This window comes from Enterobacter sp. 01-M-03-SI-ECC (genome assembly GCF_047530215.1).
In the GTDB taxonomy this organism is placed as follows: domain Bacteria; phylum Pseudomonadota; class Gammaproteobacteria; order Enterobacterales; family Enterobacteriaceae; genus Enterobacter; species Enterobacter chengduensis.
This window is the reverse complement of record NZ_JBLKDA010000009.1, coordinates 57,672-151,546: the sequence shown is the minus strand read 5'-3', so window position 1 is coordinate 151,546 and position 93,875 is coordinate 57,672. Positions and strand designations below refer to the sequence as shown.

86 protein-coding genes, 8 pseudogenes and 2 CRISPR repeat arrays (1 of these 96 only partly in view) are annotated in these 93,875 nt (G+C 53.7%); of the genes and pseudogenes, 65 read left to right on the top strand and 29 right to left on the bottom strand.

Features of this window, described 5'->3' with window-relative positions:
* Positions 1-121: 121 nt before the first annotated feature.
* Positions 122-801: pseudogene (locus tag ACMWKK_RS11205) on the bottom strand (IS3 family transposase); the annotation flags it as partial.
* Between the two features lie 37 nt (positions 802-838).
* Here ACMWKK_RS11205 and ACMWKK_RS11200 point away from each other — a divergent pair.
* Both ACMWKK_RS11200 and ACMWKK_RS11195 read left to right on the top strand, forming a co-directional pair.
* Positions 839-1,315 carry a hypothetical protein gene (locus tag ACMWKK_RS11200; RefSeq protein ID WP_406542796.1) on the top strand — a complete coding sequence of 159 codons (477 nt, stop codon included), beginning with the start codon at positions 839-841 and terminating at the stop codon, positions 1,313-1,315.
* A gap of 461 nt (positions 1,316-1,776) precedes the next feature.
* Entirely contained in the window at positions 1,777-3,213 is a 1,437-nt protein-coding gene (locus ACMWKK_RS11195) for an SEFIR domain-containing protein (RefSeq protein ID WP_112781554.1), read from the top strand.
* Between the two features lie 561 nt (positions 3,214-3,774).
* Here ACMWKK_RS11195 and ACMWKK_RS11190 read toward each other — a convergent pair.
* Complete coding sequence (locus tag ACMWKK_RS11190; RefSeq protein ID WP_112781555.1) at positions 3,775-5,571, bottom strand: AAA family ATPase; 1,797 nt, start codon at positions 5,569-5,571, stop codon at positions 3,775-3,777.
* 179 nt (positions 5,572-5,750) lie between these two features.
* On the opposite strand from ACMWKK_RS11190, the pseudogene ACMWKK_RS11185 reads away from it, so the two are divergent.
* Positions 5,751-6,260, top strand: a pseudogene (locus ACMWKK_RS11185) (phage baseplate assembly protein V).
* 113 nt (positions 6,261-6,373) lie between these two features.
* Here the strand turns inward: ACMWKK_RS11185 and ACMWKK_RS11180 are convergent.
* On the bottom strand, positions 6,374-6,973 hold the full coding sequence (locus ACMWKK_RS11180; RefSeq protein ID WP_112781556.1) for a GIY-YIG nuclease family protein: 600 nt from the start codon (positions 6,971-6,973) through the stop codon (positions 6,374-6,376).
* A gap of 630 nt (positions 6,974-7,603) precedes the next feature.
* On the opposite strand from ACMWKK_RS11180, the gene ACMWKK_RS11175 reads away from it, so the two are divergent.
* On the top strand, positions 7,604-8,473 hold the full coding sequence (locus ACMWKK_RS11175) for a hypothetical protein (protein WP_112781557.1): 870 nt from the start codon (positions 7,604-7,606) through the stop codon (positions 8,471-8,473).
* 265 nt (positions 8,474-8,738) lie between these two features.
* Here the strand turns inward: ACMWKK_RS11175 and ACMWKK_RS11170 are convergent, their stop codons facing one another.
* The 3 genes from ACMWKK_RS11170 to ACMWKK_RS11160 form a co-directional block, all read right to left on the bottom strand.
* The gene (locus ACMWKK_RS11170) at positions 8,739-9,791 is read right to left on the bottom strand and encodes a tyrosine-type recombinase/integrase (RefSeq protein ID WP_406542795.1); all 1,053 of its coding nucleotides are present in this window, start codon (positions 9,789-9,791) and stop codon (positions 8,739-8,741) included.
* Between the two features lie 81 nt (positions 9,792-9,872).
* A complete protein-coding gene (locus tag ACMWKK_RS11165; protein WP_174259774.1) occupies positions 9,873-10,931 on the bottom strand; it encodes a hypothetical protein in 1,059 nt (352 codons plus the stop codon).
* 11 nt (positions 10,932-10,942) lie between these two features.
* Positions 10,943-11,503 carry a phage repressor protein CI gene (locus ACMWKK_RS11160; protein WP_112781809.1) on the bottom strand — a complete coding sequence of 187 codons (561 nt, stop codon included), beginning with the start codon at positions 11,501-11,503 and terminating at the stop codon, positions 10,943-10,945.
* A gap of 125 nt (positions 11,504-11,628) precedes the next feature.
* On the opposite strand from ACMWKK_RS11160, the gene ACMWKK_RS11155 reads away from it, so the two are divergent.
* The 3 genes from ACMWKK_RS11155 to ACMWKK_RS11145 are packed head-to-tail and all read left to right on the top strand — an operon-like array spanning position 11,629 to position 12,633.
* The gene (locus ACMWKK_RS11155) at positions 11,629-11,850 is read left to right on the top strand and encodes a regulator (protein ID WP_112781810.1); all 222 of its coding nucleotides are present in this window, start codon (positions 11,629-11,631) and stop codon (positions 11,848-11,850) included.
* A gap of 32 nt (positions 11,851-11,882) precedes the next feature.
* Positions 11,883-12,392, top strand: a complete 510-nt coding sequence (locus ACMWKK_RS11150) for a phage regulatory CII family protein (RefSeq protein WP_112781811.1) — start codon at positions 11,883-11,885, stop codon at positions 12,390-12,392.
* Positions 12,393-12,399: 7 nt separating this feature from the next.
* Complete coding sequence (locus ACMWKK_RS11145) at positions 12,400-12,633, top strand: phage filamentation protein Fil family protein (RefSeq protein WP_112781812.1); 234 nt, start codon at positions 12,400-12,402, stop codon at positions 12,631-12,633.
* On the opposite strand, the gene ACMWKK_RS11140 is transcribed toward ACMWKK_RS11145, so the two are convergent.
* A complete protein-coding gene (locus ACMWKK_RS11140) occupies positions 12,581-13,039 on the bottom strand; it encodes a hypothetical protein (RefSeq protein WP_112781813.1) in 459 nt (152 codons plus the stop codon). The two genes, ACMWKK_RS11145 and ACMWKK_RS11140, sit on opposite strands and share 53 nt — an antisense overlap.
* Positions 13,040-13,296: 257 nt before the next feature.
* Between ACMWKK_RS11140 and ACMWKK_RS11135 the strand changes: the two genes are divergently transcribed.
* The 6 genes from ACMWKK_RS11135 (at position 13,297) to ACMWKK_RS11110 (ending at position 20,215) form a co-directional block, all read left to right on the top strand.
* A complete protein-coding gene (locus ACMWKK_RS11135; protein WP_112781814.1) occupies positions 13,297-13,638 on the top strand; it encodes a DUF5347 domain-containing protein in 342 nt (113 codons plus the stop codon).
* 67 nt (positions 13,639-13,705) lie between these two features.
* Positions 13,706-13,942 carry a DUF2732 family protein gene (locus ACMWKK_RS11130; protein ID WP_090279282.1) on the top strand — a complete coding sequence of 79 codons (237 nt, stop codon included), beginning with the start codon at positions 13,706-13,708 and terminating at the stop codon, positions 13,940-13,942.
* Positions 13,942-14,169 carry a TraR/DksA family transcriptional regulator gene (locus ACMWKK_RS11125; protein WP_112781815.1) on the top strand — a complete coding sequence of 76 codons (228 nt, stop codon included), beginning with the start codon at positions 13,942-13,944 and terminating at the stop codon, positions 14,167-14,169. The genes ACMWKK_RS11130 and ACMWKK_RS11125 overlap by 1 nt, the downstream gene beginning before the upstream one ends.
* A gap of 19 nt (positions 14,170-14,188) precedes the next feature.
* Positions 14,189-16,576 carry a replication endonuclease gene (locus ACMWKK_RS11120; protein ID WP_112781816.1) on the top strand — a complete coding sequence of 796 codons (2,388 nt, stop codon included), beginning with the start codon at positions 14,189-14,191 and terminating at the stop codon, positions 16,574-16,576.
* A 659-nt stretch (positions 16,577-17,235) separates the two neighbouring features.
* Positions 17,236-19,206: a DUF3696 domain-containing protein gene (locus tag ACMWKK_RS11115; protein WP_284948511.1), complete on the top strand. Its 1,971-nt coding sequence runs from the start codon at positions 17,236-17,238 to the stop codon at positions 19,204-19,206.
* Positions 19,190-20,215: a hypothetical protein gene (locus ACMWKK_RS11110; RefSeq protein ID WP_284948512.1), complete on the top strand. Its 1,026-nt coding sequence runs from the start codon at positions 19,190-19,192 to the stop codon at positions 20,213-20,215. The genes ACMWKK_RS11115 and ACMWKK_RS11110 overlap by 17 nt, the downstream gene beginning before the upstream one ends.
* A gap of 12 nt (positions 20,216-20,227) precedes the next feature.
* Here the strand turns inward: ACMWKK_RS11110 and ACMWKK_RS11105 are convergent.
* Positions 20,228-20,833 (bottom strand): annotated as a pseudogene (locus ACMWKK_RS11105) (phage portal protein); the annotation flags it as partial.
* Between ACMWKK_RS11105 and ACMWKK_RS11100 the strand changes: the two are divergent.
* From ACMWKK_RS11100 to ACMWKK_RS11080, 5 genes and pseudogenes are all read left to right on the top strand, one after another.
* Positions 20,831-21,145: pseudogene (locus ACMWKK_RS11100) on the top strand (glycoside hydrolase family protein); the annotation flags it as partial. The pseudogenes ACMWKK_RS11105 and ACMWKK_RS11100 overlap by 3 nt on opposite strands.
* Positions 21,142-21,570: pseudogene (gene lysB, locus ACMWKK_RS11095) on the top strand (Rz-like lysis system protein LysB). The pseudogenes ACMWKK_RS11100 and lysB, both read left to right, overlap by 4 nt.
* Positions 21,455-21,703, top strand: a pseudogene (gene lysC, locus ACMWKK_RS11090) (Rz1-like lysis system protein LysC). The pseudogenes lysB and lysC overlap by 116 nt, the downstream one beginning before the upstream one ends.
* Positions 21,666-22,097: a phage tail protein gene (locus ACMWKK_RS11085; RefSeq protein ID WP_112781266.1), complete on the top strand. Its 432-nt coding sequence runs from the start codon at positions 21,666-21,668 to the stop codon at positions 22,095-22,097. The pseudogene lysC and the gene ACMWKK_RS11085 overlap by 38 nt, the downstream one beginning before the upstream one ends.
* Positions 22,090-22,542: a phage virion morphogenesis protein gene (locus ACMWKK_RS11080; protein ID WP_112781265.1), complete on the top strand. Its 453-nt coding sequence runs from the start codon at positions 22,090-22,092 to the stop codon at positions 22,540-22,542. The genes ACMWKK_RS11085 and ACMWKK_RS11080 overlap by 8 nt, the downstream gene beginning before the upstream one ends.
* Here the strand turns inward: ACMWKK_RS11080 and ACMWKK_RS11075 are convergent.
* A complete protein-coding gene (locus ACMWKK_RS11075) occupies positions 22,539-23,360 on the bottom strand; it encodes a TIR domain-containing protein (RefSeq protein ID WP_112781264.1) in 822 nt (273 codons plus the stop codon). The two genes, ACMWKK_RS11080 and ACMWKK_RS11075, sit on opposite strands and share 4 nt — an antisense overlap.
* A 208-nt stretch (positions 23,361-23,568) precedes the next feature.
* Here ACMWKK_RS11075 and ACMWKK_RS11070 point away from each other — a divergent pair.
* Together ACMWKK_RS11070 and ACMWKK_RS11065 are read left to right on the top strand one after the other, a co-directional pair.
* Positions 23,569-23,709 (top strand): annotated as a pseudogene (locus ACMWKK_RS11070) (phage late control D family protein); the annotation flags it as partial.
* 67 nt (positions 23,710-23,776) lie between these two features.
* Positions 23,777-23,923 (top strand): annotated as a pseudogene (locus tag ACMWKK_RS11065) (ogr/Delta-like zinc finger family protein); the annotation flags it as partial.
* Between the two features lie 357 nt (positions 23,924-24,280).
* Here ACMWKK_RS11065 and ACMWKK_RS11060 read toward each other — a convergent pair.
* Positions 24,281-25,966: an aspartate:alanine antiporter gene (locus ACMWKK_RS11060; RefSeq protein WP_014169303.1), complete on the bottom strand. Its 1,686-nt coding sequence runs from the start codon at positions 25,964-25,966 to the stop codon at positions 24,281-24,283.
* A gap of 273 nt (positions 25,967-26,239) precedes the next feature.
* On the opposite strand from ACMWKK_RS11060, the gene ACMWKK_RS11055 reads away from it, so the two are divergent.
* Positions 26,240-26,614 (top strand): inner membrane protein YbjM, encoded by a 375-nt coding sequence (locus ACMWKK_RS11055; protein ID WP_032649308.1) that lies wholly within the window; start codon positions 26,240-26,242, stop codon positions 26,612-26,614.
* Between the two features lie 35 nt (positions 26,615-26,649).
* Here the strand turns inward: ACMWKK_RS11055 and ACMWKK_RS11050 are convergent, their stop codons facing one another.
* A complete protein-coding gene (locus tag ACMWKK_RS11050) occupies positions 26,650-26,919 on the bottom strand; it encodes a GrxA family glutaredoxin (RefSeq protein ID WP_014883149.1) in 270 nt (89 codons plus the stop codon).
* 184 nt (positions 26,920-27,103) lie between these two features.
* Here ACMWKK_RS11050 and nfsA point away from each other — a divergent pair, with 184 nt between their 5' ends.
* The 11 genes from nfsA to ACMWKK_RS10995 all read left to right on the top strand — a co-directional run bounded on the left by nfsA (position 27,104) and on the right by ACMWKK_RS10995 (position 37,884).
* Positions 27,104-27,826, top strand: coding sequence for a nitroreductase NfsA (nfsA, locus tag ACMWKK_RS11045; protein ID WP_045327365.1), 723 nt, complete (start codon positions 27,104-27,106; stop codon positions 27,824-27,826).
* Between the two features lie 69 nt (positions 27,827-27,895).
* Positions 27,896-28,798 carry a 30S ribosomal protein S6--L-glutamate ligase gene (gene rimK / locus ACMWKK_RS11040; protein ID WP_406542794.1) on the top strand — a complete coding sequence of 301 codons (903 nt, stop codon included), beginning with the start codon at positions 27,896-27,898 and terminating at the stop codon, positions 28,796-28,798.
* A gap of 63 nt (positions 28,799-28,861) precedes the next feature.
* Entirely contained in the window at positions 28,862-29,338 is a 477-nt protein-coding gene (locus ACMWKK_RS11035; protein WP_032639153.1) for a YbjN domain-containing protein, read from the top strand.
* Positions 29,339-29,689: 351 nt separating this feature from the next.
* Complete coding sequence (gene potF, locus ACMWKK_RS11030; protein WP_048994233.1) at positions 29,690-30,802, top strand: spermidine/putrescine ABC transporter substrate-binding protein PotF; 1,113 nt, start codon at positions 29,690-29,692, stop codon at positions 30,800-30,802.
* Positions 30,803-30,900: 98 nt separating this feature from the next.
* Positions 30,901-32,034, top strand: coding sequence for a putrescine ABC transporter ATP-binding subunit PotG (gene potG / locus ACMWKK_RS11025; protein ID WP_045327359.1), 1,134 nt, complete (start codon positions 30,901-30,903; stop codon positions 32,032-32,034).
* Positions 32,035-32,043: 9 nt separating this feature from the next.
* Positions 32,044-32,997 (top strand): putrescine ABC transporter permease PotH, encoded by a 954-nt coding sequence (potH, locus tag ACMWKK_RS11020; protein WP_112781261.1) that lies wholly within the window; start codon positions 32,044-32,046, stop codon positions 32,995-32,997.
* Positions 32,994-33,839 (top strand): putrescine ABC transporter permease PotI, encoded by an 846-nt coding sequence (potI, locus tag ACMWKK_RS11015; protein WP_008503447.1) that lies wholly within the window; start codon positions 32,994-32,996, stop codon positions 33,837-33,839. Before potH ends, potI begins: the two co-directional genes overlap by 4 nt.
* 65 nt (positions 33,840-33,904) lie before the next feature.
* A complete protein-coding gene (locus tag ACMWKK_RS11010) occupies positions 33,905-34,378 on the top strand; it encodes a YbjO family protein (protein WP_112781260.1) in 474 nt (157 codons plus the stop codon).
* Between the two features lie 40 nt (positions 34,379-34,418).
* Positions 34,419-35,549 carry a 23S rRNA (uracil(747)-C(5))-methyltransferase RlmC gene (rlmC, locus tag ACMWKK_RS11005; RefSeq protein WP_112781259.1) on the top strand — a complete coding sequence of 377 codons (1,131 nt, stop codon included), beginning with the start codon at positions 34,419-34,421 and terminating at the stop codon, positions 35,547-35,549.
* 174 nt (positions 35,550-35,723) lie between these two features.
* A complete protein-coding gene (locus tag ACMWKK_RS11000) occupies positions 35,724-36,431 on the top strand; it encodes a response regulator transcription factor (protein WP_045327351.1) in 708 nt (235 codons plus the stop codon).
* Entirely contained in the window at positions 36,415-37,884 is a 1,470-nt protein-coding gene (locus ACMWKK_RS10995) for an ATP-binding protein (protein ID WP_112781257.1), read from the top strand. The genes ACMWKK_RS11000 and ACMWKK_RS10995 overlap by 17 nt, the downstream gene beginning before the upstream one ends.
* An 85-nt stretch (positions 37,885-37,969) precedes the next feature.
* Here ACMWKK_RS10995 and artJ read toward each other — a convergent pair whose 3' ends face one another.
* From artJ to ACMWKK_RS10965, 6 genes are all read right to left on the bottom strand, one after another.
* A complete protein-coding gene (gene artJ / locus ACMWKK_RS10990) occupies positions 37,970-38,701 on the bottom strand; it encodes an arginine ABC transporter substrate-binding protein ArtJ (RefSeq protein WP_045327349.1) in 732 nt (243 codons plus the stop codon).
* 195 nt (positions 38,702-38,896) lie between these two features.
* Positions 38,897-39,565 (bottom strand): arginine ABC transporter permease ArtM, encoded by a 669-nt coding sequence (gene artM / locus ACMWKK_RS10985; protein WP_045327347.1) that lies wholly within the window; start codon positions 39,563-39,565, stop codon positions 38,897-38,899.
* On the bottom strand, positions 39,565-40,281 hold the full coding sequence (artQ, locus tag ACMWKK_RS10980; protein WP_045327345.1) for an arginine ABC transporter permease ArtQ: 717 nt from the start codon (positions 40,279-40,281) through the stop codon (positions 39,565-39,567). The genes artM and artQ overlap by 1 nt, the downstream gene beginning before the upstream one ends.
* Positions 40,282-40,287: 6 nt before the next feature.
* Positions 40,288-41,019 carry an arginine ABC transporter substrate-binding protein ArtI gene (gene artI / locus ACMWKK_RS10975; RefSeq protein WP_045327343.1) on the bottom strand — a complete coding sequence of 244 codons (732 nt, stop codon included), beginning with the start codon at positions 41,017-41,019 and terminating at the stop codon, positions 40,288-40,290.
* Between the two features lie 19 nt (positions 41,020-41,038).
* Positions 41,039-41,767, bottom strand: coding sequence for an arginine ABC transporter ATP-binding protein ArtP (gene artP, locus ACMWKK_RS10970; protein WP_032639162.1), 729 nt, complete (start codon positions 41,765-41,767; stop codon positions 41,039-41,041).
* Between the two features lie 226 nt (positions 41,768-41,993).
* Complete coding sequence (locus tag ACMWKK_RS10965; protein ID WP_045327342.1) at positions 41,994-42,512, bottom strand: lipoprotein; 519 nt, start codon at positions 42,510-42,512, stop codon at positions 41,994-41,996.
* 97 nt (positions 42,513-42,609) lie between these two features.
* Between ACMWKK_RS10965 and ACMWKK_RS10960 the strand changes: the two genes are divergently transcribed.
* The 3 genes from ACMWKK_RS10960 (at position 42,610) to ACMWKK_RS10950 (ending at position 44,654) form a co-directional block, all read left to right on the top strand.
* A complete protein-coding gene (locus tag ACMWKK_RS10960; RefSeq protein WP_045327341.1) occupies positions 42,610-42,933 on the top strand; it encodes a heavy metal-binding domain-containing protein in 324 nt (107 codons plus the stop codon).
* The gene (locus tag ACMWKK_RS10955; protein WP_112781255.1) at positions 42,930-43,760 is read left to right on the top strand and encodes an N-acetylmuramoyl-L-alanine amidase; all 831 of its coding nucleotides are present in this window, start codon (positions 42,930-42,932) and stop codon (positions 43,758-43,760) included. The genes ACMWKK_RS10960 and ACMWKK_RS10955 overlap by 4 nt, the downstream gene beginning before the upstream one ends.
* Before the next feature lie 270 nt (positions 43,761-44,030).
* Positions 44,031-44,654, top strand: a complete 624-nt coding sequence (locus ACMWKK_RS10950) for a helix-turn-helix domain-containing protein (protein WP_045327339.1) — start codon at positions 44,031-44,033, stop codon at positions 44,652-44,654.
* Here the strand turns inward: ACMWKK_RS10950 and ACMWKK_RS10945 are convergent, their stop codons facing one another.
* Positions 44,655-45,287, bottom strand: coding sequence for a hypothetical protein (locus ACMWKK_RS10945; RefSeq protein ID WP_112781254.1), 633 nt, complete (start codon positions 45,285-45,287; stop codon positions 44,655-44,657).
* Positions 45,287-46,852 carry an ExeA family protein gene (locus ACMWKK_RS10940; protein WP_112781253.1) on the bottom strand — a complete coding sequence of 522 codons (1,566 nt, stop codon included), beginning with the start codon at positions 46,850-46,852 and terminating at the stop codon, positions 45,287-45,289. The genes ACMWKK_RS10945 and ACMWKK_RS10940 overlap by 1 nt, the downstream gene beginning before the upstream one ends.
* A gap of 124 nt (positions 46,853-46,976) precedes the next feature.
* On the opposite strand from ACMWKK_RS10940, the gene ACMWKK_RS10935 reads away from it, so the two are divergent.
* The 16 genes from ACMWKK_RS10935 (at position 46,977) to ACMWKK_RS10860 (ending at position 63,379) form a co-directional block, all read left to right on the top strand.
* A complete protein-coding gene (locus ACMWKK_RS10935; RefSeq protein WP_161656378.1) occupies positions 46,977-47,210 on the top strand; it encodes a hypothetical protein in 234 nt (77 codons plus the stop codon).
* A complete protein-coding gene (gene gspC / locus ACMWKK_RS10930; RefSeq protein ID WP_112781270.1) occupies positions 47,152-47,883 on the top strand; it encodes a type II secretion system protein GspC in 732 nt (243 codons plus the stop codon). Before ACMWKK_RS10935 ends, gspC begins: the two co-directional genes overlap by 59 nt.
* Before the next feature lie 13 nt (positions 47,884-47,896).
* Positions 47,897-49,828 (top strand): type II secretion system secretin GspD, encoded by a 1,932-nt coding sequence (gene gspD, locus ACMWKK_RS10925; RefSeq protein WP_112781252.1) that lies wholly within the window; start codon positions 47,897-47,899, stop codon positions 49,826-49,828.
* Between the two features lie 14 nt (positions 49,829-49,842).
* Positions 49,843-51,321: a type II secretion system ATPase GspE gene (gene gspE, locus ACMWKK_RS10920; RefSeq protein ID WP_406542793.1), complete on the top strand. Its 1,479-nt coding sequence runs from the start codon at positions 49,843-49,845 to the stop codon at positions 51,319-51,321.
* The gene (gspF, locus tag ACMWKK_RS10915) at positions 51,321-52,529 is read left to right on the top strand and encodes a type II secretion system inner membrane protein GspF (RefSeq protein ID WP_112781250.1); all 1,209 of its coding nucleotides are present in this window, start codon (positions 51,321-51,323) and stop codon (positions 52,527-52,529) included. Before gspE ends, gspF begins: the two co-directional genes overlap by 1 nt.
* Before the next feature lie 3 nt (positions 52,530-52,532).
* Positions 52,533-52,982, top strand: a complete 450-nt coding sequence (gene gspG, locus ACMWKK_RS10910) for a type II secretion system major pseudopilin GspG (RefSeq protein WP_032639173.1) — start codon at positions 52,533-52,535, stop codon at positions 52,980-52,982.
* Positions 52,982-53,467, top strand: a complete 486-nt coding sequence (gene gspH / locus ACMWKK_RS10905) for a type II secretion system minor pseudopilin GspH (protein WP_045327333.1) — start codon at positions 52,982-52,984, stop codon at positions 53,465-53,467. Before gspG ends, gspH begins: the two co-directional genes overlap by 1 nt.
* Positions 53,460-53,840, top strand: coding sequence for a type II secretion system minor pseudopilin GspI (gspI, locus tag ACMWKK_RS10900; RefSeq protein ID WP_112781249.1), 381 nt, complete (start codon positions 53,460-53,462; stop codon positions 53,838-53,840). Before gspH ends, gspI begins: the two co-directional genes overlap by 8 nt.
* The gene (gspJ, locus tag ACMWKK_RS10895; RefSeq protein WP_112781248.1) at positions 53,837-54,469 is read left to right on the top strand and encodes a type II secretion system minor pseudopilin GspJ; all 633 of its coding nucleotides are present in this window, start codon (positions 53,837-53,839) and stop codon (positions 54,467-54,469) included. The genes gspI and gspJ overlap by 4 nt, the downstream gene beginning before the upstream one ends.
* A complete protein-coding gene (gspK, locus tag ACMWKK_RS10890) occupies positions 54,466-55,479 on the top strand; it encodes a type II secretion system minor pseudopilin GspK (RefSeq protein ID WP_112781247.1) in 1,014 nt (337 codons plus the stop codon). The genes gspJ and gspK overlap by 4 nt, the downstream gene beginning before the upstream one ends.
* Positions 55,480-55,494: 15 nt before the next feature.
* Positions 55,495-56,628, top strand: coding sequence for a type II secretion system protein GspL (gene gspL / locus ACMWKK_RS10885; protein ID WP_112781246.1), 1,134 nt, complete (start codon positions 55,495-55,497; stop codon positions 56,626-56,628).
* The gene (gene gspM, locus ACMWKK_RS10880; protein WP_045327325.1) at positions 56,625-57,110 is read left to right on the top strand and encodes a type II secretion system protein GspM; all 486 of its coding nucleotides are present in this window, start codon (positions 56,625-56,627) and stop codon (positions 57,108-57,110) included. The genes gspL and gspM overlap by 4 nt, the downstream gene beginning before the upstream one ends.
* A complete protein-coding gene (locus ACMWKK_RS10875) occupies positions 57,107-57,904 on the top strand; it encodes a prepilin peptidase (protein WP_112781245.1) in 798 nt (265 codons plus the stop codon). The genes gspM and ACMWKK_RS10875 overlap by 4 nt, the downstream gene beginning before the upstream one ends.
* Before the next feature lie 253 nt (positions 57,905-58,157).
* Positions 58,158-60,872 (top strand): glycosyl hydrolase family 18 protein, encoded by a 2,715-nt coding sequence (locus tag ACMWKK_RS10870; RefSeq protein ID WP_112781244.1) that lies wholly within the window; start codon positions 58,158-58,160, stop codon positions 60,870-60,872.
* Positions 60,873-60,975: 103 nt separating this feature from the next.
* Positions 60,976-61,416, top strand: a complete 441-nt coding sequence (gene iagB, locus ACMWKK_RS10865; RefSeq protein ID WP_045327320.1) for a type III secretion system invasion protein IagB — start codon at positions 60,976-60,978, stop codon at positions 61,414-61,416.
* 133 nt (positions 61,417-61,549) lie between these two features.
* The gene (locus ACMWKK_RS10860; protein WP_112781243.1) at positions 61,550-63,379 is read left to right on the top strand and encodes a glycoside hydrolase family 19 protein; all 1,830 of its coding nucleotides are present in this window, start codon (positions 61,550-61,552) and stop codon (positions 63,377-63,379) included.
* A 119-nt stretch (positions 63,380-63,498) separates the two neighbouring features.
* On the opposite strand, the gene ACMWKK_RS10855 is transcribed toward ACMWKK_RS10860, so the two are convergent.
* The 4 genes from ACMWKK_RS10855 to poxB all read right to left on the bottom strand — a co-directional run bounded on the left by ACMWKK_RS10855 (position 63,499) and on the right by poxB (position 68,810).
* Entirely contained in the window at positions 63,499-64,512 is a 1,014-nt protein-coding gene (locus tag ACMWKK_RS10855) for an NAD-dependent epimerase/dehydratase family protein (RefSeq protein WP_112781242.1), read from the bottom strand.
* A gap of 92 nt (positions 64,513-64,604) precedes the next feature.
* Positions 64,605-66,041 carry an SDR family oxidoreductase gene (locus ACMWKK_RS10850; protein WP_112781241.1) on the bottom strand — a complete coding sequence of 479 codons (1,437 nt, stop codon included), beginning with the start codon at positions 66,039-66,041 and terminating at the stop codon, positions 64,605-64,607.
* A gap of 10 nt (positions 66,042-66,051) precedes the next feature.
* Positions 66,052-67,053, bottom strand: a complete 1,002-nt coding sequence (ltaE, locus tag ACMWKK_RS10845) for a low-specificity L-threonine aldolase (RefSeq protein WP_112781240.1) — start codon at positions 67,051-67,053, stop codon at positions 66,052-66,054.
* A 38-nt stretch (positions 67,054-67,091) separates the two neighbouring features.
* The gene (gene poxB / locus ACMWKK_RS10840; RefSeq protein ID WP_161656376.1) at positions 67,092-68,810 is read right to left on the bottom strand and encodes a ubiquinone-dependent pyruvate dehydrogenase; all 1,719 of its coding nucleotides are present in this window, start codon (positions 68,808-68,810) and stop codon (positions 67,092-67,094) included.
* Between the two features lie 151 nt (positions 68,811-68,961).
* Here poxB and ACMWKK_RS10835 point away from each other — a divergent pair, with 151 nt between their 5' ends.
* A complete protein-coding gene (locus ACMWKK_RS10835; protein ID WP_112781238.1) occupies positions 68,962-69,396 on the top strand; it encodes a DoxX family protein in 435 nt (144 codons plus the stop codon).
* A 166-nt stretch (positions 69,397-69,562) separates the two neighbouring features.
* Positions 69,563-70,010: direct repeats of the CRISPR family, unit length 28 nt; unit sequence GTTCACTGCCGTACAGGCAGCTTAGAAA.
* A 291-nt stretch (positions 70,011-70,301) separates the two neighbouring features.
* Here ACMWKK_RS10835 and hcr read toward each other — a convergent pair.
* The 4 genes from hcr to aqpZ all read right to left on the bottom strand — a co-directional run bounded on the left by hcr (position 70,302) and on the right by aqpZ (position 74,842).
* Positions 70,302-71,270 (bottom strand): NADH oxidoreductase, encoded by a 969-nt coding sequence (gene hcr, locus ACMWKK_RS10830; protein ID WP_112781237.1) that lies wholly within the window; start codon positions 71,268-71,270, stop codon positions 70,302-70,304.
* Between the two features lie 10 nt (positions 71,271-71,280).
* Complete coding sequence (hcp, locus tag ACMWKK_RS10825) at positions 71,281-72,933, bottom strand: hydroxylamine reductase (protein WP_112781236.1); 1,653 nt, start codon at positions 72,931-72,933, stop codon at positions 71,281-71,283.
* A gap of 144 nt (positions 72,934-73,077) precedes the next feature.
* On the bottom strand, positions 73,078-73,977 hold the full coding sequence (locus tag ACMWKK_RS10820) for a lysine exporter LysO family protein (RefSeq protein ID WP_112781235.1): 900 nt from the start codon (positions 73,975-73,977) through the stop codon (positions 73,078-73,080).
* Between the two features lie 169 nt (positions 73,978-74,146).
* Positions 74,147-74,842 (bottom strand): aquaporin Z, encoded by a 696-nt coding sequence (gene aqpZ / locus ACMWKK_RS10815; RefSeq protein WP_014883193.1) that lies wholly within the window; start codon positions 74,840-74,842, stop codon positions 74,147-74,149.
* Between the two features lie 290 nt (positions 74,843-75,132).
* Here aqpZ and ACMWKK_RS10810 point away from each other — a divergent pair, with 290 nt between their 5' ends.
* On the top strand, positions 75,133-76,791 hold the full coding sequence (locus ACMWKK_RS10810) for an ATP-dependent endonuclease (protein WP_161656374.1): 1,659 nt from the start codon (positions 75,133-75,135) through the stop codon (positions 76,789-76,791).
* Here the strand turns inward: ACMWKK_RS10810 and ACMWKK_RS10805 are convergent.
* Positions 76,788-77,744, bottom strand: coding sequence for a VirK/YbjX family protein (locus ACMWKK_RS10805; protein WP_112781233.1), 957 nt, complete (start codon positions 77,742-77,744; stop codon positions 76,788-76,790). The two genes, ACMWKK_RS10810 and ACMWKK_RS10805, sit on opposite strands and share 4 nt — an antisense overlap.
* A gap of 159 nt (positions 77,745-77,903) precedes the next feature.
* Between ACMWKK_RS10805 and macA the strand changes: the two genes are divergently transcribed.
* Together macA and macB are read left to right on the top strand one after the other, a co-directional pair.
* Positions 77,904-79,019 carry a macrolide transporter subunit MacA gene (macA, locus tag ACMWKK_RS10800; RefSeq protein WP_112781232.1) on the top strand — a complete coding sequence of 372 codons (1,116 nt, stop codon included), beginning with the start codon at positions 77,904-77,906 and terminating at the stop codon, positions 79,017-79,019.
* The gene (macB, locus tag ACMWKK_RS10795) at positions 79,016-80,956 is read left to right on the top strand and encodes a macrolide ABC transporter ATP-binding protein/permease MacB (protein WP_112781231.1); all 1,941 of its coding nucleotides are present in this window, start codon (positions 79,016-79,018) and stop codon (positions 80,954-80,956) included. Before macA ends, macB begins: the two co-directional genes overlap by 4 nt.
* 160 nt (positions 80,957-81,116) lie before the next feature.
* Here macB and cspD read toward each other — a convergent pair whose 3' ends face one another.
* A complete protein-coding gene (cspD, locus tag ACMWKK_RS10790; RefSeq protein WP_006809408.1) occupies positions 81,117-81,338 on the bottom strand; it encodes a cold shock-like protein CspD in 222 nt (73 codons plus the stop codon).
* A gap of 267 nt (positions 81,339-81,605) precedes the next feature.
* On the opposite strand from cspD, the gene clpS reads away from it, so the two are divergent.
* The 10 genes from clpS to cas6f all read left to right on the top strand — a co-directional run.
* Positions 81,606-81,926 (top strand): ATP-dependent Clp protease adapter ClpS, encoded by a 321-nt coding sequence (gene clpS, locus ACMWKK_RS10785; protein WP_006174393.1) that lies wholly within the window; start codon positions 81,606-81,608, stop codon positions 81,924-81,926.
* Between the two features lie 27 nt (positions 81,927-81,953).
* Complete coding sequence (gene clpA / locus ACMWKK_RS10780; protein ID WP_008499992.1) at positions 81,954-84,233, top strand: ATP-dependent Clp protease ATP-binding subunit ClpA; 2,280 nt, start codon at positions 81,954-81,956, stop codon at positions 84,231-84,233.
* A 220-nt stretch (positions 84,234-84,453) separates the two neighbouring features.
* A complete protein-coding gene (locus tag ACMWKK_RS10775) occupies positions 84,454-84,651 on the top strand; it encodes a hypothetical protein (protein WP_139156908.1) in 198 nt (65 codons plus the stop codon).
* Positions 84,648-85,088, top strand: a complete 441-nt coding sequence (locus tag ACMWKK_RS10770; RefSeq protein WP_112781230.1) for a hypothetical protein — start codon at positions 84,648-84,650, stop codon at positions 85,086-85,088. The genes ACMWKK_RS10775 and ACMWKK_RS10770 overlap by 4 nt, the downstream gene beginning before the upstream one ends.
* A gap of 176 nt (positions 85,089-85,264) precedes the next feature.
* Positions 85,265-85,774: direct repeats of the CRISPR family, unit length 28 nt; unit sequence GTTCACTGCCGTACAGGCAGCTTAGAAA.
* Between the two features lie 319 nt (positions 85,775-86,093).
* A complete protein-coding gene (gene cas1f, locus ACMWKK_RS10765; RefSeq protein ID WP_112781229.1) occupies positions 86,094-87,077 on the top strand; it encodes a type I-F CRISPR-associated endonuclease Cas1f in 984 nt (327 codons plus the stop codon).
* Positions 87,074-90,304 carry a type I-F CRISPR-associated helicase Cas3f gene (cas3f, locus tag ACMWKK_RS10760; RefSeq protein WP_406542792.1) on the top strand — a complete coding sequence of 1,077 codons (3,231 nt, stop codon included), beginning with the start codon at positions 87,074-87,076 and terminating at the stop codon, positions 90,302-90,304. Before cas1f ends, cas3f begins: the two co-directional genes overlap by 4 nt.
* A gap of 15 nt (positions 90,305-90,319) precedes the next feature.
* Positions 90,320-91,621 carry a type I-F CRISPR-associated protein Csy1 gene (csy1, locus tag ACMWKK_RS10755; RefSeq protein ID WP_112781227.1) on the top strand — a complete coding sequence of 434 codons (1,302 nt, stop codon included), beginning with the start codon at positions 90,320-90,322 and terminating at the stop codon, positions 91,619-91,621.
* Entirely contained in the window at positions 91,618-92,553 is a 936-nt protein-coding gene (gene csy2, locus ACMWKK_RS10750) for a type I-F CRISPR-associated protein Csy2 (protein WP_112781226.1), read from the top strand. Before csy1 ends, csy2 begins: the two co-directional genes overlap by 4 nt.
* An 11-nt stretch (positions 92,554-92,564) precedes the next feature.
* Positions 92,565-93,566 carry a type I-F CRISPR-associated protein Csy3 gene (gene csy3 / locus ACMWKK_RS10745; RefSeq protein WP_181663672.1) on the top strand — a complete coding sequence of 334 codons (1,002 nt, stop codon included), beginning with the start codon at positions 92,565-92,567 and terminating at the stop codon, positions 93,564-93,566.
* A 9-nt stretch (positions 93,567-93,575) separates the two neighbouring features.
* Positions 93,576-93,875 carry the 5' portion of a type I-F CRISPR-associated endoribonuclease Cas6/Csy4 gene (gene cas6f, locus ACMWKK_RS10740; protein WP_181663671.1) on the top strand. Its footprint extends 255 nt past the window's final position, so only the first 300 of its 555 coding nucleotides appear in the window; its start codon is at positions 93,576-93,578; its stop codon lies off the right edge, out of view.

The window sequence follows — 93,875 nt, the reverse complement described above, 5'->3', positions numbered from 1 at the left end:
TTCTCCACCGTCACACCCGGTGGGATTGTTGGGTTTCTCATCGTGAGTTACCGGTTCAATATTCCAGACAGACTCGCGGTTCATTTAAGCATCCATGCCCGCCCTGAACTCCGGGCACACTGTAGGTTATGTCCGTTACCCAACGCTCATCAGGAGCATCCGGATTGAACTGTCGCTGGAGCCTGTTGGGTGACACGATACTGGCCTCGCCTTTACGTGCCCGCGGGCTTCGGTATCCGACCTGAGCCTTTATTCCGACACGTTTCATCAGTCTCCAGACTCTGTTTACTCCGCACTGTTGCCCGCTGTCACGCAGATCCAGATGGATTTTGCGATAACCATAGACGCATCCCGATTCCAGCCAGAACTGTTTAATCTGTCCTGTCAGTCTCAGGTCTGCCTGATGGCGTTGTGAATGCGGCTGCTGAAGCCAGGCGTAAAAACCACTGGGATGAACATCCAGCACCCGACAGAGCAGGCGAACAGGCCAGCAACAGGAGTTGTCACGGATAAAGGCGTACCTCAGTCGGACAGCTTTGCGAAGTACGCCGCGGCTTTTTTTAATATGTCCCGTTCGTCGGTAACCCGTTTCAGCTCTTTCTGGAGACGGCGGATCTCGGCCTGAGCATCTGACTGTTCTTTATTAGTGGAAGAATCCGGACCGTACTTCTTTATCCAGGCATAAAGGCTGTGGGTGGTGATATCGAGACGTGTTGCAACGCTGGCAACAGAATAACCGCGATCAACAACCTGTTTGACTGCTTCAGTTTTAAACTCTTCAGGATAACGCTTACCGCTCATGGGCACCTCTCTTTAAGTCATCTTAAATGACTCTGAGGTGTCTGTTAAACGCGTGGCGATTCAAGAGGCTGTTAACAATAAACTGGGTTATGGAGCCGGAAGTGTTGGTGGGCGAACCGCTGGACAAATCGTACTGGCTCAGACAACCGCGAGTCTGATGTTAAATCGTTTGGCGATTGATCAGGCGTACAAACATTTTATACGGTTCAGTGCTTCAGCTGCGTTAAACGTCGTGATGTTCCAGGGGATTATTGAAGAGTCAGCCAGAGCATCAAGAAGGATGCAAACCAAATATCCGACTACGTACGCCATGGTGTCAAAAGAGAACTTGGATATGGTCTACTTCCTCGTTGAACAACAGCTAGAGCCTTACCTCGTGTTCATTGAAGGGCATCCTATTGATTGCAAAGGAATACAGAATGAAATTTGTAAAATCGTTAATGTCCCACGCATACGAGGGAACCATCACCTTTCTGGCTGTGATTTTTGCGATGGGGTCTTTCTTCTGGTTTGAAAGTACATGGATGAAGTTGGCTGGCTGTATGGGGGCATTAATCGTTGGTTATGTGCTTTCGTATGGAGCGGCAAAAATCAGAGGTGGATGATTTGTTGGCTGGTTCGTTGAGGATTAGATCTGGCTGGAATGTTTAACTAAACAGCAGTTTGAGAAAGCTGTACAGGTCTATGGTGCATGGATTAGCATGATCCATAAAGGATCGCAATGGATCGTAGGCCCCAGAGCTGGCGCGCTTTCCGGTCTGTCATGCGCTTGCATGAAAAGCACTACACAAAGCGGGTAGGCGTGGCAGGGATATGAGCGAGCATAAGAAATTTGGAAGCTGATATTGATGTTAGGCTTGGTTATGGACGTAGCGACATTCTAGATGTATAACAAAGCATTAGCTTGCCGTCATTTTTTTGTAGGCTAATATCGAAATTACTTTTATTTTTTCGCTTTCTTAATTAGGAGTGAATATGGAAGCTATCCCCCCCAAAATTTTTGTATCATATAGTTGGACAACTCCTGAGCATGAAGATTTTGTAATTAAGCTAGCTGAGGATTTAGTTAGCTCTGGTGTGGATGTAATAATAGATAAATGGTGTCTTCGTGATGGGCAAGACTCTTATGCTTTTATGGAAAGCATGGTCAATGACAAAACTATTAGTAAAGTATTGATCATCAGTGATAAAGGATATGCAGAGAAAGCTAATAATCGAAAAGGTGGGGTTGGTACTGAAACTCAAATAATTTCCCCAGAAATTTATTCTTCTGCAGAGCAAACGAAATTTGTCGTTGTCGTCACAGAAAAAGATGACGAAGGACGCTTCTATGTGCCGAACTTTTATAAAGGCCGTTTATTCATAGATATGACCGATTCAAGTTCCATGTCTGAAGGAGTTGAAAGAATTCTAAGATGGATATTCGATAGACCTGTTTTTGTTAAGCCGGAACTGGGAAAGAAACCTGCGTTTCTTGACGAACCGTCTGAAGTTTCCCTCGGAACGACAGCATATTATACCAGGGCTATGGATGCTATACGCAACGGTAAGATTACCGCAGCAGGATGTTATGATGAATACTTAACTGTCTTAGCTAATAACCTTGAACGTATAAGATTTCGTACGGCAGAACATGATGAACCTGATGAAGCATTTCTTAAAAACATAGAGTCTTTTATCCCAGCGAGAAATGAATTTATTAATTTAACTTACTTGGCTGCAAGATATAATTCAGGCATGGATTACTCTAAGAGTCTTCACAAGTTCTTTGAGGCTGCACTTAGTTATTATTATCCCCAAGAGAATGTTGGTGCTTACCATAATTATGATTTTGATAATTATAAATTTCTGATTCATGAGTTGTATTTATATTCAATTGCTGCATTACTGAAAAATGAGCGTTTTAATGAATGCCTTAATTTGTTTAGTGGTTTTTATATATCTAGAAAAATCGAAAGAGGTAATGATCCACTTTCTTCATTTATTGATATCAGGGCGTATGTGGAAATCCTACAATGGAGGAATGAACATAAGAAATTAAGACGGCTCTCGCTTCACGCGGATCTTTTAAAAGAAAGATGTCATTCGGTTCCAATTACGTTCACTGATATAAATCAAGCTGACTTTGTTTGTTATCTCCGTTCAGTAATTCAATCTGCAGACTACTACTACATGTGGTGGCCCACAACATTACTTTATGTAAGAGGTTATTTTCCTTTTGAGATTTTTGCCAAATCTAAATCAAAAGCTTACTTCTCAAAAATTAAAGGTCTAATAGCAATTGAAGATGCCGATAAATTTAAGCAGAATATGCATAAATTGGAAGAAAGTGATAGGCTACCCAAATGGGAATTTGATCGGATTTCACCTGTGAGGCTTAGTAATGCAGATGGCATTGCCACAATAGAATGAGGGTAAAATACTCCCCATCATAAGACCTTAAATTATCTGACTTGTATGGCTGGTAAGCTAAGATCAATTCATTTAACCAGCCATTAACTTCTTCCAATTTTTTGGGTATGGGGTTAATTCATGTCTAACAAATACATTCTCTATCTTTTCTATATCCCCCCAACATTACTCGACATGATCACCATCATTTTCGGCGGAAAGCTGTGCGCTTGAATCATGCTGCCCCGGTTGACATTTTTGAGGTTCAGAAACTCATTTTTGTCGCGACCTCTGACTGCGGGATGCTTTGAATGCCATCCTTTTTACCATTGAGAAAATACATACACAGGTTGTGGAAGTTGCCCGACCTTTTGGCGCGTTTTTAGATCCAGAGCAAATTCTAACGGTGTGTAGTTTGAGGGGAAGGTGCTGTCGATTGCACGGGTGCATCATACGGCTTGCATGATCATGTAAGCCGCGGTGGGCTGGAGGCACTGTATGCGGAGCGGAGATTTTTAGGCATTAATAGTGCCGTTGTGATCATTGTCCGTAATACCGTCCTCCATTTGTTAAGAAAAAACCTTATGGATTAGAAAAGCTTATTAAGCTTTGGCAAAAGATTTTTATATCATCGCATATTCTATCCGTGCTCATATGCTCAAGGACATCGTCTCTTGTAATTGAGAATTCATGTTTAAGGCTATTTTTTCCATCAATGAAAATTTCTTTACCTCGTGCATCTCTAAGGGCATGAGCTATATTCGAAGAAACTATTGATGGCGGCATGAACAAAGCATGTCTAAGACCAAAGAAACTATGCACGCTTTGTTCACTTTTATTTGCAGCTAAGGATATGGCTGTAACATCCAAGAAATAATTTTCGATGTGTCTTCGCCTCCACTTCATTGCTTGGAAGTTAGGGTCGTTATAAGTAGTACCTTTATCTTTTAGATTGATATCAACGGAACCATCGCTGTCATCATCTCGGTCTCTTATGCTAATGGTTTTTAAATCGGGAATCTCGGCTTTGAGTTGTTTGTGAAGCTGAAATCTCTCAGAGGATTTTCCGGTCCAAAACCAAGTTACAAGATTTTTAGGCCATTCTAGATTTAATTTTGTGAAAATTTTCTTCAAAAATCTCTCATCGCTAACACCTTCAACTATCAATAATCTTTTTTGTTCTGTTAATTTATGCACTTTAGGGCTAAACATTGTGCCTATGCCACTCAACAACCCAATTTTATCATCATCAGAGCCTAGGTATTTACCTTTTGCATTTGAAAGAGCGAGTATCTTATACGGTTCATATGCTCTAATAAGCTCTGTTGAATGTGTTGCCAATAATACTTGCTTACCATTCCTGATGGTTATTTCTTCTAAGCGTTCTGTAAGGTTTTTCTGCAGTTGCGTATGTAGGTGAGCATCCGGTTCATCAAGTAAAATCACATTGAATTCTTCCGATAACGCTAGGGTGTAAACACTCAACCATTGAAGAAAGCCACTTCCTTCAACCATTATGTCTCTAGCATTAAAATTCTTATGTTTAGTGAATTGATATCCATTGGCAACGCCTGAAACGCATTCTATTTTTAAATAACTATGATATTGCTCATTGAATGGTGTGACTTCAATTTTAAGTGAAAAAATATCAAATAGTGTTTTTTGTAAAATTTCCCACGCATCTCGGGAGCGTAATTCGTTTAAGTTCTTTGTTGAAATTCTGTCTCCTGTTCCTTTGAGTTTTTGGCGTTTGAGATGATTCGATAGATGGATGTCGTATAGAGAGTTTCTTATTACTCCGCCGGACAAACCTTGCCCTATTAATCTATTTCGCATTGCTGGACTCATTCTGACTTCGCGGTCTGTAATTCCAGCGAAAGGTGGCAGGTAAGCAATTTGAGGGATGTTTTCATTGTTTGGAGAACCATCAGCATTCTGAATTTCAATTATGGATAGGTTACTGGCTGTGTTTTTGATGAAAAGTCTGTCGTTGGCTAATGATAATCCCATTTCTAAATGTTTTTCATTACCCGATTTATCATCCCAGTATAATTTTATTTTAAGAGTATACCCATCTGATTCTGTTTGCTTTTGAGATTTTAAATTCGTCCATAAATGGCTTAGGGATGGGATGAACATTGGGGTGAAATCAACTATACCTAATCCCAGACCTTGATTTGTCGCTCCCCTTGTCCAGCTTAATCTTCCTTTTTCAATTTCCAATAAAGTTTTGCAAAACTGCCATGTTGCCATCGCTTGAAGTAAAGACGACTTTCCAGAGTTATTGCCTCCCACTACAAGACTCAGCTCATTATTTAATTTTATTGAGGAGTCTTTGTATTTTTTGAATTTTTTTAGCGCAACCTTTTTTATATGCATTGTGAAACCCCTATTATTTTGCTTAATCTGAGAACTTCTTTGTCAGAACTGAAATACTTTACTACTCATTCGCTTGTTCCTAAAGAGGATTGTTTGGGGCTTGATACAATTGCTCGTGATTTTCGGAAACGTTAGATTGTGACACGTTGCCTGTTCTGAACGCATAACTCACAGAATTCATGCGCTTCACTCCCAACCTAATGCGCTCCGGCACCGTGACCGAAGTGGAGCGAGGCAACTGGTTGTGCCAGATAAAGGTAGGCGAATTTCAAATGAAACTAACTAGATTAACTGCTTTACACTGCGTGGGGGCTCATACCTGGTGGCGTCCGTAGCCGGATGAGCAGCTTGTGGTTATTAAGATGGGGCGATTTCGAAACTGCATTCACACTGCCTGTTATTTCCTTCAGCCAGTTTGCGCCGTCTGCGTATTCCGCAGGCGGTAACGTGACGTATTACCCGCAGCTTGTTTGAGTACGAACCCACCATCGTGCGCTGGCACGTTAGGGCATCAAATCTATGGTGTTCGAGGTGACATACAATGTCACATTCAAAACCGCTGGATTTGTCGTAGAGGCCGATACCACTTGCATCAACAGCGAGATGATTATTAACGGCACTGTCACCCAAAGCGGCGGTCCGATGAGTTCCAGCGGGAGCGGGTAGATGATCATACCCATATTCACTAACGCGTTAGTACTGAGAGCGCCGCTGGCAAATCCGGCCTTGGCGGACAAGCAGTCGCTGGACAAAATGCAGGAAAATTGAGCTTATTGAGCCAGGCGCACCGGCGTAGCTTTTGTTACTGCGCCACTACTCTTCTTCTGAAACCTCTTTCATCAGCAATCTCCATCAATCTTGCCTCCGCAGCAGCCTGACTACGCATTCCGGAAAGCGTCATTTTAAAGCTATGAGAATTTCCCTGAATGTTTAGTGGTAAGGAAAGTGATGCAATCAGCATATCCTCAAGTTCCCAGGGCGCTTCGACAGGATGCCAGTGAACTTTGGCATTCTTTTCCATCCAGGCGTCAAGCCACTGCTCGCCAGGGTGAGTAAATGTCATTCTGGATCCAGAACCCACACGGCGCAGGGGAAAGCCACTTAAACCACTCAATAACACACCCAGCGTGCGCCTGAGTGTTGATCCAGCCGCATTGCCGCTGTAATGCGTTTTGATTCGTTTCCTTAAGTTCGAACGGCTGTTAGGTTTCCCTCTCTGGTCGGGTGAAATACCAACGTACAGCAGCGTGTAACCGTCTAAGGTAATGCAGCCCTCTGTCGGCACACCTGGAGGGATCTCCTTAAACCACCAGAAGTAGACGCCATTTACTGGCGGAACTGGCGATGGTTTGCTCATTACTTCTGTTCTGCTGTAGGTTTTCTCGGGATAAAAATCGAACATGCGGCTTTCCTTGCTGACGTTTTTCCTGATTTTATTCTTTTGCTGTCAGGGAGCGATAGTTTTATGGAACCTGGAAGGAGAAAGTAATGGGATAGGTTTTTTTCCGGAGCTGACGCCCAACGTCAGAAAGCGTGGCTGTAAGCGATTGATTCTGTGAGTGAGTGGATTTCAGGCAACAAAAAACCCATTTATGTCAATGGGTTAATAAAAACAAAGACTTGCAGGATAATCAATAAGTTAGTTTGGTGGTGAGAAGTGACAATTACGGGGTATTGCCAACCGCTGTCGCCACTTTGTCGCCATCTTACTTCATTCGGGCTTCATTTCAAATGCGGAGGCCAATCTCTTTCATCTGCTCTGCTATTATAGCTTCTCGCTTCAAGCCGACAAGAAACGTCTGCCCTGTACAGCTGCTTAGTGTCAATGGATTTTTGGTATCCCCAATAATCTGGGCGCGTATGTGTACATGATAGAACAACTATTAAGTACCAGAAGCGGATATAACTAACATCATGTTTGTACAAAGGTTGAGAGTTGATCCGGGATATACACTAGGTAAAATGGAACTGAGTGTTGTGTGAGATAGCGAAGTTTAACTTTATTTGTATAAATTTTTCAAAGGAATTGAGCATGTTAGCAAAGTACGAAGAAAAGACATATGAGAGTTATTTTAACTCTGAGTTAGATAAAAGAAGTTCAATTTACTTCCCATTTGGTCAGGTTCAAGAAGGCGGTATTGGTGCTGACTCTGCGGCGATGTCTAAAGATATTTGGATTTGGAGAATACTTGGTTTTCGGAAAAAATCATGGCTAAGATTTTCTGGTATTGATTTAATGGAGGTTGCGAAAATAATGAATGATCTTATTGAAGATGAGATCAAGAATATCCCTTCTATTAAAACTAATCTTCTTTTTCAATACAAACGCCCAGAGCTCATCACTACCGCCAATGGAAAGGAATGGTTCTATTGGAATCAAGAATATTATCGATATCCGATATATAAAGAACAGCAAATTTTGCTTGAAAAACTGGACAAGAGATTTGGAACAAAAGCGCTTATTTTATATGCTTCACCTGCAATTTACGATATCAATGATCTTGTGCAAGCAAAAATTAATGGCACTATAATTGAGTCCACTAATTTCTGCAAAGTAAATAAATTAAAAGGGCATCATAGGAATACATATATTAAATCAGGAAATAATTCTTTTGCTTGTAGTGAGCCAGAGGAGTTACCCCATTTTGATCTCCTTGTTAATTTGGTGCAGCTTGAGTATAAGAGGGATGTCGTGAATACGACAGCCGTCTTGGACTTCACATCTGAGTTACGTCGAACAGTTGAAGAAGATCCTTATATTGGCGAATCTTTTCGTGCACTTCTTATGCCATATCAAGAGCGAGAACTAGATAGATTTAAGTTTCTATATGAATATATAGCTATGGCTATTTTTCGTGAGTTGACAGGAATTCAGTGGCTTGTTTCAGTTGACTCAAGATAATTTATGATATTAAGTTTTAGTATAAATATACTTATCTGCTTCGACCAAGTCCATAATATCTAATTATGGACTCCCGTTATGCTGAGGCCGAGTGATGTTCAATATATCGCTGACATCCATTTTTCGCTTTGAGTTCTAATGAGTGATGCAACACTACCCTCAACAAAGGGGAATGTTGCCTCAGTTTTGATTGGAAATGACCTTGGTGTTTGTACCGTGTAGCCAAGTAAAATACGAAAACCCATTAATCTCATATTATTCCTCCCTAACCATTAAGGCGCATATTACTTGATCCAGTAGGATCTGCGGGCATTGTTGCTAATGGATTGAAACGCAGGGCTGTATCAAGGTGATCCGGTGCCAAGTGCGCATAGCGCATCGTCATTTTAATGTCGTGGTGACCGAGTATACGTTGCAGTGCCAAAATGTTACCGCCCGACATCATGAAGTGTGCTGCGAAAGTATGGCGTAGAACGTGGGTTAACTGGCCACGAGGAAGCACTATTGAGGTTTTGTCCATCACCGACAAAAACTGGAAGTGGCAGTCATTAAAGAACTTGAACCCGTCCAGGGCAATGATTTCCTCGTACAGCTCTTTGCTGATCGGGATAGTGCAGTTCTTTTTGCCTTTGGTCCTGACGAATGTGATTCGGTACTTTGTGACCTGGGAACGGGTGAGATTTACAGCTTCGCGCCAGCGTGCACCGGTACTCAGGCATATCTTAACGATCAAAGCGAGCAGCGTGCTTTGGCGTTGGCAGTCGTATAGCAGCTCTGTGATCTGCTCATGCGTTAGCCAGGACATTTCTTTTTCGGCAATAGTGAACTTGCGCATGCTTTCCAGTGGGTTTGGTGCTGTCCATTCTCCAAGCCGAGCCAGCTCGCTAAATACGCTGCTCAAATAGCTTTGCTCCAGATTGATAGTTACCGGGCTAGCACCTTTCTTCCACTTCTCACTAAAGTAGATTTCACCAGTCAGCCGCTTGTCACGGTAATGTGCGAACAATTTCGAGCTGAGATCAGTAGCTAGAGGGTTTCCGAGTACATCGACCATTAGAACTAACTTGTCGTAAACATGCTCGCCAGCGGTCAGGGATTTGCCGTGCAGTTTGAACCAGAGTTCAACGATGTCTTTCAGAGTCCGGCGATCTACCGATTCTCCCAGCCAAGGCTTAGCCTCTGTCTCTTCCATCGTGTGGCGTTCAAAAGCCAATGCTTCGCCTTTGGTGGCGAACTGCTTACGCACACGCCGACCGGTGCGTCCAGCGGGGTAGCATTCACAAATCCATTTTCCTGTTTCGAGTTTTCGTACTGCCATAAAAAAGCCCTCATGTCTGAGGGCTAAATTTAACTGTGTTTTTAAACAGTGGTCAATGTTTTGTTATTGAAGTTCAAACATTTACATATTCTCTAATTTTGCTAGATAGGTCATATATAATACTGAAATTTTACTATCTTTGTGTTCGTTAAGGTTTATTGAAAATCCTACTGGGCAATCATATTTTATTATTTTTTGGAAAATAGTTGCGAATTTGTAGTTTTTATCAGAGTGTGAGTGCGCATAAAAATAAATAGCCGTTGGAAGGTCTATGGTAATATTGGATAATTCGAAAATTCTAATAATGAAATCAAATGTGGTTTTTAAATCTTCTTTTAATTCTTTTTCATTACTATAAGGAAATACTAACTTAAATGTTCTTTTTTCACCTTTAAACATATAGAGGTAGTTTGTTTCAGATCTATAAATAGATAAATGCATTAAATTGCTTAAATTCACAAGCCCACTAAGAATTTCGTGTAAAAGGAAAAATAAATCACGCTCACTAGCTCCTTTTTTACCAGTTTCACTAATAGCATTAGATAATTTATCTATTATTTCTTTAACCTCTGCAAGTTTCTCATAGAAACCATTCTGAGAGAATCCATTATTATACGATGAGTAGGGGAAACATGCAGTATAAAGACTATAGGGAGCATCTAGTTTTTTAGTGAACGGTTGGCTATTTATGGTTATGACCTGTTCTGGTAACTTAATAAGCGCTTCTGTAAAAAATTTGTGATGAGAGAAAAAACTATCAGCTAAATTTTTAGCCTTGGTTGTTTCTATTTGAGATGCGGTTTGAATTGTTCTGTGTATATGAGCAACAATAGCAACTAAAGGTATGGATAGTGACCAAACTCCAATTGGTAGTTTGAAAATATCAAGGAAATTTCCGTACCCTTGAGAGGTGAGGTTAAAAGTTATATTTTTGTCAAACCATATTGGTACACACAGCAATGCAGCTATTATGAATGGTACCCAGATAGAGAGTTTGAAAAGATGCTGCTTAGATAAGCTTTTATCTGTGAATTCGAAATATCTCGAGACCGACGGATTTGATTTTCTATAGAAAAATATGAATCCGATGCAAAGAATTATTGTAAATACTAATGCGCTTTTAGAGAGAATATCAGTCATATAGTTTTCTTTTATTTAATACAGCTTACAACCACTTTTGCAATAACCTCTATATCTGCTATTGCACATTCAAAAGATCTATTACCACCTTCGACGTGCAGACGGCTACCAGGGAGGCGAGTTAAAGTCCTAAGCAGAATGTCACCATCAATTCCTACAACCCAGTGACCATCGCGGATGTCCCCATAATCTCTTTCACAAATAAAGTTTGATTCGCCATCAATAACAACTACCGGATCTCTTAAGTTTTTCGGAAGAAAAGCGATGTCAAAAACGTACGAACCATCATCAACAAGTTTGCCGTTAGATAGATGCTTTTTAACAAGCTTAACGGTGTTCTCTTTATGTGAACTTTCTTTTGCTCCTTGCCCAGTAGTCAGCCAGCTAAGTGAACTATTGGTTTCTAGTGCACATTGAATTACCCATTCTGCAGGGAATGAATCGCGCATGTAGCGTGTTGCAAGTGTGCTCTTTGAAATTCCTAAATGATCACATAAAGCTTGTCTTGTCTTGAAACCATAAGCCTCAACCATACGCTCTATGGCACCACGGCCGCCTTTTTCTAGATTCATGGTCACTCCAAGTGAACTTTTATCTTGACGATTTCATGATGTGATCGTATGTTTATGGTGTTCACAAAATGCAAACGATCAGTGTTCATCCTGATTAATCATTGCTAAACGAGGAATGTTGCATCATGAGACCTAACATTTCAATCACTCTCATCACACCCCACGTCACTATTGAAAGATATAGTGAACTCACTGGGTTATCTATCGACACCATCAACGACATGCTTGCAGACGGTCGACTACTTCGCCATCGACTACGCAAGGACAAAAAGCGTGAAAAAGTGATGATTAACATTGCTGCGATGACAGTCGATGCCCTGTCTGATTGCAACGTGATTATCAATTAGTTCCATTTTGAGACTTCACGGAGCAACTGACTATGTTTGACTATCGAATATCAAAACATCCCCATTTCAATGAAGCCTGCCGGACCTTTGCTCTACGCCACAACATGGCGAAGCTGGCAGAACATGCTGGCATGAACGTTCAGACACTACGCAATAAGCTCAACCCAGAGCAACCGCACCAGCTCACAGCTCCAGACATATGGCTGCTGACCGATCTCACCGAAGACTCAACGCTAGTTGATGGGTTTCTGGCGCAGATCCATTGCCTGCCATGTGTGCCAACCAATGAAGTCGCACGGGAGAAAATGCCTCAGTACGTCCTGAAAGCCACCGCCGAAATGGGACGTGTCGCTGCGAGTGCGGTTTCTGGTGTTCAGCTGAATGCGACTACCCGCCGTCAGGTTGTTGAAAGCGTCAACTCAGTGACTCGCTTGATGGCTTTAACCGCTATTTCGCTGCAGGCGCGTTTACAGGCCAACCCTGCAATGGCAAGTGTCGTCGATACCGTGACGGGTCTTGGCTCTTCTTTTGGGCTGAGCTGAGGTGTTTATGCTGAATAACGAACCTTCATTCGCATCACTGCTGGTTAGGCAAAGCCCGGCAATGCATTACGGTCACGGCTGGATTCACTTACCTGGCGGAAAAAAGTGGCATCCGTGTATTGAATTGTCTCCCCGGCAGCAGGCTGTCCGGGGAATAGGTAAAAAGAGATTGCTACAACGTCTAAGTATTAACGTGGCACGCAACCTGCAAACCAGGCGAAAAGCTTTTCCTGGAAGCTGAGCTTAGTGTCATCAGGTCGACCACATGCAATAGCAGTTCTTTTATAGGCTGGATTTAACAAAGAGCCGAAAGGTGCGGAATCAGAGTGATGCAGCGTTTTCAATTTTTGTGCAATCAGTTCCGGGGTCAGTTCATCCCCAGCGTAAAGCAATTCCCCGTACTGGCGGCTTTGCACGCTAGCACGCTCGGAAATAATGGCTGGTTGCCACACAAGTTGAATAGTCGCGATAACGACAACAGGCAAAGCGAACAACCATTCCAGACCGGTGTCCGCAAACACAGCTGTACCGCTAATAAGCTGAATGGCTGTCATCAATTTGTCAGCTCTACCGTGAAGCGTTGCCGTCATTACTTCAAGGTAATAACTGTAATGAAGTTGGAAGTATTCGGAGCTTTGTTTAGTCATGCCGGAATCCTATTTTTTATCCTGTCCCGGCGCTGGTTGAGGTGCAGGAGCAGGGCGAGGCAATACGTGGAAGTTGTCAGAATCTGACATCAGGTTTCTCCTTCGATGGGTAGATGATTGTTGGCGCAAATAGTCTACCACTAAGGCACGTGCCGGGCGTGCATAAAAACCCCCGGCATCACTTTAAACATTTTTTGGCTCAGTGGGTTATGTGGATGTTTAACCATTTAAGTTCAGGTTGCTAGTGAGGTTGAACAATGGCTATAGAAGGTAACACGGCGACAGTACCGCTTAGTCCCGGTCAGCGCCTGAATGGGCTGAACCACATCGCGGAGCTGAGAGCAAAAGTGTTTGGTCTGAATATTGAGCGGGAGCTGGAGCGGTTTATTCATGAGATGCGCGATCCCCGCGACATTAACCACAAACAAAACGAGAGGGCACTGGCCGCCATATTCTTTATGGCAAAAATTCCGGCAGAACGTCACAACGTCAATATTAATGAGCTGACCACTGACGAAACGCGGGAGCTAATTAAAGCAATGAATCATTTTCGTGCAGTAGTGAGCTTATTTCCCAAACGGCTAACCATGCCGAATTAACCCAAAACAGAAATTAATGGCGTAAACCCGCCGGGCATTCTTTTGCCCAAATTCAGGAGAAGTAATTTTGCGAAATAGTGAAACCCGCACTACTAAAACCGGACCGGATGATGCCGGTTTGTTCCAGATGTTTAACGAGACCCGTCTGGATGAGCGTAAAAGCTGCGCCTTTGCCGTTTCCATCCGCATGGAGGCACTGGCGATCCACATCCTGAAAGAGGGGATGAACGGAGTGGAGGCGGCAGAACTACTGCGCCGTGAAGTTGCCCGTTATGAAGCTGAATCACGCGGAGATTGGCACTGATGGCTGATTCCATGGATCTCGTACAGCAGCGCGTCGAAGAAAACCTGCAGCGCCATATTCAGAACGCTCGCGCCAGAAAGCCGGGCGTTGCTCGCGTTCTTTGCATCGACTGTGACGCGCCAATCCCAACAGCTCGCAGACAAGCTATTCCTGGCGTTCAGTGCTGCGTCACATGCCAGGAAATCGCAGAACTGAAAGGCAAGCACTACACCCGAGGCGCGCTGTGAGCTTCGGAGTCTGTCAGTGATGCCTGAATTAACAAACGACAAAAGCGGCCCGGCTGAGGCCGCCGGGGCTTTTCCATGGAACGCCCCGAAAAAAGCAGTCAACCCCTATCTGGACCCGGCGGAAGTTGCGCCGGTGTCTGCGCTTTCAAACCTGATCACTCTTTACGCTGCGGACAACGAGCAGGAGCAACTGTGCCGCGAGGTCATGAGTGATGAGGTCTGGGAACGCTATTTCTTCAATGAGTCCCGTGACCCTGTTCAGTGTGAACTGGAGCAGAACCGGCTTATTAGCCGCGCCAAAATGGCAAGAGATCAGCAGCGCTTTAATCCCGATTTGGTCATTCTGGCCAACGTCAGCGCCGAACCTGCCCACATCAGCAAACCACTTCTCGAAAGGATTAAGTTCTTGCAGGGGTTGGGAAGGGCAAAGGCATATTCCCGCTATCTGCGCGAGACCATCAGGCCGTGTCTTGAGCGGCTGCATCGCGTGCGTGAAAGTCAGGTGTCTGCCTCGTTCCGGTTTATGGCGAGCCACGAAGGGCTGGAGGGGCTACTGGTTCTCCCTGAAATGAATCAGGAACAGGTCAAGCGACTGTCTACGCTGGTTTCGGCACATATGAGTATGTGTCTCGATGCGGCCTGCAGCGATCTGTTTGTGACTGATGACGTCACACCGGAACAAATCCGCCAGTCATGGGAAAAGGTGGCGGCTGAGGCTATGCGGCTTGATGTGATCCCGCCTGCTTTCGAACAGCTGCGCCGCAAGAAACGCCGTCGCAAGCCTGTGCCTTATGACCTTATTCCGGGTTCACTGGCTCGTATGCTGTGTGCAGATTGGTGGTATCGCAAGCTGTGGCAGATGCGCTGCGAGTGGCGGGAGGAACAGCTGCGCGCCGTTTGCCTGGTCAACAAGAAAGCCTCCCCGTATGTCAGCTATGAAGCTGTGATCCATAAGCGCGAACAGCGCCGCAGGTCACTGGAGTTTTTCAAATCGCATGAGCTGATTAACGCTGACGGCGATACGCTGGATATGGAAGACGTGGTAAATGCCAGTAATAACAATCCGGCACACCGTCGCAACGAAATGATGGCCTGTGTTAAAGGGCTGGAGCTGATCGCAGAAATGCGTGGCGACTGCGCCGTGTTCTATACCATCACTTGCCCGTCACGCTTTCACGCAACTCTCAACAATGGCAGACCGAATCCGAAGTGGACCAGCGAAACGGTCCGGCAGAGCAGTGACTACCTGGTTGATACCTTCGCCGCATTCCGCAAAGCCATGCACAAAACCGGGCTGCGCTGGTACGGCGTGCGCGTTGCCGAGCCGCATCACGACGGCACCGTGCACTGGCATCTGCTGTGCTTCATGCGAAAAAAAGACCGCCGCTCCATAACCGCGCTGCTGCGTAAATTCGCCATCCGTGAAGACCGCGAGGAGTTGGGGAACAATACCGGGCCGCGCTTTAAGTCTGAGTTGATCAACCCGCGCAAAGGCACACCAACCAGCTACATCGCCAAATACATCAGCAAGAACATCGACGGGCGTGGCCTGGTGAAAGAGATCAGCAAAAAAACCGGCAAATCGCTGCGAGACAGCGCCGAGCACGTCACCGCCTGGGCATCACTTCATCGCGTCCAGCAGTTCCGCTTCTTTGGTATTCCGGGCCGCCAGGCTTACCGTGAGCTGCGCCTGCTGGCCGGGCAGGCCGCGAGAGCGCAGAGCGACAAAAAAGCATGTGCACCGGTGCTGGAAAATGCGCGACTGGATGTCGTGCTGGCGGCTGCAGATGCTGGGTGCTTTGCCACCTACATTATGAAGCAGGGCGGCGTGCTGATTCCCCGTAAACATCATCTTGTCAGAACGGCATACGAGCTTAACGACGAGCCAAGCGCCTACGGCGATCACGGTATTCGCATTTATGGCATCTGGTCCCCGATTGTTGAGGGCCGGATCTGCACCCACGCGATGAAGTGGAAAATGGTTCGTAAGGCCGTTGACGTTCAGGAGGCGACAGCCGACCAGGGCGCTCGCGCCCCTTGGACTCGGACTCGTGGCAATAACTGTCCCCCTGTTGAAAAAACGTACCAGACAGGGAGCGAACTACCGGGCAGCGAAGAACCTGCAGCGCTGCCGGACTACGAAAACATGAGTAAAAAGGAACTGTGCGAGCTGACGGCAAGGCTGCGGCTGGTCAAACCGAAACGCAGAAAAGGCTACAAACAGGAAATTACGGATCACCAGCGCCTGCAGCTCGATGCGGAGCTGAGGTCCAGAGGCTTTGACGCCAGTGAAACGGAAGTGGATCTGCTTCTGCGTGGCGGCAGCCTGCCATCTGGAGCCGGGCTGCGCCTGTTCTACCGGAACAAGCGCCTACAGGAGGATGACAAATGGCGTCAATGGTACTGACAGCTCAGAGAAATGACATATCTATTAATCAAAGAGTTAGCTGAGAAAAAAACTATTTCAGCTTTAAAATCGTATTGTGTACTTTATATATAAACAGTGATATTGAGAGGGAGTTGTGAACGATTTGTTCATGGAGTCACTTGCACTGCAGCGGATAGAACTTATGGCCCGGCTGGTTGCCAGCTCAGATTGTAGCGATGACGACAAGGAGGTTGCGATTTCATGGCTGTCGGAGCTAACAAGCGATCTGGTTACCAGGCTGAATGAATATGGAGTAGGGCAGGATGAGAGTACGCATTAGTGATTCCGCACCATGGGAAACTCCCTCACATATGGCATCCTGCGGTTTGAGAACGCGGTGCATGTCTATGGTGCATGGATTCGCATGATCCAAAAAGGATCGCAACGGGTCGGGGCCGCCAGAACTGGCGCGCTTTCCGGCCTGTCATGCACCTGCATGAAAACCATTACACAAAGCGGGCGGCGTGGCGGGGATACGAGCGCGCGGATAGCCATTAAGATTTGTCATTTCTAACTTTCTTATGTAATGTTAATAAAAGCATCTTAATATTGATGATACTGGCAGCTGTACTTAATAGTAGGAAAGTTTTTGCATTAATATGAAAGTTAATTAATCCTGCGAAAGGAAATAAAAACGGATGATAAGAAATATATATATAAATAATTTTAAAACACTAAATATGACATCATATATCGAACTTAAAGAATGTTCATTTTTGTGTGGTGCCAATAGTAGTGGTAAAAGTTCACTAATACAAACACTTCTAATGTTAGCTCAAACTTTTTCGAGTAGATATCAAGATGATAGTATAATTTTAAATGGATCTTTAGCAAGACTGGGATCATTTACAGATATCAAAAAGCACAACTCTACAGAGGAAGCTATTACTATTGGTTTTACTTTTGACGTGGATGAGGCGTATTATCTTCGTGATAATACAATAAATTCAATTAGCTGTGAGTTTGTTATTGGTAGAAGAGATCGCTCTGTAGCAAAAATTGACGAAGATTATCATCCTATAATAATATCTTCGAAATATTTTATTAGTAGAGATGAAAATAACAAACAACAGGATTATATACACTTCCAATGTCCTAGTGATTATTATTATTCTAAAGAAGTAATATATGACGTAGTGTCATTCAACACCTCAGAATATAATGATTTGAAGAAAAGGTTTCCAAGCCTAAAGGTTTTAAGTATTGCTAAATCTGGTGATTTAATTCCTTCTTTAATAAATATTGAATATGATAAAACGAAAAAAGAAAGCTATGAAATAATTAATTTTTTAACTAGGAAGAATAGCACACATAGAGGTGGGTATTTTTTAGATGATGAGAATTTTGGTGAGGATATTCTTATTCCTAAAGAATTCTCCGCAAGAGTTTTGGAGTTGATAAAGGAAGAGCGTAATAAATTATTGGATGAGTTTGACTTGCCAAACGATCTTCTTGACATCGTGAAACATAATCAAATTGCTAAAGATGATTATTTCCCATATAGCTATGACAAAAATGAATTATCACAGAGTGCTAAGGAGTTATTGAACGAAATTAAAGGTAATTTCATTGAAATAAACTATTCTTTACAATCAAGTGACGTTCCGGTAATTTTTGTTAATGAAACAGTTAGTATAATAGAATGGAAGTCTTGGTTAAATTTTTTGGATGAGAAGAAAAAGAAAAATTTAATCGTATTGTTAGAAAAACACAGGGATAGTCTACAAGCAATATGGTATAATAATATTGATATTAAAATGACAAGAGACGTATATAGCTCGCACCTTTTACAAGATGTAGAAAATGCTATGGCGTACTGTTTCTCGCGAAGCCTAAAGTACCTTGGACCACTACGACATGAACCGCAGGCTGTATATTCATCGAGCCCTTATGATGCAAACACTGTAGGTTTAAAAGGTGAATTTACCGCCTCTCTTCTTCATCGAAATCGCGCAAATTTTATATATTACAGTTCCCCTTCCATAATTAATGGTAAAATAAACGTTAGAGAGAAGTATGATACTCTAAACAACGCTTGCAAAGAGTGGTTGTCATTTTTAGGTGTTGTTGAGGAAGTAAGAACTACTGATAAAGGTAAATTAGGCTATGAGTTATACGTTAAAACTTCTAGCGGCGAAAAATGGCAAGATCTCACTCACGTAGGTGTTGGTGTCAGTCAAGTACTTCCTATAGTATTGATGTTCTTGAATTCAGATCCTTCAGATGTGTTAATTTTTGAACAGCCGGAATTGCATTTACATCCTAAAGTTCAATCTAAACTATGTGACCTTTTTCTTATAATGGCAAATACTGGTCGTCAGTGTATTATTGAAACTCACAGTGAGTATATGATCAATAGATTGAGGCTTAGAGTAGCACAAGATTCAGAGAATAATTGCCTCGAAAAATCAGCACTATATTTTATAAATAAAGTCAATGGAATATCAGAATTCCAAAATGTAAATATTAACAAGTATGGTGCAATTCCTGAATGGCCTGACGATTTCTTTGATCAAACAGATAAGGAAGTTGAAAAGATTTTGATGGAGGCAAGCATAAAGAAAAATAAAGAAAAAGCTAAGAGGTTTACCAATGACAGCGGTTATTAAATTTGAATATTTAATATCACCATTAATATGCACTGGTGGGCAGGTAGATGAACATGTCAATGGTATGAGATTATTAAAAGAATTAGTTAGTAGCTCTGACATCGACGTCAAATGCGAGGACTCCATACTCAGCAATATGCAAGAAGCTGGTTATTACCCTTGCGCCAAAATATTGAGTAGGGCATTTCCTGGTGGCGAAGATTGCGTTCATAGCGCACAAGATGTATCGAAAATAATAAATAATATAATTAGCAATTTCGAAGAGTACAGTCCTGAAGTTACTTCTCATGATATCGAATGGAACTCTTTTACGGTTGTGCCACCTATAGAAACAATATCAGATGAAAGAAAAAATAATGTTGAGATTTTCTTGAGGAATATTCTTTCCAGAAAATTTATTTTAAGCGAAGAATTTTCTTTCTTTTATTCTCAAAGAAACAAGCCAATTCTTCAGTCCCAAAAATTTGCATTGAGCGGTACAATTAGCGATATATACCCTGCTGGTAGTATGGTAATGCCTATTGAATTAAGTAATGAAATAACTGCTCACGGTAATCTTAATGATTTTATTAATAATATCGATGGTTACTCTCTATACAAAGTGGCTAGTGATATATCCTCTCTTAAATGCGCTCTCTTTTTTGGTTGCGTAAATTTCTTGAATAATAATTTTGCAAGTGAAAAATTCGAATGGGATGATTTCAAAATAGGATCGGATTTTTTGGATTCGCTGCTAAGACACCAGGGTGCATTTGAACAAGAGTTTTCTTCAGTAGTTTATGAAACTATAGTGCAAGTTTTATGTCGCCATCCTAAAAATGAAGTAAACCCGTTTAGGGTTTCTTCTAAGTCTACTGAACAACGGACCCATGGTGATTTAAGAGCCTTTCGCACCCATATCACTTCTAGGCATCAAGCATTGAGGCTAATGTTTTGGGTTGATTCCAATCAAATAATTACATTAGCCAATATTGGTCCGAAATTTGAAGAATCTATATCTTTGCCATGAGATAAGCCCCTCTCAAAATAGAGGGGCTTTATTGAACTTAATAATATCTGAGCCAACCCATTCATTGATCTCAACAAATCTGCATTGAAGGCATTTTATTTCATTGTTGAAAAATACTTTTGCCGCCTTCTCTACATCTCCAAACCCACCAACATTGCTTGGCATGATCCCCATCATTTGCGGTGGCACTCGATGAACTGCCATCATGTCATCACGGCTTACATTTTTGATATTAAGAAATTCATCTTTAGCCGCAACCTCTGACAGCGGAATGATTTGTATCCCGTCCTTTTTGCCGTTCGGCGAGTACATAAACAGATTGCGGAAGTTGCCTGGCCCTTTGGCGCTTTTCATCGCCTGGCGGATGTTGTTCACATCCTCCTGATGCTCTGCGGCGTCGGTCATTTACATGATGAACCCCGCATGGCTGCCGTTCATGTAATACTTGCGACGGAACAGGGTTGCGGGCTCGTTCAGTAGGGCGGACGGGATGGCGGACAGGTACTCCGGCAGACCGTAAATCTCCTGGTTTAAATCCAGCTCCATCAGGTGAAAAATGCTGCCATTTGTGAACTCGTACGGCTGTGTGGTTATGCCGTGCTGCACAAACCAGTAGGTAAAACCATCACCGAACGGCAGGCGGCGCAGGGGCTGATCAGCAATGTGCTGATTGTCGAAAGGGCGCTGGAGAAGTGCGTGTTGTCATCCGTGCCGCAAAAGGTCTATGACGCGGTGGTGTCGTTTGCCTTCAACGTCGGCACCGGCAATGCCTGCAGCTCCTCGCTGGTAAAACTGCTGAATCAAAAGTGCTGGGTGGATGCCTGCCGCTAGCTGCCGCGATGGGTGTACGTCAAAGGCGTGTTTAATCAGGGACTGGATAACCGCCGCGCGCGGGAAATGCCCTGGTGCCTTAAAGGGGCTGGGGTATGACGCACATACTGGCGATAGCGTTGGCGCTGGTCATCACAGTGTTGGGCTGGCAGTCATGGCGACTGAACAACGCCTGGCACACCATCGAAACCCAGGGCGAGGCACTGGAGACCAAAACGCAGTCACTGACTGAGAAAAACAGCCAGCTGATCGGCCTGTCCATTCTGACTGAAACCAACGGCCGGGCGCAGATGCGGCTTTATGCGGTAGCGTAGCAGGACTCCGCGCTGCTGCGCAACCGCCAGCACCGGATCGAGGAACTGAAACGTGAGAACGAACATTTACGTCGCTGGGCTGACACTCCTTTGCCTGCTGACATTATCCAGCTGCGAGAACGTCCGGCCCTCAACGGAGGTGCAGCTTACCGTGAATGGCTGTCCCAGAGTGACGCCCTGCAGCCTCAACCCTTCTGCGCCGCGCACTAACGGCGACCTGAACGCGATGCTCGATGAAACCGAGGCCGCCTAGGCGGTCTGTGCTGACAAAGTTGACACGATAGTGGCGTGTCAGGAGCGCAACAGTGAACAAGCCGCAGTCCTTACGCAGCGCCCTGAATAAGGCGGTGCCTTATGTGCGCGAAAACCCGGACAAGCTGTATCTGTTCGTGGATAACGGTTCTCTGGTTGCAACCGGTGCGCAGTCCATGCCGTGGGAATATCGTTACACCCTGAACGTGGTGATTGAGGATTTCAGCGGCGACCAGAATCTGCTCATGGCCCCGGTGCTGCTGTGGCTGAAAGATAATCAGACGGATGCCATCAACAACCCGGACCTGCGCGAAAAGCTGTTTACCTTTGAGGTGGATATTCTGCACAATGACGTGTGTGATATCAGTCTGAACCTGCAGCTGACCGAGTGCGTACTGGTCAGGACTGACAGCGCTATCTCGACAATTGAGGCGGAGTCGGAACCTGATGAGCCAGAACAAATGTGGACGGTGAGACGTGGATAATCTGCATAAGGTGGATGAGTGGCTGGCGGCCCTGCTGGCGAATCTGGCACCTGCTGCCCGTCAGCGCATGATGCGGGAAATGGCGCAGGAGCTACGCCGAAACCAGCAACAGAACATCCGACTGCAGCGCAACCCTGACGGCAGCGGATACGAGCCACGAAAGGTCACAGCCCGGACTAAAAAGGGGTGCATTAAGCGGCAGATGTTCTCGAAACTGCGCACCGCGAAATACCTGAAAACGGCAGCCAGCGCGGATTCAGCCAGCGTGCAGTTTGCTGGGAGGGTGCAGCGGATTGCGCGGGTGCATCATTACGGCTTAAGGGAGCGAATGAGAGGAGGCGGACATGTAGTTGCTTATGGCCGCCGAGAGTTACTTGGTTTCGATAGAGATATTCGAGCAAACTTGCTTGATTTTATTGTAAAAAATCTTGCTAAAGATGATTAGAATGCTTTGTTCAAATCTATATCATAGCCAGCAGATTTTAATTCTTTGGCTACTGTTAGCTGCCATGCGCTATCGCTAATGTACACAACACCGCTAATATCCCCAGGTAACTCTACATTTCCATCGACAATTGGCATAACTCGTTCCCGGCTAAGTAGACCGATAAGGAGACCATGTTCAAAAACAACGTTCTGCCTAGCCCTAGGGTTAAGGGTGCCTTTCTCGGCTTCAGTTGAGCTGTTACCCAAGTCATCCTCGGTGTAAAGCACTAATGCGAAACCCACATCAGTATAATGCTCGAGTTTCTCTATTATCGTTTTGCCCTTACTCGCTTGCTCATGAAGGATTACTGGATCCAATCCTAGTTTAGAGACAAATCGAGCAGTTCTTTCCTTAACTGCCTCGCCATGTCCATGGACAATAAAAACACGATTGTTTTGCGGGGTTGATGATGGAGTTTCTTCGCTAATATTGTCTTCTTTAGTCTCTGGCGGTACATATTCACCGCCTTCAAGATCCATGATTAAAGAGTCAATGTAAGCTGCATATTTCCCACCATCGTTATTCAAAAACCAAGTCCCTGCATCTTCCCACCGACTGATTGCTGAGAAAGAATAGCTAATCATTTTCTGATCGAAACGTGCTGATTCAGCAGGCAATGAATTATCAAGTATCTCTCTTGTTTTTCGCTTCAATGCATCGAATCTGTTACGGCCAAATTCTGTTCCTCTAGTTGAATATGCTATGACGACCTCTTCTAAGAGACGCCGCTTTAGTTGCACTAACTGATCAACAATTTCGTTCTCGGGTTGTGTCATTTTTTTTCATCCGCGCAAAGCTGTGTGTAGATAATCATAAAGAGTAATTGTATCAGCCGCCATACAAAAGCTCTCGTTATCAAATGGTTGAATATTTCACCATTATGTCTGAATGAACGCACAACTCACAGAAATCATGCGCCTTATCACCAACCTGATCCGCACCTGAACTGTAACGGAAGTGGATCGGCAGAACTGGCTGTGCCGGGTGAAGGTGAGCGGCTTTAAGCAGCCCATTGATGATGCGGAGTGGACCATTACCACCCTGACGCATACCGTCAGTCCGGATAATGGGTTTACGACCGGCCTAGATCTCGAAGTGAAAATAGACGAGTTCGATATTGAATGATGGGTTCCAAAATGAGAACAATGATGCATCATTATTGCGAACTGGTTAATAATGAGGGCTAAACGAAATGATGAATTGTCCAATGTGCGGTCAGGCCGCGCATACCCGCAGTAGCTTTCAGGTTTCCAGTGAGACCAAAGAACGATACAACCAGTGCACCAATATTCAGTGCGGTCATACGTTCGTGACGCATGAAACTTTTGTGCGGTCCGTGTGACGGTCGCAAAAAATCAGCGCCGCACCGCCACATCCGAAAGGAATGCAGGAACAATTAGCTTACTGATATTGACCCGCCGCTGGCGGGTTTTTTATTGATTGCTGTCGCCATAGCAAAAGCGCTGTTGCCACTTTGTCGCCATGCATGGGAAAGGGTGGTTATAAGTAATTGAATTAATGGGTGTAAAGTTTCAGGCAACAAAAAACCCATCAACCTTGAACCAAAACGGCGGGGTTGATGGGCTCCACAAATTGGGGACATCAAAGAAAAGCAGTGGCACTAGTTATGACTGCCCCCTGCAAAAAAAGTTCTGCGCGTAACTAAAATATTTTCCACTACGCGCAAACTTAGGAGTTATCCGAGCCCCGGCCAGATGATGATGATTAGCGTACCCGCCAGCGTTAGCAGCACGTTGGCGATAGCGTACGTGCCCGCATACCCGAGAGCCGGGATGTTGCTGCGCGCGGTATCGCTGATGATTTCCATCGCGGGGGCACAGGTACGCGCCCCCATCATCGCCCCGAAGAGCAGGGCGCGGTTCATGCGCAGCACGTAGGCGCCGAACAGGAAGCAGATCACCACCGGCACCAGGCTGACGATAAGTCCGGAAACCAGCATCTGCCAGCCGACGGCACCGAGGCTGTGGCCAATCCCGCTGCCCGCGCTCAAGCCCACGCCCGCCATAAAGACCATCAGGCCGAACTCTTTCACCATATTGAGCGCGCCCTGCGGAATGTAGCCGAAGGTCGGGTGGTTCGCTCGCAGGAAGCCCAGCATGATCCCGGCGAACAGCAGCCCGGCGGCGTTACCGATGCCGAAGCTAAAGTTGCTGAACTGGAAGGTGATCATCCCGATCATCAGGCCAACGATAAAGAAGGCGCAGAAGGCCAGCAGGTCGGTGACCTGGCTGTGAATGGAGATAAAGCCGATGCGGTCGGCCACGGTTTTCACGCGGCGGGCGTCGCCGCTGACCTGCAGCACGTCGCCTTTGTTGAGCACCACGTTGTCGTCGATAGGCATCTCAATCTGGCTGCGGATCACGCGGTTGAGGAAGCAGCCGTGGTCGGTCAGCTTCAGCTGCGCCAGGCGGCGGCCCACGGCGTTATGGTTTTTCACCACGATCTCTTCGGTGACGATGCGCATGTCGAGCAGGTCGCGGTCGAACACCTCTTTGCCGTTACGGAAGCTCGGGTCGAGACGGGCGTGGGCGTCCGGGTATCCCACCAGCGCGATGTCGTCGCCCATCTGCAGCACCGCGTCACCGTCCGGGTTCGCCAGAATGCCGTTACGGCGGATACGTTCGATGTAGCAGCCCGTCTGGCGGTAAATACCCAGCTCGCGCAGGTTTTTGCCGTCCGCCCAGGCCACCAGCTCTGGCCCGACGCGATAGGCGCGGATCACCGGGAGATAGACTTTACGTTTGGAGTCGGTATCGAGACCGCGCTCGCGGGCGATCTGCTGGGCGCTGGTCTGCAGATCCTGGTGCTGCAGTTTTGGCAGGTAGCGCGCCCCAACGATCAGGCTCACCAGACCAATCAGATAGGTCAGGGCATAGCCCAGGCTCAGGTGGTCGAGCGCGGTAGAAAGCTGCGCGCCGGCCATGCCGGAATGGCGCAGGGTATCACCGGCACCCACGAGTACCGGCGTGGAGGTCATGGAGCCTGCCAGCATACCGGCCGTTAACCCGATATCCCAGCCAAACAGTTTACCCAGCCCCAACGCGATCAGCAGCGCGCTGCCGACCATCACCAGCGCCAGCATCAGATAATTTTTGCCGTCGCGGAAGAAAATTGAAAAAAAGTTAGGTCCCGCTTCCACGCCAACGCAAAAAATAAACAGCATAAAGCCTAAGTTGAGCGCGTCCGTGTTAATGCTGAAGTGCTGCTGGCCTAATAATAGTGAGACGACTAAAACGCCAATGGAATTACCGAGTTGAACCGACCCCAGGCGCAATTTACCCAGGCAAAGACCCAGCGCCAGTACCACAAATAATAACAGGATGTAATTCCCATTTAACAAGTCTGCGACGTTTATATTCACGGAGGCTAACTTCTTGTTTACGAGTAAGTTGTTGAATGAAAGAACTTTTTGGGCTACTGTTTTCTGGGTCAGGGAAAGGCGTTAACGCTCCCTGTTTCCTGCTTTATTCCCTAAAACATTAGCTGGAGTGTAGTTTAATCGCATTAGCTACTGACAGCCACCTATTATCGCATCACCCTGTGCGTACTTTGGCAAGGATTGCCGCACTGCTTTATCTGACTGGGCGTCTACCCGACGAAAGTGTATTTGATAGAGATAAGTCAGGAGGATAGTTTGAACATTAAACGAAACTGGGCGGGGGTGATCAGCTGCTTTTTGCTGTTCACGGTCGTCTGCATGTCGCTCGCTTTTAATGTGAAAGGCGCATTCAGGGCGTCGGGTCACCCGGAGCTGGGGCTGCTCTTTTTTACGCTGCCGGGGGCTGCAGCCAGTTTTCTCTCCCGTAAAGGGGAGGTGGTGAAGCCGCTGCTGGGCGCTATGCTGGCCGCGCCGCTGTGTCTGCTGCTGATGCGCCTGCTGTATATATCAACGCGGAGTTTCTGGCAGGAACTGGCGTGGTTGATGAGCGCCGTATTCTGGTGCGCCCTGGGCGCGCTCTGCTACCTGTTTGTGCGCAGCCTGCTTCAACACCGACGGCACCACAAATAAAAACGCCCTCATGGTGAGGGCGTCCTTTCATTTCATTACTGCTCGGCAAACAGGCCCAGATGCTCTTTGGCGTAGGCTTCAAAGTCGGTGCAGCCGCCGATGTGTTTCTGATCGAGGAAGATCTGCGGGACGGTTTCAACCGGCTTGCCGACGGTTTTTTCCAGATCGGCTTTGGTGATGCCTTCCGCGTGGATATCCACGTAGCGGAAGTTGAAGTCATCGCGCTCTGCGGTCAGTTTCTCAGCCAGCTCTTTCGCGCGCACACAGTAAGGGCACCCTGGACGACCAAAAATTACTGCAAACATTTCTCTCTCCTCAAAAAACAAGCCTGACGGCGAATAGGGCATATAGTGCCCCATAACCTGCCGCCATTAAAGAAGGTTTCGCCTGTCGCTTTGATACAGTGAGGCTATGTTTCGCCAATTACATCACGCAAATCATTGCCTATACTGGCAGGCATAAGGTTTACGCAAGATAAAGAGAGATAAGATGACACCCACGATTGACCTGCTCCTGTCCCACCGTTCCATCCGCCACTTCACCGATGAGCCGATTACCGAGGCGCAGCGTACCGCCATCATTAACAGCGCGAGGGCGACCTCCAGCTCCAGCTTCCTGCAGTGCAGCTCGATAATCCGCATTACCGACCCGGCGATGCGCGAACAGCTGGTCACCCTGACCGGCGGACAGAAGCATGTGGCTCAGGCCGCCGAGTTCTGGGTGTTCTGCGCCGACTTTAACCGCCACCTGCAGATCTGCCCTGAAGCGCAGCTGGGGCTGGCCGAACAGCTGCTGCTGGGCGTCGTGGATACCGCGCTGATGGCGCAAAACGCCTTCACGGCTGCGGAGTCGCTGGGGTTAGGCGGCGTCTACATCGGCGGGCTGCGTAATAACATCGAAAGCGTGACCGAGCTGCTGAAGCTGCCGAAACACGTGCTGCCGCTGTTCGGCCTGTGCCTCGGCTGGCCGGCGGATAATCCGGATCTTAAGCCGCGCATTCCTGCCGCCATGCTGGTGCACGAGAATCACTACCAGCCGGTCGATCGGGACGTCCTCCATCAATACGACGAAGAGCTGGCGAACTACTATCTGACGCGCGACAGCAATAACCGTCGCGACACCTGGAGCGACCATATTCGCCGCACCATCATTAAGGAAAACCGTCCGTTTATTCTCGATTATCTGCACAAACAGGGCTGGGCGACGCGATAGTCCATTTATCCTGCGCCAGCCTGCGTATATGATACGCAGGCTTTTTCCATGTCTTCAGAGAGGTGCAGGGTGAAAATTGCCATATTGTCCCGGGATGGAACGCTCTATTCATGTAAACGCCTGCGAGAAGCGGCAGCCAAACGCGGGCATCAGGTTGAGATCCTCGACCCGATGTCCTGCTATATGAACATCGACCCGGCCGCCTCGTCGATTCACTACAAAGGCCGCAAGCTGCCCCACTTTGATGCGGTGATCCCGCGTATCGGCTCGCAGATAACCTATTACGGCACCGCCGCGCTGCGCCAGTTCGAGATGCTGGGCAGCTATCCGCTCAACGAATCCGTCGCCATTGCCCGCGCCCGAGACAAGCTGCGCTCGCTGCAGCTGCTCTCCCGTCAGGGGATCGATCTCCCGGTCACCGGAATAGCCCATTCCCCTGACGATACCAGCGATCTCATCGACATGGTGGGCGGCGCGCCTCTGGTGATCAAGCTGGTGGAAGGCACGCAGGGCATCGGCGTGGTGCTGGCGGAGACGCGTCAGGCGGCTGAAAGCGTGGTTGACGCCTTCCGCGGGCTGAATGCGCACATTCTGGTGCAGGAGTATATTGAAGAGGCGAAAGGGCGCGATATTCGCTGCTTCGTGGTCGGTAACGACGTGGTGGCGGCCATCGAGCGCCAGGCGAAAGAGGGCGACTTCCGCTCTAACCTTCACCGCGGCGGCGTTGCCAGAATCGCGGATATCAGCGAGCGCGAGCGCGAGATAGCCGTAAAAGCGGCGCAGACCCTCGGGCTGGATGTGGCGGGTGTAGACCTTCTGCGGGCGACGCGCGGGCCGCTGGTCATGGAGGTTAACGCCTCCCCGGGGCTGGAAGGCGTGGAAAAAACCACCGGCGTCGATATTGCGGGTAAAATGATCGCATGGATCGAGCGTCATGCAACGCCGGGCTACTGTCTGAAAACGGGCGGTTAAATGGCATTGAACGCACTTTTTGCGTAATCTAGACGAAGTTTTAATTTAAGAGGCTGCACAGCGATGGATTTACAGGTCGTACCTACACTGGATACGTTACGTCAATGGCTTGATGATGCCGGAATTACGTTTTTTGAATGCGATTCCTGCCAGGCGCTGCATCTGCCTCATATGCAGAATTTCGACGGCATTTTCGATGCCAAAATCGATCTGATTAACGACGTGATCCTTTTCTCCGCGCTGGCCGAAGTGAAGCCGTCCGCGCTGCTGGCGCTGGCCTCCGACCTGTCGGCCATCAACGCCAGTTCTTTGACGGTGAAGGCATTTCTCGACATACAGGATGATAATCTGCCAAAACTGGTCGTTTGCCAGTCTTTATTCTCCGGCGCCGGGCTGTCGTTCAAGCAGTTCGCCTGGTTTATGCGCTTGAGCGAAGAGCAAATTTCCATGGTGATGATGGAAGCCAATGCACACCATCTGCTGTATAGCGCGGAAGAGGATGCAGAGAATAATGATGCATCTCCCAATTTTCTCCACTAAGGCTGTCTGACTTTTGCGCAGTCGCTGCCATGGCGACTGCAGAAGGCCATCTTTTCTGCTGCTTTTAACCTTTCTTTAAAGAATTTTTCACCTCCCTGAAGGCCTTTTCGGCTTATCACGTAGACATAACCTGCATAAAAAATTGATAAAAGGCGTTTTTTCGTCTGGGCTATAGCCGGAGACACGGGCTACAGTTATTCTTGCGATGCTTCAAAAAGCGAGCGGATCCTGCCGGGTAAAGAGGTTTCTTTTTATTTTGAGCAGAGCGACAAACTATGCATGATTTTTGCATACATCCAGATTGCACAGTTTTAGTTCGTTTGTTAACGAGCTTTCAGAAGGAATAACACTATGATCGCCTTGAATAAAAAATGGTTATCGGGTCTGGTTGCGGGTGCTCTGATGGCCGTCTCTGCCGGCACGCTCGCTGCGGAACAAAAAACGCTGCACGTTTATAACTGGTCTGACTATATTGCGCCGGACACGGTGGCTAACTTTGAGAAAGAGACCGGCATTAAAGTGGTCTACGACGTGTTCGATTCCAACGAAGTGCTGGAAGGAAAGCTGATGGCGGGCAGCACCGGGTTTGACCTGGTCGTGCCTTCTGCAAGCTTCCTGGAGCGTCAGCTGACGGCGGGCGTCTTCCAGCCGCTGGACAAAAGCAAGTTACCTAACTGGAAAAACCTCGATCCCGACGTGCTGAAGCTGGTGGCAAAGCATGACCCGGACAACAAATACGCGATGCCTTACCTGTGGGCGACTACCGGTATCGGCTATAACGTGGACAAGGTCAAAGCGGTGCTGGGCCCGGACGTCAAGCTGGACAGCTGGGACGTGGTGCTGAAGCCGGAAAACCTTGAGAAGCTGAAAAGCTGCGGCGTCTCCTTCCTCGATGCGCCGGAAGAGATTTTCGCCACCGTGCTGAACTACCTCGGCAAAGATCCGAACAGCAGCAAGGCGGATGACTACACCGGCCCGGCGACCGATCTCCTGCTGAAGCTGCGTCCAAACATTCGTTACTTCCACTCGTCTCAGTACATCAATGACCTGGCGAACGGCGATATCTGCGTCGCGATCGGCTGGGCAGGGGACGTGTGGCAGGCGGCGAACCGCGCGAAAGAGGCGAAAAACGGCGTAAACGTTTCTTACTTCATCCCGAAAGAGGGGGCGCTGGCCTTCTTTGACGTCTTCGCGATGCCGGCTGACGCCAAAAACAAAGACGAAGCCTATCAGTTCCTCAACTACCTGATGCGTCCGGAAGTGATCGCCCACATCAGCGACCACGTCTATTACGCCAACGGTAACAAGGCCTCCGTGCCGCTGGTCAGCGAAGCGATCCGCAATAATCCGGCTATCTATCCGCCAGCTGACGTGTTCGCCAAGCTCTTCACCCTGAAGGTTCAGGATCCAAAAATTGACCGCGTGCGTACCCGCGCGTGGACCAAGGTGAAAAGCGGTAAGTAGCCCTTTGTCACAGGCCGGGCAAGCGAAGCGCCCCCGGCAACAGGCGCACCGTTCTGGTGCGCCTGCACCATGATTTGATCTCTACCGGAGAACACCCCGTGAATGACGCGATCCCCCGCCCGCAGGCGAAAGTCCGTAAAGCGCTGACCCCGCTTCTTGAAATTCGTAACCTCACCAAATCTTTCGATGGCCAGCATGCCGTGGACGACGTCAGCCTGACTATCTATAAAGGCGAAATATTCGCGCTACTGGGCGCATCGGGCTGCGGCAAATCGACCCTGCTGCGCATGCTGGCCGGTTTTGAACAGCCCACCGCCGGGCAGATCGTACTCGATGGCGTGGATCTCTCCAGCGTGCCGCCGTATCAGCGGCCGATCAACATGATGTTCCAGTCCTACGCGCTGTTCCCGCACATGACGGTGGAGCAGAACATCGCCTTTGGCCTGAAGCAGGACAAGCTGCCGAAGGCCGAAATTACCGCGCGCGTGGCCGAGATGCTAAGCCTGGTGCACATGCAGGAGTTCGCGAAGCGTAAGCCGCACCAGCTCTCCGGCGGCCAGCGCCAGCGCGTGGCCCTGGCCCGCAGCCTGGCAAAACGTCCGAAGCTGCTGCTGCTCGACGAGCCGATGGGCGCGCTGGACAAAAAGCTGCGCGACCGTATGCAGCTTGAAGTGGTGGATATCCTTGAGCGCGTGGGCGTGACCTGCGTGATGGTGACCCACGACCAGGAAGAGGCGATGACCATGGCCGGACGTATCGCGATCATGAACCGCGGGAAGTTCGTGCAGATTGGCGAGCCGGAAGAGATTTATGAGCATCCGACCACCCGCTACAGCGCGGAGTTCATCGGCTCGGTTAACGTCTTCGAAGGGCTGCTGAAAGATCGTCAGGAAGATGGCCTGGTCATCGAATCGCCGGGGCTGCAGCATCCGCTTAAGGTCGATCCTGATAGCTCCGTGGTGGATAACGTGCCGGTCTACGTCGCGCTGCGCCCGGAGAAGATCATGCTCTGTGAAGATCCGCCTGCCGATGGCTATAACTTTGCCGTGGGCGAAGTGGTGCACATTGCCTATCTGGGCGATCTGTCCATCTATCACGTGCGCCTGAAAAGCGGACAGATGCTCAGCGCCCAGCTGCAGAACGAACATCGCTATCGCAAGGGGCAGCCGACATGGGGCGACGAAGTTCGCCTCTGCTGGGATGCTGACAGCTGCGTCGTACTGACGGTATAAGGAACGATCATGAGCACACTTGAACCTCCAGCCCGGGCAGAAAAGCCGGGCGGCTTTGCCCAGTGGCTGACGCGCATGCAGATGAAGCACGGCCGCAAGCTGGTGATCGCCATGCCTTACGTGTGGCTGATCCTGCTGTTCCTGCTGCCGTTCCTGATTGTTTTCAAGATCAGCCTGGCGGAGATGGCGCGGGCGATCCCGCCCTACACCAACCTGCTGGACTGGGCCGACGGGCAGCTGACGCTGACCTTAAACCTGGGCAACTTCCTGCAGCTCACCGACGACCCGCTCTACTTCGAAGCCTATCTGCAGTCGCTGCAGGTGGCGGCGATCTCGACGCTATGCTGTCTGGTGATGGGCTACCCGCTGGCGTGGGCCGTGGCGCACAGCAAGCCGTCGACGCGTAACATCCTCCTGCTGCTGGTGATCCTGCCGTCGTGGACCTCGTTCCTGATCCGCGTTTACGCGTGGATGGGGATCCTGAAAAACAACGGCGTGCTGAACAACGTCCTGATGTGGTTAGGCGTTATCGATCAGCCGCTGACGATCCTGCACACCAACCTCGCGGTCTATATCGGCATTGTGTATGCCTATCTGCCGTTTATGGTGCTGCCGATCTACACGGCGCTGACGCGGATTGACTACTCGCTGGTGGAAGCGTCGCTCGATCTCGGCGCGCGGCCGCTGAAAACCTTCTTCAGCGTCATTGTTCCGCTCACCAAAGGGGGGATTATCGCCGGGTCAATGCTGGTCTTTATCCCGGCGGTGGGGGAGTTTGTGATCCCGGAACTGCTCGGCGGCCCCGACAGCATCATGATTGGCCGCGTGCTGTGGCAGGAGTTCTTCAATAACCGCGACTGGCCGGTGGCGTCGGCGGTGGCGATTGTGATGCTTCTGCTGCTGATCGTGCCGATCATGTGGTTCCACAAGCATCAGCAGAAACAGATGGGAGACCACGGATGAACAACTTACCGGTAGTGCGCTCCCCGTGGCGAATCGCGATCCTGGTTATCGGCTTTACCTTCCTCTATGCGCCGATGCTGATGCTGGTGATCTACTCGTTCAACAGCTCCAAACTGGTGACGGTCTGGGCGGGCTGGTCGACGCGCTGGTACAGCGAGCTGTTCCACGACGATGCGATGATGAGCGCCGTGGGGCTGAGCCTGACCATTGCGGCGCTGGCGGCGACGATGGCCTCCGTGCTGGGCACGATCGCCGCGCTGGTGATGGTGCGCTTCGGGCGTTTTCGCGGCTCGAACGGCTTTGCCTTTATGATCACCGCCCCGCTGGTGATGCCGGACGTGATCACCGGCCTTGCGCTGCTGCTGCTGTTTGTGGCCCTGGCGCACGCCATCGGCTGGCCGGCGGATCGCGGCATGCTCACCATCTGGCTGGCGCACGTCACCTTCTGTACCGCCTACGTGGCGGTGGTGATCGCCTCGCGCCTGCGCGAGCTGGATCGCTCCATAGAAGAGGCGGCGATGGATCTCGGCGCGACGCCGCTGAAGGTCTTTTTCATCATCACGCTGCCGATGATTATGCCGGCGGTGATCTCCGGCTGGCTGCTGGCGTTTACGCTGTCGCTCGACGATCTGGTTATCGCCAGCTTTGTCTCCGGCCCGGGGGCGACGACGCTGCCGATGCTGGTCTTCTCCAGCGTGCGCATGGGGGTCAACCCGGAGATCAACGCCCTGGCCTCTATCATCCTCGGCGTGGTCGGAATTGTCGGATTTATCGCCTGGTATTTGATGGCGCGCGCGGAAAAACAGCGCGTGCGCGATATCCAGCGTGCAAGACGCGGCTGAAGCATTTAAAATTTCCAGTGATGTGCCGCGCATGACGCGGCACTGTTTTTCAGGGAAGTAAAACATTGGGATTATTAAAAAAATCACGTATTACGCACGCGCGTCCAAACGTCCCTGCGCTGGTTCAGGTGGCGGCGCTCGCCATTATTATGATCCGCTGCCTGGACGTGCTGATGATTGTGAACACCCTGGGCGTGCGCGGCATCGGTGAATTCATTCACCGCAGCGTGCAGACGTGGAATCTGACGCTGGTCTTCCTGAGCAGCCTGGCGCTGGTGTTTATCGAGATCTACTGCGCGTTTTCCCTGGTCAAAGGGCGCAACTGGGCGCGCTGGGTCTATCTGCTGACGCAAATTACCGCCGCCAGCTATCTGTGGGCCGCCTCGCTGGGATACGGCTACCCGGAGCTGTTCAGCATTGCCGGTGGATCCAAACGCGAGATCCTGCGCGCGCTGTTTATGCAAAAACTGCCGGATATGCTGGTTCTGTCGCTGCTTTTTATCCCCGCGTCCAGTCGGCGGTTCTTCCGCCTGCAATAATGTGTATAATCGCAGCCCTCGTTTTCCTTAAGGTTTTCATATGCAGTGCGCACTCTATGACGCCGGACGCTGCCGCTCCTGTCAGTGGATAGAACAGCCGGTCTCTCAACAACTCACCGCCAAAATGGCCGACCTGCAACAGCTGCTGGCAGCCCACGCGGTGGGCGAGTGGTGCGCACCCGTCAGCGGCCCGGAACAGGGATTCCGCAACAAAGCTAAAATGGTGGCCAGCGGCAGCGTAGAAAAACCGCTGCTGGGGATGCTGCACCGCGACGGCACGCCGGAAGACTTAACCGACTGCCCGCTCTATCCCGCCTCGTTTGAGCCCGTTTTTGCCGCACTGAAACCGTTTATCGCGCGGGCAGGGTTAACGCCCTACAGCGTCGCCCGCAGGCGCGGCGAGCTTAAGTACCTTCTGCTGACCGAAAGCCAGATTAACGGCGGCATGATGCTGCGCTTCGTGCTGCGTTCGGAAACCAAGCTCGAGCAGCTGCGCGCGGCGCTGCCGTGGCTGCAGGAACAGCTGCCGCAGCTTAAGGTTATTACCGCAAACATTCAGCCGGTGCATATGGCGATCATGGAGGGGGAGAAAGAGATCTTCTTCACCGACCAGCACGCGCTGGCGGAGAACTTTAACGGCGTGCCGCTGTGGATCCGCCCGCAGAGCTTCTTCCAGACCAACCCGACCGTCGCAAGCGCGTTATACGCCACCGCCCGCGACTGGGTTCGGGGGTTAAACATCCATCATATGTGGGATCTGTTTTGCGGCGTGGGCGGCTTTGGCCTGCACTGCGCCACGCCGGAGATGCAGCTCACCGGCATTGAGATCTCTGCCGAAGCGATTGCCTGCGCGAAGCAGTCCGCCGCCGAGCTGGGGTTAACGAATCTGCACTTCCAGGCGCTGGACTCCACGCAGTTCGCCACCGGCCAGGGCAACGTGCCGGAGCTGGTGCTGGTCAACCCGCCGCGCCGCGGCATTGGAAAGGCGCTTTGCGACTACCTGAGCCAGATGGCGCCTGATTTTATCGTCTACTCCAGCTGCAATGCGCAGACCATGGCAAAAGACATCGCCAGCCTGCCGGGCTACCGCATTGAACGCGTGCAGCTTTTCGATATGTTCCCGCATACCGCGCATTATGAAGTGCTGACGTTGTTAGTGAAAACGCGCTAATCCTTAACATCGCCCGGTGGCGCTGCGCTTACCGGGCCTACGGTCCGGAGTAGGCCGGGTAAGGCGTAGCCGCCACCCGGCATGACCCCCGCACAATGTTCAACAAAATGTGAACTCTTCATCCCGGCGAAATCAGGTAAGCTTACGTCATAAGAATTGAATGAAGGCTTACCCATGAAGCAGATCCTGCTGGTGGAAGACGACCACGATATCGCGGCGCTTCTGCGACTCAATTTAGAAGACGAAGGCTACGCCATCACTCACGAGCCCGACGGGGGCAACGCCCTGCAGCGTCTGGAAAAACAGCCGTGGGATGCGGTGATCCTCGATCTGATGCTGCCCAACGTTGACGGGCTGGAGATTTGCCGCCGCATCCGTCAGATGACGCGCTATCTGCCGGTCATCATCATCAGCGCCCGCAGCAGCGAAACCGACCGCATCACCGGGCTGGAAACCGGCGCCGATGACTATCTGGCAAAACCGTTTTCCGTGCAGGAGCTGATTGCGCGCATCAAAGCGCTGTTTCGTCGCCAGCAGGCGATGGGGCAGGCGCAAACGGATGGGCAAATCCAGGCCCACGGTCTGACCATCGATCCGCTGGCGCGCAGCGTCCTGCTCCACGGCCAGGTGGTGGATCTCACCCCGCGTGAATTTGAGCTGCTCTACTTTTTTGCCCGCCACCCTGGCGAGGTCTTTTCGCGTCTGGCGCTGCTGGAGCAGGTCTGGGGCTACCAGCACGAAGGCTACGAGCATACCGTCAACACCCACATCAACCGCCTGCGCATCAAGATAGAGAAGGACGCCGCCGAACCGGAGATTATTCGCACCGTCTGGGGCAAGGGCTACAAATTTGCGGAGCCAAATCATGATGCGCCGTTTTAGCCTGAGCCAGCGTCTGACGCTGCTGTTCATCCTGCTGATGATGCTCTGCGCCACCGTTGCCTGCGCGGTGCAGCTCTACACCAGCACGCAGTACGGCAACGCGATGGTGCAGCGGCTATCCGGCGGGCTGGCGCAGCAGATCGTCCAGCGGGAACCGATTCTGGACGCGCAGGGCAGGGTTGACCGAACGGCGCTCAAGCCGCTGTTTGACCGGCTGATGACCTTCAATCCGAGCGTTGAGCTGTACGTTGTGTCGCCCGACGGCGATATCCTGGCCGATGCCGCACCGCCGGGCCACATTCAGCGGCAAAAAATCGACCTGGCACCGGTTCAAACCTTCCTGAGTGGGACCGCCATACCGGTACTGGGCGACGATCCGCGCAGCCAGAACAAAAAGGTCTTCAGCGCTACGCCGCTGCGGCAGGACGGCGAGCTTAAGGGCTACCTGTACATTATTTTGCAGGGCGAGGAGTCGAACGCGCTGGCGGAGATGGCCTGGCACAAGGCGCTGTGGAGCACGGTGCTCTGGTCACTGCTGTGGGTGGCGCTGTTTGGCCTTCTGGCGGGCCTGCTGGTCTGGTACTGGGTCACGCGCCCGGTAAAACAGCTGACGGTAGAGGTCGCCGGGCTGGAGCAGGACAGCATAAGCGCGATCCGGCAGCTGGCTGCACAGCCGCCGGAAGATGCGGCAAATGACGAAGTGGCGCGCCTGCGCAACAGCTTTATCGAGCTGGCGCGCAAAATCACCCAACAGTGGGATCGGCTGGCCGACAGCGATCGCCAGCGCCGGGAGTTTATCGCCAATATTTCGCACGATCTCCGCACGCCGCTGACCTCGCTGCTGGGCTACCTGGAAACTCTGTCGCTCAAGTCCGCGACCCTGACGCCGCAGGAGCACCAGCAGTATCTCGCCACCGCCCTGCGTCAGGGACAAAAGGTACGTCACCTTTCGCAGCAGCTGTTTGAGCTGGCGCGCCTTGAGCACGGCGGCATCAAGCCGCAGCGCGAGCGTTTCGCGATGGGGGAGCTGATTTCCGACGTGGCGCAAAAGTTTGAGCTCACCGCCCGCACGCGCGAGGTGAATCTGCATATTGACGTGCCGGGACCGCTGCCGCTGGTCAACGCCGACGTGTCGATGATTGAACGCGTGGTGACTAACCTGCTCGATAACGCGATGCGCCATACGCCGACCGGCGGGGAAATTCGCCTGGCGGTCTGGCAGGAGAATGAACGGCTTCAGGTCGAAGTGGCCGACAGCGGAACGGGCGTCGATGCCTCGCTGCGCGACGATCTGTTCCAGCGGCCGTCGGCGCTCAATACCCAGGCCTCGCGGGAGAACCGCGGCGGGCTGGGGCTGTTAATCGTGAAACGGATGCTGGAGCTGCACGGCGGCGGGATCAGGCTGATGGAGTCGGTGAGCGGGGCGCGTTTCAGGTTCTTTGTGCCGCTTTGAGAATTGCCGGGTGGCGCTGCGCTTACCCGGCCTACAACTCCCCCCGTAGGCCGGGTAAGGCGAAGCCGCCACCCGGCAAAAAGGGTTACTGCGGGAACCACTGCTCGCTGATTTTCTGGTACGTACCGTCGGCTTTAATCGCTTTAAGCGCGCCGTTCAGCTTTTCCAGCAGGGCTTTATTATCCGGACGTACCGCGATGCCGAGGCCGGTGCCGAAGTACTGCGGATCGGTCACTTTTTCCGTTGCGGTGCCCAGCTGCGGGTTGGTTTTCAGCCACTCGTTGACCACGGCGGTGTCGCCGAAGACGCCGTCGATACGGCCATTTTTCAGGTCGATGATGGCGTTCTGATAGCTGTCATAGGCCACGGTCTTCACTTCAGGATGTTTGTCCTGGAGGTATTTCTGGTGCGTGGTGCCGTTTTCCATTCCAATACGCTTGCCTTTCAGCTGATCGAAAGAGGTGTACGCCCCTTTCTTCGCAATCACTACCGCCGAGTTGGCGTAGTACGGGTCGGTAAACGTCACCTGCTTGCTGCGCTCTGGGGTGATGTCCATCCCGGAGATCACCGCGTCGTATTTTTTGAACTTCAATGACGGGATCAGGCTGTCAAAGGCGTGGTTGGTAAAGGTGCAGTCGGCCTGCATCTGTTTGCACAGCGCCTTCGCCAGATCGATATCGAAACCCACGATCTGGTTGCTGGCATCCAGCGATTCAAACGGCGGATAGGTGGCGGACACGCCGAAATTGATTTTATCCGCAGCGGATGCGCCAGCGGCGAAGGTTGCCAGTAGTGCGGCCAGAACTAACTTTTTCATTATCATGCTCCCGTCTGTCTTATTGATGCGCCGTGTCTGCGGCCTGGATGTACAATGCCAGCAAATGAATTTGTATGCAATAAAAATGATTAAATATTATCTTCTGTACAAAAAAAAGCGGGTAACCAGAAGGTTACCCGCAGTGATAAATCACATTTATGCACTTCTTGCCGGGTGGCGCTGCGCTTACCCGGCCTACGATCTGCGCTCAAACGCTAAAGCTTTACGCTCGATCAGGCGCATCATCAGCGTCAGCAGACCGTTCACCACCAGATACACCACGCCCGCCGCGCCGAACACCATCACGTCATAGGTGCGCCCGTACAGCAGCTGTCCGTGGCCCATCACCTCCATCAGGGTGATGGTGTAGGCCAGCGAGGTACTCTTGAACACCAGCACCACTTCGTTGGAATAGGAGGAGAGCGCGCGCTTAAAGGCGTACGGCAGCAGGATCGCCAGCGTGTCTTTCTTGCTCATGCCGAGCGCCCCGCAGGACTGCCACTGGCCTTCCGGGATGGCGCGGATCGCCCCGTAGAACAGCTGGGTAGTATAGGCCGCGCTGTTCAGGGAAAGGGCAATCAGGGCGCACAGCCACGGCTCAGAGAGCAGGTGCCAGATAACCGGATACTCCTGCAGCGACGGGAACTGGCCCGGGCCGTAGTAAATCAGGAAGATCTGCACCAGCAGCGGCGTACCGGTAAACAGGGTGATGTAACCGCGCACAATCCACACCAGCACCGGCGTTTTCAGCGTCAGGATGATGGTGAAGATAAGGGCCAGGATCAGCGCCACGATGATGGACGCCACGGTCAGCGTCAGGCTGGTGTGCAGCCCTTTCATGAGCTCCGGGAAATAGTCAAGCATCAGCCTGGTCTCCGTTCAAAGCGCGTCGCCCGCAGGTCAATACGCTTGAGGATGTACTGACTGAGCAACGTAATCACCAGGTAGATCGCCGCCGCCACAATGTACCAGGTGAAGGGCTCCTGGGTACGGGTGGCGATGCTTTTGGTTTGCAGCATCAAATCGTTAACGCTTATCAGGCTCACCAGCGCGGTATCTTTCAGCAGCACCAGCCACTGGTTGCCGAGGCCCGGCAGGGCATGACGCCACATCTGCGGCATCACCAGACGGAAGAAGATGGCGGATTTCGACAGCCCTAACGCCTGGCCCGACTCCCATTGGCCCTGCGGCACGGCCTTCAGCGCTCCGCGCAGGGTTTGCGACGCGTACGCCGAGTAGAGCAGAGAGAGGGCAATCACGCCGCACAGGAACGGGCTGACGTCGAAGTTGTCAATCTGCATCTGCACCGGGATCTGCGCAAAGCCGAGATTGAGCGTAAAACCGTCCGACAGCGTAAGCAGCAGCTGTGACGAGCCGAAATAGATAAACAGGACCACCAGAATTTCCGGTAGCCCACGCAGCACGGTGACCAGCGCGGAGCCTGCCCAGGCGACGGGGAACCATTTCGCGGATTCCCACACCGCAAAGAACATCGCCAGCACGAGGCCGATAATCAGTGCGCAAACGGCAAGGCCGACGGTCATCCCGGCGGCGCTTGCTAAAGGAAAAATTTCATTCATCAGGAATTACTTCTGGAACCATTTTTTGTAGATGGTTTCGTAGGTGCCGTCTTTCTTCACTTTTTCCAGCGCAGCGTTGAATTTCTGCTGCAGCTCGGTGTTGCCCTGACGGACGGCAATGCCCAGACCGGTGCCGAAGTAGTCTTTATCGGTCACTTTGTCGCCCACTGGCGCCAGCTTGTCGTTGGCTTTCAGCCACTCGGTCACTACCGCGGTATCACCGAAAACGCCGTCAATACGGCCATTTTGCAGATCCAGCTTCGCGTTCTGGTAGCTGTCATAAGGAACGGTAGTAATTTCCGGATGCTTATCCGTGATGAATTTCTGGTGCGTGGTGCCGTTCTGCACGCCCACTTTTTTGCCTTTCAGCTGATCGACAGAGGTGAATTTCCCTTTCTGACCAATAAACAGGGCGGAGTTATCGTAGTAAGGGGCAGTGAACAGCACCTGCTTTTCACGTTCCGGGGTGATGTCCATACCGGCCATCACCGCGTCGATACGGCGGAACTTCAGGCTTGGGATTAGGCTATCGAACGCCTGGTTGCTGAAGGTACAGGTCGCATCGATCTCTTTACACAGGGCGTTAGCGAGGTCCACGTCGAAGCCCACAATTTTGTTGTTCGCATCAATCGACTCAAACGGAGGGTAGGAGGCTTCCGTGGCGAAACGAATGGTCTGGGCTGCGGTAGCAGAAAGGGTAACGCCAGCAAGCAGCACGGCAAGTAATACTTTTTTCATTATATTTCCCCTGACACAATCAATGAGATAAATAGTTTTTGAAGGCATCGGTTTGCGGGTTTGCGAAGCAGCTCGCATCACCTTGCTCAACGATATAGCCGTTTTCCATGTACACCACGCGGCTGGCGGTTTTACGCGCCACTTCCACTTCGTGGGTAACAATAACCTGCGTAATGTTGGTTTCCGCCAGCTCGCGAATGATGCTGACGATCTGGGCGGTGATCTCCGGATCCAGCGCTGCGGTCGGTTCATCAAACAGCAGAACGGCGGGCTCCATCATCAGCGCGCGGGCAATGGCGACGCGCTGCTGCTGACCACCGGAAAGGTGCAGCGGATAGCGGTCGCTGTAAGGCTTAAGGCGCAGACGATCCAGCAGCTTGTCGGCACGCGCGATCGCCTGATCCTTGCTTAACCCCAGCACGCGGCACGGCGCTTCAATCAGGTTTTGCAGGACGGTCAGATGCGGCCAGAGATTGTATTGCTGGAAGACCATGCCGACGTTTTGACGCAGTTCGCGAATCGCTTTATCAGAGGGCGTTTTCGCAAAATCAAAATGGTTGCCGGCAATCGCCAGCGTACCTGAGCGGGGCATTTCAAGCAGATTAAGGACACGCAGAAGGGAGCTTTTGCCTGCACCGCTCGGGCCAAGCAAAACCAGCGTTTCGCCTTCCGGGCAGTTCAGCGTGATGTCAAACAGCGCCTGGTGTGCGCCGTAGAAGCAGTTAATGCCGTTTAGTTTAATACTCATCGGGGCAGTCTTTACTCATCCAGGCAATCTATAGCAATTGAGGCCGCAGATAGTACCGTTGACAGAATAGTTATGCAATATTTCTGCGTTAAAAGTTAAATATAACCCGTATTTCCTCTTAAACATAGCACAAAATAGCGACGGGCAAGGTCGGCGAGTATAAATGTCGGCATTCCGCGAGAAATGCCGGACATTTTACGGGGGTAACATTTTTATAACTGATGATTTAGCGGTTCTCAACTGACTGGCGAAGCGTGCCGGCCGGGGCATGAACGCTGCCGCCAACGTAGCGCACGTCGTCGACCGCCCAGCACTGGCCCTCACGGATCATCAGCACTTCGTCCTGCCAGGTTTGGGTTCCCTGCGTCAGCTTCACGCGCAGCGGAATGTTACGCGCATCGGTGTTCGGGATGGTTGACGCGCTGGCCACCTCGGCGCTGTCCGGCAGCGTACTGCGGCTGGAGAACGGGTCGGATTTCAGCAGCGCGTTGTGCTGCGGATCGCGGGCGGCGTCGTTAAGCAGTTTTGCCAGGCCGTCGCTGAGATAGGGGCGCAGGCCGGTGAGGTCGTTGCTGCGGTGCTGAATGCGATAATCATAGAACTGCTGCGCCACGGCGTCCGGGCCGCCCTCAATGCAGGGGCCGCTGCGGGTTCCGATATCCTTAAAGGCTGGCGTGACCGTGGTGGTACAGGCGCTGAGCACCAGCGCGCAGGGCACCAAAAGTGTTAAAGCTGAATAGCGCATGTTGATTTCCTTATTTATTAACTATCCTTTCAATCATAGCGTAACGAACCGATAATGCTGTGCCTAAGGCATTGAACGCTAAAGAAGGAGAGAAACCATGCAGTTTTCAACAACGCCAACCCTGGAAGGGCAGACAATAACCGAGTATTGCGGTGTGGTCACCGGCGAAGCAATTCTCGGCGCCAATATCTTCCGTGACTTTTTTGCCGGCATCCGCGATATCGTGGGCGGGCGCTCGGGCGCATACGAAAAAGAGCTGCGCAAAGCGCGCGAAATTGCCTTTAAAGAGCTTGGCGAGCAGGCGGAAGCCCTCGGCGCCGATGCGGTCGTGGGGATTGATATCGACTACGAAACGGTCGGGAAAGATAGCAGCATGCTGATGGTAAGCGTAAGCGGTACGGCGGTGAAAACCCTGCGATGAGGCGTTCGTTTGCCGCGCTCCTGCTGGCGCTGCTGCTGGCAGGATGTGCCACCGAAAAAGGGATCGTCGACAAAGGCGCCTACGAGCTGGATACGCGTCATCAGGCGCAGGCGGCTTATCCGCGCATCAAGGTGCTGGTGATCCACTACACCGCGGACGATTTTGACAGCTCGCTGGCCACGCTGACGGATAAAAACGTCAGCTCTCATTACCTGATCCCGGCCAGGCCTCCGGCGCCGGACGGTAAGCCGCGCATCTGGCAGCTGGTCCCCGAGAGCGAGCTGGCCTGGCATGCGGGCATCAGCTTCTGGCGCGGTACCAACCGGATAAACGATACGTCCGTCGGCATTGAGCTGGAGAACCGCGGCTGGCAAAAAACGGCCGGGGTGAAGCACTTTACCCCGTTTGAGCCCGCGCAAATTGCGGCGCTGGTGCCCCTCGCCAAGGACATTATTGCCCGCTACAACATCAGGCCCGAAAACGTGGTGGCCCATTCGGACATCGCCCCGCAGCGCAAAGACGATCCCGGCCCGCTGTTCCCGTGGCGACAGCTTGCCCGGCAGGGCATTGGCGCATGGCCCGATCCGGCGCGCGTCGCGTTCTATACAGACGGGCGGCCGCGCTATCAGCAGGTGGACACCGGGGCATTGCTCGATCTCCTCGCGCGCTATGGCTATGAGGTGCCGGTTGACGGCACCCCGGCGCAGCAAAAGCGCGTCATTACGGCATTCCAGATGCATTTCCGTCCCGAGCGGTGGAACGGCGTCGCGGACGTCGAAACGATGGCCATTGCCGAAGCGCTTTTAGAGAAATACGGGCAGGGATAATCCTTCGGACTGCCCCGAATGCCTTGTTTAACCCCAGTCCCTTTAAGATTAATCTTAAGTACAAACTCAATTCATTTTTAGTTAATTGACTTAAAATTATCCCGATTTAAGATGGACACATAGCTTGCTAACTATTGCGGCAAATAAAACTATCACCTTCATCTTTTGTTTTTTTTCTTATGAACATCTCCAGGAAATATTCCAGAGCTGAGGCTTTTCTTTGCCTTGGTTTTGCATTCTAAAAATTAACATCTTAAATCGGGTATAACAATGTTAAGCATCTATGCAAAAAAATTACGTCCGCAACATGAAATGGAAGCCATTATTTCTGCAACGTCAGGCTTTGAAGAAAAAACGTTAAAGAAATGGCAGAAAATATCCACGTCTGATTCACAATATATTCATATTATCGTCAGCGGCGAAGTTGAATTCCGACGCGAATCCGACGAGCTGTGTATGTTCACGGTGACCGGCCAGTGCATTTTCGGTCTTTCAGCAATGTACTACAACGCGACCCACATGTATGGCCTCGTTCGCGCCAATACCGTGGTGCGCTCGATCAAGAAAGAAGTCTTCGCACAGCTGATGACGGAAAACAATTTATGGCCTGAACTGACCAAAGTGCTCTCCTGGTACATCTGCATGCTGAGCAAACGTGACGATGTTCTGGTTGCCCGCAGCGCTTATTCAGTGGTGCGTGAATTTTTATACGAAATTAACGATCTGATGGTCCATCAGCAGCGCGATATTAACGTTTATGATTATATTCAGGAGTACACCAACCTGGCGCGCAGCACCATCATTAAAATTCTCTCCGATCTGAAAAAAGGGCAATATATCGTTGTGGAAAAGGGTCGACTCCTTAACCTGACAACGTTGCCAGAAAAATATTAACTATTCCAGCCGGTCTCCTTTCTCACTTAAAGGAGACCGGGCATCCACGTTATGTACACCCTCTTTTTGCGAATTATCCTGCGTTTCGTCTACCGGCGGCGCGGGAATTTTGCCTTGCGCATAATCCTGCTCCTGTTCTTTTAACGCCTGCTTCACTAAATCGCTTAATGAGGCATCGTCACTCCCGGCACTGCTGGAGGCCGCCTCGTGCGCTTCGGTGCCGGGCAAGGTGTCGCGGGACGTATCATGCGGCACGTCGCCGTCAGGTGCCTGCTGCCAGTCGGCATCATCAGCGTTAATGGGCAGATCCTGCATGGCTGGAACATCCGCCTGCACCGGTGCGGGTTTTGGCTCCGGATGAGGATGCGGGAACGGCTTGCTCACATACACATAGTGCATATCTGAAAGCTGCGTCTCGGGCTTCGCGACGCTCGCTTTGACCGGCTCCGGTGCAGGATGGCGCAGGTTCCAGTAAATATGCGCGTAAAGCCCTGCGATTATCATGGCGCACAGGCCCAGCATGACCAAAACAGCATGGCTGACGATGTTTCTCAGACGGGGGAGGCGGTATGAAAACCAGACCGCCTCGCCGGTGGTGTAACTGCGCTGAGCCGCAAGACAGATGGTAGACATCAGGAATGTTTCTCCTGCTTTTTCGCATCCGGCGTGGATTGCGAGGCTTGTATTAATACGCTCGGCGTGGAATGGGTTTCACGCATTAACTGCATCAACGTATCTTCACCGGGAATGCCATCCACGTGCAGATGCATTTTTTGCTGGAATTCACGGGTGCGTTTCACCATCTCCGCCGTCCAGGTCTGCGCATGGGTTTCCGGCTGACTGAGGGCCAGGCTGAGCTGCTGGTCGAGCCAGGTCATGTCTTTCGCGTCGCTGGCGGCCGTGATCGCATCTTTGCCGTCCGGCGTCAGGCGGTGAAGCTGGGTATAGTTGCCGGTGGCATGCTGGTTAAACCAGCTGCGGCTCACCTGCCACGTGCGGTTATTCATCAGCAGGTCGAGGGAGTTATCCCCGACGCGTGCGACGACGGCATAGTTAAGGTGGTTACCGGTTTTCAGCTCACTGACCCACGGGTAACCCTCCTGCGCCAGCGCGTCCAGTGAGGCGTTACCCTGCTTGCACATCAGGTTCACCTTCGCGGCGTTTTGACACAGGGCATCGTCCGCCGAGGCGTCATATCCCCACATCAGATAGAGCTGATGCATCGCATCCGGCTGATTCACCATCTCGTTGTCGATAACCGGCACCACCGGGGCCTCAACGTTTGGCGTCTGCTGTTTCCAGCTGACGGGCACCGGCAGCTGAACCGGCAGCCTGGCGGTGATGGACGAGGTGAAATACCAGCCGCAGGCGGCGAACAGCACGGAGGCAAACAGCCCTACGGTCGCCAGGCGCTTGCCGCGTTTTCTCGCTGGCAGGATTTCGCCCGCGGCCAGCCGTAAATGACGCGGGCTGACCTGGGCCGCGCGTTCGGTCCAGGCGGCCAGCATTGACAGGTGCGCCAGCTCATTCAGCTTGCTGATATTCCCTTTGGTCAGCGAATGCATTTTGCGCACGCGCGCCGGGCTGAGTGGCGCACTCTCGCACCCGTGCTCTTCGCACTGCGCCTGAACGTAGCCGAGCGACTCCCGGCAGGTGAGAGGCCGCAGGGTGTGGCGGGTATGCGCATATTCACGCAGTTCAGGCTGCTGCATCAGGACGGCGTCCTGTTCGGCGGTACCCATCAACACCACGGCCAGGCGAAACTCCCGCTCCTGCGCGCGCGTCAGCAGCATCGCCAGCACGTCCCGACAGGTGTCTTTCATGGCTTCGGCATGGGTAATCACCAGCACTTTCGTCCGGGCTTTCTCCCCTTGCCACTGATGCAGTACGGCATCCACCGCCTGAAGACGGTTCTTGCTCTCTTTCGTTCCCGGGCTGAGTTTGTACAGCAGGCTACTGGCACTCAGTTTTGGAAACGCGTTGACGGCAAGCGTGCCGGGAGCTGCGGATTTCAGGGCATCGCTGAACTGGCCCAGCAGCGGGGCATCGTTGGAAAAGAGCCCGGTAATCCCCGCCCGTTGGGTTTTCTCTTTCAGCAGGTTGAATACGTCCTGGTGATAAGGCACCAGAAAATCCCCGGATAACCGGGTTATTTTCCGAAAGGGCGGGTTTTTAAAAGTAAAGTGGCTCTGATACATAACGACTTACCGTCTCTGATTAGGAATAGCAACAGGACGAGAAAGTAAAGCAACGCTATAGGGTGGTCAATTTATGCACCGGGTAAAAATATCCTGCTGTTGAGCCCTAACATCTGGATTTTATATGGTCAATATTTTTCTGTATGAAAGTTGGTGGCAAAGTCGATGGTTGTTTTTACAGCCGGAAATTACTCTTTGCTCACATATTGGCGCAGCCGATGCTGCTTATTATTGCTTTGTTAAAGGCCAGATGAAAAATGAGGTTCTCATTTCTGTCACGGTGGATAACGCCTTGCATGATGTTTTTGCTGTTAATTTTTTGCGGCCAGCAAGGGTATCTGACGTTCAAAGATTATAAAAAAGTTACGAATAAGTTGGCTAATTCTGATGCGCAGCCGCTGAAAAAACGTCGTGACGAAAAGACATTCACCCTTTTCACGGCGGCGGTACGTCAGGACAACGCGGCAGCAGCGGTAAAAACCCCGCTGGCTGCGGAGATCGAAGGTATCGTGCGCAGCGATGATGCCTGGCTTTCGTTCGCCGTGATCAAAACGCCGGGGGGGCAGAAGAGCTACCGTGAAGGCGAGCCGCTGGTCGGCTTTAACGACGCGTTTATTCAGGAAATTAACAAAGACAATGTGGTGGTTAATTACGAAGGTGCTACGCAGGTACTGGCGTTAAATAAGCCGGATTATTTTAAGGGCGGCGTTGACAGCGGCCCGGTAAGCAAATCGACGAAAGATGCAGGCGCGGAAAGCGTGCATCTGGATGATTATCTGGTGTTAAAACCGCTGATCGAAAAAGGCCAACTGGAAGGCTACAACATTAATCCAAGGAATGCCTCTGCGTTCTTCAGCCATACCGGGCTGGAAAAAGGGGACGTGGCGGTAAAAGTCAACTCTGTCGATATGACCGACGAGGCAAAAGCAAAAAGCATTATTGCCAACTGGTCGAAAATGAAAGAAGCGGAGGTCGTCGTCAGACGTCACGCTCACCTTGAAAATATTCGGGTTAATGTTCTAAACAATTAACAAGTGTACAGCCATGAAGAAATTTCCTTGGGCGTGCGTGGCGCTGACCGCATTGTCGTTATATTCCGGTTCGCTGTTTGCAGCGAACTTTAGCGCGAGCTTTAAAAATACCGATATCCGCGAGTTTATCGATACGGTAGGCCGCAACCTTAATAAAACCATTCTCGTCGACCCGTCCGTTCAGGGCACGGTGTCGGTGCGAACCTACAACGTGCTGACGGAAGATGAATATTACCAGTTCTTCCTGAGCGTGCTGGATCTGTACGGCCTGTCGGTGATCCCGATGGACAACGGCATGGTGAAAGTGGTGCGTTCCAGCGTCGCCCGCACCGCCGGGGCGCCGCTGGCAGACAGCAGCAATCCGGGCAAAGGGGATGAGATCATCACCCGCGTCGTGCGCATGGAAAATGTGCCGGTACGCGAGCTGGCCCCGCTGCTGCGCCAGCTCAACGACGCGACCGGCATCGGTAACGTGGTGCACTTTGAGCCGTCCAACGTGCTGCTGTTAACCGGCAAGGCCTCGGTGGTGAACCGCCTGGTGGACCTGGTTCAGCGCGTGGATAAAGACGGTATTCAGCGTCGCGAAATTGTGCCGCTGCGCTACGCCTCTGCCAAAGAGCTCTCTGACATGTTGAACAACCTCAACAACGAAGAGCAGAAAGGGCAGAACGCGCCGCAGCTGGCTACCAAAGTGGTGGCGGATGACGAAACCAACAGCCTGGTGATCAGCGGCTCGGAAGAGGCGCGGACGCGCACCCGCGCGCTGATCCATCAGCTGGATCGCGAGCAGAACAACGAGGGCAATACCCGCGTCTTCTATCTCAAATACGCCAACGCCACCAAGGTGGTGCCGGTGCTGACCGGGATTGGCGAACAGCTGAAAGACAAAGCGGGCGCGCCGAAGGCGAAAACCGCTACCGCGTCCAGCGATCTGAATATCACCGCCGACGAGTCAACCAACTCGCTGGTGATCACCGCGCAGCCAAACGTGATGAACTCCCTGGAGAAGGTGATTGATAAGCTCGATATTCGTCGTCCGCAGGTGCTGGTGGAAGCCATCATCGCGGAGGTTCAGGACGGCAGCGGAATGGATCTGGGCGTGCAGTGGACCAGCAAGCACGGCGGCGTCCAGTTTGGATCCACCGGCCTGCCAATCAGCCAGGTCAAAAATGGCACCATTAAGGGGCTGTCGTTTACCGGCATGGCGACCGGCTTCTTTAACGGCGACTTCGGCGCGCTGATGACCGCGCTCGCCAACGGTTCCAAGAACGACATTCTCTCTACGCCAAGCGTGGTCACGCTGGACAACAAAGAGGCGTCGTTCAACGTCGGTCAGGACGTGCCGGTACTGTCCGGTTCCCAGACCACCAGCGGCGACAACGTCTTTAACTCCGTTGAGCGTAAGACGGTCGGTACCAAGCTGAAAATCGTGCCGCAGATTAACGACGGCGACATGATTCATCTCAAGATTGAGCAGGAAGTGTCCAGCGTGGACGCCAGCGCCACCGAAGACGCCAGCCTTGGCCCAACCTTCAACACCCGTACCATCAGTAACGAAGTGATGGTGCACAGCGGTCAGACCGTGGTGCTGGGCGGCCTAATGGAGAACGTCACCAAAGAGACCGTCTCCAAGGTGCCGCTGCTGGGCGATATTCCGCTGGTGGGCCAGCTGTTCCGCTACACCTCCGAAGATACCTCTAAACGTAACCTGATGGTGTTTATCCATACCACGGTGCTGCGCGACGACGACAACTACAGTGCGGCGTCGAAAGAGAAATATGACCAGATCCGTGCCCGCCAGCAGCAGCGCATGGAGGAGAAAAAGCTGGGTATCGTCTCGAATAACAATAACCCGGTGATGCCCGCGTATCCGTCCGCGCCTGCCGCAGAGGCGGTGCCGGTGACAACCAGCGCGGCCGCGACGCGTAACCCGTTTAAAGAGTAGGGCGGAGGGGCCACGTGGACGAGCTGAGCAAAACCCTGTGTAGCAGCAGCTACGCAAAAGATAACGGCGTTTTATTTTACAACAATGACGTCTATATCCGTGAGGATACCCCGGCGTTTGCGCTGCTGGAAATGCGCCGGGTGCTGGGACGCCCGTTCGTTCCGGTGACCCTGACGCCGGAAGCCTTTGACGAGCTGCTGGCGAAAATCTGGCAGCAGAGCAGCGGCGTGTCGCAGCAGCTGGTGGACGATATGGACGCGGATATCGATCTGATGGCGCTAACCGAGGAGATCCCGGATAACGAGGATCTGCTCGATAACGACGAAAACTCGCCGGTGATCCGCCTGATCAACGCCATTCTTGGCGAGGCGGTGAAGGACGGCGCGTCGGATATTCATATTGAAACCTTCGAGCGCACGCTGAGCATTCGCTTCCGCGTCGACGGCGTGCTGCGCCCGGTGCTGCAGCCGGCGCGCAAGCTCGCGCCGCTGCTGGTGTCGCGCATCAAGGTCATGTCGAAACTCGACATCGCCGAGAAGCGCTTGCCGCAGGATGGCCGTATCTCCCTGCGCATTGGCCGCAAGGCGATTGACGTGCGCGTGTCGACCATTCCCTCCCAGTACGGCGAGCGGGTGGTCATGCGTCTGCTCGATAAAAGCAACCTGAAGCCCGACATCAACAAGCTGGGGCTGATTGATGAAGAGCTGGAGAAGTTAAAAGGGCTGATTGACCGCCCGCACGGCATTATCCTGGTCACCGGGCCCACGGGCTCCGGTAAAAGTACCACCCTGTACGCCATTCTCTCGGCGCTGAACGGCCATGAACGCAACATTTTGACCGTAGAAGACCCGATTGAATACGAGCTGGAAGGGGTGGGGCAGACGCAGGTTAACCCGCGCGTGGACATGACCTTTGCCCGCGGCCTGCGCGCGATCCTGCGTCAGGACCCGGACGTGGTGATGATCGGGGAAATTCGTGACGGTGAAACCGCGCAAATTGCGGTGCAGGCGTCGCTCACCGGTCACCTGGTCATGTCTACGCTGCACACCAACAGCGCCGCAGGGGCGATTACGCGTCTGCGCGACATGGGGCTGGAGTCGTTTTTAATCGGTTCATCATTGCTCGGCGTCATTGCCCAGCGTCTGGTGCGTCGGCTGTGCACGCACTGCCGGACCACCAGCCCGCTGAACGCCAATGAAAAAGCGCTGTTCAGCTTTATGGACGCGCCGCCGAAGGCGATCTATCGCGCGGTGGGCTGCGAGCACTGCCGCCAGAGCGGCTACCAGGGCCGTGCCGGTATTCATGAATTCCTGGTGGTGGACAGCACCATGCGCCGCGCCATTCATGAAGATAAGGACGAAATGTCCATCGAAACGCAGCTCTTTAAGCAGGCCTACAGCCTGCGCGAAAACGGGCTGCTGAAGGTGATTAGCGGCGTCACCTCTCTGGAAGAGGTGATGCGCGTCACCGCCGAGCGTGGAGGTGATGCGTAATGGCCCTCTACGCCTGGACGGCGACGGATGTTGCGGGTAAAACCCAGCGCGGCACCCTGCAGGCCGAGGGCCAGAAGCAGGTTCGCCAGTGGCTTCGCGAGCAAAAGCTGATGCCCGTCAGCATCACCGAAACCCGCGAAGCGGCGGCCGCCGGAAAAGCGAAAACCGGGGCAAAGCTCTCCACGCCGGTGCTGTCGATGTTTACCCGCCAGCTCTCTACGCTGGTCAACGCCGCGCTGCCGCTCGAGAGCGCGCTGAAGGCCATCTCGAAGCAGACGGAGGACAAAAAGCTGGCGGCGATGGTGGTTGAAATTCGCGAGAAGGTGGTGGAAGGGCACACGCTCTTTGACGCCTTCAGCCAGTTTCCGCGCACCTTTGACAAGCTCTACTGCACGCTGGTGATGGCCGGTGAAAAGACCGGCCACCTGGGCGACGTGCTGGAGAAGCTGGCGGAGTACAGCGAGCAGCGCCAGAAGATGAAAAGCAAGCTGACGCAGGCGATGGTCTACCCGATCACCCTGACGGTGGTGGCCATTGCGGTCATCAGCATTCTGCTGGTGGCGGTGGTGCCGCAGGTGATCGAGCAGTTCACCCACATGAAGCAGCAGCTGCCGATCACCACCCGCACGCTGATTGCGGTGAGCGACTTCCTGCAGGCTTACGGCATCTATATTGTCGGCGTGCTGGGCGGCGGGTTTATCGGCTTTAAGGCGTGGCTCAAAAGTGCCAAAAACCGCTTTAAGTGGCACAGCTGGCTGGTCAACGGCTCGCCTATTAAAAAGCTGGTGTGCGCCATCAACAGCGCCCGCTATATCCGCACCCTGAGCATCCTGCAGGCCAGCAGCGTGCCGCTGCTGGAGGGGATGTATATCGCGATGGACGGTATCGAAAACCTCTATGCCCGGCAGGTGCTGGAGCAGGCGGCGGATACCGTGCGCCAGGGGGCATCGCTTTACGCCGCGCTGGAGCAGGCGAAGCTCTTTCCGCCCACCATGCTGTACATGATTGCCTCCGGGGAAGAGAGCGGCGAGTTAGGCAATTTAATGGACCGCGCGGCGGAAAACCAGGAATCGGCATTACAGCATCGCATTACCTTAACGCTGTCGGTATTTGAACCGGCGCTGGTGGTCTCCATGGCAACGATTGTTTTATTCATCGTACTGTCAATATTACAACCGCTTCTGCAACTTAATAATATGGTAGGTTAAATCATGGCTTTAAAACGTAAAAACCTGGCGCGTCAGGCGGGCTTCACTTTGCTCGAATTAATGGTGGTCATTGTTATTCTCGGCGTGCTGGCGAGTATGGTGGTGCCCAATTTAATGGGTAATAAAGAAAAAGCGGATGCCCAAAAGGCGACCAGCGATATTGTCGCCCTCGAAGGCTCGCTGGATATGTACAAGCTGGATAACCACCGTTACCCGACAACCGAACAGGGCCTGCAGGCGCTGGTGACCAAGCCGGAAATCGCGCCAATCCCGAACGGCTACCGCGCGGATGGCTACATTCGCCGCCTGCCGCAGGACCCGTGGGGCAACGATTATCTGCTCGTAAGCCCGGGTGAACACGGCGCGGTTGACGTCTTCTCTGCCGGTCCGGACGGTGAAGCCAATACCGCCGATGATATTACGAACTGGTCTCTGGATAAGAAAGAGAAATAATGAAAAATCAACGCGGCTTTACGTTGCTGGAAATTATTCTGGCGCTGGTGATATTTGCCAGCTGCGCCATGATGGTGGTGTCAACAATACCTTCGCGCAGCGGAGCGGATATTTTTGGCCAGCAATTAAAAGCCCTCGTTGATTATGGCTCTGACCGCGCGGTGATGGACGGAAATATCGTTGGGCTGGCGATCACCACGGAAAGTTATCAGCTGGTGACGCTTGAAGATAAAAATGGCGAGCGTCGCTGGGTGCCGTTATCCGCGGGGCGTATCACCACCAAAGGGGATTTCCCGGAAGAGATGCACGTTTCGCTTTCGCCGCAGCGTCTGGCCGCCACGCTAACGTCCGATCCGCAGGTGCTTTTTTTGCCGGACGGCGAAATCAGCCGCTTCACGCTGACGCTGCAAAGCTACGACAAAGCGCACCATTTCCGCGTGGTGTCGCAAGGTGCGGCCCCTGTATCGGTAGAAAACGATGGCTAACGGTAAGAAAAAGCAAACGGGGATGACGCTGCTGGAGGTCATGGTGGCGCTGGTCATCTTCTCCACCGCCGCGCTGGCGCTGATGAACTCGGTCTCTCTGAACGTGCGTTTTACCCACGGGCTGGCCGATACGCTGCAGGCAAGCTGGGTGGCCGAGAACCAGCTCGCGGAGGCGCAGCTCGCGAAAACCGACTTCCCGGATGCAGAACAGCAGGGAACCGAAATCATGGGCGGACGCAGCTGGAACTGGCGCAAGCAGCGGGTCAAAACCGCCGACAACGGCTGGGCTAACGCCATCCGCGTGTATGCGGAAGGCGATGACAGCCAGCCGGTGATCGCGCTGCAAATCATTCCGCCGGGAGAGATCAAGTGAACAAAGCCCGACGCCAGCGCGGTTTTACCCTGCTGGAGATCATGATTGCGCTGACCATCTTTGCGGTGATCAGCACCCTGGCCTGGCAAATTCTGGATGGCGCAATGCGCACCAGTTCTGCCACCGATGCCAGCGCGGCGAAGCTTAACCAGCTTCAGCGCGCCTGGAACCTGATGGAGCGTGATTTCTACCAGCTCCAGGCGCGCGCGCCGCGCAACGAGCCGGATCTGTTCCGCCAGGAGGATGACGCGCTTGAGCTGACCACGCTAAACGGCGTGAGCGGTACGGTGCAGCTTGAGCGCGTGCGCTGGCGGCTGGAGGAGGGGCGTCTGTATCGCGACGTCTGGCCGGTCATCGACTGCCCGGCGGACGTTAAGCCGGATGAAGTGCCGATCGTCAGCGACGTGAAATCCCTGACGTGGCGTTTTTACCGCCAGGGCTGGCAGAAAAGCTGGAGCGACCCGGCGCACCTGCCGGACGGAGTGGAGCTGACGCTGACCATGGAAAACGGCGAGACCTGGCGCTGGGTGTTTACGACCCCGGGGGATCTGCCGACGGCGGCGCCCGCGCCAGAGGCCGCCGCTGTGGCGCAACCTGCACCACAGGCCGTACCGGAAGCGAAACCATGAGTGTCTTACGCAAACAGAAAGGGGTGGCGCTGCTGGTGGTACTGATCCTGCTGGTGATGATGTCGGCGCTGGCCGCCAAAATCAGCCAGCAGTTCTGCCGCAACCTGCAGAAAACGCATTATCAGGTGAGCCAGCAGCAGTTGCGCTGGGCGATGCAGGCCCAGGAAAAAGTGGTCAAAGACCGTCTGCAAAGCGACGCCAGCGGCGAGAGCAACGCGCTATCCCCCGATGGTGACTGGCATCAGCCGCTGGAAACGCAGGGTGATGACTACACGGTGGTCAGCCAGGTGGAAGACGCCCAGGACTGCTTCAACGTCAATAACCTGTTGGCCGCAGAAAAAAAACCGGCCCAGGGGCAAGACCAGTCTGCCGTGCCGGAAAAGCCGCGCAACGAGCGAATTGTTGAGCAGATCCTGACCCAGAGCGGGCTGAGCCAGACCACGGCGGAAGAGGTTTACCTTCAGCTGGTGGGCTATCTCGACGGTGACACCACCACGGCCAAAGACGGCGCCGAGACCGACGCCTGGGCAGGCGTGGTACCCGCCCGTCAGCCGGCTAACCAGATGATGCGCACTATCTCGGAGATCAAACTGCTGCCTGCGTTTCCGGCGTCGGCATACCCGAAGGTGAGCAAGCTGCTGTGTGCGCTGCCGGACAGCGCCAGCAGGGTGGATGTGAACACCCTGAAGCCGGAGCAGGCCGCCCTGTTGGCCGCCCTGTTTCCGGGGAAACTAACTGAAGATGACGCGCTTCGCCTGATCGAATCGCGTCCTGAAAGCGGCTGGGAAAACATGGAGACCTTCAGCAAAGCGCTGGAGCAAACCTTCCCGCAGCTAAAGGACGATCTCCCGCAGGTGGCCGAGCTTCTCTCGATAAACAGCCGGTATTTTCGCGTTAACTATACCGGCAATACCGATGCATTAACGCTTCGCGTGGTAAGCCAGCTTCAGGTCAATAACGAAGCCGGTGAGATCGTGACGTGGCAACGTCGTTACCGAATGATTGAATAAGAAAAGTAGAACGCTATGAAACAGGTCCTTTTTGTTCGTCCCGACAGCCGCGAGGGCGGGAAAATAACGTGGTGTGTCTCCGGCAGCGAGCAGGTTGAGGTGCTGGAGAGCCTGGACGCGCTGGCAGACCATCCCCTGGCCGCCCGCGTTTGCCTGCTGCTGCCTGCCAGCAACATGATCTTCCGCCACTTTACGCTGCCGAAGAAAGTCGCCTCGCAGGCGACGGCGTTCTCGTGGATGGCGGAAGAGACGCTGATTGGCGACGTGGATAACCTTCACTGGACGGTGCTTCACAAAAAGGGTGCCGAGGTGGACGCGGTGGCGATCGACGCCGATTGCCTGCGCGGATGGTTAACCCGCTGTCATGAGGCCGGTTTGAAGGTGATTCAGGCGCTGCCGGATGCCTGGCTGCTGCCCGTGACGGCAGGGGGAAGTACGCTGGTCGCTATGGATCAGTGCTACTGGCTGCGCTTATCGCCCCATGTTGGCAGCGAAATGGAGGCGAGCCTGCTGCCGCTTCTGATGCAGAAAGCCGGAGAGGGGGAGGTGTGCTGCTACGGCGACGCGCCTGACGGGGTGGACGTTGACGTCGTGCTTCCCTGGCAGCATCCGCTGGTCCTGATCCAGCCGCAGTGGCGCGCCAGCCGCGTCACGCTCCTGCACGGTGAGTTCAGCGCGAAAGCGGGCGCGGGGAAAGCCTCTAAGGGCATCAAGGCCGCGATGGCCGCGGCGGGCCTGCTCTCTCTCGGCCTGCTGCTGGGCCCGCGCGTCGCGATGGCCTGGATGCTGGTACAGCAGGAAAATCAGGTTCAGCAGGAGATCCTGCAGGTTTATCAGCACCATTTTCCCAGCATGCGTCAGCAGACCAACATCAAATATCACTTTGGTCAAAATGTGAAAAAGCAGACCAGAGGGGTGTTTCTGCAGCTGGACGATCTGGAAAAAGCCAGGCAGGCCGTGCCCGAGCTGGAGATCACGCTGCTCGAATACGATGCTCAGCAAAACACGCTGACGCTGAGCGCCCGTTCGCAAAACCAATCCGCGTTGCAGACGTTCGTAACACAGGCGGGGGAATATTTTGATTTCACCTTACAGCCTGTGTCGACCTCTGCGCCTTATACCGCCATGATCGCAGGGAAACATAAATGAAAGAGCGAATCACGCAGCTTAAGTCTCGTTATCAACATTACAGCGCCAGGGAAAAAGTTATTCTGAAAATATGTGCCGCCGCAATAGCGGGAGCGGTTATTTATTACGCGGGTATGGTCCCGCTGGATAATATGATTCAGAACAGCAAAGCCACGCTGAGCAGACAAAAAGAGACGCTCAACTGGATGCGCAGTGAAATAGATAAAAACCATCTCCAGGTCCAGATTGTCAAAACGGATAATCCGCGCGCGGTGGTGGAGAACAGCGCGCAGGAAATTCATCTTCCTCTGACGGAGGTGCATCAGGATGGACAAACCTTATCGTTCGTGGTTAATCGCGTAAACGTCTACGAATTGAAAAACTGGCTGCGGGAAATAAACCAGAATTCCGGCGTCAGGCTGCAGAAAATGAATCTCACCCCGGTCGATCACCTCAGCGATGTCAGGGCGGAAGTCCAGCTCACCTGGAGCAAAACCGCATGAACACCGTCGCGCTGATGCGGGAGGTTTACCCGGTGGGATTCCCGCTAATGAGTGCGATTTTTGGCGGCATTGTCGGGAGCTTTCTTGGGGTGGTCGCCGAACGCGTGCCGGGCATGGTCATGGAGGAGGAGGGGAGCGGTAACCTGCTCTTTCCGGCCTCGCACTGCCCGGTCTGCCAGCACAGGCTGGCCGCCTGGGAGAATATTCCGCTGGTCAGCTGGCTTGTATTAGGCGGGCGCTGCCGCCGGTGCAGAACGCCTATTCCCTTGCGGATATTTTTAATCGAACTTTTTTCCGCACTGTTTTGTGGTATCACCGCCTGGTGCTCGCCGGACATCCCGTCCCTCCTTGCCGTATGGTTGCTGGCCGCCTTTTTGCTGCCCCTGGCGATGATTGACTGGCGGCACCAGCTGCTGCCGGACTGTCTGACGAAGCCTCTGCTGTGGGCAGGATTACTGTTCCATGCGTTTGGCCACTCGCTAGCGCTGCGCGATGCGCTGTTCGGCGCGGTAGCGGGCTATCTTTCCCTGTGGCTGCTCTACTGGGCATTTCGGTTGTTTACCGGCCGGGAAGGGTTGGGGTATGGCGACTTTAAGCTGCTGGCGGCTCTGGGTGCCTGGTGCGGCTGGCAGGCGCTGCCTGCAATTCAACTCGCGGCCGCGCTGAGCGGTATTGCGGGATATTTCGCCTTAAATAGTTTAAATAAAAATAACCTCACTATTCCTTTCGGTCCCTATCTCTCATTTGCTGGAATAGTGGTGTTTATTGGACAGCAGTTTGCTTCCATATTTTAAATATACGGGTCAAGTTTTTTTATAAGTTTTTTCGACGGTGGAAGAGAAGGACGTCTCTTTGCGCTCTGTGTATCGTAGGGGATATAAGCTACACGGAATTGGGGCTTGTATCTTTTTATGGGGGAATACAACGCAGCAAAACGTTTTTGTCACGGTTGTCAGGTTAGTTAAATACGCATTACGCGAAACATGCCATGTTCTCAAGGAAGACATGGGTATTAACGTTAAGAATATATTTATCGGGAAATAACGAATGAAATTTATGAAGCCTAAATATCTGGCGCTCTTTATTGCGGCAGCAACCAGCTCCGCATTCGCAGCGGCGCCAGGTGCACCGACCATTGGTTCCGGCAATGACAAGTTTGCCCTGGTTGAAGTGGATCAGGCCGCTCAGGATTATAACAATCTGGTCAAAGTGCATAATGACGGCGTCGATGTGAAAGTGGAGTGGAACGTCTGGAGCGGCGATGCGCCAACCTCCGCGAAAGTTCTGCTGGACGGTAAAACCGTGTGGACCGGTGCCGGCGGCGCGTCGGGCTCTGCGACGTTCAAAGTGAAAAAAGGTGGACGTTATCAGGAGCAGGTTGAAGTTTGTAACGCCAGCGGCTGTACGAAAAGCGCCAGCAAGCTGATCCTCGTTGCGGATACCGACGGTAGCCACCTGCTGCCGCTGAACACGTCGCTGCAGGAGAACAATAAATCCTTCGCGAAACATACCGATAAAGTGGTTGCGGCCTACTTCCCGGAGTGGGGCGTCTATGACCGTAACTTCCCGGTTGACAAAATTCCTGCTGCTAACCTGAACCACATTCTGTACGGCTTCATTCCAATCTGTGGCGGTGACGGCATCAACGACGGCCTGAAAACCGTTGAAGGCGGCAACAGCTTCGCCGTGCTGCAGCGCGACTGCCAGGGCCGTCCTGACTTTACCGTGGCGATCCACGACCCGTGGGCTGCGCTGCAGAAACCACAGGCTGGCGTCTCCAACTGGGACGACCCGTACAAAGGTAACTTTGGTCAGCTGATGGCGCTGAAAAAAGCGCACCCAGGCCTGAAGGTGCTGCCATCTATCGGCGGCTGGACCCTGTCCGATCCGTTCTTCCACATGGGCGACCCGGCCATCCGCGCGCGCTTCGTCTCCTCTGTTAAAGACTTCCTGCAGACCTGGAAATTCTTTGACGGCGTGGATATCGACTGGGAATTCCCTGGCGGCGGCGGTGTGACCGAGACTAAAGGCAACCCGCAGCAGGATAAAGCGACCTATACCGCGCTGATGCACGATCTGCGCACCATGCTGAACGAGCTGTCTGCCCAGACTGGCCGTACCTACGAGCTGACCAGCGCTATCGGTGCCGGTAAAGACAAGATTGAAGACGTGGACTACACCACTGCTCAGCAGTACCTCGACCACATCTTCCTGATGAGCTACGACTTCTACGGCGGCTGGAGCAACACCGAGCTGGGCCACCAGGCTGCGCTGAATGCGCCAGCATGGAGACCAGACACCAACTACACCACCGCAAACGGGGTTGATGCCCTGCTGCAGCAAGGCGTACAGCCTGGCAAGATCGTGGTGGGTGCGGGCATGTATGGCCGCGGCTGGACCGGCGTACACGGCTACACCGGCAACAATCCGTTCACCGGCACCGCGACCGGTATGGTGCGAGGCACCTGGGAACCGGGCGTCGTTGACTATCGCCAGATCGTTAACGAGTACAAAGGTAAACCAGGCTGGGAATACGGCTACGATGCTGACGCGGAAGCGCCATACGTGTTCAACAAGTCAACCGGCGACCTGATCTCGTATGAAGACGCGCGTTCTACTGCGGCAAAAGGCAAATACGTACTCCAGAAAAACCTGGGTGGCCTGTTCGCATGGTCTATTGATTCCGATACCGGGGACATCCTGAACGCCATGAACGAAAGCCTGCTGGGCAGCGGCACAACGCCGGTTGATCCTGTTGTGACCAACCATGCGCCAATCGCATCCTCCGCAGATCAGAACGTTTCTGGCCCGGCAACCGTTACGCTCGATGGTTCAGCGTCCAGCGATCCGGACGGCGATGCGATTACCTACAAATGGACTCAGGTTTCTGGCCCGTCAGTGACCCTGACCAACAGCACCAAAGCGAAAGCCACCTTCAACGTTGCGGCTGTCACCAGCGATCAGACCATGGTGTTCCGCCTGACGGTAACCGACGCAAAAGGCCTGAGCAACGCGATTGACGTGCAGGTAGTTAACAAGGCGCCGAAGGCTAACCAGGCACCGGTTGTGAACCCAATGGAAGCGGTAACGCTGCAGGCGGGTGAAACCTATACCCTGCACGCGCAGGCTGCAGATCCGGACGGTGATAACCTGACCTACACCTGGAGCGTTCCGGCGGATATGCACGCGACCGGTACTGATACCGCGAACGTGACCATCACGGCGCCAGAAGTCACCTCTACCTCTTCCTACACCCTGAATGTGGTGGTCGGCGATGGTAAAACCAGCGTGCAGTCTAACGTCCAGGTTACGGTCAATCCGAAACCGGCCGACGTGACGCCGCCAGCTGATGACGTGACTCCGCCGTCTGACGAGGTGACTCCGCCAGCTGATGACGTGACGCCACCATCTGATGAAGGCACTGCAACCGGCAGCTGCGACGCACCGGTTGACGCTAACGCCAGCAAATATGCTGCGTGGGATTCCAGCAAAATCTACAACACTGGCGATACCGTCAGCTTCGACCATCTGGTATGGAAAGCGAAGTACTGGACTCAGGGCAACCAGCCTGGCTTCGGCGTAGACGCGTGGGAACTCATGAGCAACGTGAAGATGAACTGGCGTTCTGACCTGGTATACAACGGCGGCGACACCACCACTTACAAGGGTAACGTTTACCGTGCCAAATGGTGGACCCGTGGTGATAACCCAGCGAACAGCGATGTATGGGTAAAAGAAGGTCCAGCAACAGATTGCCGTTAATCTGAGCTGATAAAAACTCCCCCCGTTTAAGGGGGGAGTGAATCAAAAATTATTTTACAGGATGTTGTTAAGGAGAAATTAGCGAAACGGTCAGCAGGTAAAAATGAAAAAGTTATTTTTTTTATTATTGATAGTCAGCCAGAGCGCGCTGGCAAACTGTTGGGACAAAGCTGCACATTATTATCACGTCGATCCTTATTTGCTGTACGCCATTGCAAACGTGGAATCGGGCATGAACCCGTATGCCGTTGGCGAAAATCATGACGGTACCCGCGACGTGGGGCTAATGCAAATTAACAGCTCGCATTTTTCCGAGCTGGAGAGCCGGGGAATAGATGAGTATCGGCTGATAACCGAACCCTGCACCTCGATTATGGTTGGCGCATCGATATTGTCCAGCATGATTAAAGTGTATGGCTATAACTGGGAGGCGGTAGGCGCGTATAACGCCGGGTTAAAAAAAGAGAATTATCCGCAACGCATGATATATGCCCACAAGGTATGGAAGAAGTATCAGGAGCTGAAAATCGCAGCAGCCGAATGAGTTTTTTATTTTTGAAGAATTCCTGAAGGTGTTCTTCGAAAAGAGAAAACAGCTTTCCGCGGTTTATTTATTAACGGATTAATACATAAGCCTGGATTGTTAATATTTAACTTAGATAAACAGGAATAGTGAAATGAACAAAAGGACGTTACTGAGTGTACTCGTTGCCGGCGCATGCGTAGCACCGTTTATGGCCCAGGCTGCCTCGCTGCAAGCGACCACCAGTGAACCATACACCATCAAAGCCAGCGATCTGGCGAAGAAAGAGAAAGAGCTGACCAGCTTCCCGCTGATGGCCTCCGTAAAAGAGACCATCCAGACGCTGGACAACGCTCAGGTTGAATTGATTGAGCCAGGCCGTGCGGCGAACCCGGATAACGTGAAACGCGTGGAAGGGATTGTGAAGGCCAGCGACTGGGAGTATCTCTTCCCGCTGCGCGCGCAGGCGTACACCTACAGCAACTTCCTGAAAGCGGTAGGTAAGTTCCCGGCGCTGTGTAAGACCTATAACGACGGTCGCGACAGTGACGCCATCTGCCGTAAAGAGCTGGCAACCATGTTTGCCCACTTTGCCCAGGAAACCGGCGGTCACGAAAGCTGGCGTCCGGAAGCCGAATGGCGTCAGGCCCTGGTTCACGTGCGTGAAATGGGCTGGAGCGAAGGCCAGAAGGGCGGCTATAACGGCGAATGTAACCCGGACGTCTGGCAGGGTCAGACCTGGCCGTGCGGTAAAGACAAAGACGGCGACTTCCTGAGCTACTTTGGTCGCGGTGCTAAGCAGTTGTCCTACAACTACAACTACGGTCCGTTCTCTGAAGCGATGTACGGCGACGTGCGTACCCTGCTCGACAAACCTGAGCTGGTGGCGGATACCTGGCTGAACCTGGCGAGTGCGATCTTCTTCTTCGCCTATCCACAGCCGCCAAAACCAAGCATGCTGCAGGTCATCGACGGCACCTGGCAGCCGAACGATCACGATAAAGCCAACGGCCTGGTCCCTGGCTTCGGCGTGACCACTCAGATCATCAACGGCGGCGTTGAGTGCGGCGGTCCAACTGAAATTGCACAGTCTGAGAACCGTATCAAGTACTACAAAGAGTTCGCGAACTACCTGAAGGTTCCCGTTCCGGCGAACGAAGTGCTGGGCTGCGCGAACATGAAGCAGTTCGACGAAGGCGGCGCTGGCGCGCTGAAGATCTACTGGGAGCAGGACTGGGGATGGAGCGCGGATACGCCAAGCGGCGCAACCTACTCTTGCCAGCTGGTTGGCTACCAGACGCCGTTCAGCGCGTTCAAAGAGGGTGACTACAGCAAGTGCGTGCAGAAGTTCTTTAACGTGAACATCGTTAACGACGACGGTTCCGCTACGCCGGATCAAACCCCGGTAACGCCGACGCCGACCCCAGCGCCGTCACAAGACGAAACGCCGGCGCCAGCGCCAGTACCGGATGAAACCCCGGCAGAACCTGCTGCGGTGAACCACGCGCCGGTCGCGCATATCGCCGGTCCAATCGGCGCGGTTGACGCCGGTGCGCAGGTTTCACTGAGCGCAGAAGGCTCTACCGATGCTGACGGCAACGCGCTGACCTACACCTGGCGTTCTCAGGACGGCCAGACCGTGACCGGTCAGGATAAAGCTGTGGTGACGTTCAAGGCGCCAGAAGCGGCGACGGCTCAGCAGATTGAAATCAGCCTGACCGTAAGCGACGGCGAGCTGAGCAGCACGACCTCCTATCTGCTGAACGTGAAGGCCAAAGCGGCACCGTCTCAGGACGAAGGCACATCCGGCAATTACGCCGCGTGGAGCGCGAACAGCAAGTACAAGGCGGGCGATATCGTGAACAACCACGGTAAACTGTTCCAGTGCAAACCGTTCCCGTACAGCGGCTGGTGTAACAACGCTCCGGCATACTATGAACCAGGTGCAGGCCTGGCGTGGGCTGATGCCTGGACGGCTCTGTAAAAGCAAACGGCAACCGAAAGGTTGCCGTTTTAGTTTTTGCACCCTCTCCCCAAAGGGGCGAGGGAACGGTACGGTGCAGTTGTAGGCCCGGTAAGGCGAAGCCGCCACCGGGCAACAGGCTAGCGGTGCAGTTTCCCGTGATCCCGTAACCACGCCGCCGTGCGCACAATCCCTTCATCCAGCGTCACCACCGGCTGATACCCCAGCTCATTTTCCGCCCGCGAAATATCCAGCGTGAAGTCAAAGTTAAGCTTCGATACGCCGTAATGCGTCAGCGCAGGCTCTTTGGCCGATTTACTGCCAAAACGCTCCATGCTGCGGGCAATCATGTCGAGCATCGGGTAGGGGACCGAACGGATACGGCAGTCGATCTGCAGCTCGTCGATCAGCCGCTGCACAATGCTGCGCAGCGTGCACGGCTCGCCGTTGGTGATGTTGTAGGCGCGACCGGAGATCAGCTTATCGCAGTCCGGCTGGCTTGCCAGCCACATGGCGTGGACGGCGTTTTCGTAATAGGTCATATCCACCAGCGCATCGCCACCGCGCGGCAGCAGCACGCTGCCGTAATGATGCATCATCTGCGCCAGGCGCGGAATAAATACCTTGTCGTGCGGTCCGAACAGGCTTTGCGGACGCAGGATCGTAAACCGGGTATGCGGGTTCGACTGCGCCAGCAGGTCGATCACCTCTTCGCTGGCCGCCTTGCTGCGGGCAAACTCGCAGGCAAAGCGGGCAGGGCGGAAATCTTCCTGCACGTCACGATGGTGGTGGTAGTCGAAATAGAGCGACGGGGACGAGATATGAATAAAGTTACGCACGCCCCAGGCGACGGCCCATTCGCCCAGACGGCGAGTGGCCCGCACGTTGGCGAGATCGAAGGCTTCCTGGGTTCCCCACGGCGAGGTAAAACTGGAGCAGTGCCACAGCGTGTCGATACCGGCGAGCATCACTTTCGCCTGCGAGGAGACCAGCTCCGTCAGGTCGGCATGGACGAACTCTGCGCCCATTTTTTGCAGAAGTTTACCCATCGCTTCGTTGCGACCGGTAGCCCTGACGCTGATGCCCTTGTTGCGCAGAAATTCGACCGCATTTCGGCCTAAGCCGCTGGTCGCCCCGGTAACCAGTACCTTCATAACTATCCACTGTGTTGAAAAGAATTTCGTGCGCATTCTTTCGTGAATTACGGCGCTATGCAATGGGAAAGGTGAAAGAAAGAGAGTTTTATTTAGATCTTTTCCGTCTTTTGTTCTGCCCGTTGCGCAATCCGTTTCGCCATCCCGCGGAAGATAAACAGGTGGGCGGGGATCATCAACAGCCAGTAGAACAGACCCGGCATTCCGTGCGGATGCCACCAGGCGCGGACGTCCAGTTCCCGATAATCGCCTTTGTCTTTCAGCGTAAAGCAGAGTCGCCCCAGGCCCGGCGCCTTCATGCCGAACAGCAGCGCCAGCTGTTTTTCCGGCTCGACGATAATCACCTTCCAGCTGTCGACCGCGTCGCCCACCTCAAGATACGGGCGGGCCGGGCGGCCTTTAGCCAGCCTGTGGCCCACCAGCAGATCCATTGCCCCGCGCGTTTGCCAGAGGAGATTACCGAAGAAATACCCTTCTTTTCCGCCAATCTGGTTCACGACCTTCCACAGATCTGCAAGGCTGGCGGAAGTCTTCACCGGGCAGCCCGCCTGTTTCGGGTAATAGCCGTACTCCGGCCGCCAGCGGGCAAACGCCTGAGCGTCGTACCCCCAGTCGCTGGAGTTCACCAACTGCTCTTCTTCTTTCAGCGTATTGCGCACGGCATCGTCAAAGCGGATCAGATCCTGCGGGATGAGCGCCCGCAGCGCGCGATCGTCCGCCAGCAGATCGTGCTTCAGCCCCTGGATCAGCGCTTTGGCGGTCGTCGGCGGCACGGAGGTGATGACATTCAAAAACCACACTGAAATCCAGCGGGTCGGGAAGGGGATGGGGATCAGCCAGCGGCGGCGTCCGCTGACGCGCATAAAATGTTCGAACTGCTCCTGATAGCTCAGCACCTCAGGACCGGCCGCCTCCAGCACGCGGTGTTGCTCCGCAGGGTGATCCAGCAGGGCCACCAGATAATGCAGTAAATTCTCCAGCGCAATCGGCGTGGTGCGTGAGCGCACCCAGCGCGGCGGCGTGAGCACCGGCAGGTTGTAGACCATATCGCGCATCACTTCGAAGGCGGCCGACCCCGCGCCGACGATGATCCCCGCGCGCAGTTCGGTGACGGGAATAGTGGCGCCGCGCAGGGTGTCCGCCGTCAGCTGGCGGGCGCGCAGGTGATCGGACTGCTCATGTTCGGGGGCCTGGAGCGAGCTTAAAAAAATCACCTGCTTCACCGGGGTTTGCAGCAGGGCATCGCGGACGTTCATCGCCACCTGACGCTCGTGGGCGATAAAGTCCCCGCCTTCGCCCATGCTGTGCACCAGGTAGTAAAGCGTGTCGACCCCTTCCAGCAGCGCGGGAAGTTCCTTCGGCCAGTTGAGGTCAACGTTGTGGCAGGTGACGCCGGGCAAACTCAGTTTTTGCAGGCGTTCGGTGTTGCGTGCCGCTGCCAGCACCCGGTGCCTCTCCCGGCTTAACGCCGTGGTCAGATGCTGGCCAATATATCCGCTGGCGCCGAGCACCAGAATGCGTTGCGGCACGTCGGGCTCCTTAGCGCTGTAAAAACGCCTGCCAGTGTTTCACCACGTCCGCCAGCTGCTCGCGGCTGACGTCAAGATGCATCACCAGGCGCACGATCGGTGACGCGTTGATCAGCACGCCGCGCGCTTTCATAAATTCACCCAGCGCGGCGGCATGCTCATCGCCGACGCGAACGAACAGCATGTTGGTGTCGTGACGCATCACCTCGGCGCCAATCTCGCGAAGCTGCATGGCCATCCACGCGGCGTTATCGTGATCGTCCTTCAGACGCGCCACGTTGTTTTTTAGCGCGTACAGCCCCGCCGCCGCCAGAATTCCCGCCTGGCGCATGCCGCCGCCGGTCATTTTACGCCAGCGGTTGGCGCGCTTGATGTAGTCCGCATTGCCAACAAGCAGAGAGCCCACGGGCGTGCCCAGCCCTTTTGAGAGGCAGATGGTGAAGGAGTCGCAGTATTGCGTAATCTCCTTCAGCTCGCAGCCGTACGCCACGACGGCGTTGAAGATACGCGCGCCGTCCACGTGCAGGCCGAGTTTACGCTCGCGGGTAAATTCCCACGCGGCCTTCAGGTACTCGCGCGGTAGCACCTTGCCGTTGTGGGTGTTTTCCAGGCTGAGCAGCCTGGTACGGGCGAAGTGGATGTCGTCGGCTTTAATTTTCGCCGCCACCTTATCGAGCGGCAGGGAGCCGTCCGGCGCGGCGTCAATTGGCTGCGGCTGTATGCTGCCCAGCACCGCGGCACCGCCGGCTTCGTAGAGATAGTTATGCGCGCCCTGACCGACGATGTACTCTTCCCCGCGCTCGCAGTGGCTGAGCAGCGCCACCAGGTTAGCCTGCGTACCGGTGGGCAGGAACAGGGCAGCCTCCTTGCCGCTCAGCTCTGCCGCATAGCGCTGCAGTTCGTTGACCGTCGGGTCATCGCCGTAGACGTCGTCCCCGACCGCGGCGGCCATCATCTCTTCGAGCATGGCGCGGCTCGGGCGGGTAACGGTATCACTGCGTAAATCGATCATGGCATGTCCTTATTATTAAAAAGGCGATGCCAGATGTTTTACCTGAGCCAGTTGGTTTTTGCCAGTTCGATCACCTCGTCACCGCGACCGCTGATGATGGCGCGCAGCATATACAGGCTAAAGCCTTTGGCCTGCTCCAGCTTGATCTGCGGCGGGATCGCCAGCTCCTCTTTGGCGACGACAACGTCTACCAGCACCGGGCCGTCGATGGAGAAGGCGCGCTGCAGGGCTTCGTCCACCTCGGAGGCTTTCTCCACGCGAATGCCGGTAATGCCGCAGGCCTCGGCAATGCGCGCGAAGTTGGTGTCGTGCAGCTCGGTGCCGTCCGTGAGATAGCCGCCGGCCTTCATTTCCATCGCCACGAAGCCGAGCACGCTGTTGTTAAAGACCACGATTTTGAGCGGGAGCTTCATCTGCACCACCGACAGGAAATCCCCCATCAGCATGCTGAACCCGCCGTCGCCGCACATCGCCACCACCTGACGCTCCGGCGCCGTCGCTTTCGCGCCCAGCGCCTGCGGCATGGCGTTGGCCATCGAGCCGTGGTTGAACGAGCCGAGCAGGCGGCGTTTGCCGTTCATCTTCAGATAGCGCGCCGCCCAGACCGTTGGCGTGCCCACGTCGCAGGTGAAGATGGCGTCGTCGTCGGCAAAATGGCTGATTTGCTGCGCCAGATACTGCGGGTGAATGGCCTTGTCGCTCGGTTTGGCGAGGTCGTCCAGCCCCTTGCGGGCATCGCGATAGTCGCTTAACGCCTTATCAAGGAACGTGCGGTCCGTTTTCTCTTCCAGCAGCGGCAGCAGGGCGGCGAGCGTAGATTTGATGTCGCCCACCAGCGCCATATCGACCTTGCTGTGCGCGCCGATGCTGGCCGGGTTGATATCAATCTGAATGATTTTCGCATCCGATGGGTAGAACGCGCGATACGGGAACTGGGTGCCGAGCAGGATCAGCGTGTCGGCGTTCATCATGGTGTGGAAGCCGCTGGAAAAACCGATCAGCCCGGTCATGCCCACATCATAGGGGTTGTCGTACTCCACGTGCTCTTTGCCGCGCAGGGCGTGAACAATCGGCGATTTAAGCTTACCCGCGAACTCCAGCAGCTCCTTGTGCGCGCCCGCGCAGCCGCTGCCGCACATCAGGGCGATATTGCTGGAGTAACGCAGCAGCTGCGCCAGCTTTTTCAGCTCTTCTTGTGCAGGCGTCACGACCGGCTGCGGGGCGTGATACCAGTGGGTGCTGGCCCCTTCAGGCGCGGCCTTGAGCGCCACGTCGCCGGGGATCACGACCACCGAAACGCCGCGGTTCAGCACCGCCTTGCGCATGGCGATCGCCAGCACCTGCGGGATCTGCTCCGGGGATGAAACCAGCTCACAGTAGTGGCTGCATTCACGGAACAGCTCCTGCGGATGCGTCTCCTGAAAATAGCCGCTGCCGATTTCGGAGGAGGGGATGTGGGCGGCAATCGCCAGAACCGGAACATGATTGCGGTGGCAGTCAAACAGGCCGTTGATCAGGTGCAGGTTCCCCGGTCCGCACGAGCCGGCACAGACGGCCAGTTCACCGGTGAGCTGTGCTTCAGCGCCTGCGGCGAAGGCGGCAACCTCTTCATGGCGGGTTGGCATCCATTCTATGGTCTTCATCTTGTTAAGGCTGTCGCTCAGCCCGTTGAGGGAATCGCCGGTGACGCCCCAGATGCGTTTTACGCCAGCCTGTTCCAGGGTTTTCGCTATATATGCAGCCACGGTTTGTTTCATGGTTGTCCTTCTCCTTTTTGTGATATCGCTTACAAGCTTAGAAGAAAGTCTCCGTCTTGCCCGTCATTTCCCCCCAATTTAAAGGTGCTTTTCATGCGCAATTATTCGGCATAATCTGGTGATACCTCAGTGAAAACAGGAATCATTTCAAATGGTTAAATCATTGTTAATTGCTGTTAATGAAAAGCTATCGTGCGACGATCTTGGCAAACTCTTGTTACGACTTGCCGTCGGCGGGCTGATGCTTTTTCACGGTTTGCACAAGCTTTTTGGCGGCGTGGGCTTTATCAGCGGCATGCTGGTGGAAAAAGGATTGCCTGGATTTATCGCCTACGGCGTGTTGATTGGCGAAGTGCTGGCGCCAGTCCTGATTATTATCGGGCTCTTTACGCGCCCGGCCGCGCTGGTGCTGGCGTTTACGATGATTGTGGCGTGGCTGATGGTGGGAATGGGTGAAACGTTCGCCCTCGATAAGGTTGGTGCATGGGCGATTGAAAGCCTGGTGTACTTCTTTGTTGGCTCGCTGGCGGTGGCGTGTTTAGGGGCAGGGCGTTACGCGGTGGGGAAAGACCCAGCGTGGCGTTGAGGTTTGGGCTCGGGTATGAAGGAAGGGGTCTGAGGACCCTTTTTTATTGGCGATTTGTAACTCATTGATTTTATTGTGCTGAAATGTATGCAAAGAAAAAAGGGGTTGAGACGATTTTTTTAGGTAATTTCTTTATCTGACAAGGTGATAGGTGTAGATTGTTCCAGTTCACTGCCGTACAGGCAGCTTAGAAAAGAAGAGTGGTAGGCACTGCGCCTGATGCTGGGTTCAGTGCCGTACAGGCAGCTTAGAAAATCGACTCACGGCGGCCGCCCACGGCCAGCACGTTCACTGCCGTACAGGCAGCTTAGAAACGCCAATCGACGCCGCCCAGCGCAATTCTATTGTTCACTGCCGTACAGGCAGCTTAGAAATTAACTACTCTATACCCAAATGGGAAGGTGTGGTTCACTGCCGTACAGGCAGCTTAGAAAGTGTACGCGTCGTACAAGTCGCCAAGAAAAGAGTTCACTGCCGTACAGGCAGCTTAGAAAAACGCAAATAAATGTCACCACACTGGATAATGGTTCACTGCCGCACAGGCAGCTTAGAAATTGCCGGGTGATTTAGCTGTCTTGCCGTCGTTGTTCACTGCCGTACAGGCAGCAACCACATCTAGTTCGGTCAAACACTGTGCTGCCTGTTTATAAGCCCGGTGGCGCTAGCGCTTACCGGGCCTACGAAGAGCCTGCATGTAAAAAGTAGGCCGGGTAAACGCAGTGCCACCCGACAAAAAGCCTGAGTGGAAAAAGTAGGCCGGGTAAACGCAGTGCCACCCGGCAAAAAGCCTGAATGGATAAGGTAGGTCGGGTAAACGCAGTGCCATCCGACAAAAAGCCTGAATGGATAAGGTAGGCCGGGTAAACGCAGTGCCACCCGACAAAAAACGGCGGCACCGCGTCAGATTATGCGAGAACTAAATCCCCCTGCGGGTGGCACGAGCACGCCAGCACGTAGCCCTCGGCAACTTCCGCGTCGGAGAGCGTCATGGTGCTGGTGACGGTATACTCCCCAGAAACCACCTTCGTCTTACAGCAGCCGCACACGCCCGCGCGGCAGGCTGCCACGACAGGCACCCTGTTGCTTTCCAGCGCCTCCAGCAGCGTCGTCCCCACGCGGCCAAAGAAGGTCTGCGCAGGCTGTAGCTTGGTAAACTGAATCCCGCTGGCTGCCGCTTCCGCCACCGGCGTGAAGAACTGCTCTTTAAAGAAGCGGGTCACGCCAAGCGCTTTCACCTCTTTTTCCACGCTGTCCATGTACGGTGCCGGGCCGCAGGTCATCACGGTGCGGTTTGCAATGTCCGGCACGCTCTGCAGCAGCTCGCGGCTCAGGCGACCGGGCACAAAGCCGTGGGTCGCGTTGTGCTCGGCCACCAGCGTCACCGGATAGTTGCGCCACTCCCCGGCAAAGATCACATCGTTTGGAGAACGCACGCTGAAGATCGCCTGTACGTCGGCCTGCGGTCGGTTTTTCGCCAGCCAGCGGCGCATCGACATAATCGGCGTCACGCCGCAGCCCGCTGCCAGCAGCAGGAACTTATCGTCCGCCTTGTCGTCACAGGTGAAATTACCCTGCGCGTCAGAAAGCCAAAGATAATCCCCGCGCTTCACGTCACGGGTCAGCCACTGGGAGCCGGCCCCGTCATCAATGCGGCGGACGGTGAGCGTAATGTACTCGCTTACGCCCGGCGTTGACGAGAGCGTGTAGGCGCGCAGGGTGTCCGCCGAATGTCGAACGCTGACCAGCGCGTACTGGCCTGCGCGGTACGGGTAATAGTCGTGGCAAATCAGCGACAGCGTCCACACGTCCGGCGTCTCCTGCTGGATGTGATGAACCTGCATCCGCCACGGGCATTGTGGGGTTGGCATGGTCATAAATACCTCCTTACGCGCTCAGCAGCTGTTTCATATCGTCTTCAACATTCGTCACGGAACGCAGGCCGAATTTTTCATTCAGCACCGCCAGCAGGTCCGGCGTCAGGAAGCCTGGCGCGGTCGGGCCGGTCACGATGTTGGTGACGCCCAGAGAGAGCAGGGTCAGCAGGATGACAATCGCCTTCTGTTCAAACCATGACAGCACCAGCGACAGCGGCAGATCGTTCACGCCGCAGCCCAGTTTTTCCGCCAGGGTGACCGCCAGGATGATGGCCGAGTAGGCATCGTTACACTGGCCCGCATCAATCAGGCGCGGCAGGCCTTCGATGTTGCCGAAGTCCAGCTTGTTGAAACGGTATTTGCCGCACGCCAGGGTCAGGATCAGGCAGTCTTCCGGCACGCGGGTGGCGAAATCGGTGAAGTAGCTACGCTCGCCGCGCGCGCCGTCACAGCCGCCGACGAGGAAGATGTGGCGCAGCTTTTCACGGCTAACGAGATCGATCAGCGAATCGGCGGCGCCGAGGAGGGTTTCACGGCCGAAGCCGACGGTGATGAGATGCGGAATTTCGCTGTACGGGAAGCCCGACATCTGCTGCGCCTGGGCGATAACCGGAGCGAAATCGTCGCCTTCAAGATGGCTCACGCCAGGCCAGCCGACGATGCTGCGGGTCCAGATGCGATCGTCATACGCGCCGACGGTAGGGTCGATAATGCAGTTAGAGGTCATTACGATAGGGCCAGGGAAGCGGGCGAACTCTACCTGCTGGTTCTGCCAGCCGCTGCCGTAGTTACCGATCAGATGCTTAAATTTACGCAGTTCCGGGTAGCCGTGCGCGGGCAGCATTTCGCCGTGGGTATAGACGTTCACGCCGGTGCCTTCGGTCTGCTTCAGCAGGTTGTAGAGATCTTTCAGGTCATGGCCGGAAATCAGGATGCACTTGCCTGCGGTCGCCTTAACGTTGACCTGCGTCGGCGTCGGGTGGCCGTAGGTGCTGGTTTCACCGGCGTCCAGAATGCTCATCACGCGGAAGTTCATCTGGCCGATTTCCATTGCGCACTCCAGCAGCGCGTTCATGTCGGCAGGCCAGGTGCCGAGCCACGCCATGATCTTGTGGTACTGGGCGTAAATATCGTTGTCATATTGGCCGAGCACGTGGGCGTGTTCCATATAGGCCGCCGCGCCTTTCAGACCGTACAGGCACAGCAGGCGCAGGCCGAGAATGTTCTCGCCAATCGCCGCTTTGTCTTTATTCGGGGTGAAGCCTGCCGCCTGACGCTGGAGGTCGCCCAGATCGTCACTCGCCAGCTGAAGTTCTGCCATTGGGTTTTCCACGCGGGCGTTAGCATCGGCGTTCAGGCACTGCGCCTTCAGCGCTTCCCGCAGAGCGATGGCTTCACGGGCATAGCCAACAATGCGCGGCGAATCGAAGTTAACGTTGGTCAGCGTGGAGAAGAAGGCGCGCGGGGCAAAGCTGTCGACGTAATGGTCGACAATGCCGTATTCCCGGGCCTTGAGCGCCCAGGCGGAAAGGCCTTGCAGGGCCGCAATCAGCAGGTCCTGCAGGTCAGATGTTTCTGCGGTTTTGCCGCACATACCCTGTGCGTAAGAGCAACCGTTACCGGCCGGAGTACGGATAGTTTGTTCACATTGCACACAAAACATAATCACACCTGTTAAAGTTATATTTAAGATACATGTTTAAGGTTATGCCTGTGCCGGAAGGGTGAAAAGGGCTTTCTGCTACAAAATCGAGGGAGATTGATTTAGCGCAATTTTGGCGGCAGGAACCCTACCGCCAAAGAAGTATCAGGCGGAGAAAAACGCCATCAGAATGGGAACAAGCAGGCTCAGGATAAAGCCATGAACGATGGCGGCAGGCACCAGCTCCAGGCCGCCGGAGCGCTGGAGTACCGGAAGGGTAAAGTCCATCGACGTCGCGCCGCACAGACCCAGCGCGGTAGAACGGCTGCGGCGAACCAGGCCCGGGATCAGCATGATGGCAATCAGCTCTCGCGCCAGATCGTTAAAGAAGGCGGCGCTGCCGATGACCGGGCCGAATGATTCGGTCAGCAGAATACCGGAGAGAGAGTACCAGCCAAAACCGGAGGCCATCGCCAGGCCGGTTTTCAGCGGCAGATCGAGAATAAAGGCGTTAATGATACCCGCCACCATGGAGCTGGCGACAACGATAACGGCAATCATCATTCCCCGGCGGTTGAGGACAATTTGCTTCAGCGTCATGCCGTTATTTCGCAGCTGAATACCGATCAGGAACAGCAGGAAGATCAGCGTATATTCACTGGCCTCCGTCGCATGCTGCAAAAATGCCCAGCCGGTCAGCCCAAGAAGAAAACCGAGCACCACGACGCCGCATAATTTTAATGATTCAAGCGCCATCGCAATTCGGGAAGGCAGTTTTTCCTGATGATGGTGATTTTTCCATGGAATAGTCTGTTCCAGCCACAGCAGCGCGGCAATATTGCACAGTAAAATAACCACCACGGTGACCGCAGAATAGTGCAGGATGGAAAGCAGATTGGTGGCCAGATTATCCAGGAAGGCCAGGCTGATCCCCATAAAGAAAAGAATGACGTAAACAATCCAGCTGAGAAAACGGTTGATAAGCCGTAATGCCGATTCTTGATGCAGCGGAATAAGGTAGCCCGCAATCAGGGGCAGCAGAATAATGAGGAGTCCTGAAAACATGAACAGCCGGTCCTTTTGAGTATCTGGTGAGCGCCAGAGACACTACCCAATAAAGGCTGTCCAGTAAAGCGGCATAAGAAAGCCGGGTGGCGGCTACGCCTTACCCGGCTTAAAGGTGCACGTTCACGTAGGTCGGGTAAGCGTTAGCGCTACCCGATACCGCGCGCAATTAATCGCGTTTTTCCAGCAGAGTGCGGTACAGCACGCCGCCCAGGATACCGCCGATTATCGGCATCACCCAGAACAGCCACAGCTGCTCAAGCGCCCAGCCGCCCTGGAAGATGGCGACGGCGGTGCTGCGCGCCGGGTTAACGGAGGTGTTGGTGACCGGAATCGAAATCAGGTGAATAAGGGTCAGCGCCAGACCAATCGCAATCGGGGCAAAGCCTGCCGGAGCGTGTTTGTCCGTTGCGCCGTGGATCACCAGCAGGAAGCCGGCAGTCAGCACAATTTCAATCACGATGGCAGACAGCATGGAGTAACCGCCCGGGGAATGTTCGCCGAAGCCGTTAGAGGCAAAGCCGCTGGCCGCCGCGTCGAAGCCGGCTTTGCCGCTGGCAATCACGTAGAGAACGCCGGCCGCAATAATACCGCCAACCACCTGCGCCACGATGTAACCAATCACGTCTTTAGCCGGGAAACGGCCGCCCGCCCATAAGCCTAACGTTACCGCCGGGTTAAAATGACCGCCGGAAATATGCCCCACGGCAAACGCCATGGTTAACACGGTTAAACCAAATGCCAGCGCGACGCCGACAAAACCAATGCCTAATTCCGGGAATGCTGCTGCCAGAACGGCGCTACCGCAGCCACCAAATACCAGCCAGAATGTACCAAAGCATTCCGCCGCTAATTTTCTAAACATAACCACCTCAAAATAATTTTCCGCACGCTTCCCGCGCGCGGCATATATCGCCATAAAGGGATGACGACTCAAAGAGCTCGTATTTTAGAAACCAACAACATCCCTTCGCCACTTAAATAAATTCGATTAATTTGATTTAAGGCAATGTGATGTCAATCCTTGTTCTAATCAGCGGTAAATAGAGCATAGACCAATTCCCGCAAGGGTGAATGTTGTGCTGTCGTGACAGAACGCCTCCCGCTATACTGCTGATAACTTAAAGGAAAAAGTGATCATTTCGCGGGGGATTTATGCTTCTCGAACGTGTGGAAATTGTCGGGTTTCGCGGTATTAACCGCCTGTCGCTGCAGCTTGAGCAGAACAACGTCCTGATCGGTGAGAACGCGTGGGGGAAGTCCAGCCTGCTGGATGCGCTGACGTTGCTGCTTTCCCCCGAAGACGATCTGTATCACTTCGTCCGCGAGGATTTCTGGTTCCCGCCGGGCGACGTGACGGGGCGCGAGAAGCACCTGCACATCATCCTGACGTTTCGCGAAGCCGAACCGGGCCGCCACCGCGTGCGCCGCTTCCGCCCGCTGTCGCCCTGCTGGGTGCCGTGCGATGACGGCCACCACCGGATTTTCTATCGGCTGGAGGGGGAAATGGCGGAAAACGAGGGCGTGTTGACCCTCCGTGATTTCCTCGATGAGAAAGCCAACCCGATCCCGCTGGACAATATCGACGACCTCGCCCGCCACCTGATCCGCCTGACGCCCGTGTTACGCCTGCGCGACGCGCGCTTTATGCGGCGTATTCGTAACGGTACCGTCCCGAATATGCCGGAAGTGGAAGTGACCGCTCGCGAGCTGGATTTTCTGGCAAGAGAGCTGGTGTCGCGCCCGCAGAACCTGACTGATGGTCAAATCCGCCAGGGGCTGTCCGCAATGGTGCAGCTTCTGGAGCACTATTTTTCCGAGCAGGGCACGTCCGAGTCGCGCCATCGTCTGATGCGCCGCCGCTCTCATGACGAGCAGCGCAGCTGGCGCTACCTCGATATCATTAACCGGATGATTGACCGGCCCGGCGGCCGTACCCATCGGGTGATTCTGCTGGGGCTGTTCTCAACGCTTCTGCAGGCCAAAGGCACCGTCCGTCTCGACCGGGACGCCCGGCCGCTGCTGCTGGTGGAAGACCCGGAAACGCGTCTGCATCCCATCATGCTCTCCGTGGCCTGGCATCTGCTGAATCTGCTGCCGCTCCAGCGTATTACGACCACCAATTCCGGGGAGCTATTGTCCCTGACGCCGGTAGAACACGTCTGCCGTCTGGTGCGCGAATCCTCCCGCGTCTCCGCTTTCCGGCTTGGGCCGGGCGGTTTGAACGCGGAAGACGGGCGGCGCATCGCCTTTCATATCCGCTTTAACCGCGCCTCGTCGCTCTTTGCCCGCTGCTGGCTGCTGGTGGAGGGGGAAACGGAAACCTGGGTCATCAACGAGCTGGCGCGCCAGTGCGGCCACCATTTTGATGCGGAAGGCATTAAGGTGATTGAATTCGCCCAGTCGGGATTAAAGCCGCTGATAAAATTCGCCCGCCGGATGGGGATCGAGTGGCACGTCCTGGTCGACGGTGATGAGGCGGGCAAAAAATATGCCTCGACCGTGCGTAGCCTGCTGAATAACGAGCGGGAAGAAGAGCGCGACCATTTGACCATGCTCCCCGCGATGGACATGGAGCACTTTATGTATCGTCAGGGGTTCGACGACGTCTTCCACCGCGTTGCGATGGTGCCGGTCGATGTCCCGATGAACATGCGGCGGGTGATCGCCAAGGCCATTCATCGCTCGTCAAAACCGGATCTCGCCATTGAGGTGGCGACGGAAGCGGGAAGGCGGGGGGTAGAGGCAGTGCCCACGCTGCTGAGGAAGATGTTCTCCCGCGTGCTGTGGCTGGCGCGCGGGAGAGCCGATTAACGCCGGGTCGCCTGTTTCACCTGCTGAATCAGGCTATCCAGCAGTTCGTAGCGGCGGCGATATTCCGAGCGTTTTTTGCTGGCGATCTCTTCCATCGGTTTACGCGGCATGACGAGCGGCAGCGTAAAGTTACCGTTGTCCTGCTTTTCACCGCCGAGGGAGAGCCAGAAGCTGTCGTAATCGGCCAACAGTTTCCCCTCTTTTTTCTTGCGGTAGCGCCAGCTGCGATAAATATGGGTATCGTTACTGACGGCGATAATCTGCTCTACCGGGAACGCGGCGCCGAGGGTCATGGCGGCCTCGACCAGCAGACGTTTCGGGAACAGGCCATGGCAGGCTTTCGTCGCTCCCTGGATCAGCTCGTGGGGAACGTGCGCTTTTGCGCCCTGTAAACCGCCAATGAACAGCGTCGATTTTCCCTCAAACGGGCATAGCGTAAAGGTCATCTCCGCCAGCGCGGTGTTTTGACCGTCACAGAAAACGAGGGTCGCTTCTCCCTCTTTATCCATAAACGCATCGGCGCACAGGCGAACGGTAAATTGCTGTTCCTCTTTTCCGGTTAAGGTCAGCAGCGTCACGCCCGAATTTGAGAGGTAGCCATTTATCAGCGTCGGCGGCAGCTGGCGTGACATGACCTGATAGTGCCAGGACAGCGATTCCAGCGTACGCTGTCGATCCATATTGACGGTCAACCACGGGCGATGCAGGCGGCAGGGCAGCCCCGGCTGAACCTGGAGCATTTGCATCAGGTGCGGATGCTTTGCCAGCGCAGACAGCAGGCGAGCGGTGCTGAGCGGTGTCGCCAGCGAGCGCAGCATGAACTTGCGTCGGTAGGCGGTTTTTTCCCATGCCAGCCCTGGCGCAATCTCACCGAAAGCCAGGCTTTTGAAGAGCTGCCAGCCGGATTTTGGCTGCGGCAGGTTTGAAAGTGATGTATCGACGATAGAAGACATGGTAGATCCTGATCCTTGTGGAATATCGCTATTTCAACAGGGGAAATGTCAACGTCTCGTAAACAAATTGGGGCGATTTCGGAGAACAGGGGTTTCGTTGAAGAGTCGTTTAGTTAGAATCAACCTTTATCATTGCCAGAACATTTAATTGGAATATTTATGAACCTCAAGGGAAAACGCAGAACGCTGTTTCTGCTGCTGGCGGTTGTGGTTTTAGCCGGTGGATACTGGCTATGGCAGGTGCTGAATGCGCCGGTGCCGCAGTATCAGACGCTGATTGTTCGCCCGGGCGAGCTGCAGCAAAACGTCCTCGCGACGGGCAAGCTCGACGCGCTGCGCAAGGTTGACGTCGGTGCGCAGGTCAGCGGTCAGCTGAAAACGCTGTCGGTTGAGATTGGCGACAAGGTGAAAAAAGGCCAGCTGCTCGGCGTGATCGATCCTGAACAGGCTGAGAACCAGATCCGCGAGGTGGAAGCCACGCTGATGGAGCTGCGCGCGCAGCGTGCGCAGGCGCTGGCCGAGCGTAACCTGGCTCAGGTGACGCTGACCCGTCAGCAGGCGCTGGCCAAAACCCAGGCTATCTCGAAGCAAGATTTAGACACGGCCACCACGGAACTGGCGGTAAAACAGGCGCAGATTGGCACGATTGACGCGCAGATCAAACGCAACCAGGCCTCGCTGGACACGGCGAAAACCAACCTCGACTACACCCAAATCGTCGCGCCGATGGCCGGAGAGGTCACCCAGATCACCACCCTGCAGGGCCAGACGGTGATTGCCGCCCAGCAGGCGCCGAATATTTTGACCCTGGCAGACATGAGCACCATGCTGGTGAAGGCCCAGGTCTCAGAAGCGGATGTCATCCACCTTAAGCCGGGGCAGAACGCCTGGTTTACGGTGCTGGGCGACCCGCAGACCCGCTACGAAGGCGTGCTGAAAGACATTCTGCCGACGCCGGAAAAAGTGAACGACGCCATCTTCTACTATGCCCGCTTTGAGGTGCCCAACCCGAAGGGCGTGCTGCGTCTGGACATGACCGCGCAGGTGCATATCCAGCTGACCGGCGTGAAGAACGTGCTGACCATTCCGCTCTCGGCGCTGGGTGAATCCGCCGGGGAGAGCCGCTACAAAGTGAAGGTGCTGCGCAACGGCGAAACGCGCGAGCGTGAGGTGGTGATTGGCGCGCGCAACGACACCGACGTGGTGGTGGTCAAAGGGCTGGAAGAGGGCGAGGAGGTTGTTGTCAGCGAAAGCCTGCCCGGAGCCGCCAAATGACGGCGCTGCTTGAGCTGAATGACATTCGCCGCAGCTATCCGTCCGGCGATGGCCCGGTGGAGGTGCTGAAGGGCATCTCCCTGCGCGTGGAGGCGGGCGAGATGGTGGCGATTGTCGGGGCGTCGGGCTCCGGTAAATCGACGCTGATGAATATTCTCGGCTGTCTGGATAAACCGACCAGCGGCACCTATCGCGTGGCCGGAACGGATGTCTCCACGCTGGACGGCGACGCCCTGGCGAAGCTGCGCCGGGAACATTTTGGCTTTATCTTCCAGCGCTACCACCTGCTTTCTCATCTTAGTGCGGCCCAGAACGTTGAAGTACCGGCGGTGTATGCGGGCGTCGAGCGGAAAAAACGTCTTGAGCGTGCGCAGATGCTGCTGACGCGCCTGGGGCTGGCGGAGCGGGTAGAGTACCAGCCCTCGCAGCTTTCCGGCGGCCAGCAGCAGCGCGTGAGTATCGCCCGCGCCCTGATGAACGGCGGACAGGTGATCCTCGCGGATGAACCGACCGGCGCGCTTGACAGCCATTCCGGCGAAGAGGTGATGGCGATCCTCCACCAGCTGCGCGATCGGGGGCACACGGTCATTATCGTTACCCACGATCCGCAGGTGGCGGCGCAGGCGGAACGCGTTATTGAGATCCACGACGGCGAGCTGGTGAGCAACCCGCCGCCGCGGGCGTCCAGCACGGCGGCGCCGAAAGAAGCGCTACCGGCGGCAACCGGCTGGGGACAATTTTCCAGCGGCTTTCGTGAGGCGCTGACCATGGCCTGGCTGGCGATGGCGGCCAATAAAATGCGCACCCTGCTGACGATGCTCGGCATCATTATCGGTATCGCCTCGGTGGTGTCGATCGTGGTGGTGGGCGACGCGGCGAAGCAGCTGGTGCTGGCCGATATCCGCGCCATCGGCACTAACACGATTGACGTTTATCCCGGTAAAGACTTCGGCGACGACGAGCCGCAGTATCAGCAGGCGCTGAAATACGACGATCTGGCGGCGATTCAGAAGCAGCCGTGGGTCAACTCCGCCACGCCGGCGGTGTCGCAGAACCTGCGCCTGCGCGTGGGCAATGTTGACGTGGCCGCCAGCGCCAACGGCGTCAGCGGAGACTATTTCAACGTCTACGGCATGACCTTCAGCGAAGGCGCCACCTTCAACGCCGAACAGCTGGCGGGCAGGGCGCAGGTGGTGGTGCTGGACGCTAACTCGCGCAGGCAGCTTTTCCCCAATAAGGCCAACGTGGTGGGCGAAGTGATCCTGGTCGGCAATATGCCTGCCACGGTCATCGGAGTGGCGGAGGAGAAGCAGTCGATGTTTGGCAGCAGCAAGATTCTGCGCGTGTGGCTGCCCTATACCACCATCTCCGGACGGATTATGGGGCAGTCCTGGCTCAACTCCATCACCGTACGCGTGAAGGAGGGCTACGACAGCGCGCTGGCCGAGCAGCAGCTTGAGCGGCTGCTAACCCTGCGCCACGGGAAGAAAGATTTCTTCACCTGGAACATGGACGGCCTCTTGAAAACGGCGGAAAAGACCACACGTACTCTTCAGCTGTTCCTCACGCTGGTGGCGGTGATTTCGCTGGTCGTCGGCGGTATCGGGGTGATGAACATCATGCTGGTGTCGGTCACGGAACGTACCCGGGAGATTGGCATCCGCATGGCGGTCGGGGCCAGAGCCAGCGACGTGCTGCAGCAGTTTTTGATTGAGGCGGTGCTGGTGTGCCTGGTCGGCGGGGCGATGGGCATTGCGCTCTCAATGATGATCGCCTTTGCGCTCCAGCTCTTTTTACCCGGCTGGGAGATTGGCTTCTCGCCGGTTGCCATTATTACCGCGTTTTTGTGTTCGACCTTTACCGGCATTTTGTTCGGCTGGCTCCCCGCCCGTAACGCGGCGCGGCTGGATCCGGTGGACGCGCTGGCTCGGGAATAGCTTTTGCCGGGTGACGGCTTCGCCTTACCCGGCCTACACTTGACGTAGGCCTGTGCAAGCGTAGCGCCGCCGGGCAAAGTGGCGCAGAACAGTGAAAATAAAAATGCCAGCCGATCGGGCTGGCATTTTGACGGCGGGATGTACACAATAAAACAGAGAGCTAGGCAACCGTCTCTGCTTCAACGGGGACGATAAGGCTTGCATGATTGCCTTTAGGACCCTGGTGTACATCGAACCGGACGGATTGCCCGGCTTTGAGCGTTCTGTAACCATCCATCTGAATGGTGGAATAGTGAGCGAAGATATCCTCGCCGCCGCCTTCGGGGCAGATGAAGCCAAACCCTTTGGCGTTGTTGAACCACTTAACAGTACCCATTTCCATGCTTCGACATCCTTCGTAAATCTTATAAGTTAAGATGGAATGAACCGGTGGTGGAGTGGGGGCTGTTCAAAACCTCGCCATCTCACGCTTGTACAATTTAGAGAAACGAAAGACGTCGTCAAGCGTTTGGCGCTGGAGTTGGGACAATAATCAACCAAAGTTTGAAGCAGTTAACGCTATTGCGACAGTTTGTGACAGACATCGCGGATGACAGTAATAGATGATTGTTATCTAACATCTGAGGTAGATTCAAAGTGGTTATGCATCATGGGTAAGACCAACGATTGGCTGGATTTTGACCAGCTGGCGGAAGACAAAGTGCGCGACGCGCTAAAACCGCCATCTATGTATAAAGTTATGTTAATGAACGATGATTACACGCCGATGGAATTTGTTATTGACGTGCTACAAAAGTTCTTTTCTTATGATGTAGAACGTGCAACGCAACTGATGCTTACCGTTCATTATCGAGGCAAAGCCATCTGCGGCATTTTTACGGCAGAAGTGGCGGAAACCAAAGTGGCGATGGTGAACGACTATGCGAGGGAGAACGAGCATCCGTTGCTGTGTACGCTGGAAAAGGCCTGATAAGGCATAAAATTGGGGGAGGTGCCTATGCTCAATCAAGAACTGGAACTCAGTTTAAACATGGCTTTCGCCAGAGCGCGTGAGCACCGACATGAGTTTATGACCGTCGAGCATTTACTGCTCGCACTGCTTAGCAACCCATCTGCCCGCGAAGCGCTGGAAGCCTGCTCCGTGGATCTGGTGGCGCTACGTCAGGAACTCGAAGCCTTCATCGAACAAACCACACCGGTGCTGCCAGCCAGTGAAGAAGAGCGCGACACGCAGCCGACGCTCAGCTTCCAGCGGGTGCTGCAGCGCGCGGTATTCCACGTCCAGTCTTCCGGACGTAGCGAAGTGACTGGCGCAAACGTCTTAGTCGCCATCTTCAGCGAGCAGGAGTCGCAGGCTGCCTATCTGCTGCGCAAACACGAAGTCAGCCGCCTCGACGTGGTGAACTTTATTTCTCACGGAACGCGTAAAGACGAGCCTAACCAGGCATCGGATTCCAGCAACCAGGTCAATAACAATGAAGAGCAAGCAGGCGGGGAGGATCGTATGGAAAACTTCACCACCAACCTTAACCAGCTTGCTCGCGTTGGCGGTATCGACCCGCTGATTGGTCGCGATAAAGAGCTGGAACGCGCGATTCAGGTGCTGTGCCGTCGCCGCAAGAACAACCCGCTGCTGGTGGGGGAATCTGGCGTGGGTAAAACCGCGATTGCCGAAGGGCTTGCCTGGCGCATTGTGCAGGGCGACGTGCCGGAAGTGATTGCCGATTGCACCATCTACTCGCTGGACATCGGCTCGCTGCTGGCGGGCACCAAATACCGCGGTGATTTTGAAAAACGCTTCAAGGCGCTGTTAAAACAGCTGGAGCAGGACACCAACAGCATCCTGTTTATCGATGAGATCCACACCATCATCGGTGCAGGTGCGGCCTCCGGCGGCCAGGTGGATGCGGCTAACCTGATCAAACCGCTGCTCTCCAGCGGCAAGATCCGCGTGATTGGCTCCACCACCTACCAGGAGTTCAGCAACATCTTTGAGAAAGACCGCGCGCTGGCGCGCCGCTTCCAGAAAATCGACGTGACCGAACCGTCCGTCGAGGAAACGGTGCAGATCATCAACGGCCTGAAGCCGAAGTACGAAGCGCACCACGACGTGCGTTACACCGCGAAAGCGGTCCGTGCGGCGGTGGAGCTGGCGGTGAAATACATCAACGACCGTCATCTGCCGGATAAGGCCATTGACGTCATTGATGAGGCGGGGGCGCGTGCGCGCCTGATGCCGGCCAGCAAGCGTAAGAAAACCGTTAACGTGGCGGATATTGAGTCCGTGGTGGCCCGCATCGCGCGTATCCCTGAGAAGAGCGTTTCTCAGAGCGACCGCGACACGCTGCGCACCCTCGGCAATCGCCTGAAAATGCTGGTCTTTGGTCAGGATAAAGCCATTGAGGCCTTAACCGAAGCGATCAAGATGGCCCGTGCCGGACTGGGGCATGACCACAAGCCTGTCGGTTCCTTCCTGTTCGCCGGTCCGACCGGCGTGGGGAAAACCGAGGTGACGGTACAGCTCTCTAAAGCGCTCGGCATTGAGCTGCTGCGCTTTGATATGTCCGAGTATATGGAGCGTCACACCGTCAGCCGTTTGATTGGTGCGCCTCCGGGCTACGTCGGCTTTGACCAGGGCGGCCTGCTCACCGACGCGGTGATCAAGCATCCGCACGCGGTCCTGCTGCTCGATGAAATCGAGAAAGCGCACCCGGACGTGTTCAACATCCTGCTGCAGGTGATGGACAACGGGACGCTGACCGACAACAACGGGCGCAAGGCGGACTTCCGCAACGTGGTGCTGGTGATGACCACCAACGCCGGTGTGCGTGAAACCGAGCGTAAATCCATCGGCCTGATCCACCAGGATAACAGCACCGATGCGATGGAGGAGATCAAGAAGATCTTCACGCCGGAGTTCCGCAACCGTCTGGACAACATTATCTGGTTCGATCACCTGTCAACCGAGGTGATCCATCAGGTGGTGGATAAGTTCATCGTCGAGCTGCAGGTTCAGCTGGATCAGAAAGGCGTATCGCTGGAAGTGAGCCAGGAGGCCCGCAACTGGCTGGCCGAGAAAGGCTACGACCGTGCGATGGGGGCCCGTCCGATGGCGCGTGTGATTCAGGATAACCTGAAGAAACCGCTGGCGAACGAGCTGCTGTTTGGCTCGCTGGTGGACGGCGGCCAGGTGACCGTGGCGCTGGACCAGGCGAAGAACGAGCTAACGTACGATTTCCAGAGTGCGGCGAAGCACAAGCCGGAAGCGGCACATTAAGTCTTTTTAGTATAAAAGCCGGGTTTTTAACCCGGCTTTTTTGTGCCCGTTTTTCTCCCTCTCACCGTGGGAGAGGGCCGGGGTGAGGGCATCAGGCCGCAGAGGAATTTTGCGAGGCGCTTTCCAGTTTCTTTCGAAGACAGTTGCTGGATGGATCCACAGTAATAAAATGGCGGCGCACCTGCAAAATCAGGTGTCGGGATTGGCGTCCTGAAAGTGTGTGAGCAGCAGTAATGCTGCAGGCTTCGTTCGCCCTAAGGAAAAGGGTATAATTCTGCATCTGGCGGGCGAATCGGAAGCTTCTTTTGAAGCGCCAGTAGCACACACGCTGGTACGCCAATTCCTTTTCGTCCGCCGCCAGCAAATTGGCGTTTCCTGCGGTGGTAAATTCAAAGTGTGTGAAGGAATTACCCAATGAATACAGAAAACAATCTCGCTCATTACTACACAGAACTCTCCCTCAACCCCGATCTCCCAACCCTTGCTCAGCGCTGCACGCTGCTCGCCGAAATCCTCCTCGACTGCAAATCACTTCCCCAAACGCAGCCCGTATGCCGTTGCCTTGGAGCTTACCTGGAAGAAGTAAAATCCGGCCTTACAGAATCCATGTGTGATTTTCAGGTGGTGGAATTTGAGGATGAAGCGGAACAACCGCGACGAAAAGAGTGGCTGCTGGAAGATACCGAAACGAAATGCGACTACTGCCGGGCGTTAAATCATGTGCTGATGGTGGCGAATTTTGACGGCGATATGTTGCCGCACATCACGGGGCTGCTTCATGACATTACGCATTCTATGGCCGCAGACGTTGTTGCGCCTCGAAATGCAGAACCGGTAATTCACATTATTTCCTGAGTTCGGGCCCAGGCGTCGGGGGCATTTCTCTGACGCCGTTGGCGTGACCCTTTTTTTTGATGTATACGTAACGTATTGATTTGTTTGGTGCGGATTTACGTGCCAGAAAAAAGGGTTTTATGCGTATAAGTTGATTATTTTGTTTGCTAACAATAAGATGGCGTGGTTTCTTTCCAGTTCACTGCCGTACAGGCAGCTTAGAAATGAAAGAACAGAACGAATCGACCGGCGAACTGGTTCACTGCCGTACAGGCAGCTTAGAAAATTAAAGCAGTGCTTGTTGATATAGATAAAGGGTTCACTGCCGTACAGGCAGCTTAGAAATCGTCAGTATCGTCAGGCGCTTCCGAGGGCTTGTTCACTGCCGTACAGGCAGCTTAGAAAAGTCCCGCTGAGGGTTTTGCATAATCTGGTAAGTTCACTGCCGTACAGGCAGCTTAGAAAGGTGCCGTTAATCGCGCAGCAGAAGCAATGCATGTTCACTGCCGTACAGGCAGCTTAGAAACTAGTATAGTATGATGAGATGAAATTACCCTATGTTCACTGCCGTACAGGCAGCTTAGAAACGCGTGAGGGGCTTTTTTTAAAGGGCAACATTGTTCACTGCCGTACAGGCAGCTTAGAAACGGCGCGGTGCCAGGGTCTCAAAACGAGAGATGTTCACTGCCGTACAGGCAGCTTAGAAAACGCGCGGCACTCCGACGTTCACTGCCCCACACCATCCTTCTCAAACCAACCCACTTTAAAATATTCACCAACCCAATTTAATACCTCATCCTATCAAACCCGCACTCTCTATTTTTCATAAAAAATAAAAAACTCATTCACAAACAAATTATATTCTAACGAATATATTATTCGCAAAAATAATACTTCAGCTAAGAACCTGATTTTTCATCGTATTCTCATGGTGATTATTATTCATTTGATACCCGTCACATTTGTTTTTATCCGTTATTCGCTAACATACTTCGCATTCAACACCCTGAAATAAAAGCCCTTGCCATGCCCGTAAACAGCATCACTCCTACAGACTTAAAAACCATCCTGCATTCAAAGCGCGCCAATATTTATTACCTGGAGAAATGTCGTATTCAGGTGAATGGTGGACGTGTTGAATATGTGACTCAGGAAGGGAAAGAATCGTTTTACTGGAATATTCCCATCGCGAATACGACTGCGGTGATGCTGGGAATGGGAACATCCGTTACGCAAATGGCAATGCGCGAGTTTGCGCGGGCAGGGGTAATGGTTGGTTTTTGCGGAACGGACGGCACGCCGCTTTATTCCGCGAACGAGGTGGATATTGACGTCTCATGGCTCAGCCCGCAAAGCGAATACCGTCCGACTGCATATTTACAAAACTGGGTCTCATTCTGGTTTGATGAAGAAAAACGTCTGCAGGCGGCAAAGCAGTTTCAGCTCATTCGTTTACAGCAAATTGAGAAACAGTGGGCAGGGCTGCGGATAAACCGAGAAACGCCTTTTCAGCCTGATACGGTCGCGCTGGATACGGTTCTGGATCGTGCCAGAGCGGGCATGGAAAGCGCAAAGGATCACACGTCGCTGATGCTTCAGGAAGCGCAGCTTACCAAATCGCTCTATAAACTGGTCAGCCAGACGGTGGGTTACGGCAGCTTTACCCGTGCCAAACGCGGCGGCGGGGCAGATATGGCAAACCGTTTTCTCGACCAGGGCAATTATCTGGCCTACGGGCTGGCGGCTGTCGCGGCCTGGGTGACGGGCATTCCTCATGGTCTGGCCGTCATGCACGGTAAAACCCGACGCGGCGGGCTGGTTTTTGATATTGCAGATCTCATCAAAGATGCCCTCGTTATGCCGCAGGCATTTATGGCGGCGATGGAGGGTGAGGATAATCAACAGTTTCGTCAGCGCTGCATCAACGCGTTTCAACAGGCTGACGCGCTGGATGTGATGATCGCCACCCTGCAGGAAACCTCGCACGCGCTGGCGGGCGTCGCAAAATGAATGTGCTGATTATCTCTCGCTGTACCAAACGCGCGCGCGAGCAAAGCTGCCAGATTATCGATCAGTTTGCTGAGCGTACGGGTGACGCGGCATGGCAGACGACGATAACGATGGAAGGCGTCACTACCCTGCGCAAGCTGCTGCGCAAAACGGCACGTCGTAACACCGCGGTGGCCTGCCACTGGCTGAAAAGAAACGGACAAACCGAGCTGCTGTGGATAGTCGGGAATTTGCGGCGCTTCAACGCGCAAGGGCGCGTGCCAACCAATCGCACGAGCCTGCAAATTATCCGCAACGACGGCGAACAGCGCTGGCAAAGTGCGGAAAACATCGCCCTGCTGGCGGCGATCGCCGGGCTGTTTCATGATTTTGGTAAAGCGGGGATGTGCTTCCAGCAGACGCTTAAAGGGGAAAGTAAGCACGTCTGTCAGCCGTATCGTCATGAATGGATCTCGGTTCGTCTGTTTGAGGCCTTTGTGGGGGAGCAAACCGATGAGCAGTGGCTGGCATCGTTGACGCAGCTTAAAGCCGCTGACCAAAATGCCATGCTGAACGCGCTGAAGATGGATACAGACAAGACCGGCAGCCTGTTGGGAAAACTCCCGCCTCTGGCTAAGGTAGTGGTATGGCTGATGCTGTCGCATCACCGCTTACCGCAGTCGCATACGACGCGCCCTCAACTGGAGTATTGCGAAGGCTGGTTTGAGAAACAGCTGAACCCGGAATGGAACTCGCTTAATCATAAATCCACCGAAAAACATCCGTGGAAAGCGCGTGATTTTAAAAATGTCTGGAAATTCCCCGATGGTACGCCGCTAAAAAGTAAAACGTGGCGCGAGAAGGCCCGGCAGATTGGTAAGCGCATCCGGAACCTGCCCGCACTGCTTCACGCGGGATCGCTGGATAATCTCTTTACTCTCCATCTTGCCCGCCTGTCGCTGATGCTGGCCGACCACGTTTACTCCTCTCAACCCGCGTATGCCGGGTGGCAGGATGATGCCGTTCCGTGCTGGGCCAACAGCGACCGCCAGTCCGGGCAGCTCAGGCAAAAGCTCGATGAACACAATATCGGCGTTGCGCATCTCGCCCTGTTGATGGGGCGTTCTCTTCCCGCACTGCGCCGTTCATTGCCTTCCATCGCAAGACACAGGACGTTCCGGGAAAGAGCGAAAGATCCGCGTTTTCACTGGCAAAACAGGGCGTGGGACGTGGCGTCCTCCCTGCGCGAGAAGAGTGCAGAGCAGGGCTTCTTCGGCATCAATATGGCCTCGACCGGATGCGGGAAAACCTTTGCGAATGCCCGAATCATGTACGCTCTTTCCGATGAACAGGCTGGGTGCCGTTTTAGCGTGGCGCTGGGGTTGCGCACGCTGACGCTGCAAACGGGTCAGGCTTTGCAGTCGCGCCTTGGGCTGGATGACGACACGCTGGCCGTGGTGACCGGCGCCGCAGCAGTAAAGGAGTTGTATCAGGATAACGAGGCGGAAGATACCCGCAGCGCCAGCGACGAAGCGTTCTTCGCCAGCCATCACTACGTACATTACGAAGGGGCGACCAGCAGCGGTATCGCGCAGCAGTGGCTGGCGAAAGAACCGGCGCTTAATCGCCTGGTCAGCGCCCCGGTGCTGGTAACAACCATCGATCACCTGATGCCTGCAACGGAAGGCGTGCGCGGCGGCAGGCAGATCCCGGCCATGCTGCGCCTGCTGACCAGCGATCTGGTGCTTGATGAGCCTGATGATTTTGACGTTGATGATTTGCACGCACTTTGTCGGCTGGTGAACTGGGCGGGCATGCTCGGCTCCCGCGTGCTTCTCTCCTCCGCCACGCTGCCCCCGGCATTAACGGAAGCGCTGTTCGAAGCCTACCGGGAAGGGCGTAAAGCCTGGCAGGCCGCGAGCGGTCAGTCGGACAGACCGACGAGCATCTGCTGCGCCTGGTTTGATGAGTATGGCGCGCAGTCGCAGGATGTGGCCGACGATGCTCAGTTTCGTCATGCGCATGGCGATTTTGTCAGGCAGCGAATTAAACGTCTGCCGGACCAGCCGCGGCTTCGTCTGGGTAAGCTGGCCGCCGTAGTACCGCACTCTTCCCGCACCGGCGATGTTGTCTCTACCCTGGCGCAGACGCTGCACCAGCAAATGATCGCGCTGCACGGCGATCATCACAGTACCCATAAAAGCGGCAAAACCGTGTCGTTTGGGCTGGTGCGGATGGCGAACATCAACCCGCTGGTTGCCGTCGCGCAGGCGTTAATGGCACTCCCTTCTCCGGACAATTACCGCATTCACTATTGCATATACCACAGCCAGCACCCGCTGGCGGTGCGCGCGGCAATTGAAAAGCGACTCGATGCCGCGTTCACGCGGCACGAGCCGGAGCGGGTCTGGCAGCTGCCTGAAATCAAGCAGGCGCTGACCTCATCGGAACAGCACCACCTCTTTGTCGTGCTTGGAACCTCAGTTCTTGAAGTCGGGCGCGATTTTGATGCCGACTGGGGGATTATCGAGCCGAGCTCCAAGCGTTCGCTTATTCAGTTTGCGGGACGTATTCAGCGCCACCGTCAGATCGTTCCTGAGCGCGAAAACCTGGTGATTCTCCAGCGCAACGTGCGCGCGCTTCGCGGAGAAAAGATCGCCTACTGCCGACCCGGTTTTGAGACCGAGCAGCATCCGCTGGCCCATCACGACCTTCACGAGCTTCTTACTGAAGAAGGCTACCGCACGCTGAATGCGGTCCCGCGCATCGTTGAAAATCTGCCCGGCAACGCGCTGGCGGCGCTGGAGCATGAGCGTTTGCGCGCCGCGCTGCTGGGCGATGGCAAAAAATCAGATGCGGTGGCGGCGTCCTGGTGGCGGCTACCGCTGACGTGGAATGGTGAGCTTCAGCTGCGGACGCCTTTTCGCCGTGCTTCACCGCAGGAAACGTTCTTTTTGCGCATGGAAGAGGAAGACGATGAACCTGAGTTTTGCCTGATGCAGGAAGACGGCAGGTTGAAACCCGCGGGACGGTTTTGCGAACAGGCGTTGTTCATGGCTGACGGCGTAGAGCCGTGGGTTGCAGTCGATTATGCCGAGATATTACAGACGCTCGCCGGGACGAAGCAGATGGAGCTGGCTGCGGTGTCGCGACGGTATGGCGAAGTTACACTGAGAGTTACCCAGGAGGAGGAAACAGAGAAATGGTTGTATCACCCCGCATTGGGCGTGTTCAGGGAATATCTCTAAGAGTCAGGAGCGAGTATGTCAGTTGAAGCACTAAGCGCTTTCATTGCTGAGTATATTGCCGGACGACGGCAAACAAAGCTGGAAGCATTTGATAAAGCGGCCGCAAAGCGCAGCGAAGATAGCGCAACGCTTGCGGCAGAACGCCGGGAACTTGAGCTTCGCTATGAGCCGAAAGCATGGCTGACGGATGCCGCGAAGCGAGCCGGACAAATTAACCTCGTGACCCATGCGGCGAAATTTACCCACGGGGATTCAAAAAGTAGCAGTATTTACAGCGAGGCAGTGGCGCAGGAAGGGTATCTCAGCACCGCTGCGTTGTCAGGTCTGGAATCGGATGCGGTGGGCAACGCTGCTGTTATGGATGTGGCAAAGTTGCTACAGGCTCGAGTCGAAGATGGCGATTCTCTATTGGCTAGTTTTCAGCGTGGCGATCACAAAGCGCTCGCCACTTTCACCGATGATGCTAATCAGTTGGATGAATGGATTGCCGGATTCTCACGAACTTTGATTCCAGGAAAACCTGTTTCGCACGTGTTGGCGAAGCAAAGTTATTTCCCTGTTGGTGATGATTACCACCTATTAAGCCCGCTCTTTGCCACTTCGTTGGCTCACGTCCTGTATCAGAAAATGGCTGCCGTGCGCTTTAGCGAAGAGGCTAAAGCTATATGGAAAGCTCACAGTAAGAAAACGTGGCATCCCACTCCGTTGACAATATTTCCAAATTCAGCAGAAATGCGTTTTGGAGGCTCCAACAAGCAGAATGTTTCGTATTTTAATAGCTTGAGAAGAGGGGGAATCTGGCTGCTTTCTTGCCAGCCGCCGCAATGGACGCAAGTGGAAAAAACGCCGACTGAAGTCCGCTCAATCTTTAAGTTTGGTGAAGAGTTTGATCGTAAAGCTTACGGCATCGTTCAACGCATGCTTGCCGTCATAAATCGTCCAGGTAAAAACGTTAAAATTCGCGACGATCGCGATGAATGCATTGATCAGCTTATTGATCTCTTGTTTGAAATATCAACAAAACTCCAGTCTGAAAAATGGCAAAATTGGACGCTTAAATGTCCTGTTCTTGAATCCCACCAGCAGCTCTGGCTCGATCCCTGGCGTACAAAATCAGACGAAGCCTTCCGTCTTGAACGAGAAAAAGACGACTGGCAGGACGCAGTGGCGGAAGATTTTGCCCTCTGGCTCAATGCACGTCTGAGAAAGACAATGCCTGATGTGGGAGAAGTGGAAAAGCGTGTTTGGGAATCACGTACACATTTGCGCATGAACCTGCGAGACATGGAGAAAATTGTCCGGGAGGCTCTGAAATGAGCTCGTTAATCCTACTTAGTCGTATCAAAATTGAAAATGCAAATACTGTTGCTGGCCTTACGTATGGATTTCCTGCAATCACCCATTTAATGGGATTTTCCCATGCGTTATCTCGCAAGTTGATGGAAACATACGGGTTAAAAATTGATGGCTGTGCGGTTGTGAGCCACGAGCAACAGATTCATGCGCACAGGTCCAATTATGATTACCATTTCTCTCTGACCCGTAACCCCCTTAACCATAAAGGGGAAATTGCACCCTTCAATGAGGAGGGTCGCATGCACTTAACCGTTTCATTACTGCTGGAATGTCACGGCGAAATCCCTAACGGTGAATACGGGCAGCGTGACCTCGCAGCGTTTCTTTCACAGGTGTACCCAACGCTCAGGTTGGCAGGCGGAATAATCACCAATATTGAGTTTATCTCAGTTATGGCGATGCCCACCAGCGGTCAGGAAATTAGTCGATTACAGTGGAAATTGATGCCGGGCTTTGCCTTGCGCGATCGCAGTAGCTGGCTGGGTGAGCATCATCAAACGCTTCTGAAAAACGACCCAAATGCCACGCTTCTTGACGCCTGGCTCGACTTCGCTTCGTTAAAAATGCAGGCCGAAACGCCAGAAGTGGGGGATACCCACGAAGGCGACTCTGCCAGATGGCAGCATGTTCCTAAGCCCAATTCCGGTTATCTGGTGCCGATAATGACCGGTTATCAGCGTATCTCAGAACTTTATGCTCCTGGCTCTATAACCCCAGTGCGAGATGCAGAAATACCTTTCGCGTTTGTTGAAGCGGTATATGGCATAGGTGAATGGTGTGCGGTGCATAAAATCCGGTCTCTTGAGGATATTTTTTGGCGGTACCGAACGACAGAAACGGGTTATTACTGTCAGGGCGCGGGCGCGCCAGTGGCATTTGAGCATTTAAATTAAAAGGAATGAATATGGCAAAGGTTTCAAAAGCAGATAAGAAAAAAGGAATGGTACTTGCGTTCGAACGTAAATTGGCAACGTCGGATGCGGTGATGTATTCAGGATGCTGGGAGGGTGAGAATTGGGAACCGATTCGCGTTAAGGAAAAAGCGGTGCGTGGCACTATTTCTAATCGTTTGCACCATCCCACAACAAGTGATCCAACTAAATTAGACGCTGATATTACAAAAGCAAACCTTCAGCGAGTGGATGTAGCAGCACTACCAGCAGACGCTGACACTTTAATGGTGAAATTTACACTGCGCGTTCTGGGTAATTTGTCCACGCCTTCTTTATGTGATGATCGTGTCTATCATAACGAACTTAAACAGGTGATTGATGGTTATACCGATGAGCATGGTTTTTCTGAACTGGCTCGTCGTTATGCAATCAATCTGGCAAACGGCCGCTTTTTATGGCGTAACCGCGTCGGTGCTGAAAAAATTGTCGTAAAAGTTACTGGCTGTGGGTCATGGTCGTTTGATGCGTTTGATTATACATTGCACAATTTTTCTGCAAGCGATAAGCAACTTGACGAACTGGCGCTTGAAATTGAAAAAGGGCTCAACGGTGATGGATTTGTCTTGCTGAGCGTTGAGGCGCAGGTTCTTCTTGGCGCAGGACAAGAGATCTTTCCTTCGCAGGAGCTTGTACTAGACGGCAATAACAATAAAAGTCGTCTGCTATACCAGGTGGATAGTGTGGCAGGAATGCACTCCCAAAAAATTGGCAATGCGATCCGTACCATCGACACCTGGCATCCACACGTCGCAGAATTTGGTGCGATTGCCGTTGAACCCTATGGCTCTGTCACTACTCGTGGTGTGGCTTGTCGTCAGCCCATTGGCAAAATGGACTTTTATACACTTCTCAACAACTGGGTGGTGAAAAAACAAAAACCAGATGTTGAGCAACAGCATTACGTGATGGCTGTGCTTATCCGTGGTGGCGTATTTGGTGGAAAGGATGATTGAGGAATCGTGATGGATCACTATCTTGAGATCCGCGTCCTGCCCGACCCGGAATTCAGCGAGGAAATGTTGATGGCGGCGCTAATGGCTAAGCTGCATCGCGCGCTGGGCCAGCGGGGGCAGGGGGATATTGGCATCAGCTTTCCTGCGCACGGCATGAAGCCCGGCCCGGTTTTACGTCTGCACGGTACTCGCCCGGCGTTAAGCGAACTCGAATCACTCACATGGCGAAAAGGACTGAGCGACTACTGCTTGTCTTCGGACATCCAGCCCGTGCCCGTCGTCAGCCAGTGGCGCTGCGTGAGCCGCGTC

Bases quoted from the DNA above. Each gene is read 5' to 3' on its own strand.
- ACMWKK_RS11195 (WP_112781554.1), top strand. From the start codon at position 1,777: ATGGAAGCTATCCCCCCCAAAATTTTTGTATCATATAGTTGGACAACT.
- ACMWKK_RS11190 (WP_112781555.1), bottom strand. From the start codon at position 5,571: ATGCATATAAAAAAGGTTGCGCTAAAAAAATTCAAAAAATACAAAGAC.
- ACMWKK_RS11180 (WP_112781556.1), bottom strand. From the start codon at position 6,973: ATGTTCGATTTTTATCCCGAGAAAACCTACAGCAGAACAGAAGTAATG.
- ACMWKK_RS11175 (WP_112781557.1), top strand. From the start codon at position 7,604: ATGTTAGCAAAGTACGAAGAAAAGACATATGAGAGTTATTTTAACTCT.
- ACMWKK_RS11170 (WP_406542795.1), bottom strand. From the start codon at position 9,791: ATGGCAGTACGAAAACTCGAAACAGGAAAATGGATTTGTGAATGCTAC.
- ACMWKK_RS11165 (WP_174259774.1), bottom strand. From the start codon at position 10,931: ATGACTGATATTCTCTCTAAAAGCGCATTAGTATTTACAATAATTCTT.
- ACMWKK_RS11160 (WP_112781809.1), bottom strand. From the start codon at position 11,503: ATGAATCTAGAAAAAGGCGGCCGTGGTGCCATAGAGCGTATGGTTGAG.
- ACMWKK_RS11155 (WP_112781810.1), top strand. From the start codon at position 11,629: ATGAGACCTAACATTTCAATCACTCTCATCACACCCCACGTCACTATT.
- ACMWKK_RS11150 (WP_112781811.1), top strand. From the start codon at position 11,883: ATGTTTGACTATCGAATATCAAAACATCCCCATTTCAATGAAGCCTGC.
- ACMWKK_RS11145 (WP_112781812.1), top strand. From the start codon at position 12,400: ATGCTGAATAACGAACCTTCATTCGCATCACTGCTGGTTAGGCAAAGC.
- ACMWKK_RS11140 (WP_112781813.1), bottom strand. From the start codon at position 13,039: ATGACTAAACAAAGCTCCGAATACTTCCAACTTCATTACAGTTATTAC.
- ACMWKK_RS11135 (WP_112781814.1), top strand. From the start codon at position 13,297: ATGGCTATAGAAGGTAACACGGCGACAGTACCGCTTAGTCCCGGTCAG.
- ACMWKK_RS11125 (WP_112781815.1), top strand. From the start codon at position 13,942: ATGGCTGATTCCATGGATCTCGTACAGCAGCGCGTCGAAGAAAACCTG.
- ACMWKK_RS11120 (WP_112781816.1), top strand. From the start codon at position 14,189: ATGCCTGAATTAACAAACGACAAAAGCGGCCCGGCTGAGGCCGCCGGG.
- ACMWKK_RS11115 (WP_284948511.1), top strand. From the start codon at position 17,236: ATGATAAGAAATATATATATAAATAATTTTAAAACACTAAATATGACA.
- ACMWKK_RS11110 (WP_284948512.1), top strand. From the start codon at position 19,190: ATGACAGCGGTTATTAAATTTGAATATTTAATATCACCATTAATATGC.
- ACMWKK_RS11075 (WP_112781264.1), bottom strand. From the start codon at position 23,360: ATGACACAACCCGAGAACGAAATTGTTGATCAGTTAGTGCAACTAAAG.
- ACMWKK_RS11050 (WP_014883149.1), bottom strand. From the start codon at position 26,919: ATGTTTGCAGTAATTTTTGGTCGTCCAGGGTGCCCTTACTGTGTGCGC.
- nfsA (WP_045327365.1), top strand. From the start codon at position 27,104: ATGACACCCACGATTGACCTGCTCCTGTCCCACCGTTCCATCCGCCAC.
- ACMWKK_RS11035 (WP_032639153.1), top strand. From the start codon at position 28,862: ATGGATTTACAGGTCGTACCTACACTGGATACGTTACGTCAATGGCTT.
- potF (WP_048994233.1), top strand. From the start codon at position 29,690: ATGATCGCCTTGAATAAAAAATGGTTATCGGGTCTGGTTGCGGGTGCT.
- potH (WP_112781261.1), top strand. From the start codon at position 32,044: ATGAGCACACTTGAACCTCCAGCCCGGGCAGAAAAGCCGGGCGGCTTT.
- potI (WP_008503447.1), top strand. From the start codon at position 32,994: ATGAACAACTTACCGGTAGTGCGCTCCCCGTGGCGAATCGCGATCCTG.
- rlmC (WP_112781259.1), top strand. From the start codon at position 34,419: ATGCAGTGCGCACTCTATGACGCCGGACGCTGCCGCTCCTGTCAGTGG.
- ACMWKK_RS11000 (WP_045327351.1), top strand. From the start codon at position 35,724: ATGAAGCAGATCCTGCTGGTGGAAGACGACCACGATATCGCGGCGCTT.
- ACMWKK_RS10995 (WP_112781257.1), top strand. From the start codon at position 36,415: ATGATGCGCCGTTTTAGCCTGAGCCAGCGTCTGACGCTGCTGTTCATC.
- artJ (WP_045327349.1), bottom strand. From the start codon at position 38,701: ATGAAAAAGTTAGTTCTGGCCGCACTACTGGCAACCTTCGCCGCTGGC.
- artM (WP_045327347.1), bottom strand. From the start codon at position 39,565: ATGCTTGACTATTTCCCGGAGCTCATGAAAGGGCTGCACACCAGCCTG.
- artQ (WP_045327345.1), bottom strand. From the start codon at position 40,281: ATGAATGAAATTTTTCCTTTAGCAAGCGCCGCCGGGATGACCGTCGGC.
- artI (WP_045327343.1), bottom strand. From the start codon at position 41,019: ATGAAAAAAGTATTACTTGCCGTGCTGCTTGCTGGCGTTACCCTTTCT.
- artP (WP_032639162.1), bottom strand. From the start codon at position 41,767: ATGAGTATTAAACTAAACGGCATTAACTGCTTCTACGGCGCACACCAG.
- ACMWKK_RS10965 (WP_045327342.1), bottom strand. From the start codon at position 42,512: ATGCGCTATTCAGCTTTAACACTTTTGGTGCCCTGCGCGCTGGTGCTC.
- ACMWKK_RS10960 (WP_045327341.1), top strand. From the start codon at position 42,610: ATGCAGTTTTCAACAACGCCAACCCTGGAAGGGCAGACAATAACCGAG.
- ACMWKK_RS10955 (WP_112781255.1), top strand. From the start codon at position 42,930: ATGAGGCGTTCGTTTGCCGCGCTCCTGCTGGCGCTGCTGCTGGCAGGA.
- ACMWKK_RS10950 (WP_045327339.1), top strand. From the start codon at position 44,031: ATGTTAAGCATCTATGCAAAAAAATTACGTCCGCAACATGAAATGGAA.
- ACMWKK_RS10945 (WP_112781254.1), bottom strand. From the start codon at position 45,287: ATGTCTACCATCTGTCTTGCGGCTCAGCGCAGTTACACCACCGGCGAG.
- ACMWKK_RS10940 (WP_112781253.1), bottom strand. From the start codon at position 46,852: ATGTATCAGAGCCACTTTACTTTTAAAAACCCGCCCTTTCGGAAAATA.
- ACMWKK_RS10935 (WP_161656378.1), top strand. From the start codon at position 46,977: ATGGTCAATATTTTTCTGTATGAAAGTTGGTGGCAAAGTCGATGGTTG.
- gspC (WP_112781270.1), top strand. From the start codon at position 47,152: ATGTTTTTGCTGTTAATTTTTTGCGGCCAGCAAGGGTATCTGACGTTC.
- gspD (WP_112781252.1), top strand. From the start codon at position 47,897: ATGAAGAAATTTCCTTGGGCGTGCGTGGCGCTGACCGCATTGTCGTTA.
- gspF (WP_112781250.1), top strand. From the start codon at position 51,321: ATGGCCCTCTACGCCTGGACGGCGACGGATGTTGCGGGTAAAACCCAG.
- gspG (WP_032639173.1), top strand. From the start codon at position 52,533: ATGGCTTTAAAACGTAAAAACCTGGCGCGTCAGGCGGGCTTCACTTTG.
- gspH (WP_045327333.1), top strand. From the start codon at position 52,982: ATGAAAAATCAACGCGGCTTTACGTTGCTGGAAATTATTCTGGCGCTG.
- gspI (WP_112781249.1), top strand. From the start codon at position 53,460: ATGGCTAACGGTAAGAAAAAGCAAACGGGGATGACGCTGCTGGAGGTC.
- gspK (WP_112781247.1), top strand. From the start codon at position 54,466: ATGAGTGTCTTACGCAAACAGAAAGGGGTGGCGCTGCTGGTGGTACTG.
- gspL (WP_112781246.1), top strand. From the start codon at position 55,495: ATGAAACAGGTCCTTTTTGTTCGTCCCGACAGCCGCGAGGGCGGGAAA.
- gspM (WP_045327325.1), top strand. From the start codon at position 56,625: ATGAAAGAGCGAATCACGCAGCTTAAGTCTCGTTATCAACATTACAGC.
- ACMWKK_RS10875 (WP_112781245.1), top strand. From the start codon at position 57,107: ATGAACACCGTCGCGCTGATGCGGGAGGTTTACCCGGTGGGATTCCCG.
- ACMWKK_RS10870 (WP_112781244.1), top strand. From the start codon at position 58,158: ATGAAATTTATGAAGCCTAAATATCTGGCGCTCTTTATTGCGGCAGCA.
- iagB (WP_045327320.1), top strand. From the start codon at position 60,976: ATGAAAAAGTTATTTTTTTTATTATTGATAGTCAGCCAGAGCGCGCTG.
- ACMWKK_RS10860 (WP_112781243.1), top strand. From the start codon at position 61,550: ATGAACAAAAGGACGTTACTGAGTGTACTCGTTGCCGGCGCATGCGTA.
- ACMWKK_RS10855 (WP_112781242.1), bottom strand. From the start codon at position 64,512: ATGAAGGTACTGGTTACCGGGGCGACCAGCGGCTTAGGCCGAAATGCG.
- ltaE (WP_112781240.1), bottom strand. From the start codon at position 67,053: ATGATCGATTTACGCAGTGATACCGTTACCCGCCCGAGCCGCGCCATG.
- poxB (WP_161656376.1), bottom strand. From the start codon at position 68,810: ATGAAACAAACCGTGGCTGCATATATAGCGAAAACCCTGGAACAGGCT.
- ACMWKK_RS10835 (WP_112781238.1), top strand. From the start codon at position 68,962: ATGGTTAAATCATTGTTAATTGCTGTTAATGAAAAGCTATCGTGCGAC.
- hcr (WP_112781237.1), bottom strand. From the start codon at position 71,270: ATGACCATGCCAACCCCACAATGCCCGTGGCGGATGCAGGTTCATCAC.
- hcp (WP_112781236.1), bottom strand. From the start codon at position 72,933: ATGTTTTGTGTGCAATGTGAACAAACTATCCGTACTCCGGCCGGTAAC.
- ACMWKK_RS10820 (WP_112781235.1), bottom strand. From the start codon at position 73,977: ATGTTTTCAGGACTCCTCATTATTCTGCTGCCCCTGATTGCGGGCTAC.
- aqpZ (WP_014883193.1), bottom strand. From the start codon at position 74,842: ATGTTTAGAAAATTAGCGGCGGAATGCTTTGGTACATTCTGGCTGGTA.
- ACMWKK_RS10810 (WP_161656374.1), top strand. From the start codon at position 75,133: ATGCTTCTCGAACGTGTGGAAATTGTCGGGTTTCGCGGTATTAACCGC.
- ACMWKK_RS10805 (WP_112781233.1), bottom strand. From the start codon at position 77,744: ATGTCTTCTATCGTCGATACATCACTTTCAAACCTGCCGCAGCCAAAA.
- macA (WP_112781232.1), top strand. From the start codon at position 77,904: ATGAACCTCAAGGGAAAACGCAGAACGCTGTTTCTGCTGCTGGCGGTT.
- macB (WP_112781231.1), top strand. From the start codon at position 79,016: ATGACGGCGCTGCTTGAGCTGAATGACATTCGCCGCAGCTATCCGTCC.
- cspD (WP_006809408.1), bottom strand. From the start codon at position 81,338: ATGGAAATGGGTACTGTTAAGTGGTTCAACAACGCCAAAGGGTTTGGC.
- clpS (WP_006174393.1), top strand. From the start codon at position 81,606: ATGGGTAAGACCAACGATTGGCTGGATTTTGACCAGCTGGCGGAAGAC.
- clpA (WP_008499992.1), top strand. From the start codon at position 81,954: ATGCTCAATCAAGAACTGGAACTCAGTTTAAACATGGCTTTCGCCAGA.
- ACMWKK_RS10770 (WP_112781230.1), top strand. From the start codon at position 84,648: ATGAATACAGAAAACAATCTCGCTCATTACTACACAGAACTCTCCCTC.
- cas1f (WP_112781229.1), top strand. From the start codon at position 86,094: ATGCCCGTAAACAGCATCACTCCTACAGACTTAAAAACCATCCTGCAT.
- cas3f (WP_406542792.1), top strand. From the start codon at position 87,074: ATGAATGTGCTGATTATCTCTCGCTGTACCAAACGCGCGCGCGAGCAA.
- csy1 (WP_112781227.1), top strand. From the start codon at position 90,320: ATGTCAGTTGAAGCACTAAGCGCTTTCATTGCTGAGTATATTGCCGGA.
- csy2 (WP_112781226.1), top strand. From the start codon at position 91,618: ATGAGCTCGTTAATCCTACTTAGTCGTATCAAAATTGAAAATGCAAAT.
- csy3 (WP_181663672.1), top strand. From the start codon at position 92,565: ATGGCAAAGGTTTCAAAAGCAGATAAGAAAAAAGGAATGGTACTTGCG.